The 104,998-nt window shown below is 41.0% G+C and carries 102 protein-coding genes, 1 pseudogene and 2 riboswitches; of the genes and pseudogenes, 73 read left to right on the top strand and 30 right to left on the bottom strand.

Annotation, left to right across the window (positions count from 1 at the left end):
- Positions 1–294 (top strand): annotated as a pseudogene (locus DWW81_RS13255) (hypothetical protein); the annotation flags it as partial.
- Between the two features lie 73 nt (positions 295–367).
- Here the strand turns inward: DWW81_RS13255 and DWW81_RS07975 are convergent.
- On the bottom strand, positions 368–658 hold the full coding sequence (locus DWW81_RS07975; protein WP_117897286.1) for a hypothetical protein: 291 nt from the start codon (positions 656–658) through the stop codon (positions 368–370).
- 411 nt (positions 659–1,069) lie between these two features.
- On the opposite strand from DWW81_RS07975, the gene DWW81_RS07965 reads away from it, so the two are divergent.
- The 4 genes from DWW81_RS07965 (at position 1,070) to DWW81_RS07950 (ending at position 6,698) form a co-directional block, all read left to right on the top strand.
- A complete protein-coding gene (locus DWW81_RS07965; RefSeq protein ID WP_117897292.1) occupies positions 1,070–2,395 on the top strand; it encodes an MATE family efflux transporter in 1,326 nt (441 codons plus the stop codon).
- 392 nt (positions 2,396–2,787) lie between these two features.
- On the top strand, positions 2,788–3,252 hold the full coding sequence (locus DWW81_RS07960; protein ID WP_038671899.1) for an NUDIX domain-containing protein: 465 nt from the start codon (positions 2,788–2,790) through the stop codon (positions 3,250–3,252).
- A gap of 19 nt (positions 3,253–3,271) precedes the next feature.
- Positions 3,272–4,003, top strand: coding sequence for a nucleotidyltransferase domain-containing protein (locus DWW81_RS07955; protein ID WP_038671901.1), 732 nt, complete (start codon positions 3,272–3,274; stop codon positions 4,001–4,003).
- A gap of 136 nt (positions 4,004–4,139) precedes the next feature.
- A complete protein-coding gene (locus tag DWW81_RS07950) occupies positions 4,140–6,698 on the top strand; it encodes a TetM/TetW/TetO/TetS family tetracycline resistance ribosomal protection protein (RefSeq protein WP_117897285.1) in 2,559 nt (852 codons plus the stop codon).
- A gap of 41 nt (positions 6,699–6,739) precedes the next feature.
- Here the strand turns inward: DWW81_RS07950 and DWW81_RS07945 are convergent, their stop codons facing one another.
- The 6 genes from DWW81_RS07945 to DWW81_RS07920 all read right to left on the bottom strand — a co-directional run bounded on the left by DWW81_RS07945 (position 6,740) and on the right by DWW81_RS07920 (position 14,102).
- Positions 6,740–6,919: a hypothetical protein gene (locus DWW81_RS07945; RefSeq protein ID WP_117897284.1), complete on the bottom strand. Its 180-nt coding sequence runs from the start codon at positions 6,917–6,919 to the stop codon at positions 6,740–6,742.
- A 14-nt stretch (positions 6,920–6,933) separates the two neighbouring features.
- Positions 6,934–8,106 (bottom strand): sodium/glutamate symporter, encoded by a 1,173-nt coding sequence (gene gltS / locus DWW81_RS07940; protein ID WP_117897291.1) that lies wholly within the window; start codon positions 8,104–8,106, stop codon positions 6,934–6,936.
- Positions 8,107–8,123: 17 nt separating this feature from the next.
- The gene (locus DWW81_RS07935) at positions 8,124–9,077 is read right to left on the bottom strand and encodes a TAXI family TRAP transporter solute-binding subunit (RefSeq protein ID WP_181982702.1); all 954 of its coding nucleotides are present in this window, start codon (positions 9,075–9,077) and stop codon (positions 8,124–8,126) included.
- A 159-nt stretch (positions 9,078–9,236) separates the two neighbouring features.
- Entirely contained in the window at positions 9,237–11,918 is a 2,682-nt protein-coding gene (locus DWW81_RS07930; RefSeq protein ID WP_117897282.1) for a transglutaminase-like domain-containing protein, read from the bottom strand.
- Between the two features lie 10 nt (positions 11,919–11,928).
- Complete coding sequence (locus DWW81_RS07925; RefSeq protein WP_242989584.1) at positions 11,929–12,990, bottom strand: DUF58 domain-containing protein; 1,062 nt, start codon at positions 12,988–12,990, stop codon at positions 11,929–11,931.
- A 143-nt stretch (positions 12,991–13,133) separates the two neighbouring features.
- Entirely contained in the window at positions 13,134–14,102 is a 969-nt protein-coding gene (locus tag DWW81_RS07920) for a MoxR family ATPase (protein WP_117897280.1), read from the bottom strand.
- Between the two features lie 220 nt (positions 14,103–14,322).
- On the opposite strand from DWW81_RS07920, the gene DWW81_RS07915 reads away from it, so the two are divergent.
- The 51 genes from DWW81_RS07915 to DWW81_RS07665 all read left to right on the top strand — a co-directional run bounded on the left by DWW81_RS07915 (position 14,323) and on the right by DWW81_RS07665 (position 64,684).
- Positions 14,323–15,258 carry a stage III sporulation protein AA gene (locus tag DWW81_RS07915; protein WP_117876014.1) on the top strand — a complete coding sequence of 312 codons (936 nt, stop codon included), beginning with the start codon at positions 14,323–14,325 and terminating at the stop codon, positions 15,256–15,258.
- A gap of 1 nt (position 15,259) precedes the next feature.
- Positions 15,260–15,748, top strand: coding sequence for a stage III sporulation protein AB (locus tag DWW81_RS07910; protein ID WP_117897279.1), 489 nt, complete (start codon positions 15,260–15,262; stop codon positions 15,746–15,748).
- Positions 15,749–15,788: 40 nt separating this feature from the next.
- Complete coding sequence (spoIIIAC, locus tag DWW81_RS07905; protein ID WP_022286844.1) at positions 15,789–15,986, top strand: stage III sporulation protein AC; 198 nt, start codon at positions 15,789–15,791, stop codon at positions 15,984–15,986.
- The gene (locus tag DWW81_RS07900) at positions 15,986–16,372 is read left to right on the top strand and encodes a stage III sporulation AC/AD family protein (protein WP_117857317.1); all 387 of its coding nucleotides are present in this window, start codon (positions 15,986–15,988) and stop codon (positions 16,370–16,372) included. The genes spoIIIAC and DWW81_RS07900 overlap by 1 nt, the downstream gene beginning before the upstream one ends.
- A 9-nt stretch (positions 16,373–16,381) precedes the next feature.
- On the top strand, positions 16,382–17,521 hold the full coding sequence (locus DWW81_RS07895; protein WP_117897278.1) for a hypothetical protein: 1,140 nt from the start codon (positions 16,382–16,384) through the stop codon (positions 17,519–17,521).
- Position 17,522: 1 nt separating this feature from the next.
- Entirely contained in the window at positions 17,523–17,993 is a 471-nt protein-coding gene (locus tag DWW81_RS07890; protein WP_117897277.1) for a stage III sporulation protein AF, read from the top strand.
- A 3-nt stretch (positions 17,994–17,996) separates the two neighbouring features.
- A complete protein-coding gene (locus tag DWW81_RS07885; RefSeq protein WP_242989192.1) occupies positions 17,997–18,548 on the top strand; it encodes a stage III sporulation protein AG in 552 nt (183 codons plus the stop codon).
- A gap of 18 nt (positions 18,549–18,566) precedes the next feature.
- Positions 18,567–19,109, top strand: coding sequence for a SpoIIIAH-like family protein (locus DWW81_RS07880; protein ID WP_038671921.1), 543 nt, complete (start codon positions 18,567–18,569; stop codon positions 19,107–19,109).
- 126 nt (positions 19,110–19,235) lie between these two features.
- Positions 19,236–19,592: an Asp23/Gls24 family envelope stress response protein gene (locus DWW81_RS07875; RefSeq protein WP_022286850.1), complete on the top strand. Its 357-nt coding sequence runs from the start codon at positions 19,236–19,238 to the stop codon at positions 19,590–19,592.
- Positions 19,593–19,627: 35 nt separating this feature from the next.
- The gene (gene nusB / locus DWW81_RS07870; RefSeq protein ID WP_242843630.1) at positions 19,628–20,041 is read left to right on the top strand and encodes a transcription antitermination factor NusB; all 414 of its coding nucleotides are present in this window, start codon (positions 19,628–19,630) and stop codon (positions 20,039–20,041) included.
- Positions 20,038–20,979, top strand: a complete 942-nt coding sequence (locus DWW81_RS07865; protein ID WP_117897276.1) for a peptidase M22 — start codon at positions 20,038–20,040, stop codon at positions 20,977–20,979. The genes nusB and DWW81_RS07865 overlap by 4 nt, the downstream gene beginning before the upstream one ends.
- Positions 20,976–22,169: an exodeoxyribonuclease VII large subunit gene (gene xseA / locus DWW81_RS07860; RefSeq protein ID WP_117897275.1), complete on the top strand. Its 1,194-nt coding sequence runs from the start codon at positions 20,976–20,978 to the stop codon at positions 22,167–22,169. The genes DWW81_RS07865 and xseA overlap by 4 nt, the downstream gene beginning before the upstream one ends.
- Positions 22,170–22,182: 13 nt before the next feature.
- Positions 22,183–22,371, top strand: coding sequence for an exodeoxyribonuclease VII small subunit (gene xseB, locus DWW81_RS07855; protein WP_117857305.1), 189 nt, complete (start codon positions 22,183–22,185; stop codon positions 22,369–22,371).
- The gene (locus tag DWW81_RS07850; protein ID WP_051706588.1) at positions 22,364–23,257 is read left to right on the top strand and encodes a polyprenyl synthetase family protein; all 894 of its coding nucleotides are present in this window, start codon (positions 22,364–22,366) and stop codon (positions 23,255–23,257) included. Before xseB ends, DWW81_RS07850 begins: the two co-directional genes overlap by 8 nt.
- A gap of 25 nt (positions 23,258–23,282) precedes the next feature.
- Positions 23,283–25,139 (top strand): 1-deoxy-D-xylulose-5-phosphate synthase, encoded by a 1,857-nt coding sequence (gene dxs / locus DWW81_RS07845; RefSeq protein WP_117897274.1) that lies wholly within the window; start codon positions 23,283–23,285, stop codon positions 25,137–25,139.
- Positions 25,132–25,938, top strand: coding sequence for a TlyA family RNA methyltransferase (locus tag DWW81_RS07840; RefSeq protein WP_117897273.1), 807 nt, complete (start codon positions 25,132–25,134; stop codon positions 25,936–25,938). Before dxs ends, DWW81_RS07840 begins: the two co-directional genes overlap by 8 nt.
- 19 nt (positions 25,939–25,957) lie before the next feature.
- On the top strand, positions 25,958–26,833 hold the full coding sequence (locus DWW81_RS07835; protein WP_117897272.1) for an NAD(+)/NADH kinase: 876 nt from the start codon (positions 25,958–25,960) through the stop codon (positions 26,831–26,833).
- Positions 26,830–27,288, top strand: a complete 459-nt coding sequence (gene argR, locus DWW81_RS07830; RefSeq protein WP_022286859.1) for an arginine repressor — start codon at positions 26,830–26,832, stop codon at positions 27,286–27,288. Before DWW81_RS07835 ends, argR begins: the two co-directional genes overlap by 4 nt.
- Positions 27,289–27,309: 21 nt before the next feature.
- Positions 27,310–28,980: a DNA repair protein RecN gene (recN, locus tag DWW81_RS07825; protein ID WP_117897271.1), complete on the top strand. Its 1,671-nt coding sequence runs from the start codon at positions 27,310–27,312 to the stop codon at positions 28,978–28,980.
- A gap of 107 nt (positions 28,981–29,087) precedes the next feature.
- Positions 29,088–29,759 carry a vitamin B12 dependent-methionine synthase activation domain-containing protein gene (locus DWW81_RS07820; protein WP_242989583.1) on the top strand — a complete coding sequence of 224 codons (672 nt, stop codon included), beginning with the start codon at positions 29,088–29,090 and terminating at the stop codon, positions 29,757–29,759.
- On the top strand, positions 29,749–32,115 hold the full coding sequence (locus DWW81_RS07815) for a homocysteine S-methyltransferase family protein (protein ID WP_117897270.1): 2,367 nt from the start codon (positions 29,749–29,751) through the stop codon (positions 32,113–32,115). The genes DWW81_RS07820 and DWW81_RS07815 overlap by 11 nt, the downstream gene beginning before the upstream one ends.
- Before the next feature lie 60 nt (positions 32,116–32,175).
- Entirely contained in the window at positions 32,176–32,412 is a 237-nt protein-coding gene (locus DWW81_RS07810; protein WP_117891962.1) for a hypothetical protein, read from the top strand.
- A gap of 95 nt (positions 32,413–32,507) precedes the next feature.
- Positions 32,508–35,873, top strand: a complete 3,366-nt coding sequence (locus DWW81_RS07805; RefSeq protein WP_117897269.1) for a PD-(D/E)XK nuclease family protein — start codon at positions 32,508–32,510, stop codon at positions 35,871–35,873.
- Positions 35,866–39,576, top strand: a complete 3,711-nt coding sequence (locus tag DWW81_RS07800) for a UvrD-helicase domain-containing protein (RefSeq protein ID WP_117897268.1) — start codon at positions 35,866–35,868, stop codon at positions 39,574–39,576. Before DWW81_RS07805 ends, DWW81_RS07800 begins: the two co-directional genes overlap by 8 nt.
- Positions 39,577–39,787: 211 nt before the next feature.
- Positions 39,788–40,342 carry a translation initiation factor IF-3 gene (infC, locus tag DWW81_RS07795; RefSeq protein WP_022286866.1) on the top strand — a complete coding sequence of 185 codons (555 nt, stop codon included), beginning with the start codon at positions 39,788–39,790 and terminating at the stop codon, positions 40,340–40,342.
- 22 nt (positions 40,343–40,364) lie between these two features.
- A complete protein-coding gene (rpmI, locus tag DWW81_RS07790; protein ID WP_022286867.1) occupies positions 40,365–40,562 on the top strand; it encodes a 50S ribosomal protein L35 in 198 nt (65 codons plus the stop codon).
- A gap of 48 nt (positions 40,563–40,610) precedes the next feature.
- Positions 40,611–40,964, top strand: a complete 354-nt coding sequence (rplT, locus tag DWW81_RS07785; protein ID WP_022286868.1) for a 50S ribosomal protein L20 — start codon at positions 40,611–40,613, stop codon at positions 40,962–40,964.
- Positions 40,965–41,082: 118 nt separating this feature from the next.
- A complete protein-coding gene (locus DWW81_RS07780) occupies positions 41,083–41,904 on the top strand; it encodes an RNA methyltransferase (protein ID WP_117897267.1) in 822 nt (273 codons plus the stop codon).
- Positions 41,897–43,129, top strand: a complete 1,233-nt coding sequence (locus DWW81_RS07775) for a DNA-processing protein DprA (RefSeq protein ID WP_181982701.1) — start codon at positions 41,897–41,899, stop codon at positions 43,127–43,129. The genes DWW81_RS07780 and DWW81_RS07775 overlap by 8 nt, the downstream gene beginning before the upstream one ends.
- Before the next feature lie 25 nt (positions 43,130–43,154).
- Entirely contained in the window at positions 43,155–45,245 is a 2,091-nt protein-coding gene (gene topA / locus DWW81_RS07770; protein ID WP_117897265.1) for a type I DNA topoisomerase, read from the top strand.
- Positions 45,235–46,551, top strand: a complete 1,317-nt coding sequence (gene trmFO, locus DWW81_RS07765) for a methylenetetrahydrofolate--tRNA-(uracil(54)-C(5))-methyltransferase (FADH(2)-oxidizing) TrmFO (RefSeq protein ID WP_117897264.1) — start codon at positions 45,235–45,237, stop codon at positions 46,549–46,551. The genes topA and trmFO overlap by 11 nt, the downstream gene beginning before the upstream one ends.
- Positions 46,552–46,561: 10 nt before the next feature.
- On the top strand, positions 46,562–47,572 hold the full coding sequence (plsX, locus tag DWW81_RS07760; protein ID WP_022286873.1) for a phosphate acyltransferase PlsX: 1,011 nt from the start codon (positions 46,562–46,564) through the stop codon (positions 47,570–47,572).
- Entirely contained in the window at positions 47,572–48,270 is a 699-nt protein-coding gene (rnc, locus tag DWW81_RS07755; protein ID WP_022286874.1) for a ribonuclease III, read from the top strand. Before plsX ends, rnc begins: the two co-directional genes overlap by 1 nt.
- Positions 48,257–49,282 carry a radical SAM protein gene (locus tag DWW81_RS07750; protein ID WP_117897263.1) on the top strand — a complete coding sequence of 342 codons (1,026 nt, stop codon included), beginning with the start codon at positions 48,257–48,259 and terminating at the stop codon, positions 49,280–49,282. The genes rnc and DWW81_RS07750 overlap by 14 nt, the downstream gene beginning before the upstream one ends.
- Positions 49,282–52,848, top strand: a complete 3,567-nt coding sequence (gene smc / locus DWW81_RS07745; RefSeq protein WP_117897262.1) for a chromosome segregation protein SMC — start codon at positions 49,282–49,284, stop codon at positions 52,846–52,848. The genes DWW81_RS07750 and smc overlap by 1 nt, the downstream gene beginning before the upstream one ends.
- Positions 52,849–52,858: 10 nt before the next feature.
- Entirely contained in the window at positions 52,859–53,764 is a 906-nt protein-coding gene (gene ftsY / locus DWW81_RS07740; RefSeq protein WP_117897261.1) for a signal recognition particle-docking protein FtsY, read from the top strand.
- A gap of 50 nt (positions 53,765–53,814) precedes the next feature.
- Positions 53,815–54,315, top strand: coding sequence for an isochorismatase family protein (locus tag DWW81_RS07735; RefSeq protein WP_117863797.1), 501 nt, complete (start codon positions 53,815–53,817; stop codon positions 54,313–54,315).
- Between the two features lie 10 nt (positions 54,316–54,325).
- Positions 54,326–54,904 carry an RdgB/HAM1 family non-canonical purine NTP pyrophosphatase gene (gene rdgB, locus DWW81_RS07730; protein ID WP_117897260.1) on the top strand — a complete coding sequence of 193 codons (579 nt, stop codon included), beginning with the start codon at positions 54,326–54,328 and terminating at the stop codon, positions 54,902–54,904.
- An 18-nt stretch (positions 54,905–54,922) separates the two neighbouring features.
- On the top strand, positions 54,923–55,219 hold the full coding sequence (locus DWW81_RS07725) for a YhbY family RNA-binding protein (RefSeq protein WP_022286880.1): 297 nt from the start codon (positions 54,923–54,925) through the stop codon (positions 55,217–55,219).
- Positions 55,219–55,836: a nicotinate (nicotinamide) nucleotide adenylyltransferase gene (gene nadD / locus DWW81_RS07720; RefSeq protein WP_117897259.1), complete on the top strand. Its 618-nt coding sequence runs from the start codon at positions 55,219–55,221 to the stop codon at positions 55,834–55,836. Before DWW81_RS07725 ends, nadD begins: the two co-directional genes overlap by 1 nt.
- On the top strand, positions 55,826–56,404 hold the full coding sequence (yqeK, locus tag DWW81_RS07715) for a bis(5'-nucleosyl)-tetraphosphatase (symmetrical) YqeK (RefSeq protein ID WP_046439317.1): 579 nt from the start codon (positions 55,826–55,828) through the stop codon (positions 56,402–56,404). Before nadD ends, yqeK begins: the two co-directional genes overlap by 11 nt.
- Positions 56,405–56,415: 11 nt before the next feature.
- Entirely contained in the window at positions 56,416–56,793 is a 378-nt protein-coding gene (gene rsfS / locus DWW81_RS07710) for a ribosome silencing factor (protein ID WP_117863799.1), read from the top strand.
- A gap of 36 nt (positions 56,794–56,829) precedes the next feature.
- Entirely contained in the window at positions 56,830–59,238 is a 2,409-nt protein-coding gene (leuS, locus tag DWW81_RS07705) for a leucine--tRNA ligase (RefSeq protein WP_117897258.1), read from the top strand.
- A 258-nt stretch (positions 59,239–59,496) separates the two neighbouring features.
- Entirely contained in the window at positions 59,497–59,670 is a 174-nt protein-coding gene (rpsU, locus tag DWW81_RS07700) for a 30S ribosomal protein S21 (RefSeq protein WP_002847085.1), read from the top strand.
- Between the two features lie 62 nt (positions 59,671–59,732).
- A complete protein-coding gene (locus DWW81_RS07695) occupies positions 59,733–60,212 on the top strand; it encodes a YqeG family HAD IIIA-type phosphatase (RefSeq protein WP_038671965.1) in 480 nt (159 codons plus the stop codon).
- Between the two features lie 24 nt (positions 60,213–60,236).
- Positions 60,237–61,091, top strand: a complete 855-nt coding sequence (locus DWW81_RS07690; protein WP_117897257.1) for a TIM barrel protein — start codon at positions 60,237–60,239, stop codon at positions 61,089–61,091.
- An 18-nt stretch (positions 61,092–61,109) separates the two neighbouring features.
- Positions 61,110–61,568 (top strand): type II 3-dehydroquinate dehydratase, encoded by a 459-nt coding sequence (gene aroQ / locus DWW81_RS07685; protein ID WP_022286887.1) that lies wholly within the window; start codon positions 61,110–61,112, stop codon positions 61,566–61,568.
- A complete protein-coding gene (locus DWW81_RS07680) occupies positions 61,561–62,625 on the top strand; it encodes an aminopeptidase P family protein (protein ID WP_117897256.1) in 1,065 nt (354 codons plus the stop codon). Before aroQ ends, DWW81_RS07680 begins: the two co-directional genes overlap by 8 nt.
- A gap of 139 nt (positions 62,626–62,764) precedes the next feature.
- The gene (gene efp, locus DWW81_RS07675) at positions 62,765–63,322 is read left to right on the top strand and encodes an elongation factor P (protein ID WP_022286889.1); all 558 of its coding nucleotides are present in this window, start codon (positions 62,765–62,767) and stop codon (positions 63,320–63,322) included.
- Positions 63,323–63,362: 40 nt separating this feature from the next.
- A complete protein-coding gene (locus DWW81_RS07670) occupies positions 63,363–63,800 on the top strand; it encodes a CD1247 N-terminal domain-containing protein (RefSeq protein ID WP_117897255.1) in 438 nt (145 codons plus the stop codon).
- Between the two features lie 30 nt (positions 63,801–63,830).
- Positions 63,831–63,963, top strand: a riboswitch (FMN riboswitch).
- A gap of 97 nt (positions 63,964–64,060) precedes the next feature.
- Entirely contained in the window at positions 64,061–64,684 is a 624-nt protein-coding gene (locus tag DWW81_RS07665) for an ECF transporter S component (RefSeq protein WP_022286891.1), read from the top strand.
- A 67-nt stretch (positions 64,685–64,751) separates the two neighbouring features.
- On the opposite strand, the gene metK is transcribed toward DWW81_RS07665, so the two are convergent.
- Complete coding sequence (gene metK, locus DWW81_RS07660) at positions 64,752–65,924, bottom strand: methionine adenosyltransferase (protein WP_022286892.1); 1,173 nt, start codon at positions 65,922–65,924, stop codon at positions 64,752–64,754.
- Between the two features lie 87 nt (positions 65,925–66,011).
- A riboswitch (SAM riboswitch) is annotated at positions 66,012–66,110 on the bottom strand.
- Between the two features lie 166 nt (positions 66,111–66,276).
- On the opposite strand from metK, the gene DWW81_RS07655 reads away from it, so the two are divergent.
- Both DWW81_RS07655 and DWW81_RS07650 read left to right on the top strand, forming a co-directional pair.
- A complete protein-coding gene (locus tag DWW81_RS07655; RefSeq protein WP_242989582.1) occupies positions 66,277–66,861 on the top strand; it encodes a chromate transporter in 585 nt (194 codons plus the stop codon).
- Positions 66,858–67,424: a chromate transporter gene (locus DWW81_RS07650; RefSeq protein WP_117897254.1), complete on the top strand. Its 567-nt coding sequence runs from the start codon at positions 66,858–66,860 to the stop codon at positions 67,422–67,424. Before DWW81_RS07655 ends, DWW81_RS07650 begins: the two co-directional genes overlap by 4 nt.
- 54 nt (positions 67,425–67,478) lie before the next feature.
- Here the strand turns inward: DWW81_RS07650 and DWW81_RS07645 are convergent, their stop codons facing one another.
- From DWW81_RS07645 to DWW81_RS07635, 3 genes are read right to left on the bottom strand one after another with little or no spacing between them, the layout of a single operon-like run.
- Positions 67,479–68,690: an NADP-dependent isocitrate dehydrogenase gene (locus DWW81_RS07645; protein ID WP_117897253.1), complete on the bottom strand. Its 1,212-nt coding sequence runs from the start codon at positions 68,688–68,690 to the stop codon at positions 67,479–67,481.
- 12 nt (positions 68,691–68,702) lie between these two features.
- On the bottom strand, positions 68,703–69,260 hold the full coding sequence (locus DWW81_RS07640) for a DUF6630 family protein (protein WP_117897252.1): 558 nt from the start codon (positions 69,258–69,260) through the stop codon (positions 68,703–68,705).
- A gap of 24 nt (positions 69,261–69,284) precedes the next feature.
- The gene (locus DWW81_RS07635) at positions 69,285–71,225 is read right to left on the bottom strand and encodes an aconitate hydratase (RefSeq protein ID WP_022286896.1); all 1,941 of its coding nucleotides are present in this window, start codon (positions 71,223–71,225) and stop codon (positions 69,285–69,287) included.
- Between the two features lie 234 nt (positions 71,226–71,459).
- Here DWW81_RS07635 and DWW81_RS07630 point away from each other — a divergent pair, with 234 nt between their 5' ends.
- The 6 genes from DWW81_RS07630 to argS all read left to right on the top strand — a co-directional run bounded on the left by DWW81_RS07630 (position 71,460) and on the right by argS (position 77,416).
- Positions 71,460–72,452 carry a transglutaminase domain-containing protein gene (locus DWW81_RS07630; RefSeq protein ID WP_147338972.1) on the top strand — a complete coding sequence of 331 codons (993 nt, stop codon included), beginning with the start codon at positions 71,460–71,462 and terminating at the stop codon, positions 72,450–72,452.
- A gap of 9 nt (positions 72,453–72,461) precedes the next feature.
- On the top strand, positions 72,462–73,235 hold the full coding sequence (gene hisA / locus DWW81_RS07625) for a phosphoribosylformimino-5-aminoimidazole carboxamide ribotide isomerase (protein ID WP_117897250.1): 774 nt from the start codon (positions 72,462–72,464) through the stop codon (positions 73,233–73,235).
- Positions 73,236–73,362: 127 nt separating this feature from the next.
- Complete coding sequence (locus DWW81_RS07620) at positions 73,363–74,445, top strand: D-alanine--D-alanine ligase family protein (protein ID WP_117897249.1); 1,083 nt, start codon at positions 73,363–73,365, stop codon at positions 74,443–74,445.
- A complete protein-coding gene (gene murI / locus DWW81_RS07615; RefSeq protein ID WP_022286900.1) occupies positions 74,438–75,247 on the top strand; it encodes a glutamate racemase in 810 nt (269 codons plus the stop codon). Before DWW81_RS07620 ends, murI begins: the two co-directional genes overlap by 8 nt.
- Before the next feature lie 15 nt (positions 75,248–75,262).
- On the top strand, positions 75,263–75,700 hold the full coding sequence (locus tag DWW81_RS07610) for a DUF1934 domain-containing protein (protein WP_022286901.1): 438 nt from the start codon (positions 75,263–75,265) through the stop codon (positions 75,698–75,700).
- 27 nt (positions 75,701–75,727) lie between these two features.
- Complete coding sequence (gene argS, locus DWW81_RS07605) at positions 75,728–77,416, top strand: arginine--tRNA ligase (RefSeq protein ID WP_117897248.1); 1,689 nt, start codon at positions 75,728–75,730, stop codon at positions 77,414–77,416.
- A 47-nt stretch (positions 77,417–77,463) separates the two neighbouring features.
- On the opposite strand, the gene DWW81_RS07600 is transcribed toward argS, so the two are convergent.
- Positions 77,464–78,267: a DNA glycosylase gene (locus tag DWW81_RS07600; RefSeq protein WP_117897247.1), complete on the bottom strand. Its 804-nt coding sequence runs from the start codon at positions 78,265–78,267 to the stop codon at positions 77,464–77,466.
- 128 nt (positions 78,268–78,395) lie between these two features.
- Here DWW81_RS07600 and DWW81_RS07595 point away from each other — a divergent pair, with 128 nt between their 5' ends.
- The 3 genes from DWW81_RS07595 (at position 78,396) to DWW81_RS07580 (ending at position 83,093) form a co-directional block, all read left to right on the top strand.
- The gene (locus DWW81_RS07595) at positions 78,396–79,079 is read left to right on the top strand and encodes a DUF6062 family protein (RefSeq protein ID WP_117876055.1); all 684 of its coding nucleotides are present in this window, start codon (positions 78,396–78,398) and stop codon (positions 79,077–79,079) included.
- 925 nt (positions 79,080–80,004) lie between these two features.
- Positions 80,005–80,778: a 23S rRNA (guanosine(2251)-2'-O)-methyltransferase RlmB gene (rlmB, locus tag DWW81_RS07585; RefSeq protein ID WP_038671989.1), complete on the top strand. Its 774-nt coding sequence runs from the start codon at positions 80,005–80,007 to the stop codon at positions 80,776–80,778.
- Between the two features lie 20 nt (positions 80,779–80,798).
- Complete coding sequence (locus DWW81_RS07580) at positions 80,799–83,093, top strand: hypothetical protein (RefSeq protein ID WP_117897245.1); 2,295 nt, start codon at positions 80,799–80,801, stop codon at positions 83,091–83,093.
- 44 nt (positions 83,094–83,137) lie between these two features.
- Here the strand turns inward: DWW81_RS07580 and DWW81_RS07575 are convergent, their stop codons facing one another.
- A complete protein-coding gene (locus DWW81_RS07575; protein ID WP_022286908.1) occupies positions 83,138–83,812 on the bottom strand; it encodes a uracil-DNA glycosylase in 675 nt (224 codons plus the stop codon).
- Positions 83,813–84,327: 515 nt separating this feature from the next.
- Here DWW81_RS07575 and DWW81_RS07570 point away from each other — a divergent pair.
- Positions 84,328–85,308: a tyrosine-type recombinase/integrase gene (locus DWW81_RS07570; protein ID WP_117897244.1), complete on the top strand. Its 981-nt coding sequence runs from the start codon at positions 84,328–84,330 to the stop codon at positions 85,306–85,308.
- Between the two features lie 38 nt (positions 85,309–85,346).
- Here DWW81_RS07570 and DWW81_RS07565 read toward each other — a convergent pair whose 3' ends face one another.
- The 9 genes from DWW81_RS07565 to DWW81_RS07525 form a co-directional block, all read right to left on the bottom strand.
- Positions 85,347–86,570 (bottom strand): U32 family peptidase, encoded by a 1,224-nt coding sequence (locus tag DWW81_RS07565; RefSeq protein WP_181982700.1) that lies wholly within the window; start codon positions 86,568–86,570, stop codon positions 85,347–85,349.
- 18 nt (positions 86,571–86,588) lie between these two features.
- Positions 86,589–87,989, bottom strand: coding sequence for an endolytic transglycosylase MltG (gene mltG, locus DWW81_RS07560; RefSeq protein ID WP_117897243.1), 1,401 nt, complete (start codon positions 87,987–87,989; stop codon positions 86,589–86,591).
- 3 nt (positions 87,990–87,992) lie between these two features.
- Positions 87,993–88,568, bottom strand: coding sequence for a 5-formyltetrahydrofolate cyclo-ligase (locus tag DWW81_RS07555; RefSeq protein ID WP_117897242.1), 576 nt, complete (start codon positions 88,566–88,568; stop codon positions 87,993–87,995).
- Positions 88,565–89,107: a DJ-1 family glyoxalase III gene (locus tag DWW81_RS07550; RefSeq protein ID WP_022286914.1), complete on the bottom strand. Its 543-nt coding sequence runs from the start codon at positions 89,105–89,107 to the stop codon at positions 88,565–88,567. Before DWW81_RS07550 ends, DWW81_RS07555 begins: the two co-directional genes overlap by 4 nt.
- A gap of 19 nt (positions 89,108–89,126) precedes the next feature.
- Positions 89,127–90,032, bottom strand: coding sequence for a phosphatidylglycerol lysyltransferase domain-containing protein (locus tag DWW81_RS07545; protein WP_117897241.1), 906 nt, complete (start codon positions 90,030–90,032; stop codon positions 89,127–89,129).
- Positions 90,033–90,042: 10 nt separating this feature from the next.
- Entirely contained in the window at positions 90,043–90,711 is a 669-nt protein-coding gene (locus DWW81_RS07540; protein WP_117897240.1) for a deoxynucleoside kinase, read from the bottom strand.
- Positions 90,701–91,474: an FAD-dependent thymidylate synthase gene (gene thyX / locus DWW81_RS07535; protein ID WP_046441875.1), complete on the bottom strand. Its 774-nt coding sequence runs from the start codon at positions 91,472–91,474 to the stop codon at positions 90,701–90,703. Before thyX ends, DWW81_RS07540 begins: the two co-directional genes overlap by 11 nt.
- A 137-nt stretch (positions 91,475–91,611) precedes the next feature.
- On the bottom strand, positions 91,612–92,061 hold the full coding sequence (locus DWW81_RS07530; protein ID WP_117897239.1) for a hypothetical protein: 450 nt from the start codon (positions 92,059–92,061) through the stop codon (positions 91,612–91,614).
- A gap of 9 nt (positions 92,062–92,070) precedes the next feature.
- Positions 92,071–92,607 carry a helix-turn-helix transcriptional regulator gene (locus tag DWW81_RS07525; protein ID WP_117897238.1) on the bottom strand — a complete coding sequence of 179 codons (537 nt, stop codon included), beginning with the start codon at positions 92,605–92,607 and terminating at the stop codon, positions 92,071–92,073.
- 213 nt (positions 92,608–92,820) lie between these two features.
- Between DWW81_RS07525 and DWW81_RS07520 the strand changes: the two genes are divergently transcribed.
- Positions 92,821–93,489: an NfeD family protein gene (locus tag DWW81_RS07520; protein ID WP_046441812.1), complete on the top strand. Its 669-nt coding sequence runs from the start codon at positions 92,821–92,823 to the stop codon at positions 93,487–93,489.
- A gap of 96 nt (positions 93,490–93,585) precedes the next feature.
- Complete coding sequence (locus DWW81_RS07515) at positions 93,586–95,046, top strand: flotillin family protein (protein WP_117897237.1); 1,461 nt, start codon at positions 93,586–93,588, stop codon at positions 95,044–95,046.
- Positions 95,047–95,118: 72 nt separating this feature from the next.
- Here the strand turns inward: DWW81_RS07515 and nrdG are convergent, their stop codons facing one another.
- From nrdG to DWW81_RS07500, 3 genes are all read right to left on the bottom strand, one after another.
- Positions 95,119–95,634: an anaerobic ribonucleoside-triphosphate reductase activating protein gene (gene nrdG, locus DWW81_RS07510; RefSeq protein ID WP_117897236.1), complete on the bottom strand. Its 516-nt coding sequence runs from the start codon at positions 95,632–95,634 to the stop codon at positions 95,119–95,121.
- 2 nt (positions 95,635–95,636) lie between these two features.
- Positions 95,637–97,895 carry an anaerobic ribonucleoside triphosphate reductase gene (locus DWW81_RS07505; protein ID WP_117897235.1) on the bottom strand — a complete coding sequence of 753 codons (2,259 nt, stop codon included), beginning with the start codon at positions 97,893–97,895 and terminating at the stop codon, positions 95,637–95,639.
- Between the two features lie 414 nt (positions 97,896–98,309).
- Positions 98,310–98,507: a hypothetical protein gene (locus DWW81_RS07500; protein WP_022287342.1), complete on the bottom strand. Its 198-nt coding sequence runs from the start codon at positions 98,505–98,507 to the stop codon at positions 98,310–98,312.
- Positions 98,508–98,790: 283 nt separating this feature from the next.
- Here DWW81_RS07500 and asnB point away from each other — a divergent pair, with 283 nt between their 5' ends.
- From asnB to DWW81_RS07485, 3 genes are all read left to right on the top strand, one after another.
- The gene (asnB, locus tag DWW81_RS07495) at positions 98,791–100,626 is read left to right on the top strand and encodes an asparagine synthase (glutamine-hydrolyzing) (RefSeq protein WP_117876068.1); all 1,836 of its coding nucleotides are present in this window, start codon (positions 98,791–98,793) and stop codon (positions 100,624–100,626) included.
- A gap of 273 nt (positions 100,627–100,899) precedes the next feature.
- Entirely contained in the window at positions 100,900–101,343 is a 444-nt protein-coding gene (locus DWW81_RS07490; protein ID WP_046441818.1) for an NfeD family protein, read from the top strand.
- Positions 101,344–101,377: 34 nt separating this feature from the next.
- Positions 101,378–102,352: an SPFH domain-containing protein gene (locus tag DWW81_RS07485; RefSeq protein ID WP_022287345.1), complete on the top strand. Its 975-nt coding sequence runs from the start codon at positions 101,378–101,380 to the stop codon at positions 102,350–102,352.
- 348 nt (positions 102,353–102,700) lie between these two features.
- Here DWW81_RS07485 and DWW81_RS07480 read toward each other — a convergent pair whose 3' ends face one another.
- From DWW81_RS07480 to DWW81_RS07465, 5 genes are all read right to left on the bottom strand, one after another.
- Positions 102,701–103,234 carry a hypothetical protein gene (locus DWW81_RS07480; protein ID WP_022126569.1) on the bottom strand — a complete coding sequence of 178 codons (534 nt, stop codon included), beginning with the start codon at positions 103,232–103,234 and terminating at the stop codon, positions 102,701–102,703.
- Positions 103,235–103,242: 8 nt separating this feature from the next.
- Positions 103,243–103,458: a hypothetical protein gene (locus tag DWW81_RS13115; protein WP_147338457.1), complete on the bottom strand. Its 216-nt coding sequence runs from the start codon at positions 103,456–103,458 to the stop codon at positions 103,243–103,245.
- A gap of 24 nt (positions 103,459–103,482) precedes the next feature.
- On the bottom strand, positions 103,483–103,872 hold the full coding sequence (locus tag DWW81_RS07475; RefSeq protein ID WP_117897234.1) for a hypothetical protein: 390 nt from the start codon (positions 103,870–103,872) through the stop codon (positions 103,483–103,485).
- The gene (locus DWW81_RS07470; protein WP_147338971.1) at positions 103,872–104,207 is read right to left on the bottom strand and encodes a hypothetical protein; all 336 of its coding nucleotides are present in this window, start codon (positions 104,205–104,207) and stop codon (positions 103,872–103,874) included. The genes DWW81_RS07475 and DWW81_RS07470 overlap by 1 nt, the downstream gene beginning before the upstream one ends.
- Before the next feature lie 237 nt (positions 104,208–104,444).
- A complete protein-coding gene (locus tag DWW81_RS07465) occupies positions 104,445–104,963 on the bottom strand; it encodes a hypothetical protein (protein ID WP_147339753.1) in 519 nt (172 codons plus the stop codon).
- Positions 104,964–104,998 lie beyond the last annotated feature (35 nt).

Here is a 104,998-nt window from a genome sequence, read left to right as displayed (position 1 = left end):
TTATTATACTTTGATTGTTTTTTATGTGTCAAGTTTTATTATACAGGATTACTTTTAAAAGATGCAATGCTGTCCGGCAAAGAGATTGCTACAGATGATAAAATTGCATCTCATGCAATTTGGGCAAGTGAAATTCTAAAAAAATATTCTGATTTTAACGCTGATAATGCAATGGAGATTATTCGTTATGAAGTCGGCAGAGTTTTTGAGCAGGTACTTGAAGATGCCGGAGTATTTAAGAGAGATAAACAAGGAAAAGAAGCATTTGCAAGATTTGTAGAACAATTAGGTTGATTTGGAATATACGAAAATGAGCTATTGCATTATGTGCAGTAGCTCATTTTTAATTTTATTCAAAGCTGAGAATTTATTTCAGCACATCATCCAGTGGAATCCAATTATCGCCTGACATATCTTCAGTGTAGATTGTATTATTTATGTACAAATCCTCATCAATGTCACGCACAAAGCCCCAATGAAGGTTGTACTTCTTGGCGTATTCCTTAAATGCATTAAACTTATTTTCAACCTGACGGTCAATGTTTTTGGTGTGACCAGCCTGCATACCACCCTTAGTTTCGATAATCCAAATATTTCCGTCGGTAGTCTTAATGATGTAATCAGGATAAAAGAGCCACTGCTTTCTGATACCATTCACATAGACGATAGAAAGATACTGTTGACCAGAGTCACCATTTTTGTAAACCTATTCTACACAATCAAAGGATATGTGCGTTATCTGAATTTTGTTGACTTTTTATATTTGTATGCTATAATATAATTACTGCCAAATATAAAATGCACTGATGAGTAGTGTCATTATCTTAAATTTGAGGTTTGAGAGTAGTGTAATTTTATTGGGTAGTAAAACTTCCAAGACAGGATATTGTTCTTACACCAAAAACTGAAAATAGATTATTTTTTTGTGGATGAAAGATATGAGCAGTGATTTCCGTTGGATGAGAATGAATCGTTCTACATTGGAAAGTCGATAGCCAGATTAAAGTTGAATCAGTCGGCACAGAATCCGATTACACCACGATACAAGATACCATGGAGGAATATGATAATGTCGAAAGATGAGTATTTGATAACCGATACGCCCTTCAAAGCGTTGACGGTTTTTGCAATGCCAATGATTATTGGAAGTTTCTTTCAGCAAATATACAATATGGCCGACTCTGTTATTGTCGGCCAGTTTGTTGGTTCTTCCGCACTTGCAGCTGTCGGTGCATGTGCAGCATTGACCAATGTGTTCATTTGTGTGGCACTGGGAGCCGGTGTCGGAGCCGGTGTGCTTGTGAGCCGTTATTTCGGAGCCAGGGAGTATGGCAAAATGAAAACAATCGTGTCAACCTCCTTGATTAGCTTTTTGCTTCTAAGTATAGTCCTTGGTGTTTTTGGCTTTTTCTTCGCCAACTCGTTGATGAGTGGACTGCAAACCCCTGCCGACATACTGGATGATGCAGTACTGTATCTGCGGGTCTATTTTGTGGGCTTTCCGTTTCTGTTTATGTATAACATTCTTTCTACCATGTTCACCTCAATCGGCGAATCCAAAATTCCGCTAGGACTGCTGATTTTTTCGTCCATACTGAATATTTTAATGGATCTTTGGATGGTAGCCGGGCTAGGTCTCGGTGTGTTCGGTGCGGCTATTGCAACCCTGATTGCACAGGGAATTTCAGCTGTGTTTTCGTTTTTGATCTTTCTGTCTCGGATGCGGCAATACAAGAGCTCCTTTAGCAGTTTCGACCGGCAGAAACTGTATTCCATGCTTCGCATTGCGGTACCATCGGTTTTGCAGCAGTCCACAGTGTCTATCGGTATGATGATCGTGCAGGCAGTGGTAAATCCTTTCGGCACACAGGCACTCGCCGGGTATGCAGCAACGATGAGGGTGGAAAATGTTTTTTCATTGATCTTTGTATCCGTCGGCAATGCGGTTTCGCCGTATGTTTCCCAGAATCTTGGTGCAAAGAAAATTGATCGTATCAAAAAAGGCTACCATGTTGCACTGGTGCTGGATCTGTGCTTTGCGGTCATTGCGTTTGTGACCATTGAAGCGCTGCATACGCAGATCTCCTCACTGCTCTTAGGGAAAGACGGAACGGCGTTTGCCTATCAGGTGTCTGGTGATTATATGAGGTGGCTTGGTTACTTTTTCATCTTCATGGGTATCAAGATGGCAACCGATGGAGTTCTTCGCGGCCTCGGAATTATGCGTCCGTTCCTCGTTGCAAACATAGTGAATCTTGCGATTCGTCTGTCCGTTGCCCTGATCTGTGCACCACGTTTCGGCATTGCCTTTGTCTGGCTTGCGATACCAGTTGGCTGGCTTGCAAACTTTTTGATCTCCTATGTGGCTCTTAGGAGATCATGGCCGACTAATTAAATGGCATACTTTAGTTAAATTCCAGTTTGTAGGGATGACATTAAAAATGAAGTTTAAGGAACAGAACTTTACCCTGTTTGCCTATACAATTATAGAGCAATTCAAGGTTATCACAGGCTCGAACCACTAGATTTTAAGGGAAAAGGTGCGTTCCACCATTTCCTTGTACAATAGGGGTTGAGTATGTTTTTCGTTGAACAACCGAGCCACGTGGAGTGTGTGGTATTGATAACAAGGAAAGCGCAGTAAATCAGGACAGTTAGCTTAGCGGTGTGGTTTACACACATTGGTTAAACATGCCGCTTTTTATAGGGCATGGCAGTTTAGCGTATAGGATAATATGTTTGTGGTGACAACTGTTCCACAGCGATACAAGTAACGTTGGAGATATTATGGATAGAACTGTAAGAAATGCAGCAAAAGCATTAATTATTAAAGATGATAAGATGTTGGCAATCAAAATAAGTGACGGAAAAGAAGAATGGTATATTATGCCCGGCGGCGGACAAGATGTGGAGGAACTTCTTCCTGAAGCAGTTTGTAGAGAAGTGGCAGAAGAAATGGGATTGCGGGTAGTTGTGAAAGATTTAGCGTTTGTTATAGAGGGTTTACATGGAGAAAAATTTCATCGTGTAGATTTGGTGTTTTTATGTGAGTATATTGGAAAACTTGAAAATGCCGTCTTGCAAAGTGATACAAATCAAGTTGGATATGATTGGTTAGATATTAAAACATTAAATACAACACCATTATATCCTTCAAAATTACGCCGACAGATCATGAATTTGTATGAAGGAAAAGCGTATAAAGTTTATTTAGGAAATGAAGAAATTGGAGACCCAGAAGTAACAGACTAAATAATGAAGGAACTTGTTTATGAGAAGAGTGATACCAGCAAATAAAGTAAATCATGATTATGAGAAAGTATTGAGTGAATTTGTGTCAGCCTTAAAAAATAGATTAGGTGAATACTTATTAATGGTTTATTTGACTGGAAGTTATGCGAGAGGAGATGCAAATGATAATTCTGATTTAGACGTGTTTTGTATCTTTAGTACAATAAATCAATATGTCTTAGAAAATGTTGGGCATTGTGCTAGAAACACATCTATCCCTTATGATTTGTTGGAGATAAATACTCAATGCTTATCCGTAGACGAATATAAAAGCAAAATATTTGAAGATTGGTCAGAATATGCAATTGCTGAACTAAATAGTGTTTTATTGTATGGTGAGCAATTGGTGAAAATCGAAAATATAAATGAAAAGATACAGTTATCCTATAAGAAAAATTTAGCAAATATTTTAATGAGTGTTCGCCATTATATATGTGTAGATGAGCCAAAAGAATTACTTACGCACCAAAAAATTTCGACATATATTTTGAAGCCGCTCATGTTTGCATTAAGACAAGAACGCTTTTGTGCAACAGGAGTTTATCCCTTGTCGATAGAAAGTTTATTAGAATCGTATCAGGATGATAATAGAATTATGGTTGAATACTTTCTAAATAAGGAAAGATTTGAAACGGACATTTTGTCTGATCATAAGGATGTTCTGATGTTTCTTAATGATAAAATACAAAACTTTCTTGAAAATGATTTATAATTAGATAGCATGAAGAAAGCATATATACGAACCCTTTATATCGCAGAAATGGGCAGACATTTATATGAAAAGTTTGGATTTGTGCAAATGAAGAATGAAATGGAGTACATTGAAATTTAGCAAATAGGAAGAAAAAATGAAAAAAACAGTAATAGGCATAATTGCCCACGTCGACTCAGGCAAGACAACGCTTTCGGAAGCAATGCTTTATTTGTCTGGCAAAATAAGAAAGGTCGGACGTGTAGACCACGGCGACGCTTTTCTTGACACGGATATGATTGAAAAAAACAGAGGTATAACTGTTTTCTCAAAACCCGCAGAATTTGAATATAAAAACACATCTTTCACCTTGCTTGACACACCAGGTCATGTCGATTTCTCAGCGGAAACTGAGCGTGCATTACAGGTGCTTGATCTTGCTGTGCTTGTTATAAGCGGAACTGACGGTGTGCAGAGCCATAGCCAAACTCTTTGGAGGCTGTTAAAGCGTTATAACGTCCCAACCTTTGTTTTTGTAAATAAAATGGACTTGGACGGCGCTGATAAAACCTTCGTCATGAACAGTTTAGAGGGTCGTCTTGGCAGTGGATTTGTGGATTTCTGCCGTATGAAGTCCGAAGTCGCAGAGGATTGCGCCCTTTTTGATGAAAATATTATGAATGAGTTTCTTGAAACGGGATCAATGTCTGACAAGATACTGTCAGATTCCGTGGCTCATAGAAAAGTATTTCCATGCTTTTTCGGCTCAGCTTTAAAATCACAGGGCATAGAAAAATTTATGAACGCCCTTGCAGAGCTTGCACCGTGTGTATATGACAGCGGTACTTTTGGTGCAAAAGTGTATAAAATTTCAGAGGACGGTGGCTCACGCCTGACTTTTATGAAGATAACAGGTGGCTGTCTTAAGGTTAGAGATCTAGTAGATTACACATCGGCTGACGGTGAAAGCTTCTCGGAAAAGGTCAGCAGGATAAGAATATATTCAGGGGCAAAATATCGTAATGCGGATAACGCTGTAACTGGCGTTGTTTGCGCTGTTGAGGGGTTGACTAAAACCTATGCAGGGCAGGGATTTGGTTTTGAGCAGGATTCTGCAAAACCACTGCTGGAGCCTGTTCTTACCTATCGTGTCGAGCCTGTGTGTGATTTGGATATGCACACTCTGCTGTCGTATTTCCGTGTGCTTGAAAATGAAGATCCACAGCTTCACGTCGATTGGAATGAACAGCTTGGCGAAATACATATCAGCATAATGGGCGAGGTGCAGCTTGAAATACTGAAAAGCCTCTTCAAGCGGCGCTTTGATATCGACATTGATTTTGGCGAGGGAAGCATTGCATACAAAGAAACTATTGCAGAGTCTGTCTACGGCTATGGTCACTATGAGCCGCTCAGGCATTATGCTGAGGTGCATTTGAAGCTTGAGCCGCTGGAGCGTGGCAAGGGTCTGCGTTTTGCAACGGAATGCAGTGAAGATGCGCTGGACAAAAACTGGCAAAGACTTATTCTTACCCATTTGCAGGAGAAAAAGTATCTTGGCGTTCTCACAGGCTCTCCTATTACAGATATGAAAATAACGCTCGTTTCTGGAAGAGCGCACCTTAAACACACAGAGGGCGGCGACTTCCGTCAAGCAACATATCGTGCCGTCAGACAGGGACTTAGAAACGCAAAGCCCGTTCTTCTTGAGCCTTATTACAGCTTCACACTTGAAGTGCCACAGCAGAACGTAGGACGTGCTATAACAGATATACAGAACATGGGCGGAGTTTTCTCACAGCCGGAGGTATCGGGCGAATTTTCCGTTATAAAGGGAAGCGCACCAGTGGCGGAAATGCGTGGATATCAGTCGCAGGTCATAAGCTACACCAAGGGCGTTGGAAAGCTGATATGCACTTTTGACGGTTACCGTGAATGTCATAATACAGAAGTTGTGCTTGAAGAATATGGCTATGATCCTGACAGAGATCTTGAAAATACGGCAGATTCTGTATTTTGCTCTCATGGCGCAGGTTACAATGTCAAATGGAACGAAGTTCCTGATAAGCTTCACATACCTCCAGAGGACAAACGCAGGCAGGTTTCTCAGCCACAGACATATGCTCGTGCCGAAGATTTTGTAAGACGTGCAGCAAGCGACAAAGAGCTTATGGAGATATTTGAGCGCACTTACGGAAAGATAGAACGTGATAAGTACTATGCGATGCGCAGACCTGAAAAGTCTGTAAAGTCAGCGTCAAAGCCGAAGCAGATATACTCAGGCGTGGAATATTTGCTGGTTGACGGCTATAACATAATTTTCTCTTGGGACGAGCTGAAAAAGGCTGCCAACGAGAGCCTTGACCTTGCACGAAGTATGCTTGTGAACAGGCTTTGCAACTATCAGGGATACAAGCAATGTGAGCTGATACTCGTCTTTGACGCATACAAGGTCAAAGAGCAGGAGCGCGTAGTGGAAAATTACCACAATATCAGTATAGTTTACACCAAAGAAGCCGAAACCGCTGACACTTATATCGAACGCACTGCTCACAAGCTTAGCCGAGAGCATAAGGTAAGGGTCGCCACATCTGACGGCATGGAGCAGGTCATAATCATGGGCAGCGGCGCTTTCAGAATGTCAGCTCAGGAACTTCACGAGGACGTTATCCGTGTTGAAAAAGAGATAAGAGAATATATCTCCAATATGAAATAAAAAAACCGATTTTCTGAAAATAACCAGAAAATCGGTTTTCTTTATTTCTTCCTTTTCTTGGACTTTATTTTTATTTCAGGTATCGCTAAGTTGTCGAATATTACGCCTGATTCACTATTATTTTCGTTTTCATCATTCTCAGTTTTTACATCTTCAACGTGAACTTCTGGAAAAGCAAGGTTATCTGTATAACAGTCAAGATGTTTGTTCTTTTTGTTCATATTCTTTTCCTCCGTTAATTAATAAAGTTGATAAATCCTGTTATAACAAGGCTGTTTATAAAATCGGCAAACATACTTCCAACAATAGGAACAAGCATATAAGCCTTTATTGAAGGGGCAAATTTTGCTGTTAAAGCCTGCATATTAGCCATAGCGTTTGGCGTTGCACCCATTCCGAAGCCGCAAGTTCCTGCCGCAAGCACTGCCGCATCATAGTTTCTGCCCATTACATTATATACGATAAAGTATGAGAACATTGCCATAAGAAGCACCTGTGCAACAAGCATGATTATCATAGGCAATGCAAGCTCGGCAAGCTGCCAAAGTTTCAATGTTATCATGGCTATTCCGAGAAAAAGTGAAAGACAAATACCACCGATATCATTTATTTCACCCATGTGTATGTGTATTTTACCGCTGTATTCACCGATGTTTCTCATAAATGCTGCAACGATCATTGATCCGATATACACAGGAAAAGTCATGCCTGAATATGAAAGCACCCATGATACAAACGTGCCTATTCCCATTGCTATCGCAAGCTGATAAGCTGCAGGTGCATACATGCTTACAGAACGGTGATGTTTTTGTTCGTCCTCGACAAGTATAGAGTCGTCCTCAGGAATAACTGTTTTCAGCAGATCGTGTTTGAGTATAAGCTTTCTGCCGATAGGTCCGCCCATTACAGAGCCTATAATCAATCCAAAAGTAGCCGCTGCTGTGCAGAGGCTTGTTGCTCCTTGCTGACCAAGGTCCTCAAGCACTGTGCCAAAAGCACCTGACGTTCCGTGACCGCCTACCATAGGGATAGATCCTGTACACATACCTACCAGTGAGCTTACTCCCAATAGCTTTGAAAGTCCTACGGCAACCGCATTCTGCGCAAATATCAGCACTATCAGGCATAATAAAAATACAATAAGACTTTTACCTCCTGCTTTCAAAACTTTAATGTTTGCCTGAAAGCCAACAGAAGTGAAGAACATGACCATGCAAACTGTTTTTAGCGTTTCATCAAACTGAAATTCGACTATTCCTGCGACGTGAAGAATACATGATATGATAGCAAAAATAACTCCGCCGATGACTGGAGAGGGAATACAGAAGGTTTCAAGAAATCTGACTTTCTTTTTGAGAAATCCCCCTAAATACAAGACTCCTACTGCCACCGCAAGAGTTTGATACATATCCACATTTATTGTTTTCAAATTTTATCCTCCTCTGTTATAGCAGTTCCAATGCTGTTATAATATACCACTGCCCCTTTATGAAAAGCACACGGAATATTATCTGTCGCAAATTTTGTGTCATTATTCGCAAATGAGATCCTTTTCTTTATCTGGTCATTTTCCTCAAAAAGCATTTTCGTGATATCTGCTACAGTGTCGCTGTCCATCTTTTGGCTTGCCACAAGAACAGCCTTTACGCCGACAGTCTTGACGTCCTCGTCAATGCCTTTATAAGTTCCTGCCTTTATTACAGTTTCATAGTATCCGTCATAAAGATTCGTCATATATGATATCGTTCTGTCATCAAGAGGCAATATTCTTATATCCATTTTCTCAGAAAGCTGTGTTATAACATCACATGGAGCACCAAGTACCACGAAAAATGCATCGATAGAGCCGTTTTTAAGTGCCTCAGCAGACTTCTGATAGTTCATGTTGCACACATCTATCATGTTATAGTCAAGACTTACAGAGTTTAAAATGTACTCAGCATTTTTTGCTACGCCAGAATCTTCTTCGCCCACAGAGACCTTTTTGCCTTTAAGATCAGCAGGAGTTTGAATATCTGAGTCAGCCGGAACGATTATCTGAAAAGACTCCATGTAAAGAGCCGCAACTGCACGGACGTTGTTTATTTTGTTACCATTAAAATCTCCTGTGCCATTCACTGCTTCAGACAGGACATCGCTCTGGACTATTCCCATGTTGATAAAGCCGTCCTTTAAAAGCCTCATGTTAGCCTGAGAACCAGCCGTTCTTATATTTGTGATGTTTTCATCAATATCACTGAGAGTGTCAGCAAATTTATAATATATACCACCTTCGTTGCCGGATCCCAGTTTTATCTCAGAGTGTTTACAGCAAGAGCAGAACATTGTAAGTATAGCAACTGTAACAATAAATATTATTGTATTTTTTATTTTTCGCAATCCGATCATTCCTTTCTAAAAAATTCAAAAAGTTATCCTACTGATAATATCATATCCATATTTGCATTAAACATATATTTCATATAAAAAAATAACCGATCAGCTTTTTGGTATTATCATTGAGGTTAAAAAAGCCACACCGAGCGTGGCTTTTTCCCTCTAATATAGACAGTAAACAAATTTTGCATTAAGAAGCTTAGCACCCGAAAGCTTTGGCAGGACGATCTTGTCCTTTACGATTTCAAAATAAGAAAGTGCAGTTTCGAGTTCCCCATCAGATATTACTGAGTTGCTCATTTCCGCTTTGACTGCAAGTTCTCCGATATATTTTATCATATGAGAGAAATCATTGATTTGCATTTCCTGGCATTTTTCTGTTAACCTGTCACAAAGCTGTAAGTCTGTAATATTTCTGCTGTCGGCGATGCCTATAAGCTTTAAATATTTGAGCATATAGCGATATACCGCCACAGTGCGTGATCTATTGTCCCCATTACTTAGTTCCGAACGCATTTTCTTTACTTTTACATCTCTATGGACTACAACACCGAATCCTATAAGCAGAAGTCCGCCCAGAGTGATGAAAATTCCTACAAATGAGCCATGGTCGCTGTTGTTTTCTGTTATTCTTGATGAAACAGAAGTTTTCCCAGCGCCTGACATCACTCCGGCACCATGTCCGTTGCTTGCAGAATTTGTTTTCTTTGTTGTTGAAGCTTTTGAACTGTTTGCAGGCTTTTTAGTAACCACTGAAGTTGTGCCACCCTGAACGCCATTTTGTGTGGTAGTCGTAGGCTTGCTTTCTGTGCTTTTAGTTGTTGTGACTTCCTTAGGGTCTTTCTCTTGTTGTGTAAGATTAGGATTATCATTATCATAACCTGGTGTGAATTCTGCAGGATACCAACCTGCATTGTCTATAAATACCTCAGCCCATGCGTGCGCACATTTGTCCTTTACACTTACCTCGTATGTTGAATCATCTTCAGGTTCACCGAGCTGTGAATTAAGCACCACATATCCCTCTACATATCTTGACGGATAGCCAAACATTCTTAAAAGCTCTGCACCCGCCGTTGCGAAATATGAACAATAGCCCTCCTTTTGTGTACCTAAAAAATAATCTATGAAATCTTCACCTTTTGGAGTAACACCCGGTTCAAGGGTATAAGTGAAGTTATCAGAGAAATAGTTTTTTATTGCAGTGCTTATTTCTTCATAAGTCCAATCACCCTTGTGGTAAATATCCACGCCAAGATATTCGTTGAGTATCTCTTTATATGCCTTATCAAGCTCATCAGACTTTGAAACGTCCATATATTTCTGGTGAACAAACTCTGAGTAAGCGTCAACACCTCTGTCCTTATTAACAGACAATGCAGGCACTTCTGTGGCTATAGCCTCAGGGAGGGCTTCAAGCCTTCCTTCTATAAGAGAGGGGTCAAAATAGTAAAGAGAATACTTTGTTGAACTTAATTTGACATATGACTCAGTGGTAGGACGCATTTTTTTATCGTCAGTGTTTCCATCACTTGAATATAAAGAAGCGTATGGCGCATACACAAATTTCTTGCTTGCGCCGAGAACAGATACAGAAATTTGAGCAGGGGTCAGATCCGCATATTTTCGTTGGATAAGGTCATAATCCAGATCCTGCACCCATATCTTGCCTTGCTCAAAATCATTAGAAAAGGTGTCTTCATTGCCATTCACGTCAACAGGAGTCCAGCTATTGTCGTTATAAACGCCTGCTACATATCCACGGAGATATAGTGTATTAGAGAATTTTGGAGTGACCACTTTTAGTGCTGTTGAGCCGTTGAAGCTAATGCCTGCTGTCTTGCCAAGAATGCCTCCGTTTGTGCCACCAACTGTTTTTATACCAAACAGATCAAATCCGCCGTCATAATCTGAAAAAGCATTTCTCAGGTCAGTGAGAGAGAAATTTGACACTGCTGTAGAAATATTATGTCTGTATTTTGCAAATGACTCAGGACGTGTAAAGCCTGTTATTGCTGAGAAAAGCATTATAACTACAAGTACAAACGAGCTTAAAATAGCCGTGAATTTCATGAATACGTTATAGAAACAAGCTTTTTGCTTTTCAGATGTAAAATAAAACGTGCGTTTTCGCTCATGCACCGCAAAGGTGTTTTTTCTTCCAGCCTTGTTAGTTGTGTGGTTTATTATGTGCAGTGCAAGCACTGTCACCCAGCATATAAACAGACCAATAACAGTCCACATTGACGGCTCCCAGCCCCAATACATTCCAAGCTCGAAAACAGGAAATGTAATGATGAACAGCAGTGGAAAATCTATCCTATAAAGGCAGGCTGCTGCCGCACCAAGGCAAACAAGAGTTATAAAAAATACGAAAAAATTTGACGCAAGATATGGGTAGTCGATAGTAGAAATTCCACTAAGCTGAACGCCAAGAGTTGAGTTAGGTTGATTTGCCCTTGAAAGATATCTGTCTATAACAACGAACAAGCCGTATTTTATTGTAGATATCCTGCTCACAAGGTAAATTACATGAAGTATCATCACACCAAGTGCAGAAAACTTAATTATCTTGTGTGACGATTTCATCAGACCAAACACAAGTGAAAGCATGGCGGAGTAATATATGATCGTGGTCTTGTATATTTCCATATCAAGGAATGATACTGCCATAAACGCTGTGCATATGGTTGTCACAAAGGTCAGAAGTATCTGAAACCATAGAAATGAGCCTGAATTATGTTCACGCTCACAATTCATAAGGATATCTCCGTCAATGCAGATACCATTGCTGCTGATAAATCCTATATCTTTGTTTTTGCTTTTTATTCTTTTCTTTTTCATGTTGTCACCTTTATAGACATATTTCCTGTATGCTTTCGGCAACGTGTTTTGCAGTAACGTTCACGACCTCTGCAAACTCATCGTTTATAACGTCGTCTTTCTTTTTGTTTGTGATAAGCATATAGGAATAGCGGAATGCCAGATCGTTATCGTTCATAACGCCGCTGAGATCGCTGTTATATGCGGGAGAAAAATACATCAAGTGACCGCATTTATATCTCTCAGGCTCATTGATGTAATTTATCATAGACAGGTCAGGCTCATCATAAACAGAAGCCTGCAACAGCAGACTTATAAGCAGCCTTGCACTTTCTTCGTCTGTAACATTTACTACTTCACTCAAATCTTTCTTTTTATCATACCACACTACCTTATGAGGTGTGTCATTTTCTATAAGATAATAGGATATAGACGCTATAGCCTCTACAAGAGTATCATATACGAGCATATAATCGTCTGTATTTGTATCAAGGTTGAGATCAGCCATAAGCACGATAGAATTTGATATTGGCAGAGAGTAATCCTTGACCATGGTCTTATCCTGCTTTGCAGTAAGCTTCCAGTGTATCCTGTTTATTTTGTCACCATCATGATATTCGTGTATATCAAAAATCTCAGAGGGATCATCGCCCTTTGATGTCTTGGAATAATCATCGGTTTCAAGACCCATTTCAGCATAATTCGCAATGTTGTTTTCGATAGGTATATAGTCAGGAACTATAGTGAACGTACTTTCGCCAAAAAGTCTGGAAGCAGCGTCGGTACTTACTCTTATCTTGAAAAGCTTCAGCATATCCACAATGCGGCAGCGTTTTATGTTCATTCTCACTGTGCCATAATGCTTTGCAGAAACGTGCAAAGTAAGATACTGAACATCATCAGGATAAAGGGGAGTATTTATCTTCATTGTATTTTTGTCGCCGTCAAGAGTGTTGTAATATTCTATCTCTATAATCATATTGGCAACAGGCAACTTTGAGCGGTTTTGCAGTCTCAGCACAACAGGTATCTTTGACGATCTGCCTGCGGTTTTCTGAGTGTTCACAAAACCAACGCTTATTTTCTTTGACATTTTTTTGAGCATAACGAATAAGATAATAGGCATAACAAGTAAAAATGCAAAGAGATAAAAAGAGAAGCTACCCACATATAATATATAGAAAAAGATAGAGGCGATAAATAATATTATATATAAAACCAGCATTTGCTCCTCCGTTACTTGCTAACTCTTGGAACCTGAACTGAGGAAATAACTCCTTTGAGTATCTGTTCTCCTGTGAAGCCGTTTATCTTTGCCTTTGAGCTGAACACAAGTCTGTGAAGAACAACGTCCTTGAAGCTGTATATAACGTCATCGGGGATAACATAATCTCTGCCCTTAAGAAGCGCTGTCGCCTTTGTCATTCTGAGTAGTGCGATAGTTCCTCTAGGTGAAAGACCCAGCTTTATATATTCGTTGTTTCTCGTTGCATTTGCAAGCATAACGATATACTGGAAAACCTGATCTGAAACATAAATATTTTCCACAACTTTTCTTGCCTGAAGGATATCCTCCGCAGAAACCACAGGCCTTACATTATCCACAGGCACGAGATTTTGCTTTGATTTTAGCATTGCGACTTCGCTTTCAAGATTAGGATAACCCATTGTGAGCCTTACGATAAATCTGTCCATTTGCGACTCAGGGAGCATTTGCGTGCCTATAGAGCCAACCGGGTTTTGCGTTGCGATAACGATATAAGGGTCAGGCATTTTATGTGTGATACCGTCTACAGTTACCTTGCCCTCCTCCATTACTTCAAGAAGCGCAGACTGCGTCTTACTTGAGGTTCTGTTTATCTCGTCTGCAAGAAAAAGATTTGTGAGTGCTGCACCCTGCTTATATTCAAACTTGTGTGTTTCTTTATTTAGCATGGTAAAACCTGTCACGTCTGTTGGCAAAACATCAGGGGTGAATTGTAGTCTTTTATAGTCAAGTGAAAGCGCCTTTGAAAGAGCCACGGCAAGAGTGGTCTTTCCTACTCCCGGAATATCCTCAATAAGGATATGACCGCCTGCAAGTATGGACAGCAGGACTTTTATGATTATCTCGTCCTTGCCGATAATGACCTTTCTTACCTCATTTATCACGCTTTGTGACATATTCAGTACTTTTACCTGTTCTTCAGTTAAGCTGTTGTTCATAATTTTCTCCTTTGTTTTGTATGTTTCTTTTATCTTCACAATATTTGTGCATATTGCATTAATATTATATCACAAATACAACAGTATTTCAAGCATTTTGCGTGATAATTAAATACAATAATGGATATCTGCGTATGTAGGAGAATACAAATATCTTGTACTAAAATACAGGCTCACAGCATAGTTATTTCATAGGACAAGTCAAAAGGAGCGTGAAAAAATGATAAGAGAAGTCAGCAAGATAAAATACGTTTACGAACTGCTCACCCCTCGCATAAGGGGAGCGATTATGTCAGTGCCGGAAATAGAGCGTGACAGGATACAGGAAATAAGACTTCGCAGAGGTAGACGGCTGTCTGTTACAATATTCTCGAAAGAGTATTTCGTTAATGATAACGGCAGACTAATGAACAATATCGGGGATAGCGTTCAAGTTGCCACAGAGGATATTGAAACTATCTATCAGCGAGCATTTCAGAATTCTCTTCACAGCTTTCACCGTGAGATAGCAAGAGGGTACATAACAGTTTCAGGAGGGTGCAGAGTAGGCTTCTGCGGAACTGCCGTTCTTGATCCTGCAAGGAGTTATGCCGTGGAGTCGGTAAAAAATATATCTTCTCTTAATATAAGGATAGCTCGTGAAATGATAGGCAGTTCAGACGAGATATATGCAAAATGCTTTTCTGACAAACCAATGAGCCTGCTTATTGCTTCACCGCCATCGGGAGGAAAAACTACAGTGCTTCGTGATCTTGCAAGAAAGCTTGGAGAACGCTGGCGTGTTGCGCTTATAGACGAGCGAAACGAGTTTGCCGCAACAGTGGCAGGTGAGCCGCAAAATCTTATAGGTGCAATGACGGACGTGTTTAATTCCTACAACAAATATGAGGGCATAATGACGGCTGTCAAGGTCATGTCACCGCAAATACTCATATGCGACGAGATAGGTTCTTCTGAGGACAACGAAGCTTTGCAGTATGCGCTCAACTCAGGAGTGAAGCTTATTGCTTCATGCCATGCTTCAAGCCTTGATGAGCTTAAAAAGCGGCGTTATATCTCAAAACTCATAAAAGACAAGGCTTTCGACGCACTTGCGGTACTAGGCACAGGAACAATGTGTGGCAGGCTGGTATCATTTACAAAAACAGGAGCATGAAATGATAAAGCTAATAGGCTGTGTGCTGATCATATCTGCCTGCACACAAATGGGCTGTGCAATGGCGTTGGACAAGATACGGCAAATGAAATATCTCAAGCTACTCAGACGGTTGATATTTGAAACAAGAGCAATGGTTGAGGGTGGAATGACTTTCGGGGAAATTATCGTAAAGCTTAGCTTGCAGAAGGATTATTCTGACTTTACATTTTTGTCGCAAGATACCTCTTCGCCTGATGTCCGCAGAAGAATAACCGAGGATATATATAAGTCAAAGCTTTTTGACAATGAAATCAGGCAGACCGCCATAGATTTTTTTGAAAAACTCGGCACAACAGACACAAATGGACAGCTTGCATACATTTCCATGAGCCTTGCCGCACTTGACGAGCAGATAAGCAGACTTTCAGAGAATTTCACCTCACAGGTGCGGCTATGTAGGGCTTTGGGCGTTCTCAGCGGGGCTTTTATCGCTATTCTTCTAATATAGCCATAGCAAAGGATAACCATAATGAAGGGAACAAAATTTTATGGACATAGATCTTATTTTCAAAATCGCTGCCATAGGAATTATCGTTGCTGTGTTAAATCTCTTGCTGAAACGAGCGGAGCGTGACGAGCAGGCAATGATGACAACTCTTGCAGGGCTTATTGTCGTTCTGCTTATGATAGTAAGGCAGATTGGAAATCTATTTGAAACGATAAAAGAAGTGTTTGGATTGTATTAATGAAAATATTTACAATAGCGTGCTTTTGTATTTTCTCAACCATAGTGTGCAAAGCCATTGAGAAAGACAGCCGTGAAATAAAATATGCGGCTGTGCTTGCGGCGGCGGCACTGGTGCTTTTTCATTCGGTAGCATTTGTGAAAGATCTTATCTCAGTTTTTGAGGACCTTTTCACTCTGTCAGGAATCGACAATATGTATCTTACCATACTGTTCAAGTCACTTGGCATATGCTATATCGTACAGCTTGCATCTGATTATTGTAAGGACTGCGGAGAAAACGCACTTGCGTCACAGGTCACTTTGGCAGGAAAGCTTGCAATGCTTTCGGTATCGCTGCCGCTTTTCAAAGCATTTGTAGAAATAGTAAAAGCATTGCTTATATAGGATTAACGTATGAAAAAAATAATTGCCACTGTCATCATAGCCCTTGCGGTCATGTTTGCACCACAGGGGGTATATGCAGACAGTGATGAACAGAACAATGAATATTATGACAGGCTCATAAGCGAAATAAACGAGGGACTGTCTTTTGAGGGTGATGAAGATGTAAAAAACGTACTTGAAGATAATAACATCACTTTGGAAGATCCGTCCTCTGCCGCAAATATAAATGCTTTTGATGTGATAAAGCACATATTTGAAAGCTTTACCGCTGCTTTGCGAAGCCCTCTTATAATGCTCGGGAAAATAACAGCCGCCACTATGCTCTGCGTGTTGGTAAGGTCAATGTCAGCCGAGGGTACAGTGGACAAGGTATTCACGCTCATATGTGTCCTTACCACAGTGCTTGTTATAAGCGATACTGTCACCGACAGTCTTTATTCTGTAAAGACTTCCATGGAACAAATGAACAGATTCATGATGTCCTACATACCCATATTTTCAAGCGTGGCGACAGCAGGCGGTAGTGCGGCGGCAGGAGCAGGCTATTACGGCGTTATGCTGATAATATGTGAAAGCGCAGGTATATTGGCAGATACGATACTTGTGCCGTTTTTGTCGGCAGTGCTTGCAGTGACCCTTGTTTCTGCAATAAACCCATCTCTTGACCTTAGAAGCCTTGCAGAGTCGGTGAAAAAGCTGGTCATATGGGTGCTTGGCATTGTGATGACCCTTTTTACAGGGCTGTTATCTATTCAAAGCTTTGCAGGAGCAGCGGCTGATAATCTCTCCGCAAGAGCCGTTAAATTTGCGGCTTCAAGCTTTATACCTGTCATAGGCGGCTCGGTCTCTGAAGCTTATTCAGCGGTAAAGGGAAGTATAGGCGTAATAAGAACAAGCGTCGGCGTGATAGGCGTTATAATAATGTCTGTGATAGTTGCGAAACCTTTGCTTACGCTTCTTGCAGTAAAACTTGCGGTGTGGATAGGTGCAACTATTAACGATATTTTTGGCATAAGCAACAGTGGTGGACTTCTTAAAAGCATAAACTCGGTTTTATCAATTGGTGTGAGCATCCTTGCGGCTTATTCTATAATGTTCGTTATTTCCACATCAGTTGTAATAATGACAGCCATGAACACAGGAGCTTAAAATGAATACAGTTAAAGCAGTGATATTTATTGCCTGCATTATAGGCGTGATAACTTCTATGACGGATATTGCCACACCTGAGGGAACTTTGAAAAAACAGCTTAGATCAGTGCTTGCCGTGATACTTTTACTTGCGGTCATAACGCCTGTAATGGGACATGGCTTCAAAGTCACCCTAAGCGACTATACAGAGCTTGCAGATCTGCCTGAGTTTGACAGCGTTTCAAAAGCGACGAAACTTTATTATCTGTCCGAATCCGAAAGCAGGCTTGAAGAATATTTTTTGGATAAGCTGAATAAGAATGGCATAGAAAACGTCAGAGTGGACATAACCACAGATATAAATGAATATAATGAAATAGAGATAACAACGGTAAGGGTATATCTGACTAAAACAAACGACAGAGGGCTTGTTGAAAAGCTTATTGCAGAAGATCTGCCTGATACTCAAGTTATCATTCAGGAGGAATAAACATTGCTGAAAAGTAAAGTTGAGGGGAAAATAAAGGCTCTTAAAAAGCTTCCTATGAAAACGAAGATAGTGATAGCCGTAGGTCTTGCAGGGATATTACTTATATTTGTTTCTGAGATGTTTCCTGCTAAAAATACGGCAGAGAGCAAGAGCATTCCCACGGAAAGCGTTGCCACTGATGATACAGACAGCTACAAAAAGCAGATAGAAAAAGAACTTAAAGATGTTCTTTCTCAAGTCAGGGGAGTTGGCGAGTGCAAGGTAATGGTGACAGTTGAGGGAACTACCGAATATGTTTATGCCGAAAATCTTACCAAAAGTACAGACAATAATGGTGACAGAACAAGCGACAGATATGAAAACGAGATAGTAATAACTGATAATGACGGCAAAAAGGAGGCTTTGGTCAGAAAAATAATAAAACCGCAGATATGCGGCGTTGTCATTGTTTGCGAAGGAGGTGGAGATATAAAAGTAAACGAACGTGTACTTAAAGCGGTTTCGACAGTTCTAGGCATATCAAGCAGTAAGATCTGCGTTGAGGGCAGAAAATAACAGAAAGAGGTAATAAAGATGAAAAAACCGACCATGATAATAGGCAAAAAGCAGATAATCCTTGCAGGAATGACGCTGATACTCGGTCTTGCAGTATACATAAATTATGCAGTATCGACCTCAGACGGCAAGATAAAGGCGACGGACGTTGTGAAAAGTCAAAGCGTGAATTACGGCGACGCACAGCTCGTAAGCACTGACAGCACTTCAGATTATTTTGCACAGGCAAGAATAGACAGAATGAATTCAAGGGACGAGGCGGTAGAAACATTAAAGAATATAATGAACGGCGGCGATTCCACAGAGGAAGAAAAGAAAGTCGCTGAAGAAGAAGCTTCAGCCATGACAGGGCTCATGGAGTCGGAGAGCAAGGTAGAGACACTCGTGAAAGCAGCAGGCTTTGAGGACTGTGTTGTTTATCTTGACGGTGACAACGCAAATATCGTTGTAAAGACCGACAGCGACGGGCTTGTTGCAAGCGAAGCGGCACAGATAAAAGATATCCTCCTTAGCGAAGTTTCAGTTGCAAATGAAAACATCAGAATTTATGATGTAGAATAAAATTTGTCAGCAAATAAAAAAAGTCCTTCAAAATACTTGTAACCTATTGATTTTTATGATATAATGGTTGTAAGTATAGATTGAAGGATTTCTTTTTTATATCTAAAAAGGGAGGCTTGGATAAACATGAATGATGTTTCAAAGAAAGTAGAAAAAAGCCTGCACATAAGTCAGGACGTTATAGCACAGATCGTTACAAATTCTGTTAATGAGATAGAGGGCGTTTATGGTATCGCTCCTGTTATGAAGACTCCACGTCAGCTCTGGTTTAGACAGGAAAATTTCGGCAATATCAGGATAGGCCTTGTTGACGATGTGCTGTCAGTGTCTATAGGTATAATACTTTGCCGTGGAGCTAAGGCGGTTTCCGTTGCCGAGGAGATACAGGATAAAGTAAAAAGTGCAGTTCAGAATATGCTTGGACTTACAGTTGCAAAGGTAAATGTGACCATATGCGGAGTTGACCTTTCAGAAAAGGAATAGGATTCAGACAAATATAAGATGAAGGAAGTGTTTTTGTGCCAATTAAAAGGCGTGAAATAAGAGAATCAGCATTTTTGCTGATATTTGAGAAAATGTTTAGACAGGACGAGGAGCTTGACGATATTTTCATGTCTGCCATGGAAGTGAACGAGATCATCGTAAATGATGAAGTTAAAAAGCTCGTGGAAAATGTTTGCGAAAAGCAGGACGAGATCGACAGCATAATCAGCAAGTTCAGCAACAAGAGAACTGTTGAAAGAATACCTAAGATAAATCTTGCAATACTCAGACTTGCTATTTACGAGGCAATATATGAGGAGAACGTTCCTGTGAACGTTGCCATAAGCGAGGCTGTGGCTCTTGCAGGAAAATATGCCCTCGAGCCTGACGTTTCATTTGTAAACGGTGTGCTTGGCTCATTTGCAAAGGAACAAGAGGAAAAGCAGTGAGTTTTGTACTCGGAATAGACACAAGCAATTATACCACTTCATGTGCACTGCTTGATACAGCGGATATGAGGGTCAGGTCATGCAAAAAACTTCTTCCTGTCCAGCAGGGAGAGCGAGGACTAAGACAATCCGACGCTGTGTTTCACCATACTAAACAGCTTCCAGAACTTATGAAACAACTTTTTGATAAAAAGTATAACATAAGTGCAGTTGGGTATTCTTATGCACCAAGGTGTGCAGAGGGGTCGTATATGCCTTGCTTCCTTGTTGGAGAAAATGTTGCACAAGCTGTGTCACTTGCCTGTGGAGCTGACCTTGAAAAGACTTCGCATCAGGTGGGACATATACTTGCGGCACTTTATTCCTGCGGAAAGCTGGATATGCTCAGTTCTGATAAGCCTTTTGCGGCTTTTCACGTCAGCGGTGGCACTACAGATCTTCTTTTGTGCGAGCCTGACAAGGCTAAGCTGATAAATATAACTCAAATTGGCGGAAGCCGTGATCTTAAAGGCGGACAAGCCATAGACAGAACAGGCGTAAGGCTTGGGCTGTCTTTTCCATGTGGTAAAGAGCTTGAAAGGCTTGCGTCTGAAAGCGAACATAAAATAAAGCCAAAAGCATCAGTTGACGGGCTTTATTGTTCACTTTCTGGAATAGAAAATCAGTGCATGAAGCTTATAGACGAGAGCTGTTCCGTGGTTGATGTTGCGGCATACTGTATTGATTGTGTGTGCCTTGCGGTGGAGAAAATGACAGTTAATCTTCGCCGTGAGTATAAGGATATACCTATTATATATGCAGGCGGTGTGATGTCTAATCGCTTTATAAAAAGCAAGCTTGAAAAGTACGGCAGCTTTGCTGAGCCTGAGTTTTCAAGCGATAACGCAGTGGGCGTTGCGGTCTATGCTGCAATCAGGAAAGGGAAGATCAAAATATGAGTTCAGTTATCACTGTTTCTCAGCTAAACAGATATCTTGCTTCAAAACTGCGGTCTGACCTTAAGCTGAAAGGCATTGCCGTTAAGGGCGAGATATCCAATTTTAATATACATTATAAATCAGGTCATGCCTATTTTACAGTAAAGGACAGCAGTTCTGCACTTAAAGCTGTTATGTTTTCAAGCAGTGTTTCAAGGCTTAAATTCGTGCCTGAGGACGGCATGAGCGTGCTTGTTATGGGCAATATAGAGGTTTATGAGCGTGACGGTGTTTATCAGATAATAGCTACGGAGATAGCACCTCTTGGTGTGGGCGTTATGCACGTTCAGCTCGAACAGACCAAGAAAAAGCTTGAAAAAATGGGCGTATTTGATGTGAACAAAAAAAAGAAAATACCCCTTGTTCCAAAGAAGATAGCTGTTGTTACGTCGCTTACTGCGGCGGCTTTGCAGGATATAATCCATATAGCTGAAAGGCGTTATCCTGTGTGCAATATCGAAGTTTATCCTGCGCAGGTGCAGGGTACGGCGGCAGCACAAACTATATGCAAAGCACTTTCGGCGGCTGATAAAAGCGGTGCAGATACCATAATATTAGCTCGTGGCGGTGGCTCTAGCGAAGATCTTATGGTGTTCAATGACGAGGCGGTGGCACTGGCTGTTTACGCCTGCAATACACCTGTGATATCGGCTGTAGGTCACGAAACTGACACCACCCTTGCAGACTATGCCGCAGATATGCGTGCGCCAACTCCGTCAGCGGCGGCTGAGATTGCTACCCCTGACAAGGCGGATATACTTAATGCTGTGAGGCTTTTAAGGGGAAAGCTTGACAAGGCTATGGAGCTTAAACTTGATAAGGCTGTGTCACAGATAGAAAGCTGTGATAAGCTTTTGAAATTATATTCTCCTGAAAAGAGATTAGAGCAGAGCGAAAAAGCAGTGTGCGACCTTGAAAAAAGGCTGTCGCAGATCATGGAACGCAGGCTTGAAAAGCTGTCAGTTAAGCTTGACGGCTATGTTTCTTCTCTGAATATGCTTAGTCCGTTCAATATTCTGGGCAGGGGATATGCCATCGTTCAGAAAGACGAAAGCGTTGTCGACAGTGTATCAATGCTGAACGTTGGCGACGAGGTAAACATAAAGCTGTCAGACGGCAGTGTATCTGCTAAAATAACATTTGTCAAATGAAAGGCTGTTTAAAATGACTTTTGAAGAAAATCTTACAAGACTTAATGATATAGTTGGTCAGCTTGAAAATGACAAGCTTCCTCTTGAGAAAGCTTTGGAACTTTATAAAGAGGGGATAGATCTGTCGGTCGATTGCAAAAAAAGCCTTGAAAGTGCAAAGCTTTCCGTAAAGGCTATGAACGGAGATAATAGCGATGAATGATATGAACAAAGCCACACTTGATTATTATGTGGAGCTTATAGATAATAAACTGCTGGAGCTTACCCGCTCAAAGCCTGAGCTTCAGGGTCAGGTAGTTGAGGCTATGGAGTATTCTTTGCAGGCAGGGGGCAAAAGGCTCAGACCTGTGCTTATGCTTGAATTTTGCCGTATGTGCGGTGAGCGTCAGCCTGAAAAGTATGCAGAGATAGCTTGTTCTATTGAACTTATACACACTTTTTCTCTTATACACGACGATCTGCCTTGTATGGACGATGATGATTACAGACGTGGAAAGCCCTCATGTCATAAAGCTTTTCCTGAGAATATTGCACTCCTTGCAGGCGACGCACTGAATACCCTTGCTTTTGAGGTCATAGCCAACAGTGCCATGAACGGCGTTATATCTGCCGACAAGGCTGTTATGCTTATCTCTGTTCTGGCAAGAGCAGTAGGCACTGACGGCATGATAGGCGGTCAGGTGATAGACCTTAAATATGAAAATAAAGAAATAGATGTTGATACACTGAATATTTTGCAGACCTGCAAAACAGGCGCACTTATTGAAGCCGCTTGTGTAATGGGCGTTATACTTGGAGATAAGCTTGAGGCTATCCCCTTTGCGGCAGACTATGCTCAGGCAATGGGCAGAGCATTTCAGATAGTTGACGATATCCTTGACGTAACAGGCACTTTTGAGGAGCTTGGCAAGCCTATCGGCAGTGACAGCGAACAGCATAAAAACACATATGTATCCCTCCTTGGACTTGACAAGTCAGAACAGATAGCAAAACAACTGACAGTTCAAGCACTGGGTCATCTTAAATATTTTGAGGATAGCGTTTTCCTCACAGAGCTTACATCTGATATGCTTACAAGAAGAAGTTGATAAAAAGATTGGAGATCTAGATATAATGTCGGAAATAAAAAAGCCTGATATTTATAAAATGAATTTGCCTGCCGACCTGAAAAAGCTTTCCATTGCACAGTGTGAGGAGCTTTGCGGTGATATAAGGAAAATTCTTATAGATACGGTTTCAAAAAACGGCGGTCATCTTGCGTCAAATCTTGGTACTGTGGAGCTTACAATGGCTATCCACAGAGTTTTTGAATCACCTAAAGATAAAATCGTCTGGGACGTTGGTCATCAGGCATATACACATAAAATACTTACGGGTAGACTCAAAGAGTTTAAAACTCTCAGACAGGAAAACGGTATTTCGGGTTTTTGCAGACCTGACGAGTCAGTGCATGACGCTTTTATAAGCGGTCACAGCTCTACTTCTGTTTCTGCGGCGCTTGGGATCGCCACAGCAATGAAGCTGAGTGGTGATAAAACTCACCATGCTATAGCTGTAGTCGGTGACGGTGCTTCAACAGGTGGCGAGCTTTACGAGGGGCTTAACAATGCAGGCAAAAGTGATACAAATATCATCGTTATCCTCAACTACAATGAAATGTCTATCTCAAAAAATGTTGGCGGAATGGCAAAATATCTTTCCTCCATGCGTACAAAAGAGAGCTATCAGCGCACAAAGGGCAGAGTAGAGAGAATGCTTGATAAGACGCCTGTTATAGGTAAACCTGTGAAAAATGCCGTTCGTAACTCCAAAAATGCGGTCAAGAACATGATACTTCACAGCACCATGTTTGAAGATCTTGGCTTTCACTATATTGGACCTATCGACGGACACAATCTTGAAGAACTTGAACAGGGACTTATGGCTGCAAAGGCAGTAAACAAGCCTGTTTTTGTTCATGTGAATACTATAAAAGGCAAGGGCTATGCTCCTGCAGAAGCTAACCCAGGAGAGTTTCACGGGGTTGGCTCCTTTGAGATAAAAACGGGCAATCCCGACGTCGTACTTTCTGACAGCTTTTCTTCTATAATGGGAAAAGAGCTTTGTGAAATGGGCGAAAAGAATAAGCGTCTTTGTGCAGTCACTGCGGCAATGAAATACGGCACGGGGCTTCAGTATTTTGCGAAGCGTTTTCCTGAACGCTTCTTTGATGTAGGCATTGCCGAAGAACACGCAGTTACTTTCTGTGCTGGGCTTGCTTCTATGAACTATGTACCTGTTTTTGCGGTGTACTCATCGTTTTTGCAAAGGTCATACGACCAACTTATCCATGATATGGCAATAGGAGGTTGTCATGCAGTTATATGCGTTGACCGCGCAGGTATAGTCGGTGATGATGGTGAAACACATCAGGGAATTTTTGATGTTTCTTTTCTTACCTCTATGCCCAATATGAGGATATATTCTCCGTCTAATTATGACGAACTCAGGCTGTGCCTGCATAAGGCTGTTGAGGACGACAGTGGCATTTGTGCTGTGAGATATCCAAGGGGCAGGGATCAATCGCTGTATGATACATCTGATCCTGTTTCAACTTACGTTTATCGTCATATAGAGGGCGCAAAGGTTCTGCTTGTTACATACGGCAGGCTTGCAAATGATCTTTTTACAGCTATAGAAATACTCAGAAATCGTGATATAAAGTGCGATATTATTAAGCTCGTGAATATTTTTCCTATAGACAATGAGGTGGTTGATATAATGTCAGCCTACGATGCTGTGCTGTTCTTTGAGGAAGCTTATTACTGTGGAAGTATTTCAGAGAAGTATGCTTCTATCTGCCCAAATGTGGCACAGTTTGCTATTGACGGTTTTGTGAAGCACGGAAAATGTGATGTGCTACTTGACGAGCTTGGTTTTTCAGCAGAGAAAATGGCTGATACAGTTGAGGGCTTCTTGAAAGATGAGTGAAAGACTTGATGTGTATATAGTTACTAACTGCGGCGTAAAAAGCCGAGAACGTGCCAAGCAGCTTATAAAAAATGGATTTGTGTCGGTAAACGGCAAGGTCTGCGTCAAGCCTTCTATATTAGTTGATGAGAACGACGTGGTGAAATGTAGGCCTGACGATATGAAGTTTGTCGGCAGGGGCGGACTTAAGCTTGAACACGCCTGTGATGTTTTCGGGCTTGACTTGACAGGTAAAGTTTGTGCAGATATCGGTGCTTCAACTGGGGGATTTACTCAGTGTATGCTTGAACATGGCGCAGAATTTGTCTATGCGGTGGACGTGGGTCACGGACAGCTTGATGAAAGTTTGTGCAATGACAGTAGGGTGAAAAACTGTGAGGGCGTGAATGCACGATATCTGACAGCGAATTTTTTTGACAGACCTGTGCAGTTCATAAGTGGTGACCTTTCGTTTATTTCTCTAAAACTTGTTATAAAATCCCTTTGCGATTGTCTTTGCGATGGCGGCGAAATGGTTCTTCTTATAAAACCTCAGTTTGAGGCTGGCAAGCAGGCTCTCAATAAAAAGGGTATCGTCAAAGATCGTAAAGACCATGTGAGAGTGATAACCGAGCTTCTTGGCTGTTTTCGAGCAGAGGGGCTTGCGGCTGAAAAGATAACAATTTCACCTGTTAAGGGCGGCGACGGCAATCTTGAATATCTTATTCTACTTAAAAACGCTGACATGACGGCTGACAAGCTTGGTCAGCTCAATATAAAAGAATTTGTGAACGAAGCTTTTGATAGCTTCAAAGACTAAACGCAAGAGTGGTAATATTATGAAAATTTATCTTTATCCAAATCTTGATAAAACTCATTGCTTTGAGTATACGACCGCAACATATGAAAGGCTGCGCAAAAATGGTGCAAAACTTTTTATGGATACATGCTATAAGCACGTTTTCGGAAAGATCGATATCACTTTCTGTAGCGAAGACGAGTGTGTAAAGCAGTGTGATATGATTATTGCGATCGGTGGTGACGGAACGATACTCAAATGCTCTCTTAAGGGCTGTGAGTTTGAGAAGCCTATACTTGGCATAAACTGTGGCAGACTCGGTTTTATGGCCTCTCTTGAACATTCACAGCTTGAATTGCTGGACAAGCTTTTTTCTGGAGAATATACCCTCAGCCGCCGAATGATGTTAAATGTAAATGTCGAATGTGGCAGTGAAAATAAGTCATATACTGCGCTTAATGATGTCGCAGTAACAAAAGCTGACGATTGTAAGATAGCCGATTTTGAGGTGTCAAAAAACGGCAGACTTATTTCTTCACTTCGTGCAGACGGCGTTATACTTTCTACAGCCACAGGCTCAACAGCCTATTCAATGTCAGCAGGCGGACCCATAATCGAACCTGAAATGAAGTGTATAGAGTTCACACAGATATGTGCTCACTCGCTTTTTGCAAGATCTATGATACTTTCAGAGGACAGCGTTATGAAAGTCAAGTGTCACACTAACAGTGGCTCTCACGCAATCGTCAGCGTTGACGGTAATAATGTTTTCAGACTTTCGGCAGAGGACACTGTGATAGTATCAAAGTCGAAGTATTTTGTTGAAATCATAGATATAAGCGGCGGCAGCTTTTTCTCGTCAATAAACAAAAAGCTTATGCAGCCGTTGAAGGAATCAGCGGAGGACGGCATATGAAAAATCAGCGTCAGAATTTGATAATGCAGATTGTCAAAGACGAAAATATCGGCACTCAGGAGGAACTTCGTGAAGCGCTTAAAAGGCATGGTCTGAAAGTCACTCAGGCAACAGTTTCAAGGGATATAAAGGAGCTTTCCCTTGTAAAGACCATTGGTTCAGACGGCAATTATAAATACAGCCTGCCTGCACTCAAAAAAGATATTGCAGAGCAAAACAATGGTATTTTCGGCATAATTTCAGACGCAGTTGTGTCGGTGGATCATGCGCTTAACACTGTTGTGGTGAAATGTCATACGGGCATGGCACAAGCAGTGTGTGCAAAGCTTGACAAGCTTGGGCTTGACAATGTTGTGGGAACGCTTGCAGGTGACGACACGATATTCATACTTATGCGGACAGAAAAAGATGCGTCCCATATGGCAGAGGAACTGAGATCCTCTATTATTTCTTAAACAGCAGAGGAATGATCTAAAATGTTAAGTGAACTTTATATTGAAAATCTTGCCGTGATTGAAAAGGCAACTATAGATTTTTCTGATAAGCTTAATGTTTTCACAGGCGAAACGGGAGCAGGTAAGTCTATACTTATAAATGGAATAAATGCTATCCTCGGTCAGCGTGTCACTAAAGATATTGTGAGAACAGGCACGGACAAGGCTGTTATTTCAGCGTTGTTTACTGACATTGGGGACAATGTTTTGCAGGTACTAGACGAGCTTGGTATAAGCGCAGAAGACGGACAGCTTTTTCTTACCCGTGAGATACGTTCAGATGGTGGAAGCGTTGCAAGAGTCAACTCGAGAGCGGTGAACGTTTCCGTACTTAAAGCTATCGGAGAAACGCTTGTAACTATCCATGGACAGCACGACAATCAGATACTCATGGCTCCTGAACGTCATATAGAGATACTTGACAGCTATGCCGAATCGGAAGCTCTTATAGAAGATTATCACAGCTCTTTCAGAGAGCTTCAAAGCATTGCAAAGAAGATAAACAAGATAAAAACTGAGCAAAGCAAAAAAGAGTTTCGCATGGCTGAGCTTGCTGATATTGTCGAGGAGATAAATGCGCTAAACATTCATGAAGGCGAGGATAAAGAGATAGAAGCAGAGCTTAACATCTCTAAAAATGCTGTTGCAATCTCTGAGGCTCTTTATATGGCAAAACAACTTCTTTCGGGCGATGATGACACAGATGGTGCAGTGGAGATGACGCAGAGAGCTTCAAAATCGGTTGAGGAATATACTGATATAATGACTGAGATATCGCCTATATATGACAGACTTAGTTCTGCGGCTATTGAAATGGAGGATATTTCCGAGGAGATAGGCTCACTTCTTGACAGCCTCGATATCGACCCGAAACGTTATGATTACCTTAATCAGCGTTCTGATGAACTCAGGCGTATCATGAAGAAATATGGACCTGAGCTTGATGATGTACTGACTACTCTTGAAAATTCACAGAATGAGCTTGATGAACTGAGCGGAGCAGAGCAGAGCTTAGACGAGCTTAATAAAGAAAAGGAAAGACTTCTTGCGGAGGTATCAAAGAAAGCCAAAGCACTTTCAGACCATAGAAAAAAAGCAGGAGAACGGTTTGTTTCTCAGGTAACAGAGGAGCTTGAATTTCTCAATATGCCAAAGGTCAAGCTGGTGGTTCAGCAGAAAACAGGCAAGCTCACCATAAATGGCATGGATAGCATAGAGTTTCTTATTTCTGCAAACCTTGGCGAAGAGCCAAAGCCTATTGCGAAGATCGCTTCAGGCGGTGAGCTTTCAAGAATAATGCTTGCACTGAAAAACGTAATTGCAGAAAAGGACAGTATTGGCACGCTGATATTTGACGAGATAGACACAGGAGTAAGCGGCAGAGCGGCTCAGAAGATAGGTATAAAGCTGAAACAAATATCTCGCCTTAGGCAAGTTCTTTGCGTGACCCACCTTGCCCAAATGGCTGTTATGGCGGATAATCATTTGCTTATTGAGAAAAATATACAGGGTGACAGGACAGTTACAACTGTTAGAACTCTCGATCATGAGCAGAGAAAGTATGAGATAGCAAGGATAATGGGCGGTGAAAATATCACAGAGCTTATGCTTGAAAATGCTGAACAGTATCTTAAAGACGCTGACAATATGTAACACAAAGTCCCTGATGATTGCGGGGACTTTTTTGTGAACGTACATTTATTATTTATTGTTGTAAAATTCATAGTAATGTGGTATAATAACAATCGGTAGGTGATTATTTGAAACTTGAACATATAAACGTCAAAGAAGCCGTGAGATATATGGGAATGGGCAATAACAAGCCAGACGAACGCACGGCTTTGTTGATAGATGAATGTGAAAAAGAGCTTTTGAAGGTCATTGAGCCTAAATTTGTGTACAGAGTGTTTGATGTCGCTCATAAAGATAACGGTGTTGAGGTCATCGGTACTCCGTTGTTTCTTGGCGGCAATGATATATGCAGACACCTTGAGGGGTGCGGTAAATGTGTGCTTTTTGCAGCGACTATTTCTTCGGGCGTTGATAGAAAGCTTCGTGCTTATGAAGCAGAGGATATGGCTAAAGCTATGATAGCGGATTGCCTTGCAAGTGCGGCTGTTGAGCAGGTATGCGATATAGTTGACAACACTGTGAAAGAAAAGCTCAGCGGATATAATCAGACATGGAGGTTTTCTCCAGGTTATGGCGATCTGCCTATCAGCGTGCAGAGAGTTTTTCTTGACGTACTCAATGCGCAGAAATTTATCGGGCTTAATGCAACTGAAAATAATATACTGACGCCGAGAAAGTCTGTTACGGCGATAATCGGATTGTCAAAAAATGAAATATCAAGGGGCAGACGTGGTTGTGCCTGCTGTAATATGAGGGAAGTCTGTCAATTTAGAAAAAGAGGAGATCATTGTGGATTTTAGAACATTACTTAAAACAAAAGAATTTGTCATACTTGACGGAGCAATGGGTACGATGCTTCAGGCAAAGGGACTTGAAATGGGTGGCACTCCTGAAGCCCTTAACATAGACAAGCCTGATTGGCTGGTGGACATACACCGCCAGTATATAAACGCAGGCTCAGACATTGTTTACGCCAACACTTTCGGTGCAAACAGACACAAGCTTGAAAAGTGCGGATATACTGTCCAGCAGGCTATCACTGCGGCTATAAAAAATGCTAGAAAAGCCTGTGAGGGTACTGATACCCTTGTTGCTCTTGATATCGGACCTATCGGACAGCTTCTAGAGCCAACAGGAACGCTCACTTTTGAAGAAGCTTACGATATTTATAAGGAGCAGATACTTGCAGGAGCTGACGCAGATCTTATCGTTTTTGAAACAATGACAGATCTCTATGAACTTAAAGCGGCTGTTCTTGCGGCAAAGGAAAACAGCGATCTTCCTATAGTCTGCACAATGACTTTTGAGGAAAATATGCGTACATTTACTGGCGTTGCTATAAGCTCCATGGCTTTGACTTTGGAGGGTCTGGGCGTTGACGCAATCGGTGTGAACTGCTCATTAGGACCAAAGGAGCTTTATCCTGTTGTGGAGGAGCTTTGCAAGTGGACAAATCTCCCTGTTGTAGTAAAGCCTAATGCAGGACTTCCTGACCCTGTTACAAATGAATATAACTGTTCACCTGAAGATTTTGCAGAGTTTGCAGAAAAGCTTATCCCATTGGGAGTTAAGGTGCTTGGAGGTTGTTGCGGAACTAATCCTGAGTATATCAAAAAGCTTGCTGAAATGCTCAAAGGCAAAAAGCACGTCAGCGTGCATAATGATATCCCTGCCGCTTGCTGTTCACCGACACATACTGTGGTTATAGACCAGCCAAGAATAATCGGCGAACGTATCAATCCTACTGGCAAGAAGCGTTTTAAAGAAGCACTGCTTGCAAACGATATTGACTATATCCTAGGTCAGGCTATCGAGCAGATACACGCAGGTGCGGATATTCTTGATGTAAATGTTGGTCTGCCTGGAATCGACGAAAAGAGTATGATGGTCAAGGCTGTAAAGTCTTTGCAGGGCGTTGTCGATGTGCCTTTGCAGGTGGATTCAACTATACCTGAGGTGCTTGAAGCGGCTCTGAGGGCTTATAATGGCAAGCCTATCGTCAATTCTGTAAACGCTGAGGACAGCTCCATTGAAAATGTTCTTCCTCTTGTAAAGAAATATGGTGCGGCTGTGGTAGGTCTTACTCTCGATGAAAACGGCATACCAAAGAGTGCTGACAAGAGATTTGAGCTTGCTAAAAAGATACTTGACAAGGCGCTTGAATACGGTATTAGAAAAGAAGATGTGTATATAGATTGTCTTACTCTTACCGCTTCTGCGGAGCAGGAAAATGTTATGCAGACAGTAAATGCAGTGGAACGAGTAAAGAACGAGCTTGGACTTAAAACAGTTCTTGGTGTATCGAATATCAGCTTTGGTCTGCCTAGCAGAGAGATAGTTAATCACAACTTTCTTATGATGGCGCTCACAAAGGGTCTTGACCTGCCGATAATGAATCCTAATATTGATTCTATGACGGCAACTGTTCGTGCCTACAAGCTTCTGACAAACATTGATAAAAACTCTGTTGACTTTATTTCTCACTACGGTGGCGAGAAAAAAACTGCTCCTGCCGCAACAGGCGCAAAAGCTGAGATAGACTTGCCGTATGCTATCGAAAACGGTCTGAAGAAAGAAGCAGCAGACCTTACTGCAAAGCTTTTGCAGGAAACAGAAGCCATGAACATTGTCAACGATATGCTTATCCCGGCACTTGATAAGGCTGGTGCAGAATTTGAAAAGGGCAAGCTTTTCCTGCCGCAGCTTATCCAGACAGCAGGCACTGCACAGGCTTGCTTTGAGGTAATAAAAAATTACATTCTGTCAACGGGTGAAAAAAGCGTTTCTAAGGGCAAGATAATCCTTGCAACAGTAAAGGGCGATATCCACGATATCGGCAAGAACATTGTAAAGGTACTTCTTGAAAACTATGGTTATGACGTTATTGACCTTGGCAAGGACGTTGACTATCAGACAGTAGTTGATTGTGCAATAGAAAATGACGTACATCTTATCGGTCTATCTGCGCTTATGACAACAACTCTTGTGAGCATGGAAAATACAGTTAAGCTTCTTCGTGAAAACAATGTTGACTGCAAGATAATAGTAGGCGGTGCGGTGGTAACGGCTGACTATGCAGAGCAGATAGGCGCTGACTATTATGCAAAAGATGCAAAAGAGTCGGTAGATATCGCAAGAAAATTTTTCGGAAACTGAATAAAATAACTATGACCTCCCATAATCTGAACAACAGATATTTATGGGAGGCCATTTTTAATGAAAAAGTTTGTTACAGCTATCATCATTTCATTTGTCGTTACAGTAAGTTCTGCAGGCATCAAAGCCGCTGCTTTTTCCTCATCAAACCTTGGGGCAGCATTCGTTTTGAGCAATGTTATGTCAGATGAAAAAAACGATAAAAATGGCAGTGGTATAACTGTCATAGACGGCAATAGGGAAGATATAAAGTTTACTTTTAAAATAGCCGAGATAATTAAAAGCCTTTTTAGCTAAGTGTACATTTATTTGTACTTGTATCAAAAGTACGATTGACTTTTGAGCCTTGCCGTGTTATTATATAAATATCAATCATAACGGAGGCTCATTCAATGGTAACAGTTATAAGCGGTGGCTCTCACAGTGGACGTGACAAAGTTTTCATAGATAAGATCAAGTCTGCTGTAAAAAACGGCGAGCAGGTCATGGTCATAATACCTGATCAGTTTTCTTTTGAATATGATAAAAAACTGTATGAACACCTTGGTGCGGCAGATTTCAACGTCATACAGACTGCAGGCTTTAACCGTATCGCTGAGTTCACAGAGAAGCTTTATGGCGGTAGGGTAAAAGAAAATGCTGATGATAACGTCCGCACTATCCTTATGTATAAGGCAGTCAGACGTCTTAAGCAGACAAAGGATATCCGCTTTTATAAAAAGAGTCTTGAAAAGGGCAGTTTCTTAGCCGAACTTAACGAACTTGTGAGCCAGTTTCGTGAAAGCGGAATAACACCGCAGGATCTAGCTCTTGCTGCTGAGAAGCAGAGCGGCTCTCTTGCCATGAAACTTTTTGATATCTCAAGGCTTTATGATTTTTACATGGATGAGCTTGAAAAGGCAGGAATGCAGGATACACTGTCTGCAATGGCAAGAAGTGTGGATCAGGTGAAGGAAAACGGATATTTTCGTGGAATGACAGTTTTTGTTGACGCTTTCAACGATTTCTCTTTTGATGAACTTAAAATGCTTGACGCTTGTATCGCACAGTGCAAGAGTATAACGTTCTCTCTATGTATCGACAATGAAAGCATTAGAAGATATGCAAATCACCCATTTGCTGATACTCTTAAAACGTTGCAGCAGATAACAGATATTTCCGCTGATCATAATTACAAGGTCAACACGGTAGAGTGTCGTAACAGCTCATTTAGAGTCCCTGAACTTGAATATGTGAGCAAAGAGATTTACAACACCTGCAAAAAGCCATACGTCGGAAAGTGTGAAAATGTTTCTGTTATATCAGCAACGGATATTTACGAAGAAAGTGAATTTGTCAGTGGAAAGATATGGGAGCTTGTTAGAGAAAAAGGCTATAAATTCAGTGACATAGCTTTGCTTGCAAGAAACCTTAAAGATTGTGCTTCCGTTTTTGAGGGTACGTTTGACAGATATGAGATACCATATTTTTCAGACTGCAGTGACAGTGTTTCTTCATCATCTCTGGTGAGGTATATGAACTTGCTTTTCAAGTGCTTGCTTTCAAGAAAGTATTCCACGGACAATATTTTGAAATACATAAAATCGCCGCTTTTTCCAATGCTGAATATCGAGATATCAGATCTGGAAGACTATTGCATACGCTGGAGCGTTGATGGTGATATGTGGCTCAGTGATTTTACTGTTGCAGGTGATCTCAGCGAAAAACAGCTTGAAAAAATAAACTGCTCAAGACGAAAGATAATCGAGCCTTTTGAAGCATTTAAAAGCAAACTTGTTAAAGACGTTACAGCAGGGGAATTGTGCCGTGGGCTTTATGATCTTCTCGGTAGCATTGAGCTTTCTCAGCAGACCTTTTCTGTAGTAAAAAAGGCAGGAACTTCGGATAACGAAACTCAGCTTGAAATGGCAAGAGGATTGAAACAACTTTGGAACTCTGTTCTTTCGGCTATCAAATCCGTCTATGACTGCATGAATGACGAAGTTATCTCCCTCAGACAGTTTTATGAGCTTTTCAAGCTCATGCTTTCGCAAATGAGTGTTTCACGTCCTCCGCAGAAACTAGACTGCGTAAGGATATGCGACCCGAGCCATTCAAGGCTTGAGGGTGTAAAGGCTGTCTTTCTTGTTGAGGTGAACGACGGCATATTTCCTGCATCTTTAAGCTCTGGTGGACTTATCACAGAAAATGAAAAAATGATATTAGAGGGAAGCGATATTCATATCTCACACAGCGCAAGAAAATCTTTTCAGACAGAGAAGCTTGTGTGCTACAACGCTTTTACCCTTGCAGACGAAAAGCTCTATGTGCTTTATTCAGAATCTGACCTTGTAGGAGAAACTCACCACCCATCTGCGCTTGTTTCCGAGCTTAACGGAATGTTCGGCAAAATAAATACCAAAGCTCAGGACATGGGGCTTGATTTTTACTGCACTTCTTTCAGGACAGCTTACTATAAATATATGGAACATTCCCGTGATAAAAACGCTACAATTTCTGCGATTAGGTCTGTGTTGGGGTTATCGCAGGAATATGCCGAGAAACTTATGCGAACAAAGAATCTTCATGAAAACGGTGACTATAAGCTTGACGAAAAGACAGCAGAAAAGCTTTTCATGTCAGAACAGCCTGCAAAGGTCTCGCCTACTCAGCTTGATACATATTATAAATGCCCGTTCAATTATTTCTGCAAGTATGGTCTTGGTCTTAAAACTGTCAGAAAGGCAGATATCGACGGGCTTAACAGGGGACTTATCATTCATCAGCTTCTTGAAAAGATAATGCGTAAAGATGATGACGGCACAGGCTTTGACAAAGCTTTCCTTACTCTCTCAGATGATGAGATAAAAGAGTATATCCACAAAAACGTTACCGAATATATAAAGGAAAGCCTTGGTGGAATGTTCGGAAAATCTCCGTCATTTGTATTTTTACAGGAGCGTATGGAAAGCAATATCCTGCATATCATTCGTTTTATGCAGAATGAGCTTCTTCACTCAAAATTCAGACCTGCGCTTTTGGAATACAAAATAGACAAGTCCGAAGGAGAAGACAGACTTATCATAGACGTAAACGGCAGAGATAAGATAATCCTTACGGGAATTATCGACAGAGTTGACGTTTTCGAGGACGAGAACGGTGAAAAATATGTGAGGATAATCGATTATAAAACAGGCTCTATTGACCTTAAATATTCAATGCTCTACAATGGCCTTAATTTGCAGATGTTCGTGTATCTTACCGCTTTACTTGAAACCAAAAATCCAGTGAATATAGACGGTGGATTGAAGCAGGCTGGTATCGTATACTACACGCTAGGAAACAAGCCTAAAACATACGAGCAGACAGCCGACGCTGACGTAGAAGAAGCCGAGAGCAGATCACGGCTAAACGCTTTCAAGCCTATAGGAAAAGTCGTTGATATAAAGGCCGTCACTGAAGCTTTCAGCTCAGAAGAAAATTATGCCTATGCGCCTTTTAAATATTCTAAAACCAACGGCATTTCAGGCACTGTTCCAGACGGCTTTTTTACAAAGCTCAGAGAATTTGCTATAGGCAAAGTGGCGCAGTTTGGTGAACAGCTTTGCCAGGGAAACATTCAGGCGAGACCTGTAGCGGAAGCCTGCAAGCACTGTGATTTTCACGATATCTGCGGCAGGGTAAACCAAGAGGACGTTACAGACGTGAAAGACAGCGTTTATGAAGAAAAACTTATGAAAGAACTAACTGACAGAAAGGAGAAAAAAATAATTGGCTGATACAAAATGGACCAAAGAGCAGGAAAGAGCCATTAGTGACCGTGGCAAGGGCATTATAGTTTCAGCGGCGGCAGGAAGCGGCAAAACCACAGTGCTTATAGAACGAATGATACAACTTCTTTCTGATGAAAAAAATAAAATACCTGCCGACAGACTTCTTGCAGTAACATTCACAAAAGAAGCCGCTTCAAGCATGAAAGAAAAGCTCAGCCGTGCTTTTGACGAACAGCTTCGCCGTGACCCTGAAAACAAGTGGTTGCTTAGTCAGCAAAATCTAATCCAGCTTGCGAGGATATCTACAATAAATTCTTTCTGTCTTGACCTTGTGAAAAGTAATCTACATGAATTTGATTTTCAGGGCGGACTTGATATACTTGATGACAGTGTGCAAAATCTTATTTTGCAGGAAGCTATCACGCAGGCTTATGAAAAGCTTTGTGAAGAAGATTATGAAAGCTACAAACTGCTGAAAAACGCTTTTGCGGATAAAACTCTCAATGAAATCACCGACAATCTTTATAAATTCATGCGTTCGCTGCCGTTTCCTAAGCGTTGGATAGCAGAGGTACATAAAAACTTTACTGATGATAAGATTTTTGACAGCTTTATAAAAGATAATATATGTGTAGCTCAAACAAAGCTGAAAGAAGCATTTTCAATGTATGAGGTTTTTGAAGAATATGCCTGCCGTAAAGAGATAGAGGGCATACCTTTTATAAAACATATCAAAATGAATGAAACTGCCGACAGTGACAGAGAACTTCTTCATAGGTTAAGAAAGCTTCTTGAAAGCGGTGATATAGATACTATTGCTAAGTCAGATTGGAAATTCAGCACCATAAAAAGATTTCCCACGAACAAGGCTTTCAATGCATCACTTGACGATGATATTCGCATTAGATTCAAGGACAATTATGCCTTCTGTGCATCATACAGAAACAAATATAAAGATATCGTAGCTAAAATTACCGATATGTTCAATAACACAAAACTAATCATGAAGGAAAATATGCTTGAATCTGACAGAATATTTACTGTTCTGTGCAGGGTATGCGAAGATATAGACAAGATCTCACAAGAAATGAAGCTTGAACGAAATGGCGTTACTTTTTCTGACGTTGAGATAATGGCGAGAGAATTGCTTGTAAAAGATACCGAGAATGGACCTGTTCGCACGGAGCTTTGCGAGGAAATTTGCAGAAACAGGCTTTATGAGCTTATTTTCATAGACGAGTTTCAGGACGTGAATAATCTTCAGGAGCTTGTTTTCCGCTCGCTTTCTGATTCTGATAACTTGGATATCATGGGCAAAAATGTTTTTGTGGTTGGCGATATAAAGCAGGCCATATATCGTTTCAGACTCTCAAATCCTGAACTTTTCAGCAAAACGAGAAATGACGCTTCCGCACCTGAAAACAGCGAACAGCTCGAGGCTATCTTGCTAAGCAAGAATTTCAGAAGTCGTGAATCTGTGGTTGATTTTGTAAATTTTTTGTTCCACTATCTTATGACACAGCACACAGGTCAGGTGGATTATGATAGAAATGAAGAACTTCGATACGGTGAACTTTATGATGAAAATAACAAGCCTACAGAAATAATGCTCATACCTTTTGATAAGGACTACAAAAAGACAAATGGCTATTCTGTGGAGAACAAAGTAATAGCGCAAAAGATAAAGCATATGCTTGAAAAAGGTGAGGAAGTCAAAGATCATGGCTCTCTAAGACTATGCCGTGCAGGAGATTTTTGTATACTTGTTCAAAAGAATGATGAAATTACCCTTATGGCAAAAGCCCTTGAAGAAGTAGGTCTGAAAGCATATTCTGAGGATACAAACGGATACATGAAGTCAAGAGAGATAACCCTTGTGCTGAATATGCTCAGGATAATTGACAATCCTATGAACGATATTGCAATGACAGCTATCATGATGTCGCCTATCATGGGATTTACGCCTGATGAAATGGCGGCAGTAACAGAAAAGTCAAAGAAGCCTAACAGCAAACTGAAAGACCATATCTATCAGGTGGTAGCGGCATCAGCTTCTGCTGAGGACAGCCACGAAAAGGAAGCTACCCATATAAGCTTTAATAATAAAACATTGCAGGATAAGTGCATAGAGCTTAATAAGCTTATTAATTCCCTGCGTTATCTTTCAATGAGCATGGGTCTTGAACGGCTCATAAGAAAAATATACGACATGACCGACCTTATGGGGATCGTTTCGCTGTATCTTGATTCTGATAAAAAGCGAGCAAACCTTCGTCTGCTTCTTGAATATGCTTCATCCTATGAGCAAAATAGTCAGGAGGGTGTAACTGGTTTTCTAAGATATATCGACTCTGTGTCCTCAAATGAAAAAGCCTTTAAGCAGGCAATGACGGTAACAGAGGGCTCAGATTCCGTTTACATAAAAACCTACCATGCTTCAAAAGGTCTTGAATATCCATTTGTATTTTTATGTCAGCTTGATATACCGCTTATAAAGAAAGACAAAGGTTACTGTTCACATAACAAGCTGGGCTTTGCTTTCAGTTTTATGGATAACAGCAAACTTATGAGAAAAACTTCACTTTACTATGATAAGCTTTCAAAGGAATCAAAAGCAGAGGAAAAAAGTGAAAAACTCCGCCTGCTTTATGTTGGATGTACAAGAGCAAAAGAAAGACTTTTTGTAAGCTATGCACCGATTATTTACAGCAATACCACATATGAGAAGGTTATTGAACGTAAGGTGGGGATAGTTGACAGGCTTAGAAACATATACTCAAAGCAGGGAGATTCTCTTGAAAATGTTGTGGCGGACGCTGAAACGATGCTTGATTGGATAACAATAACGCTTGCACTTCACTCCACGGGTGATCAACTCACATCTTGGCTTGGCACTGATAATATAGCTGTCAGTGGGGACGAATACCCTGAGCCTGAGATAATATATAATGAATACGGCATTGAAAATACAGAGCAGACACAGGAAGAAGATACAACTATTAGCGAAATAGAAGCGGACAAAACAATACTTAGAAATCTTCTTGACAAATTTGCATTTGAGTATGATTGGTCAGGAGTATCAACACCAGCAAAGCTTACTGTTACGGAGATAACTGCGGCTGAAAAAGAGAAGCAGACAGAGAAAACCGAACCTGAGTTTTATCCTAGTCTTCCACGGCTTGATGATGAGTTTGATAAACTATCAGCAGCGGAAAAGGGAACTTTTACCCACAAATTTATGGAGTTATCGGACTATGATAAGGCACATGAAAGCGTAAAAACAGAGCTTGAACGTCTTGTGAATCAGGGGTACTTCAGCCAGAAAGAAGCTGACGGAGTTTATGTTGAAGCACTTGAAGCATTCTTTAGATCTGATTTTTATGATCGTGTGAAAAATTCCGATAATGTGATGCGTGAAAAGAAGTTTCTTGTTTCAATGAGTGATCTTGACTTAAGTGAAAATCTTCCTGAATATAATGGTAACAGCGGTATGCTTCAAGGTATCGCCGATTGTATCTTCCACGAGCCTGACGGATATGTTATTGTTGATTATAAAACTGACAGATTTAATGATTTGTCACAGCTCATGGGCTATAAAACACAGCTTGCACTGTATAAAGCATCGTTTGAGATGATACTCGGAGAGAAAATAAAAAGCTGTTATATTTATTCATTTTGGCTACGGAAAGGGGTTGAAATCAAGCTCTGAATGTGATATAATGACGTATAGAGAACTTTGATAATATTTTTTTGAAATAATTTGAGAAAAGGTATTGACAAGTGGGTAAAAGTGTAGTATAATATCATGGTAAACAAAGCAGAACAATGTCCGTTCTCACCTTAAGCGCAGTTCTCTGTAGTAAAAAGGTCAACATGAATTTGCATATCAATGTGATTTTATGCGGGTACGGATCAGTTCTGTGCCCGTTTTATTTTATTTTTGGAGGTGCTGCGTCATTAGCAACAGGGAACATCAGATCAACGAAGAGATCCGTGATAAAGAACTCAGGGTCATAGACGTTGACGGAAATCAGCTTGGTATTTTAAGTGCTGACGAGGCTCTTAAAATTGCATTTGAGAAAGATCTTGATCTTGTAAAGATCGCTCCTCAGGCAACTCCGCCTGTATGCCGTATCATGGATTATGGCAAGTTCTGTTTTGAACAGACAAAGCGTGCGAAGGAAGCAAAGAAAAATCAGAAAGTTATTGAGATCAAGGAAGTTAGAATGTCATCTACGATCGACACTCATGATTTTAATGTAAAGGTCAATCAGGCTGTTAAATTCCTTAACGGAGGAGATAAGATAAAAGTTTCTGTAAGGTTCAAGAAAAGAACTTTGGCTCATCCACAGTTCGGTGAAGAACTTCTTGCAAAATTCAAAGACGCTATCTCTGAAGCCGGCGTTGTTGACAAGCCATCAAAAATGGAGGGACGCAGTCTTGTGATGTTCGTTTCTCCGAAAGTAAACAAGTAAAATAATAAGGAGGATAAATACAATGCCAAAGATCAAAACACATTCTGGTGCTAAGAAGCGTTTCAGTGTTACCGGTAGCGGTAAGGTTAAGTTCCAGCACACAAACAAAAGACACAGACTTACTCAGAAGGATCACAAGCGTAAGAGAATCCTGCGTGGTGCAGCTTATGCAGATGATACCAACATCAAGAACGTAAAGGCTCTTATCCCTTACAAATAAACGAGTTGTAGGGAAAACAAATTTTAAAAATTTCAGGAGGTAATAACTATGGCTCGTGTAAAGGGAGCAATGATGACTCGTAAGAGAAGAAATAAGACTCTGAAGCTTGCTAAGGGATACTTTGGTGCCAAGAGCAAGCACTTCAAAATGGCTAAACAGGCTGTAATGAAGTCAGGTCAGTATGCATACATTGGAAGAAAGCAGAAGAAGAGAGATTTCAGAAAGCTTTGGATCACAAGAATTTCAGCAGCTGCTAAAATGAACGGTATGAATTATTCAACATTCATGAACGGCGTAAACAAGGCTGGTATCAATCTTAACAGAAAGATGCTTTCCGAAATAGCTATCAGCGATCCTGCTGGTTTCACAGCGATTGCAGAAAAGGCGAAGGCTGCTCTTTAATAGTCAAAAACACGCACGTTCTTGTAACCTGCGTGTTTTGTTGTATATTAAGGCAACACCATATATGACGCATTTGGCAACTAAATGATTAAATTTTCAGAATAAGAGGTGACGCAGTTTGCATATTAATAGTAAAGATAACCCTAGAGTGAAGCTTTTCAGAAAGCTTCTGTCTTCAAAAAAAGCTAGGGAAGAACATGGATTGTTTGCTGTTGAAGGTGCAAGAAACTGCGTTGACACCGCTTATGAAGCTGTGTGCGGAAGAATAAAAGTCCATTCTGTTTTCTATACTCAAACGGCCTTGACTAAATATAAAAATACACTTAAAACTGATACCCTTTTCTCGTGCACAAGACCTGAAGATGTTTTTGAAATATCTGATGAGCTTGCGAAAAAGATGACAGATGAGGGAAACTCCCAGGGCATTTATATGATCGTTTTCAAGGTCGATTTGCCTTTTGTGGCTGAGTATATTGACAAAAACGGGAAGTATCTCGTGCTTGATAATTTACAGGACCCAGGTAATTTGGGTACGCTTCTAAGAACTGCCGATGCCGTAGGCGTTAGTGGAGTAGTTATGACAGATAATTGCGTTGATCTGTATAACCCAAAGGTGGTTCGTTCCGCTATGGGAAGTACTACAAGACTTGATCTTTTTGTAGTGGATAATTTTCTGAACGTCGCAACGCTTTTTGATGAGCTTGGTATTGTTACAAATGCTGCAGTTGTCAGAAACGGTGAAAATATCACAGAATTTGATTTTGACAGACCGTGTGCTGTTGTAATAGGAAACGAGGGCAAAGGTTTGCCTAAAGAACATTCAGACATTTGTAAAAATCGTGTGACTATTTCTATGCACGGCAACATAGAATCACTTAATGCTGCTTGCGCAGGCACAATCATTTTGTGGGAAATGTTTCGAGGTGGCAGTCATGGATAAGGAAAGACTTTTATTGTGGATAAGAGCGGTTCTGATTTTCACTCCATCGAGCAAACGTATATGGGAAGTTTCTGCAAATTATGATGATATAGTTGAGTTCATGACTGCACTCGATGATCATATGGTCAGCGGACTTAATGATAAAGAGCTGCAGAGGATAGGAAAATATAGTCTTAAAGACGCAGAAATCATAAAAAAACGCTGTGAAGAGCTTGGCATAAATATTTATTGTTACGAAAGTGAGGGCTATCCTGACAGACTTAAACGGATCGCAAATCCACCTGCTGTTCTGTATACTTATGGTAACCTTGACTTTTTAAACGATAAATGCGTTATTTCAGTAGTAGGCTCCCGTGAGCCGTCTGAATATTCTGTAAAGATAACGAAGCATATTTGCGCAGATCTTATAAGAAGAAACTGTCTGCTTGCTTCGGGGTTTGCAGGCGGTATAGATCAGATCGCTAACAGGGTAGCTATTGAAAATAATAGTAGACCTATAGCTGTGTGTGGCACAGCTCTTGATTGTGATTACCCTAAGGGAAGTAATGAGCTAAAAAAACAGATCGCTGAGAATGGAGTAATAATATCAGAGTATTTTCCGGGTTATAAACCATTTGGAAATGCTTTTGTGAATCGCAATAGAATTCTTACTGGACTTTCAAATGCAGTGCTTTTTACTGAGTGTAGCAAGGAAAGTCATGGTCTTGATAATGTCAATCACGCCATATCTCAAGGAAAACAGGTATTTGTAGTACCGCCACATGATATCTATGACAGTCGATATTTCGGACAACGAGATCTCATAAGAAATGAGTGTCAACCTGTGTTCGGCGCAGAGGATATAGTGTATTCGCTTGGCAATGAAAGGTATCAATCTCTTAGACTTGTGGAAAGCCTGGGAGAGTTCACGCTTCCTGCTGAGGATTCTGCTATTCTTAACAATGGCGAGCCTAAGACAGTGAAGCACAGAAAAAGCAAAAGAAAAGTGCCTGACAGCAAGACTGTTTCTGAAACAGAAGTGGTAAAGCCAACACCTGAGCCTGATCTGTCAGGGCTTGATGATACACAAAAGAGCATTTGTAAACTGTTAAAAAGCGGAAATATGCTTGTGGACGAGATAGCCGCAAAGCTTGGTATGGATATTTCTGATGTGCTTGCACAGCTAACGGAGCTTGAACTTTATGGCACTGTTAAGTCATATCCGGGCAAAATGTTTGGACTTTAATATATATTAAGAATGGAGAATAGATTTGTCTAATTTGATCATAGTTGAGTCACCAACGAAGATAAAAACAATTAAGCGTTATCTTAGCGATGATTATGAAGTCGTGGCTTCAAAGGGTCATGTCCGTGACCTGCCAAAATCAAAGCTGGGCGTCGATATAGATAATAATTTTGAGCCTAAATATGTCAACATAAAAGACAAAGAGGGCGTTATAAAAGATATAAAAAAGCTTGCAAAGAAAAGCGACCATGTTTATCTTGCAGGAGACCCTGACCGAGAGGGAGAAGCCATTTCATGGCATCTTGCATTGCTTTTGGGTCTTGACCTGAATGATAAAAACCGAGTAACTTTCAACGAACTTACTGAAACTGGTATCAAAGCTGGAATGAGTCATCCACGTTCTATTGATATAAACCTTGTTAATGCACAGCAGGCAAGACGTATCCTTGACAGACTTGTGGGCTATAAGCTTTCACCTTTTCTTTGGAGAAAGATAAGAAAAGGACTTTCAGCGGGCAGAGTTCAGTCTGTCGCAGTTAAAATGATATGCGACAGAGAAAACGAGATAAGGGCATTTGTATCTCAGGAATATTGGTCCATTGACGGAAAATTTTCTGCAAACGGCGAAAGAAAGACCTTTGCTGCAAAGCTTAATACAGTTGACGGAGAAAAGCCAGAGTTGAAAAATAAAGAGCAGGCTGACGAGATACTGAAAAGACTTGAGGGTGCCGAGTTTGTTATCGACAAGGTAAAAAAGAGCGTTCACAGAAAATCTCCTGCCGCACCATTCACCACCTCGACTTTACAGCAGGAAGCGTCAAGACGTCTCAGCTTTCAGGCGAGAAGAACGATGAAAACCGCTCAGGAGCTTTATGAGGGTGTTGAGATAAACGATATGGGTCAGACAGGTCTTATCACCTATATGCGTACCGACAGCCTTAGAATTTCTGATGAAGCAAGAGCAGCGGCATATGATTTTATCAGAAAAAAATATGGCGATAAGTATATCCCTGACACACCGAAAAAATATAAAACTAAGGGCAACGCTCAGGACGCTCACGAAGCCATCCGACCAACACACCCAGAGGTAACACCTGATATGGTAAAGGCAAGCGGAGTGACGAGTGACCAGTACAAGCTTTATAAACTCATTTGGGAGAGATTTATAGCTTCTCAGATGTCAAACTGCCTTATGGACACTGTTTCTGTTGATATCTCTGCAAACGGTTGTAACTTCAAGGCAACAGGCTATTCTGTAAAGTTCGACGGATTTACTGTTCTTTATGAAGAGGCTAAAGACGATGAGGGTGAAAAGAAAAACGTGCTTCCTCCAATAAAATCCGGTGACTCAATAAAGGTGCGTAACCTTGAGGGAAATCAGCATTTTACTCAGCCACCTGCAAGATACACAGAAGCGACCCTCGTAAAAGCGTTTGAGGAAACAGGCATCGGCAGACCTTCGACTTATGTTCCAACTATTACAACCATAATAAACAGAAATTATGTTGAGCGTGACGGAAAACAGCTTAAGCCGACTTCGCTTGGCGAAGTAACAAACCAGCTCATGAGCGAGCATTTTGATAAAATAGTTGATGTTAAGTTTACTGCAAACATGGAGAAATCTCTTGATGAGGTTGAAAGTGGCAAGAAAAGTTGGGTAAAAACTTTGCAGGACTTTTATGGTGACTTTGACGAGGAATTGACTGAAGCCGAAGAAGCCATGGACGGGAAGCGTATCAAAGTTCCTGACGAAGAAACAGATCAGGTGTGCGAGCTTTGCGGCAAACCTATGGTAATAAAGATAGGCAGATATGGCAAATTTATGGCTTGCTCAGGCTTTCCTGAGTGCAAGAATACCAAGAAAATAGTTCAGGAAACAGGCGGAATTTGCCCTTACTGCGGAAAGAAAGTGCTTCTTAAAAAGTCTAAAAAGGGCAAGAAGTATTACGGCTGTGAGGATAATCCTGAGTGCAAGTTCATGACATGGGACGTTCCTACCGAAGAGAAATGCCCTAAGTGTGGCAGTACGCTTTTCCAGAAAGGCGGAAAGAACGGAATACTCATTTGCCACAAGCCTGATTGCGGATATGAAAGGAATTTATCTAATGGCGGTTAAGGTAATAGGTGCAGGACTTGCAGGCTGTGAAGCTGCGTGGCAGTTAGCCCAAGCAGGGATAGACGTTGAGCTTTATGAAATGAAGCCGAAAAAGTTTACGCCCGCCCATAAATATAAGGGCTTTGCAGAGCTTGTCTGCTCAAATTCATTGAAAGCGGACAGAATAGATTCAGCCGCAGGTATGCTAAAAGAGGAAATGCGCAGGCTTGGCTCTGTTACAATGGAATGTGCAGCTGAAACTAAGGTATCAGCAGGCGGAGCACTTGCTGTTGATAGGAAAAAGTTTTCCGATATGGTCACGGCAAAGATAATGAAAAATCCTCACATCACTGTTATCGAGGAAGAAGTCACAGATATACCTGATGGCGATGTTATAATCGCAACAGGTCCTCTTACAAGCGATGGGCTTGCAGAGAGTATCGGCAAAATATGCGGTGATTATCTGTATTTTCATGATGCCGCCGCACCTATCGTCACATATGAAAGTCTTGATAAGGACAAGGTTTTCTTTGCATCGAGATATGGCAAGGGAGAAGCTGATTATATCAACTGCCCAATGAATAAGGAAGAATATCTCAGGTTCTATAATGAACTTATCAATGCGGAATCCGCTCCGCTCCATGATTTTGATAAGGAGCATTTTTCTAAGGACGGGTTCAAGGTGTATGAAGGCTGTATGCCGGTTGAGGTCCTTGCCAAAAGAGGAGAGGACACAATGCGTTTCGGTCCGCTGAAACCTGTAGGTTTGACAGACCCACGAACAGGAAACAGACCTTATGCCGTCGTTCAGCTTCGTGCAGAGAACGCAGAGGGAAGTCTGTATAACCTTGTGGGCTTTCAGACAAACCTTAAATTTGGTGAGCAGAAAAGAGTATTTTCTCTTATCACAGGACTTGAAAATGCAGAATTTATACGTTATGGAGTCATGCATAGAAACACTTTCATCAATTCGCCTAAGCTCTTAAATCCGCAGTTTAATATGCGAGATAGAGAAAACCTTTATTTTGCAGGTCAAATGACAGGCGTTGAGGGATATATCGAATCGGCGGCAAGCGGAATTTTTGCAGGTCTGAGCATGGCAAGACGTTTGCAGGGCAAGCCTGCGGTTACCTTGCCTGATACCACTATGCTGGGTGCGCTTTCAAAGTATATAAGCGATCCTACTGTGGAGAAGTTCCAGCCTATGGGATGTAATATGGGTATCCTGCCTGAGCTTCCTGAACGTATAAGAGATAAGAAACTGAAATATAAGATGATAGCTGAAAGGGGTCTTGCAGACCTTGACAAGGCTATTGAGGAATTTTAAGGAGAATGTTATGAACATAGTAATTGACGCTTTCGGCGGAGATAACGCACCTCTCGAAGTCATAAAAGGTTCAATTGACGCACAGAAAGATTTCGGAGTTGACGTTACTCTTGTTGGTGATGAAGAAAAAATAAAAAAATGTGCACAGGAAAACGGCCTTGATATCACAGCTTTACATATCAAGCACGCTGATACTGTTATCGAGATATGTGAAGAGCCTACAGAAGTAATCAAGGGCAAGAAGGATTGCTCAATGGCTGTAGGTATGAAGATGCTTGCAGATGGCGAGGGCGACGCTTTCGTTTCAGCAGGCTCAACAGGCGCACTTGTAGTTGGAGCAACGTTTATCGTAAAGAGAATAAAGGGCATCAAAAGACCGGCTCTTGCGACGATACTTCCTACGGCAACGACGCCTACGATGCTTCTTGACAGCGGTGCAAACGCAGACTGCCGCCCTGAAATGCTTACTCAGTTTGGAATAATGGGTTCGGCTTATATGAACAAGATACTTGGTGTTGAGTCACCAAGAGTAGGTCTTGCAAATATTGGTGCAGAGGAGTCAAAGGGCAGAGAGCTGGAGCTTGAAACTTACAAGCAGTTGAAAAACGCACCTGTAAACTTTGTTGGAAATATCGAAGCAAGACAGCTTCCTATGGGCGATTGTGACGTATGCGTGGCTGACGGCTTCTGCGGAAACCTTATGCTCAAGCTTTACGAGGGCATGGCAAAATTCTTCTCAGGGGAGCTTAAAACGCTTCTGACTAAGGATACAAAGTCAAAGATCGCTGCTCTTATGGTAATGAAGAACGTTAAAGAATTCAAGAAAAAGGTAGACTACTCTGAGTATGGCGGAGCGCCTCTACTTGGTACTGCAAAGCCTGTTATCAAGGCTCACGGTTCATCAAATGCAAGAGCATTCTATAACGCTATCAGACAAGCAAAACAATTTACTGAAACTAATGTGATAGACGAGATCACAACTGCTATCGAGCAGTTGAAAAGCAAACAGGAGATGTTATAATGGACGAGCAAAAGGCTCTTAAAGAGTTTCAGGAAAGAATAGGTTATCAATTCAAAGACGAAAAGCTCCTTTACGAAGCTCTTTCCCATTCATCATTTGCAAATGAAAACAAGAAGGCAAGAAACAGCAATGAAAGGCTTGAATTTCTTGGAGATTCAGTGCTTTCTATAGTTGTGTCAGATCACATTTTCGAGCATTACAAGCATATGCCTGAGGGCGAGCTGACAAAAATGAGAGCTTCACTTGTGTGCGAAAAAGCACTGTTTGAGTTCTCAAAGAAAATAGAACTTGGAAAGTATATTTTCCTTGGAAAAGGCGAGGAGATAACAGGGGGCAGAGAAAGACCGTCAATTATTTCAGACGCTTTTGAAGCAGTTATCGCTGCAATTTATCTTGACGGTGGTATCGAGCCTGTTTCAAAATATATACTTTCATTCATACCTGAAAATATCACGCCTGATGGAGTTGTTTTCCATGATTACAAGACTATTCTTCAGGAGATAATCCAGAAAAATCCTGAGGAGAGAATAGAATATCATCTTAAAGGCGAGTCAGGTCCTGACCATAATAAGAAATTTACTGTTCAGGTACTTTTGAATACGAATGTTATCGGCGAGGGTACAGGCAGATCGAAAAAGACCGCTGAACAGTTGGCGGCTAAAGAAGCATTGGAACTAATGGGCTATGGGGCACAGTAATATATCTGTCTTCGTGCCGCATATAGGCTGTCCGCATATGTGTGCGTTCTGCAATCAGCGCACCATAACTGGTACAGAGAAGATACCGCACGCTGATGATGTTAAGCGTATCTGCACACAGGCAATGAACGAAGTCAAGGACGTTTCACAGACGGAGATAGCCTTTTTCGGTGGTAGCTTTACAGCAGTGCCGAGAGAATATATGCTCGAACTTCTTGGTGCAGCACAGGAGTTTATAGGCAACGACAAATTCAAGGGTATCAGGATATCCACCAGACCTGACTATATCAGCACTGAGATACTTGACATTCTCAGAGATAATCACGTTACGGCTATCGAGCTTGGCGCACAGTCTATGTCAGGTGTTGTTCTTGAAGCCAACGAGCGTGGACATACTGTTCAGGACGTCGAAAACGCTGCAAAGCTTATAAAAAGCTATGGTTGCTTTGACCTTGGTCTGCAAATGATGATAGGACTTTATAAAAGCAACCGTGAAACTGAGCTGGAAACTTGGTCGAAGATAGCGGCGCTGTCTCCTAAAACAGTACGTATTTATCCCGTTGTTATCCTTAATGGTACAAGGCTCGGAGAGCTTTACAAAAGTGGCGAATATAAGCCTATGGACTTTGACGAGGTAGTGAAAATCTGTTCTTATCTTCTCACAGAAGCCGATAAACTTGGTATAGATGTTATAAAGCTTGGTCTGCACGCAAGCGAGGTCGTGGAGGAGCAAATGTTGGGCGGATTTTATCACCCTGCATTCCGTGAACTTTGCGAAGGCAGAAATTACCGCAGGCTTATAGCAGAGGAGCTTGGAAAGCATGGCAATATAAGCGATATAGCTTCCGTTGTGATATCTGTACCAAAAAGGCAGATAAGCAAGGCAATAGGTCAGAAAAAAGCTAATATAGAATATTTCAAAGATCTTGGTGTCAATATAAAAATTGTAGGTCACGAGGGCAGCGATAAAATAAAGATAAACGAAATCATAATGAGGGGTGGTGAAAAATAATGTATCTTAAATCACTTGAATTGCAGGGCTTTAAGTCTTTTCCGGATAAAATAGAGCTGAAATTCAATAAGGGTATCACAGCAGTTGTCGGTCCTAATGGCTCAGGCAAGAGTAATATCGGTGACGCTATGCGCTGGGTAATGGGCGAGCAATCTTCCAAAGCCCTGAGAGGTGAAAAAATGGCAGGCGTTATTTTTCACGGCACTCAAACTAGACCAAAAGCGCCTTTTGCTCAGGTAACTATCACCATAGACAACGAGGACGGTGCACTTGAATATGACAGCGACACCGTGTCAGTATCACGAAAGCTTTACCGCAATGGCGACAGCTTTTACATGATAAACGGTAAAGAAGTAAATTTAAAGGATATCGTGGAACTGTTTATGGACACTGGTCTTGGCAGGGACGGTTATTCGATAATCGGTCAGGGCAGGATAGCAGATATCGTAAACGGAAAATCCAATGACCGCCGTGAGATATTTGAAGAAGCGGCAGGTATTTCAAAATTCCGTTCAAAGAAAAAAGAAGCCGAAAAAAAGCTTGCGGCGGCTGAGGATAATCTCTCTCGTATCAATGACATCATGGGAGAGATAGAAGGACGAATAGGTCCGCTTAAAGCGCAGGCTGAAAAGGCAGAGAAGTTCAGAGTGCTTGATGAAGAAAAGAGAAAGCTGGAAGTCTCTGTATGGGTGCATAAGCTCAACGAGTATATGAGCCAAATAGCAGGTTATGAGGAGAAGCTTTCTTCTGTAAAAAAAGAGTACGAGGTCATCACGCAGGAGCTTGAAAGCATTGAAGATGATATAAATGACAGCTTTGCAAAGAGCGCTGAAAAATCCGAGCTTGCTGACAGCTACAAAAATCAGATACATCAGGTGGAGCTTGAAAACTCTCAGGCACTGTCAAAGATCGCAGTATATGAGAATGATATTTCTCACCTTGAAGATAATATTTTGAAGCTTAAAGAGCAGATAAGTGAGTCCAACTCATCAAAATACTATCTTGAGGCTGAGCTGAAAACACGCAGACAGAAGCTTGAAGAACTCGACGAGAAAAAAGCAAAGCAGCAGGAAGCTGTAGATTGTAAGGAAAAAGAGCTTTCTGAGCTTATTGATAAAACTGCATTATCTGACAAGTCGGTAAGTGAAGCTGGAAGCTTTATAAATGAGCTTTACATGAAAAAGTCGGAAGTTTCATTCAGACTTGAAAATGCTAAAAACAACCTTTCGGATATTGATGAGCAGATCGAAAATTCTCTTGAAAGAAAAAAACAGCTTGAAGAACATTCAAAACTTTCTTCTAAGGAATTAAAGGAACTGCGTGAATCAAAAGGCAAAGCTGACGAAAACAAGCAGGAGCTTACAAACCGCATGAGCGGACTTGCAAAGCTTCTTGAAACTAGAAACACAAAGCTTTCAGAATGTCGCAAAAATCTCACAGATACAGAAATACAGCTCCGTGACGTTGAGAACAGGATAAAGACTATAGCCGACCTTGAAAACTCCATGGAGGGCTTTCAGTTCAGCGTAAAGCACATAATGAAAGCCTCACAGCAGGGTAGGATAAGCGGCATTTGCGGTACTGTTTCTCAGATTATATCTGTTGAAACAAAATACTCTGTAGCCATTGAAACTGCGTTGGGTGGGGCACTTCAGAACATTGTCGTAAACAATGAGGACTCTGCTAAGAGAGGTATCAGGCTTCTGAAAGAGAACAGAGCAGGCCGTGCAACATTTCTGCCTGTTACATCAGTTCGAGGAAACAGGCTAAATATGCCGCAACTTGAAAATGAGGACGGCTTTGTGGCTCTAGGCTGTGAGCTTGTTAAGTATGACAGCCGGTTTGAGGGCGTAATCAACAGCCTTTTAGGCAGGATATGTATAGCAGAGGATATCGATAGTGCAACCCTTATCGCAAAGAAATACGGCTATAAATTCCGCATCGTTACCCTGGACGGACAGGTGATAAACGCGGGCGGCTCATTCACAGGAGGAAGCGTTTCCAAACAGACAGGTCTGCTTACAAGAAAAAATGAAGCGGAAGCACTTGCTAAAAAGAAAACAACACTTGAAAACTCCTTTACAGAGCTTAAACAGCAGGTTGAGAAGCTAAATCAAGAGGTTTCAAAATACACTGCTGATACCGAGGGACTAAGGGAAAAGCTTTCACAGGTAAACAGCGATATCCTCCGTTTTGAAATGGAAATAAAGCGTGTTTCAGAGTATTATTCTGACTATGAAAACAAGCTTGATGAGATAGAAACATTTATCGAAACGCTGAAAAATAAATACAAGATAGTAAGCGGAGATATCGACAAGGCTCAGACAGAACTTTCAGAGATCGAAGCTGAGATATCAGATAATGAAGCCAAGCTTGCCGACTCTCAGAACGAGCAGGCAGAACTTAAAAATAAGCGTGAACAGCTCAGCGAAGATCTTTCGCAAATGAAGATAATGGCGGCAGAGTTATCCAAAGACCTTGATGCCTGCAAACTTTCAATATCACAGCTTGAAGAAACTATCGGCGACAGTGATACTGACAGCGGCAGGTTGAACGATAATATCTCCGAGTGTGAAAAGAAAATAGCCGAGAAGAAAAAGCTTATTTTTCAGACCAAACAGGAACTCAGCGGTGCTGACGAAAAGATAGCCGCCGCACAGAAAATGGCGGAGCAGGCTCAGCGTGAGCATATTGAGCTTGACAATGCAGCAAACAAACTTCGCACCAAGCAGAAGCACAAAATGGACGAGAAGGAAACACTTTCAGGTCAGCTTACAAGAGCGGAGGAACAGAAAAAATCTGTTACTGCAGGCTTTGATAAGCTTGTGGCACAGCTTTGGGACGATTATGAGCTTACCAGAAGCGACGCTGCAGAGATAGCCGAGGATATTGTGGATATAACGGTAGCTAATAGGCGACTCAACGAACTTCGTGGAAAGATAAGAAATCTTGGAAGCGTAAACCTTGGAGCTATAGAGGAATATGCAGAAGTGTCACAGCGACACGAATTTCTCACAGGTCAGCTTAATGACGTAAATACGTCAAAAACAGAACTTGAAAAACTTATCGAGGATCTGACAGAAAATATGAAGAATATGTTCACTGACAGCTTTGAGCGCATAAATGCAAACTTCAAGAAAATTTTCACCGAGCTTTTCGGTGGTGGTCAGTGCGAGCTTATTCTCACAGACCCAAACAATGTACTTGAATGTGGTATTGAGATAAACGTTCAGCCGCCAGGCAAGGTCATAACAAACCTTATGTCCCTTTCAGGCGGAGAGCAGGCTCTGGTGGCTATTGCAATTTATTTTGCAATCCTGAAAATTTCGCCATCACCTTTCTGTCTTCTCGATGAGATAGAAGCGGCGCTTGATGATGTGAACGTAAGTAAATATGCACAATATCTGCACCATCTTACAGATAAAACACAGTTTATCACCATAACTCACAGACGTGGAACAATGGAAGAAGCTGACGTTCTGTATGGCGTAACGATGCAAGAAAAGGGTGTTTCCAAGCTTCTTAAAATGGACGTTTCGGAAACACGTCAAATGAAACTTGAATAGGAGTGAAGAAATGGGATTTTTTGAAAAGCTGAAAAATGGTCTTAAAAAGACTAAAGACTCAATGATGGGCAGAATAGAAAGTCTGCTTCATTCATTCAGCAAAATAGATGAAGATCTTTTTGAGGAGCTTGAAGAAACGCTTATCCTATGCGATATCGGTGTTACAACTTCTGAAAAGATATGTGATAAGCTCAGACAGAAAGTCAAGCAGGAGGGCGTTAAAGAGCCTGAAAAAATCAAGGATATGCTTAAAGAGATAATCACAGAAATGCTCGGTGAGGATCAGAAGCTCGATATGTCAACAACACCGTCAGTTATACTGGTTATCGGTGTAAACGGTGTTGGCAAAACAACAACTATCGGCAAGCTTTCTTATCAGCTTCACAAACAAGGCAAAAAGGTTATCGTTGCGGCGGCTGATACTTTCAGAGCGGCTGCTATTGACCAGCTCGAAGTGTGGACAGAGCGTGCAGGGGTAGACATAATCAAGCACAACGAAGGTTCAGACCCTGCTTCCGTGGTATTTGACGCACTGGTGGCGGCTAAGGCAAGACAGGCTGACGTTGTTATATGCGATACTGCAGGTCGTCTTCACAATAAGAAAAACCTTATGGACGAGCTGAAAAAGATATCCCGTATAGTTCACCAGCAGGCAGAGGGCTGCGCTCTCGAAGTCCTGCTTGCGCTTGACGCTACAACGGGACAGAACGCAGTTAATCAGGCAAGACAGTTCAACGAAGTAGCTGATATAACGGGTATTATTCTTACCAAGCTTGACGGCACAGCCAAGGGTGGAATAATTATCAGCATAACCGATGATCTGCAAGTGCCTGTAAAGCTTGTTACAGTAGGCGAAAAAATAGACGACATACAGCCGTTTTCAGCAAGAGATTTTGTTGAAGCACTGTTTGAATAATAGAATATTGGATTAGACACTTAAAAGTATAAAATCAGGGGGAATTTTTTATGGATAAGGTTTTGTTTGTAGTTGATATGCAGGAAATGTATGTAGGAAGGGGCAGAGATAAAACCACATACTCATATGATGCCGAATCACTTATCGACGCCATAAACAAGCGTATCTCTGCTTATAAAGCTGAGGAGGTCTTTTATATCGTCAGCTACAAAAAGGGACTTTTGGGTGGAGGAATGCCCAAAGAGGGAACACCTGCGGCTAGCTTTCCAGCAAAGCTGAAAGTTGTATCCAAAAATATTTATTCCAAAAGCAAGCCCGATGCTTTTTCAAACGTTGCTCTTGAAGATTTTATGAGAGCAAGGAATGTAAAAGAGATAGAATTTGTAGGTGTTGATGGTGGTATCTCCGTTATCAACACTGCAATAGGTGCTATTGAATGTGGAATGAAAGTTGTTTTCAACGAAGAATGTATCGGTACAGTTTTCAAAGATAAGGCAAACAAATGCCGTGAAAAATTAAAGAAAAATAAGGTAACTTATATACACAGCTAAAGGAGAAAAAATGAAACTTGTTATTGCAAGCAACAATAAAGGCAAGATAAAAGAATATAAACAGATTCTTGAGCCGCTTGGTTATGAGGTGTTCTCACAATCAGAGGCAGGTCTGATACTTGATGTTGAAGAAACAGGCACTACTTTTGCTGAAAACTCTGCACTAAAAGCAAGAGCTGCATTCAAACTTTGCGGCTGTGCTGTACTTGCAGACGACAGCGGTCTTGAGATAGACGCCCTGGATGGTGAGCCTGGAGTATATTCAGCAAGATATGGCGGACTCGAAACTGATGATGAGCGTACCGCTCTTGTGCTTAAAAAAATGAAAGAAATACCTGATAATAAAAGGGGAGCACACTTTACCTGTACAATACACTTTATCAAAGCAGACGGTGAAGAGATAGCCGTTGAGGGAAAAGTATTCGGTAAGATAGCTCACGAGCCTGTTGGCGAAAACGGCTTCGGCTATGACCCTATTTTCATGTATGGGAACAAGAGCTTTGCTCAGGTGGACTCAGAAACAAAGAATACCGTTTCCCATAGAGCAAACGCACTGAAAGCTTTGCTTGAACAGCTCACAAAGCAGTAAACTGAAAGGATTTAGATTATGATTACAACTAAACAAAGAGCAGAACTCAAAGGTATGGCTTCGCTTATACAGCCTGCTTTTCAGATAGGCAAGGGCGGAGTTAATGACGCTCAGGTGGCACAGATAGACGATTATCTGAGAGTTCACGAGCTTGTAAAAATAAAGGTGCTTGACAACTCAATGTACACCGCAAGGGAAGCCGCAGAGGAGATCGCTGAAAAGATATCTGCTGAAGTCGTTCAGGTAATAGGCTCAAAGGCGGTACTTTATAAACGCAATGAGAAGCAGCCTGTTATAAAATTAAAGTCAAAGTAATGAAAATAGGTGTTTTCGGCGGCACGTTCAATCCTGTTCACTTAGGGCATTTAAATTGCCTTAAAAGCGTAGCCGAGCAGGCGGGTCTTGACAAGATGATCGTCATGCCTGACAGAATACCCCCACATAAGCAAGCGGAGGACTTAGCTTCCTCTGAGGATAGGTTGAATATGTGCAGACTTGCTTTTGCAGATATCCCATGTGTGGAAATATCCGATTGGGAACTTAAGCAAGAGGGCAAAAGCTATTCAGTGATAACACTCAGACATCTAAAAGAGATATATCCACATGATAAGCTGTTTTTTATAATGGGCAGTGATATGTTGCTTTCATTTGAAGAATGGTATCAGTATAAGGAGATATTATCACTTTCGGCACTTATCTGCGTTGCACGCTCGCATGAGGACATTGACCACATAGAGGTGAAAGCCAAACAGCTCAAAGCCGAGGGTGGAGAGATAATCATAGTAAAAACCGAACCATTTGAGGTGTCTTCAACTGAGATACGTCAAATGCTCAAAAAAAATGTTGATTGCTCTTGCTATTTGAGTGAAAATGTTGTACAATATATAGTGGACAAAAATTTGTATAACCGAGGTTTTCTAAGTGGCAGATAAAAAAACAATAGGCATTTATAAAGCATACCTAAAAGAACATTTATCAAAAAAGAGATATACACACTCTATGAACGTGGCAAATTCCGCTGTGGAGCTTGCAAAAAGATATGGTGCTGACGCAGACAAGGCTTATGTTGCAGGACTTTTGCATGATGTTGCAAAAGAGATACCAGCATTGGAGCTTGCGGCTATAGTTTCTAAATCTTCACTTGATGTGTGCGATATAGAGAAAAAGGCTGTTCCGCTGTTTCACGGTATTGCAGGGGCAGAGCTTGTGCAGACACTTTTTGATATCCATGACCCTGAGATAATCTCAGCTATACGCTATCATACAGTTGCCTGTGGCAATATGCCCAAGCTTAGCCAGATAGTATATCTTGCAGACCTTATTTCTGCGGACAGGGATTATAAAGACGTAAAGAAAATGAGAAAGTATGCCGAACAAAGCTTGGAGAAAGCAATGTTTGAGGCTTTGAAATTCTCAATAAAAGACTCAGTGGAAAAGGGTAATACTATCCCTGTTTCCACACTTGAAGCATATAATGATTTTGCCGATAATTCAAAATAAAGGAGATTTTTATGGATAATATTTCACAGAATGAAAAGCTGTCAACTATTGTTAAAGCTCTTGATTCAAAAAGAGCAGAGGACATCAGGGTAATAGAGATCGGTGACCTGACTATAGTTGCGGATTATTTTGTTATAGCAAATGGTACTTCAAGCACTCAGACAAAGGCTCTTGCGGAGGAAGTTGAGTTCAAAATGAGCCAGCTTGGCATTGAACCTAACAGAACAGAGGGCTATCAGGGTGCAACTTGGGTCGTACTTGATTACGGTGATATCATAGTTCATGTTTTCTATAAGGAAACAAGAGATCATTACAATCTTGAAAGACTATGGTCTGACGGCAAGGATATCGACGTAAAGCAGTTCTTACCAGACGAGCCACAGGATTAATTTTGACAATTATAATTTAACAAAGGATTGATAAAGATGAAAGAATACAATTTTTCGGCCATAGAAAGCAAATGGCAGAAATACTGGGACGAGCATAAGACCTTTGAGGCAAGCAATGACTTTTCGAAGAAGAAATTTTACGGACTTGTAGAGTTTCCTTATCCGTCAGGTCACGGTATGCACGTTGGACATATCAAGGCATATTCTGGTCTAGAAGTTGTAAGCCGTAAAAGACGTATGCAGGGCTATAATGTTCTTTTCCCTATAGGCTTTGACGCTTACGGTCTGCCTACAGAGAACACAGCTATCAAAACAGGTGTTCACCCAAGAAAGGTAACTGACGACAACATTAAGAAGTTCACGGGGCAGCTCAAAAGAGTAGGTTTTTCATTCGATTGGTCAAGAGTTATTGATACGACCGATGAAAACTACTATAAGTGGACACAGTGGATATTCCTTAAGATGTTTGAGAATGGTCTTGTATTCAGAGATAAGACCCTCGTAAATTATTGCCCAAGCTGTAAGGTCGTTCTTTCAAATGAGGACTCACAGGGCGGTCACTGCGATGTTTGCCACAGCGAGATAGTTCAGAAAACTAAAGAAGTATGGTATCTGAGGATCACAGAATACGCTGACAAGCTTCTTCAGGGACTTGAAGAAGTTGACTATCTGCCTAACATCAAACTCCAGCAGCAGAATTGGATAGGAAAATCAACAGGTGCATTTGTAAACTTCAAGATCAAAGAGCAGGATGAACAGCTCAAGATCTACACTACACGTCCTGACACACTTTACGGCGTTACATTCATGGTAATCGCTCCTGAACATCCTATCATCCAGAAATACAGAAATAGTATTGCAAACATTGCTGACCTTGACGCTTATAAGGCAGAGTGTGCAAAGAAGAGCGAATTTGAGAGAACTCAGCTCGTTAAGGATAAAACAGGCGTTAAGATAGACGGTCTGACAGCTATCAATCCTATCACAGGCAAAGAGATACCTATCTACATCTCAGACTATGTTATGATGGGATACGGCACAGGCGCTATCATGGCTGTGCCTGCTCACGATACAAGGGACTATGATTTTGCAAAGAAGTTCGGCATTGACATAATCGAAGTCATCAAGGGTGGCGACATTTCTAAGGAAGCCTACACAGGCGACGGCGAAATGGTCAACTCAGGTGAGCTTAACGGCATAACAAACAAAAAAGAAGCTATTGAAAAGATGCTTACTGTTCTTGAAAAACTGGGCTGCGGTGAAAAGGGCGTTCAGTATAAGATGAAAGACTGGGCTTTCAATCGTCAGAGATATTGGGGCGAGCCTATCCCGATAGTACATTGCCCTCACTGCGGAATGGTCGCTGTGCCATATGATGAGCTTCCACTTAAATTGCCACCGGTAGAGAACTTTGAGCCTGGTACAGACGGCGAAAGCCCACTTGCTAAGATAGACTCTTTCGTACACTGCAAGTGCCCTAAGTGTGGCTGTGACGCAAAGAGAGAAACAGATACAATGCCACAGTGGGCTGGTTCTTCATGGTACTTCCTGCGTTATTGCGATCCTAACAACAATGATGAGTTTGCTTCACAGGAAGCACTGAAATATTGGATGCCTGTTGATTGGTATAATGGCGGTATGGAGCACGTTACACGTCATATGATCTATTCACGTTTCTGGCACAAGTTCCTCTACGATCTCGGTCTTGTACCAACTTCAGAGCCTTATGCAAAAAGAACAGCTCAGGGTCTTATCCTTGGACCTGACGGTGAGAAGATGAGTAAGTCAAGAGGAAACGTTGTTGACCCTAACGATGTTGTTGACGAATACGGTGCAGATGTTCTCAGACTTTATGTTCTGTTCATGGGTGACTATGAAAAGGCAGCTCCATGGAGCGAGAGCAGTGTTAAGGGCTGTAAGAGATTTGTGGACAGAATTTGGGCTTTGCAGGATAAGGTAGTTGACAGCGACGAGTACAGCGACAAGCTGAGAACGCTCATGCACAAGACTATCAAGAAGGTATCCGATGATATCGAGTCAATGAAGTTCAATACTGCTATTGCCGCAATGATGACGCTTCTTAATGAGATATATAACGTTGGCTCTATCACAAAGAAAGAATTCAGAGATCTTCTTATCATACTCAATCCTTTTGCACCTCATGTTACAGAAGAACTTTATCAGATGATCGGTTGCGAGGGAGTTCTTGACGAGCAGGAGTGGGTAACATATGATGAAGCACTCTGCAAGGACGATACTATCGAGATCGTTTGTCAGATAAACGGCAAGGTAAAATCCAAGCTCACAATACCTACAGACGCAGCTAGGGACGACGTTATCGCACTTGCTAAGGCTGACGAAGCTATCGTTAAGGCAACGGAAGGCAAAAATATAGTCAAGGAAATCTATGTTCCTAACAAGCTTGTAAATCTGGTTGTAAAGTAAGCGAAAATTTCCTCAGAAAAATCAAAAAAAGAGCCAGAAAGCTATTGACTTTTTGGTGGAAATATAGTATAATTAAATTTGTAATTATATCGGTTTTATAAATTCCGCAGATTAAAGACAGAGCGGTCCGAAAGAGTAGGACTGGGGGAACGTAAAGCGTTTCAGTTTGCTTTTGCAGACACCTTCACTATCACCATTGATTTTCGGAAATGCCGATAGAATTGCCTCTGTCACAGGTGGCAAAGGGAGGGAATAATTTTGGCAGAAATCCGTGTTGGAAAGAACGAAACTTTGGATACAGCACTTAAGCGTTTCAAGAGATCATGTGCAAGAGACGGCGTTATCGCAGAGGTTCGTAAAAGAGAACACTACGAAAAGCCTTCGGTAAAGCGTAAGAAGAAGTCCGAAGCTGCTCGTAAGCGTAAATACTAATATGTAATTAAAGGCGGGCATTTTTATGTCCGCTTTTTATTTTATACTACAGGAGTTTTTTTATGTTTAAACCAACTTATGTTTTTGACAAGGTAGGAGAGATAACCCCCGATTTTCTTGCTAAAAAGCATATCAAGGGGCTGCTCCTCGATCTTGATAATACGCTGACAACACATAACAATCCAGTTCCCCCGCAGTCGAGTCTTGATTGGCTTGCTAAGATGAAAGCGGCAGGGATAAAGCTTATGATCGTTTCAAACAATCATGCTCCAAGGGTAAAGCCTTTTGCAGAGCAGTTGGAGCTTGACTTTGTACCTGAAGGCAAAAAACCGCTGACCTTTGGATATACCAAAGCTATAGCTAAGCTGGGGCTTAATAAGAAAAATGTTGCGGCTGTTGGCGACCAGATATTCACAGACGTGCTTGGCTCAAATCTGAAAGGTATACGCTCCATATTCGTGTTCCCAATAGAGCCTGAAACGAGCTTGCCATTTCGATTTAAAAGAGCCTGTGAAAAGCCGTTTTTACCAAAGCTTAAATAGCATAAAACGAAAGGAATGATACTAATGTCGGCAAAATTCGGACCTGCGGGAAACAGCGAGGCTTTTTCCATTAAATATAAAACAACACTTCAAGCTCCGGGATATCTCGAAGCAATGGGGCTTGACCACTATGAATATCAGTGCGGAAGGGGAGTTAAGGTCTCCGATAAAATAGCTTTTGCCTTGAAAGATAAGGCTAAAGAGCATAATATCACGCTTTCGCTTCATGCGCCGTATTTTATTTCGCTTTCAAGCCTTGAAGCTGAAAAGCGTGACAACAGCATAAATTATATTCTGCAATCCTGTGACGCTGCAAGCAGAATGGGTGCTGATAGAATAGTTATCCATTCAGGAAGCTGTGCGAAAATAAGCAGAGAGGACGCTTTGGAACTTGCTAAAGATACTCTCACAAGGGCTAGAAAAGCAGCCGTTGAGCAGGGCTTTGAGCATATCGTTTTTTGCCCTGAAACTATGGGTAAGGTAAATCAGCTTGGTAACTTAACAGAAGTGCTGGAGCTTTGCAAGCTTGATGATACGTTCCTGCCGACAATAGATTTCGGACATCTCAACGCAAGAGAGTTCGGCTATATAAAAGGTAAGGCAGAGTATGAGAAAATGCTTGATGAAGTGGAAAATGCTATCGGTCACGACAGGCTGAAAATATTTCACAGCCATTTTTCTAAGATAATGTTTACAAATCCAGGCGGCGAGAAAAAGCACCTGACTTTTGACGATAATCAAGGCTTTGGACCTGACTATGAGCCGCTTATGGAGATAGTCGCAAAGAAAGGTCTTTCGCCTATATTCGTCTGTGAAAGTGCAGGCACTCAGGACAAAGACGCACTGACAATGAAGAATTATTATTTGTCGCTGAAATAAAGATAGGAGAGTATTGATATGAAAAAAATACTTGTTATACATGGTCCTAACCTTAATCTTCTGGGTGAGCGTGAGCCCGGAGTTTACGGTACAGATACATTCGAGAGCATAAACAACGAGATAATAGAGCATGCAATGAAATATGAGTTTCACTGCGACGTTTATCAGTCAAACCATGAGGGTGAAATAATCGACAAGCTTCACCTTGCTAGAAAAAATTATGACGGCGTTATACTTAACGCAGGCGCTTATACACACTATAGCTATGCTATCAGAGACGCCATCGCCGCAATAAAGATTCCTGTCGTTGAGGTACATCTGAGCAATATACACTCCCGTGACGAATTCAGACACACTTCTGTTATCGCACCTGTATGCGTGGGTCAGATAAGCGGGTTCGGAAAGTATTCATACTACATGGCTGTTGACGCTTTGTATTACAAATGGAAAAATGAAAGCGGTGCAGACAATGACTGATCTTGAAAAACTTTGTTCACGAGTAACAGAAGCGGCAGATTGTGCTGTTATCACTGACGATGTGAACAGAAGATATTTCACTGCAATGAAATCAAGTGCAGGAACACTAGTGGTTTTTCCAGAAAAAGCGTATTTTATCATAGATTTCAGATATATTGAAAAGGCAAAGAAAACTGTCACAGCTTGCGAGGTCATTTTGCAGGACAAGCTCTATGAGCAGATAAACAGCCTTATTGAAAAGCATGGTGCAAAAACAGTTTCTGTTAATGCCGATACCTGCACACTTTCCGAGCTTATCGCATATCAGCAAAAACTTAATGCTGAGGTCATCACAGACACAAAGCTTGCGGAAATAATAAGGGAGATAAGAACAGTTAAATCCCAAGAGCAGATAGACAAGATAATCAAAGCACAGCGTATCGCTGAAAAGGGTTTTGCACATATGCTTGACTTTATCAGGGTCGGCAGAACTGAAAAAGAAATTCAGTTGGAGCTTGACTATTATATGCTTAAAAATGGTGCTGAAGCTCTGTCTTTTGACACTATTGCACTTTCAGGCTCTAATACTTCGCTTCCACATGGTGTACCATCTGACAAAAAAGTTGAGAGCGGTGAGTTCGTGCTTATGGATTTCGGAGCAACTTATGATGGCTGGCACAGCGATATGACTAGAACTGTATGTGTAGGCAAACCTAGTGACAAGATGAAGTCTGTATACGAAACTGTTCTTACTGCACAGCTTACAGCTCTTGACGCAGTAAAGGCAGGTATGTCAGGAAAAGCACTTGACAAAATAGCAAGGGATATCATAACTGAAGCAGGCTATGGAGATAATTTCGGCCATTCTCTCGGACATGGTGTGGGAGTTGAGATACATGAAAGCCCTTATGCTTCGCCTAGCAGGGAAGATATACTGCCTGAAAATTCGATCGTAACAGTAGAGCCAGGTATTTATCTTGAGGGCAAGTTTGGTGTGAGAATAGAAGATTTTGTTGTTGTTACAGAAAACGGCTGTATCAATATGACAAAAGCCCCTAAAGAGCTTATTTGCTTGTAATTTTTTTTGATTTTTTAGTAAAAAAGTTTTCAAAAGCTATTGCAATAAACAAATAAATATGGTAAAATAAATATAAAGGTATGCGGACATTTTGAACTGTGTACACATTAATTAAGAATGTTTATGGAGGTACTAAATAATGGTAACTGCTGGTGATTTCAGAAACGGCGTGACTTTTGAAGAGGACGGCAACGTAATGCAGATCGTAGAGTTTCAGCACGTTAAACCTGGTAAGGGTGCAGCGTTCGTCAGAGCAAAGGTTAGAAATGTAATTTCAGGTTCTGTTGTTGAAAAGACATACAATCCAACAGCTAAATTCCCAACAGCATATGTTGAGAGAAAGGATATGGAGTATTCTTACAATGACGGTGATCTTTATTATTTCATGGATCCAGAGAGCTATGAGCTTGTTCCAGTAAACAAGGCTGAGCTTTCAGATAACTTTAAGTTCGTAAAGGAAAACATGGTATGTAAGATCCTTTCTTACAAGGGTACAGTATTCGGCGTAGAGCCTCCATACTTTGTTGATCTTGAAGTAACAGAGACAGAGCCTGGTATCAAGGGCGATACAGCTACAAATGCTACAAAGCCTGCAACAGTTGAAACTGGTGCTGAGATCAGAGTTCCTCTGTTCATCAACACAGGCGACAGAATAAGAATCGATACTCGTACATGTGAGTACATGGAAAGAGCGTAAGTTTTAGCCTTTACGGTTTTTTAGAAACGGAGGGAATATTATGGAGCTGTCAAAGAAGGTTGCATATTTAAAGGGACTTATGGAAGGTCTAAAGATTGACGATTCCACAAATGAGGGAAAGATATTGACAATTATGGCTGATATTCTTGATGAGATGTCTGCTACAGTTGAAGATATTGCCGAAGAAGTTGACGAAACAGTTGAGCTTGTAGATACTCTTGACGAGGATCTCGGCGAGATAGAAGATCTAATTTACGGTGATGATGATGACGACGATTGTTGTTGTGACGATGATTGTTGTTGTGATGATGACGATGATGATGATGATGCTATGTACGAGTGTGTGTGCCCTAACTGTGGTGACACAATAATGCTTGGCGAGAACATTATCGCTGATGGTTCTATTGAATGTCCAAACTGTGGAGAGAGCCTTGAGTTTGATTTCTCAGAGATTGAGGACGAGGACAACGAGGATTGATCTCATAAAAAGTGTTCAGCAAAATTTAATAATGTGTTTCAGGGGTGGTGAAATTCCACACCGGAGGTGATCGAATAGTATTCGTAAGTCCTCGACCGCAGAAATGCGCTGATTCGGTGAAAATCCGAAACCGACGGTAAAGTCCGGATGGAAGAAACGACAGATCAATAACGCATAAATTGCACCCTGATTTTATTTTCAGGGTGCTTTTGCTTTTGCTGCTGTTTCTCCCGATAATTTTATTATTTGGAGGAATTAAAATGACAAGTGATAACACTATGCCAAGAAATAAAACTTTTACAACAAGAAAAATGGTAACGGTGGCAATGCTCAGCGCCATAGCTACTGTGATATATTACCTCGATTTCCCTGTGCCTCTTATGCCAGGATTTATCAAGCTTGATCTTTCAAACGTTATATCCCTGCTGGCAGGTTTCTCAATGGGACCTATTGCAGGCGTGATCGTTTGCCTTATCAAGAACGTTATCCAGTTGATTATAAAGGGACTAGGCACAACAATGGGTATCGGCAACATCTTTGACTTTGTAACAAGCGCAGCTTTTGTGCTGACGGCTTCTGTTATATACCACAAGAAAAAAACCAGAAAGAATGCTATCATAAGCTGTATCATTGGCACTTTGGTTTTCACAGTAATAAGCTTGCCGTTGAATTATTTTATCGTTTATCCTATATACTTTAAAGCATTCGGCGGAGAAGCTGCTATACTCGGTATGTACCAGCAGATAATGGGTAGCGTAAAGAATATTTTCTCTGCACTGTGTATTTTCAATCTGCCTTTTACTTTTGTGAAGGGTATTATTTGTGCATTGGTCACAATTCTTATTTATAAGCCTTTGTCGCCTATTCTTAAAGGCAAAGACTAAAACAAAATTAATGCTGAACACAAAAAAAGCCTTGGCAGGCACATTCCTGTCAAGGCTTTGATATTTATTATTTAACTGCTTCAAGAAGATCATTGATCTTGTCTGTCTTTTCCCAAGCTACATTAAGATCCTCACGACCCATATGACCATAAGCTGCAAGCTGCTTGTACTGTGGCTTTCTAAGGTCAAGACTCTTGATTATTGCAGCAGGGCGAAGGTCAAATACCTTTTCTACAGCTGCCTCTATCTTTTCATCAGAAACCTTTCCTGTGCCGTATGTGTCGACCATGATTGAAACAGGGTGAGCAACACCGATAGCGTATGCAAGTTCAACCTCGCACTTCTTGGCAAGACCTGCTGCAACGATATTCTTTGCAACGTATCTTGCAGCATATGTTGCGCTTCTGTCAACCTTTGTAGGGTCTTTTCCTGAGAAAGCACCACCACCATGACGAGCATATCCACCATATGTGTCAACGATTATCTTTCTTCCTGTCAGACCACTGTCGCCCTGAGGACCGCCGACTACGAATCTTCCTGTTGGGTTTACAAAATAAGTAGTGTTCTCATCGAGAAGTTCGGCAGGGATAACTGTCTTTATAACGTTCTCGATAATATCTTCTCTTATCTGCTCCAGTGTTACAGCGTCATCATGCTGTGAAGAAACTACAACAGCGTCAACTCTTGTTGGCTTGCCATCATCATATTCAACTGTTACCTGAGTTTTTCCGTCCGGTCTGAGATATGGCAAAGTGCCGTTCTTTCTAACTTCTGTAAGTTTAAGAGCAAGCTTGTGAGCAAGTGATATAGGCATTGGCATAAGTTCAGGTGTTTCGTCGCAAGCAAAACCGAACATGATACCCTGATCGCCTGCACCCGTATCGAATGCGTTTTCAGCTCTGCCTTCGAGAGCGTTGTCAACGCCCATAGCAATATCAGGCGACTGCTTGTCTATAGTTGTGAGAACTGAACAGGTGTGTCCGTCAAAACCATACTTGGCTCTGTCATAGCCTATACCGACAACTGTATCTCTAACGATCTGTGGTATGTCGATTATAGCCTTTGTTGTTATCTCGCCCATGCACATTACTACACCTGTTGTAGTGACCGTTTCGCAGGCAACTCTTGACATAGGATCCTGCTCCAGCAGAGCGTCAAGTATAGCGTCAGAGATCTGATCGCATATTTTGTCAGGATGTCCCTCAGTAACCGACTCAGATGTAAATAAATACTTTGACATAAAAATACCTCTTTTCTGAATATTTGTTAATCTAAAAACAGCCACAAAAAAAGCGCTTCATTCCGAAACGCTTGAAATTACTCAATTTCCTCATCTTTCGGAAATAACCGCAGGATTTAGCACCTTAACTAACGCTAGGTTGCTGGGCTTCACAGGACCTGTTTCCTCCACCACTCTTGATAAGGCTATTTAATTTTAACAAAATATATTATACACCATATATCGACTATTGTCAACTGTTTTACACATAATTATAGATTATTTTAATGTTTCGTAATAAATCAGCAAATGCTAATAAAAGCATTGACTTACTAGGACAAGTTCGTTATAATATAAAAAGAGGTGAGTTTTTTTGAAAAATGACAATTCAAATATAAAAACATTGTTTCTGACCTTTCTTAAGATAGGCGTTTTTACCTTTGGCGGAGGATATGCAATGATAGCCTTGCTTGAAACAGAATTTTGTGTGCGCAAAAATTGGCTTGATAAAAAAGAATTTCTCGATATGACAGCTATATCAGAGTCCACCCCCGGACCAACTGCTGTAAACAGTGCTACATATATCGGCTACAAAATAGGCGGTGTGCTGGGTGCTATTGCGGCAACTGTCGGTGTGTGCATACCGTCGTTTTTTATAATCTACATAATATCACTTTTCTTTGACAAATTTTTGTCTTTAAAAGTAGTCTACGCTGGATTCCGTGGCATTCAGGTGGGCGTAATATATCTCATACTTACTGCAGGACTAAGAATGTTGAAAGCACTTGATAACACATTGCTTGACAAAATTATAATGCTTGGAGTTTTCATAATGATGATACTTTTCACACTTTTTTCTGTGAAGTTTTCATCAGTATTTTATATTATCATAAGTGGTGCTGTGGGCATTGCTGTGTATCTGATTAAAACCCTCAGAAAGGGAAGTACAATAAAATGATATATCTCAAGCTTTTTCTCACTTTTCTTGAAATAGGCGCAGTGTCATTCGGCGGAGGATATGGAATGATATCCATTATCCGTGAAAAAGTTCTTGCTTTTGGCTGGCTCAGCGAGGACGAATTTGTGAACTTTATTGCCGTATCTGAGTCCACCCCTGGACCACTTGCAGTGAACATGGCGACCTTTGTTGGCTCATCGCAGGCAGGCTTCATAGGCGGATTGATAGCCACCCTTGGCGTTGTGTTGCCTTCGTTCGTGATAATATTCATCATAGCTTCGATCATGAAGGACTTGCTGAAATACTCAGGGGTAAAAGCAATGCTTTCAGGCATTCGTCCTTGCGTTGTTGCGATGATACTCGCCACTGGCATTACAATGGCTTTATCTTCACTGCTAAATATCACTACCATAAATTCAAAGCCTGCTTTTGACTATAAAGCGTTGATAATATTCCTGCTCATAGCCTTGGCAGATGTGCTTCTTTTGAAACTGAAGAAATTCAAGCTCTCACCGATCACAATTATCGTAAGCTCCGCCTTTCTCGGCATAATATTCTATTAAAAAAAGCTGTAACACCGCAAAGTGCTACAGCTTTTAATATTTGTGATATGAAAATTAACCCAGAAGCTTTTTAAGTCTCTCGTCAACAGCCTTAAGAAAGTCCACTGTATTTACTTTCTTCTTATTTTCAAGTGTAGAAAGCAGATAAAGATCACCTGTCATAACACCGTCTTCGATAGTTTCGATAGTTGCCTTTTCAAGACAATCAGCAAAGTTCATAAGCTCAGGCAGGTTATCGAGTTCGCCTCTTTTTCTCAGAGCGCCTGCCCATGCGAACAGTGTGGCAACTGAGTTTGTAGAAGTTTCTTCGCCCTTGAGGTGCTTGTAATAGTGTCTTTGAACAGTGCCATGAGCAGCCTCATATTCATAGATTCCGTCAGGTGAAACAAGAACAGAAGTCATCATAGCAAGTGAGCCATATGCTGTAGCTACCATGTCAGACATTACGTCACCGTCATAGTTCTTGCAGGCCCATATATAACCGCCGTTTGAACGGATAACTCTCGCAACAGCATCGTCGATAAGAGTATAGAAATACTCGATACCAGCCGCTTCAAACTTAGCCTTGTACTCGTTATCGTATATCTCCTGGAAGATATCCTTGAATGTGTGGTCATACTTCTTTGAAATAGTATCCTTTGTAGCAAACCAAACATCCTGCTTCTTATCAAGTGCAAAGTTAAAGCAAGCTCTTGCGAATGAAGCGATAGAAGTTGACTTGTTGTGCTGACCCTGAATGATTCCGTCGCACTCAAAGTTGTAAATTGTTTCTCTAGTTTCCTTGCCGTCCTTGTCAGTGCAAACAAGCTCTGCCTTTGAGCCAGCAGGGCATTTCATTTCAACATTCTTGTAAACATCGCCGTATGCGTGACGAGCGATAGTGATAGGCTTTGTCCATGTAGGAATGTATGGAGTGATACCCTTAACAAGAATAGGAGTTCTGAAAACAGTTCCGTCAAGAATAGCCCTGATAGTGCCGTTAGGGGATTTCCACATTTCCTTGAGGTTGTATTCAGGCATTCTTGCAGCGTTAGGTGTGATAGTTGCACACTTAACAGCAACGCCGTATTTCTTTGTAGCGTTTGCGGAATCAACAGTTACCTGATCGTTAGTTTCATTTCTGTGAACAAGACCAAGGTCATAGTATTCTGTTTTAAGGTCAATATATGGAGTAAGAAGAATATCCTTTATATCCTGCCAGATAATTCTGGTCATTTCGTCGCCGTCCATTTCAACGAGCGGTGTTTTCATCTGAATTTTTGCCATTGGTAAGACCTCCTATAAAGTAATAATGGAATATCCGTTGTTTTTAGCTATCGCAGATATCTTTTTGTAAACGTCAAGACTTGCAATAATAAGCTCATAGCTGTCGCTGTCAATATCTATCATACATATGCAAGCGCCTTTGAGATTGCTGTTTAACTTATGTACAAACGCCTCAGCGTCATCATCATCATCAGCCTCAAAGTCGTCTGTATAGCTTTCGATCAAGCTGTAGTTTTTAAGCTGTGAAAGTCCCCAGATAATATTCTCGACCTCCTCTGAATAGTCGCAAGGGAAGAGATAGCCGTTTTCTTCAAGTTCGTCTATCATACCTATCCAGCAGATATCGTCAATATCATTTGCTGCCCTGTCAGAAACAACTACGCCTCTTTGCAAATATCTTGAAGTGTTTTTCTCAGCATAAGCCCAAGGGTCATTAGCACATTCACGAAGCTTTGAAACAACCTCGCTGTCATTGTCCGTAATAAATGCGGCAATATCGGCAATAAAAGAATAGTCCTTCATTGCCGGAGTGCTGTCCTTTGTGCCGAAAAGTTTCGAGAAAATCCCCATAGGAAACCTCCATATCAGACTTTATTATTTTGAGAGCTGTTCTCTTGTGTAGTCAAGCAGACCACCTGCAAGGATAATATCCTTTGTTCTACCTGTAAGCTCGCAGAGAACTGGTATCTCAACACCTGTTGTCTTATTCACAACAGTAAGCTTAGACATATCAGCCTCAACATCTGCACGAACATCAGCAAGAACAATCTCATCGCCCTGATTTATCTTGTCATAGTCAGCTTCATTTACAAATGTGAGCGGAAGGATACCTGCGTTGATAAGATTAGCTCTGTGTATTCTTGCAAAGCTTTTAACAAGAACAGCCTTTATGCCAAGATAGAGAGGAGCAAGTGCTGCGTGTTCTCTTGATGAACCCTGACCGTAGTTTGAACCGCCTACGATTATTGACTTGCCCATGTTCTTTGCACGTCTTGGGAAGTCCTCATCACATACTGTAAAGCAGTGCTGTGAAATAGCAGGTATATTTGAACGCAGTGGAAGTATCTTCGCACCGGCAGGCATGATGTGGTCTGTTGTGATGTTGTCGCCCACTTTAAGTGATACCTGACAATCAATGCTGTCATCAAGCGGTGAAGTCTGTGGGAAAGGCTTGATATTTGGTCCTCTAAGAACCTCAACGCTGTCCATATCAGCCTCGTCAGCTGGCGGAACAACCATATTGTCGTTTATCTTGAAATGTTCAGGAAGCTTGAACTCAGGCATATCTCCAAGTGTTCTTGGGTCAGTGAGGTATCCTGTGAGAGCTGAAACAGCAGCCATTTCAGGTGATACCAGATAGATCTGACCGTCCTTTGTGCCTGAACGGCCCTCGAAGTTTCTGTTGAATGTTCTAAGTGAAACACCCTTTGAGTTAGGTGACTGACCCATACCGATACATGGACCGCAAGCGGATTCAAGTATTCTTGCGCCTGCTGCTATCATATCAGCAAGTGCGCCATTCTCAGCGATCATGTTAAGTACCTGCTTTGAGCCTGGAGCGATTGCAAGTGAAACGCTAGGGTCAACTGTCTTGCCCTTAAGAATGTGAGCTACTTTCATCATGTCAACATAAGAAGAGTTTGTGCATGAGCCGATACAAACCTGATCTATCTTAAGTTTTCCGATCTCATTTACGCTCTTAACGTTGTCAGGAGAATGAGGACAGGCAGCCAGTGGTACGAGCTGTGAAAGATCGATATCTATCTGTTCGTCATAAACAGCGTCATCATCAGCCTTAAGCTCGCTCCATACGTCAGCTCTGTCCTGAGCCTTCAAAAATGCAAGTGTTGTTTCGTCAGAAGGGAAGATAGATGTAGTTGCACCAAGCTCAGCACCCATATTTGTGATAGTTGCTCTCTCAGGGACTGTAAGTGTCTTTACGCCCTCGCCGCAGTATTCTATAACTTTGCCTACGCCGCCCTTTACAGACATTCTTCTGAGAACTTCAAGGATAACGTCCTTAGCTGATACCCATGGAGAAAGCTTGCCTGTGAGATTTACCTTTACTATCTTAGGATATGTGATGTAATAAGCACCACCACCCATTGCAACTGCAACATCAAGTCCACCTGCACCTATAGCGATCATTCCGATACCACCGCCTGTTGGAGTGTGGCTGTCAGAGCCTATAAGAGTCTTACCTGGTATGCCGAAACGCTCAAGATGTACCTGATGACAGATACCGTTTCCGGGACGTGAAAAATAAATGCCGTGCTTCTTGCAGACAGAACCGATAAATCTGTGGTCGTCGGCATTCTCAAAGCCTGACTGAAGCGTGTTGTGGTCGATATAAGCTACAGACTTTTCCGTTCTGACACGAGGAACGCCCATTGCCTCATATTCAAGATAAGCCATTGTACCTGTTGCGTCCTGAGTAAGCGTCTGGTCGATACGGATACCGATCTCCTGACCCTTAACAAATTCGCCGTCAACAAGATGTGCTTTAAGTATTTTTTCTGTTAAAGTAAGTCCCATTGTAACAACAATCCTTTCAAAAATAACTGATATTAATATTTTATAACAAATTGCGATTTTTGTCAAGGTAAATATAAACATTTGCAAGATTTTAAAACGTTTTAGTGTATATTTTTACACGCTATACTGAAATATACTGCATAAATTTTCATGTCAGCTGGGTTATTACTTGACACAAACAGCCGTATATTATATAATAGTTGTTGTTATAGAACTATCAGGGCGGTGATAAGCGTGAAAATAAAAGGAATATTGTTATTTTTGTCAGTAGCAATGCTTTGTCTGGTAAGCTGTTCCGAGTCGCCAAAACCGACAACTGTGGTAGATAATTCGTTTGCTGCGGCAACTACGTCTGAGGCTGACAGCTACAGCGACAGCACAAATTCCTACTATGACAGCACACCTATCTCGCAGGCATACCTAACAGGAGATACATCAAGTCTTGATGAAAAGCAGACTGAAATATATAACAAAGCAGTTTCGACGATAAATGACCTTATCACACCTGACATGAACGATTACGAAAAAGAGCTTGCGGTACATGATTATATAGTCGGCTGTGCAAGCTATGACGAAGCACATCTCAATGCGCTTGGTATTGGCCTGCCAAACTCTGATAATCCATATGGCTGTCTAATAAACGGAAAAGCAATATGCTCAGGCTATTCCACAACGTTTCAGCTTTTTATGGATATGCTGAAAATACCCTGCAAGACCATATACGCCACAGATTTTGAGGGCGACGATCACTCATGGAACATAGTTCAGATAAGCGGTAGTTGGTATTATGTTGACGTCTGCTGGGACGATCCTATCCCTGACTTTACGGATAGACCAGTAAGGCACAAGTATTTTAACGTCTCAAAAGAATACATGAAAACAAAACACGTCTGGGACGATACAGAGCTTCCTTATACAGATAGTACAAAGTTCAGCTATATTACGCAGACAGTTACGCATATAAACTCAGTAGATGAGATAGAGAGCCTTATGGAAAAGGCTTTGGATAATATGCAAGACAGCGTGGCGGTAACGTCAGATATGAGCGATTTCCAATTCAGTGAAACTGACCAGATAGACACGAACTTCAATGAGAGAAATATCAAAGGGCTTAGCAAAGTTTTTGACAGCTTCTGCGAAAAGCATACAGATCATCAGGTATACTGTCAACGCGTCCAAAACGGAAATGATATAGTTTTGGTGATATACATGAGAAAATTCAGATAGGAGAGAGCAATGAAATTCAGACCTTGCATAGATATCCATAATGGTAATGTAAAACAGATAGTGGGCGGAAGCCTTTCTGATAAAAACAATTATGCTGTGGATAACTTCGTTTCAGAATATGACGGCGCTTATTATGGCAAGCTTTATAAGTCATACGGACTGACAGGAGGACATATTATTATACTGAACCCTGTCGGCAGCGAATTTTACAACGCAGACCTCGAACAAGCCTACAGTGCATTATCCGCATTTGAGGGTGGATTGCAGATAGGCGGCGGTATAAATGATGAAAACGCCGCACAATTTCTTGAAAAGGGCGCAAGCCATGTTATCGTGACGAGCTTTGTTTTCAAAAACGGTGTTGTTAATTTCGATAATCTGAACAGACTGGTGAAGTCCGTTGGCAAAAGCAGACTTGTTCTTGACCTTTCCTGCCGCAAAAGGGACGGAAAGTATTATGTTGTGACCGACCGTTGGCAGAAGTTCACCGATATTGAAATGAACAGCCAGACCCTAGAAATGTTCTCAGAATACTGTGATGAATTTCTTATCCATGCCGTTGACACAGAGGGCAAAGCAAAGGGCATTGAGCCGCAGATAGCAAAGATAATGGGAAAATACTGCACCATTCCATCGACCTATGCCGGAGGAATTTCCTCATTTGACGACCTCGATACGCTAAAAGAACTCGGCAGGGGAAAGATAGATTTCACCATAGGCTCAGCCCTTGACATTTTCGGTGGAAATATGAACTTTGAAAAAGTCGCTGTCTACGGCAAATAGTCCTGCCTTATGCAATAAACACAATATTTAAAGCTGTTTTCTGCATATTTTGGCACAAAAAAGATTTGCAATTTAAGTCTAAATATGTTATAATATTATGATACTAATTCAGAAAGGACGAGTTTTTATGTCTAAGATCCGAGTTGCCGTTATTTTCGGCGGAAAATCAAATGAGCACGACGTATCTGTTGTTTCTGCAACTCACGTTATAAAGAGTATACCAAAGGACAAATATGATGTTATTTGTATCGGAATAACAAAAAAAGGTCACTGGATGAAATATATAGGAGATGTTGACGATATTGCATCAAACAAATGGGAACAGCACCCTGATAATGTTCCATGCGTTCTCAGCCCTGACCCTCTTCACAAGGGCTTTATCGCTCTTGGAGAAAACGGCGAATATCAGAATGTAAAAGTTGACGTTATTTTCCCAGTCCTTCACGGAAAGAATGGTGAAGACGGCACTATTCAGGGGCTTTTTCAGCTTGCTGAGATACCATTTGTAGGCTGTGACTGCATATCCTCTGCAAACTGCATGGATAAGGGACTTACACACACTGTTCTTGACGCAAACGGCATAAAGACAGCAAAGTGGGTAGGCATTATAACCTCAGAGCTTTCACATCTTGACAAAAAGTGTAACGAAATGGAAAGCAAGCTTGGCTATCCTATGTTCGTCAAGCCTGCAAACTGCGGTTCTTCTGTGGGCGTTTCAAAAGCTAAAAACAGAGATGAACTTAAAGCTGCCATAAAGCTTGCTTTTGCACATGACAGCAAGGTCATTGTAGAAGAAACTATAGTTGGCATGGAGTGTGAGTGTGCGGTAATGGGCAATGACGAGCCTTTTGCTTCAACTGTCGGTGAAGTATGCTCCGCAAATGACGAGTTTTACGATTTTGACGCAAAATATAATGACGCCGCTTCCAAAACGCTTATCCCTGCAAGAATGAGCGAGGAGAGCATTGAAGAAATAAGAAAGACGGCTGTCAAGGCATACAGAGCAATGGGTTGCAGCGGACTTTCAAGAGTAGACTTTTTCCTTATGAAAGACGGCACTGTTATTCTTAATGAGATAAATACTCTCCCAGGTCACACGCCTATAAGTATGTATCCACAGCTTATGCAGTACGAGGGAATGACCCCTGCACAGCAGGAAGATAAGCTTATCAAGCTGGCACTTGATAAGGCGGAGGTTGATTATGAATAACGCCGCCATTGGAGTTTTCGACTCAGGAGTTGGCGGGCTTACCTGTGTGAAAGAGCTTATAAAGCTTCTGCCAAATGAAAATATCGTTTATCTTGGCGACACGGCAAGAGTGCCATACGGCTCAAAAAGCAGAGAGACTATAATGAGCTATGCCAGACAGGATATAGAGTTTCTTAAACAGCATAACGTTAAAATGATACTCGTTGCTTGCGGTACAGTTTCTTCTGTATTGCCTGCAATGGATATAAAGTCAGATATCTCCATAAGCGGAGTTGTTGAGCCTGCTGTAAAGGCTGCCTGCTCTGCTACAAAGAATAACAGGATAGGCGTTATAGCCACAAGTGCGACTATAAAGAGCGGCATTTACGGCAAAGCTATAAGAAGCATTAACCCTAACATCAAGGTGGTCGGCAAGGCTTGTCCTATGTTCGTGCCACTGGTAGAGAATGGCTATACTGCTCCTGATTGCGTGCCTGCAAGGTATATCGCACAGGAGTATCTTGAAATAATGAAAAAAGAAGACGTTGATACTCTTATTCTCGGCTGTACTCACTATCCACACCTCACTGAACTAATTTCAGATATAATGGGCGAGGGCGTAACACTTGTTTCATCAGGTGCAGAGCTTGCGAAATATGCACTCAACTCCCTTTCATACAGCGATGATACGGCTGAAAGAGAAGAGCGTGAGAGCCTTGAGCTTTACTGTACCGACAGCGTTGAGCTGTTTTCTGAGAATGTTGAACGTTTTCTCGGAAACAATATCAATGCACAAATATCAAAATGCAGCCTAAAGCTGTAAACTGGAGGATTTTATTTGACCAGCAAGGAAGTATCAATAAAACTTGTTAGCCGTCAAAGCGACGGTAATACCAAGGAAGAAACAGAGCTTATCTCAGCAGGACTTTATGAAGCAACCGAAAAAGGATATCGCATATCGTATGAGGAGTCTGAGGCAACAGGATTTGAAGGAAGCGTTACAACGCTAGAAACCGAAGGATGCCGCAAGGTGACTATGAACAGAACCGGAACGGTTGAAGCGAATCTTGTTGTTGATATAGGCGAAAAGCAGCATTGCGTTTATGGCACTCCATACGGTGATTTTATGATAGGCATAACCGCTAAAACCATAAGATCAGATCTTGACGAAAACGGTGGAATGCTTTTCTTTCACTATGTTTTAGATGTCAATTCAAGCTATATCGGTGATTTTGAGATAGCTATAGAAGTAAAAGCGGCAAATGTTGTCGCATAATTATATTTGGAAGGACGGAAAAATAATATGACTAATCTCATAAGCGACGCATTTATTCAGGCTAAGGAGCTTGTAATGAAGGCTATGGGCGAGCTTGTTGCAGACGGAACTTTTCCAGCAGAGCCTGTTCCTGCATTTAATACGGAGATACCTGCCGACTCAAAAAATGGTGACGTTTCCACTAATGCCGCAATGGTATGTGCAAGACCTTTCAGAAACAATCCAAGAAAAATAGCAGAAGCTATCGTATCAAAGATAGACCTTAACGGCTCATACTTTGCAAGATGTGAAGTGGCAGGTCCTGGGTTCATCAACTTTTTCTATTCTCCTGAATGGTATGCAACTGTAGTTGCCACTGTTTTGGAGCAGAAAGAGAAATACGGTGAAACTGACCTTGGCGCTGGGAAGAGCGTTCTTGTGGAATTTGTTTCTGCAAATCCAACAGGTCCTATGCACATAGGCAATGCAAGAGGCGGAGCTATAGGCGATTGTCTTGCGTCTGTTCTTGAAAAGGCAGGCTATGAGGTAGCAAGAGAGTTCTATATCAATGACGCAGGCAATCAGATAGAGAAGTTCAAGACTTCACTCGAAGTTAGATATCTTCAGATATACAAGCCTGAAACTGAGCTTCCGGAGGACGCTTATCAGGGTCAGGACATAATCGACCATGCAAACGCATTCAATGAGATATACGGCGATAAGTATGTGAACGCTGACAGCGAGGAACGCCGTCAGGCACTTTGCGATTTTGCTCTGCCAAAGAATATTCAGAAACTCCACGACGACCTTGGCAAATACAGAATACAGTATGACAAGTGGTTCAACGAAAGCACACTTCATAAGGACGGCTCAGTTCAGAGAGTTATCGAACAGCTCAAAGCAAGCGGTCATACCTATGAAAAAGATGGTGCCCTTTGGTTTAAAACAACAGAGTTCGGTGACGAAAAGGATAGAGTTCTCGTTCGTGAAAACGGTGTGCCAACATATCTTGTGCCTGATATCGCATACCACTACAACAAGCTTGCAGTAAGAAAATTCGATAAGGCTGTAGATATTTTCGGTGCGGACCACCACGGATATATAGCTCGTATTAAAGCTTCTATGACAGCACTTGGCGTTGACGCTGACAGACTTGACATTGTTATCATGCAAATGGTAAACCTTGTCCGTAACGGTGAAAAGTATAAGCTTTCAAAGCGTTCAGGCAAAGCTATCACTCTGTCAACTCTTCTTGACGAAATACCGATAGACGCAGCAAGATTTTTCTTCAATCTCCGTGAGCCTAACTCTCACTTCGATTTTGACCTTGACCTTGCCGTATCTCAGACAAGCCAGAATCCAGTTTACTATGTACAGTATGCACACGCAAGAATTTGTTCTGTCCTTAAAAAGATGAACGAAGAAGGCATTGAAGTTAAGAGCCTCGACAAGGCGGCTCTCAGCGTCCTCACAGCGCCTGAGGAGCAGGAGATGATAAAACACCTTGCTACTCTGCCGAACGTTATAAACGAGGCTGCAAAGGCTTATGACCCAGCTAAGGTAACAAAGTATGTTATAGACCTTGCTACAATGTATCACAAGTTCTATAACAACTGCCGTATCATGGGAGAAGACGAGAGCGTTATGCAGGCAAGACTTTCACTTTCACTTGCAGTTAAGCAGGTAATAAAGAATATTCTTGATATGCTCAAGATAACTTGCCCAGAGTCTATGTAATAAAATATCAGACCCGACCGTGGAAAACTCTACGATCGGGTCTTTTGTTATTTCTGGGTATTTCTTATGTAGTGGAATAGATATTGCTGTGCAATGCCCTCAACACCCTTCACACAAGAGGGAAGTCCGTTCGGATACCACTGTGCAAGCACTCGCTTCACCCACACGTCTTTTGGGAAAGCGTCCGTTTTGTAAAAGCCGAAAAGCAGTGTACAATCAGCAACTTTCGGACCAACACCCTTTATCTTCATAAGCTCGTTTCGTGCATCGTCAAGGGGCATTTCTTTTATCTTTTGGTAGTCTATATCACCGCTCAAAACCTTTTTAATGGCGTCAACAAGATATTTTGCTCTGAACCCTGAACGCAGATACGCAAGGCTGTCAACCGTTTCATCTGCCATATCTTCAGCAGAAGGGTAGCCGCCGTAATGCTCACACAAACGTCCTATAATGCCCTTTATCCTTGGGATATTGTTGTTCTGACTTATTATAAAGGAAGATAACGCCTCCCAACTGTCCTGCCTGAGTATTCTTATGCCGCCTGCAAATGAACAGGCTTTTGACAGAGTTTCGTTCTCAGAGAAGCGGCGTTTAAGCTCCCCGTAATCAGTATTCAGGTCAAAATAATCGATCCAAATGTTTTCAAAGTTCTGCACAGTAGTGTCATGAAGCCTAAACACGCCATTTTCGGGTTCCTCACTTATGGTAAGTTTGTTGTTAAGGAAAGCTCCGCTGTAAGTTTTTTTATCTATCTTCTCCCAGCGAAAAGCCTGTCCGCAATCAAGTGTATCATCTAGTCCAAAATCAGACTGTTTCAGCAAAATGTCACTGCCGCTTTGTGTATAATCCATAAAATTCAGCTCCTATTTATTATAAAATCATCGAATCTACTTGCAAAATTCTACAAAAAATATTATACTATAAATATTAGTATTTTTCAAGCGGATAAAATAAACATATCTAAGAAAGGATAGATCATATGAGAGAAAGCATTCTGACAATACCTGTCACAGATATATTTGAGCCGAAATGCGGCTGCCCAATATGCCGCCTGCGTGATACGTTGGAGCAGAGAACTGTTGAATACATAATGGGAGCGGCTATGATGGAGCCAGACGTGCGTATTGAGACCAATAAGCTCGGTTTCTGCAAAACACATTTTGAACAGATGAGAGCCTGCAAAAATAGACTGTCACTTGCGCTTATGCTTCAATCACATTTGCAGGATATGCAAAAGCATATTTTCACACGAAAGAAAATGTTTGAGGGCAAGACAGCAAAGCAAAAGAAAGTCAGCGCAGTAAATAACGAATGTTTTGTATGCAGCAAGGTGGATTGGGGAATGTCAAGGATACTCGTTACGCTGTTTGAGATGTATGTTCAACAGCGTGATTTCAGAGATCTTTTTGCTCAGCAGGAAATGCTTTGTCTGCCGCACTATGACCTTTTAGTGTCTATGTGTACTGAAAATATGGATAAGAAATATCAGAAGCAGTTTATTGACGCTTGCGGCGAGCTGACAAGCAAATATCTTGACACTCTTGAAGCGGACGTATCACACTACTGCAAGATGTATGACTACCGTAACACAGGAGCAAATGCCGATTGGGGAAACTCAAAAGACTCCATAGAGCGTGCTATAAAATTTCTTACCACAAGATAAGAAATTTTCGTTACTTTTCGTTACAATGGTTACAGCTTAGATTTTATGCATAAGATTGTAAAAGTACAATTATATGTACAGAAGATCAGCTTATATCATTTAATAGGTCATTGTTCTTTGATCAGGTCATTTTTTTGTACTTTGAATCTAGCATTGTAAATTTATTCTCAAACAAATTCAAAAATTATGTAAAGTGCGGTCATTCCACTGCTGACAAATAACCTTCAACAGACAAGTTTGTATGTTAATATATTCGTAACATTCTCGTGTGTATTTGTTCCCAAAAGTTAGCGTTTTTTCGCTTAAATGGTCGATTTTCGTTATAATATGAAGTTTTCAACAGCCTGCAAATACCGATAAAACCATGAGTTTTCAACGTTTTCAACATGGTTTTCAACAGAAAATGCCCCTACGAATGTTGAAAACTTTTCATATTCAACATTTTTGCGTTGAAATGTTGAATATTGCACTTTTTTAATGCCAACAATCAGTAATATAATCAAGTAATTGGTATTTAGAGGAGTTGACCGTCATGCTCAAAGGAATTAATAAACAAATCATCGAAATAAAGTGTACAGAAAATGAATGTTTTGATAAGATTCTATTATTTGTAAACGCAAATAAAAATCATCTACACCCTGATATTTTAAGAAAAAATGCTGTTGATATCGCAAGTGCGATAACGGGGGACAAAATGTTTTCGACAAACAGAAAATTCAACTTTGCGGCTATGATATCAACTATAATGGGTGTGGCATTGCTTGTTATGCTGCTTATCGCATTGTGTATGTGATAAGCATAAATATCATTGATAAAATTTGTGTAAATCGTCGAAAGTCTATATAAAAAGCCTGTTTACTATTGGCATTATGGTTTTTTTGTGGTATAATTACGAGTAGTATATTTTTTTGAAAAGGAAAATTCAATGAGTAATTATCAAGATAAAAATAATAATTTAGACGAAGAAAATGAACTGCAGCTTATAATTGGCAGAAACCCTGTTATCGAGGCTTTAAAAGCAAATAAGCTGATCGACACTATCTATATTAACCCTGAGGCTAAAGGCTCTATAACACTTATTTGTAGACTTGCAAAGGAAAAAGGCATAAATGTCAAGCGTGTTACCGAAACAAAACTCAACAATATGAGCAGGGGAGCTTCACATCAGGGTGTTATTGCTATGGGTGCGTGTGCGGAGTATGTGTCTCCGGAGGATATTCTCAGTATTGCAAATGAAAAGGGAGAGGATCCTTTCATTATCATTTGCGATGAGATAGAAGATCCGCATAATCTCGGTGCAATAATCAGAACGGCTGAGGCGGCAGGTGCTCACGGCGTTATCATTCCAAAGAGAAGAAGTGCATCATTGAACGCAACTGTTTTCAAAACGTCCGCAGGTGCAGCAAGCTGGTTGCCTGTTGCAAGAGTTTCAAATCTTGCAGCAACTATTGATATGCTTAAAGAAAACGGTGTGTGGATATACGGAACTGACGGCGAGGGTCAGAGCTATACTGAAGTTAAGCTAACTGGTCCTATAGGGCTGATAGTCGGCTCTGAGGGCTTTGGCATGGGACGTTTAATAAAAGATAAATGTGATTTTTTGCTTAGTTTGCCTATGGCAGGCAAAGTCAATTCTTTGAATGCTTCCGTTGCGGCGGGCATTTTTATGTATGAAGCCGTAAGACAGAGAAATCTATAAGGAACAGGGAGGTTAAAGCTTTGGCTGATAAATTCTCAATAGACGATATAATTTCAGAATACAGCGAAAAAGTTGAAAATGATTTAAAGACTGACGAGTCACAGGAAAACGATGAAAATTTAAATGAAGATACTAATATTGATGAGAGTATTGAAAAAGATAATGATACCAGCGATATAGATAGTGACGGCTATGATCCAATAAAAGCAACAGATTTTGATGATGAATTGGCGTCAGATCATACGAATGAGAAAAAACGTAACGAGGAAAATGCTGCACTTATAAATAATCTCACCAAACATAAAAAAGGCAAGGCTGCAAAACAGAGCATTCCGCCTGTGAACAGGGCAAGCCTTAAAGATATCAAAATGGGACTGACGGGAAAAATAATCCCGAAAACAGAGGAGTTTGACAAGGCACTTATCCCTGATGACGCCACCTATGAGGAAAAATCCTCTATATTGTCACAGCACAGAAAGAAGAAAGTTGACAGCTTTGTTCTTAAAACTGACGAGCAGGAAAGCGAGCCTTACAGTGATGATACAAACGATAAAGACAAGGCAGGGCAGACGGAGTTTAAGAAGTTTGATGATGCCGAAAAGGTTTTTGGCTCTATCCGTCATGTGAAGAGCAACCTTGTTCTAAGGCTTTGTGTGCTTCTGTTTACGGGCATTTTCAGCACATTCATCACGGTTGCAAATGACCTGGAACTGCCTCTTATAAAGACATTTGACAGGACGATAACCCCTGCGGCATATCTTTTTGCAAACACTATTTTGGGTCTTATTTCTATAGCGGTGTGCTATAACGTGCTTCTTGCAGGAATGAAAAGCCTATTTAAAAAAGAGGCAGATAATGATACAATAGCAGCGATAGGTATTTTTATTACAGTCATTGCAGGAATAATAAATCTATTTGACCCTGAGTCTATTCGTGACAGTGTTTACCATGTTTACATATCCGTTGCAATCGTGGGTCTGATATTCAATACTCTTGGAAAACTTATGGTGGTAAAACGTACTGAGCGTAATTTTAGGTACGTTGCAGGAGATTTTGAGAGATATGCAGTTACATCCGTTGAAGATGAGGAAATAGCAGAAAACTTCACAAGAGGTGCTGTTGCAGAGCCAAAGATAGCAGCTATGCGCAAAACCGAGTTTGTGGACGATTTTATGAAGAACAGCTACACTTCTGATATCTCAGATGAGTATTCAAAGAAAATAAGTCCTTATATCCTCATTGCAGGCGTTGTTATAGCACTTTTGTCACTTATATTTGATAAGGGTGCGTCAAACATGAAAGAACGTTTGTTCATAGCACTTGCGGCTTTCTCAGGCACTGTTACCATGTGTTCTTCGTTTGCGGTAATGCTTATAGTAAATGTACCTTTGGCAAGAGCTACAAAGAAGTATTTGCAGTATTCAGCGGTAATGCTGGGATATTCTTCTGTTGATGAATTTGCTGACACAAATTCACTTCTTGTTGACGCTGAACAGCTTTTCCCTAAAGGAAGCATTGAGCTTGCAAACCTTAAGCTTCTCTCAGCTATTTCTATTGAAGATTGCATTTTAATGGCGGCAAGCCTTAGCTGTCAATCGGGAAGTGTTCTTAAGTCTACATTCTACAAAATGCTCAGAGGTAAGACTGAGTTGCTTTATCCTGTTGAAAGCTACATTTATGAGGACGGTCTTGGACTTTCGGGCTGGATAGAAAACAAGCGTGTTCTTCTTGGTACAAGAGAACTCATGGAAAACCACTCTATTGACGGTCTGCCGTCAGAAGCAAAAGAGAAGGAGTATACAAATGGTAATGTTGCTGTATATCTTTCTATTTCTGGAATAACAGCAGCAATGTTCGTTATTCAGGTATCGCCTAATCTGTCCGTTACACGTTGGCTTCAGGAGCTTGAACTTGAAGGTATCACAACAGTAATAAGAACAGTTGACGGCTTCCTTTCACAGCGTTTTCTCTCTGATCTCTTTGATATTGAAAGCGACAGCGTTAAGCTTCTCAGCTTCAGATATCACAAGGATTACGAAAGCGAAACCGAGTACGTTCCACGTCAGGCTTCATCAATGCTTTGCAGCGGACATTTTCCGTCATTTGCAATGCTTGTGATAGGCGCAAAAAGGCTCAAATTTACCGCAGAGCTTGGTGCGTCAGTGATGTATGGTGCAACGATACTTGCGGCGCTCATAGCCCTTATAATGATGCTGGCAGGTTCATTTGTTCAGCTTACTCCAACGCTAGTTATCGTCTACAACCTCATTGTAATGGGAGTAGCGTTGCTTATACAGCATATCAAAAAACTATAAAAATAAAACCTCGGCCTGTAGTGATACAAACCGAGGTTATTTTTTTACTTATTGCTTATTGTCCAATCTATTGGTTGAATATTGTTGCTTACAAGGAAATCGTTAACCTTAGAAAAATGCCTGCACCCGAAAAAACCGTTATACGCAGACAATGGAGATGGATGAGCTGCCTTGAATACTGCATGAATAGGGTTCGTTATAAGCGGTGCCTTAGCCTTAGCATTGCCACCCCAAAGGATAAACGCAGTAGGCACATTACGCTCATTAAGCTTTTTTATTACAGCGTCAGTAAGCTGCTCCCAACCTTTACCCTTATGAGAATTAGGCTGACCCTGACGAACAGTAAGAACAGTGTTCATCATCAGCACGCCCTGTTTAGCCCAATCGGTAAGCTCGCCGTTATTAGGGATAGAGATACCAAGATCAGCATTAAGTTCTTTAAAAATATTCTGCAAAGACGGTGGTGGATTAACACCAGCTTTAACGGAAAAACAAAGACCATGAGCCTGTCCCGGACCATGGTAAGGATCCTGTCCAATGATAACAGCCTTGACGTTTTCATAAGGCGTGTACTTCAATGAATTGAAGATATCATGCATATCAGGATAAACAGTGAAGTGTGAATATTCGTATTTCAAAAATTCACGGAGTTTCAAATAATATTCCTTTTTAAACTCATCAGCCAGAATATCGTCCCAGCTATTTCCGATATGCACCATTATACAGCACTAATGACAGTTCCGACGATCAGACCGAGTATAAGTGCGGCAACCAAAGCGAGAACGAGTATTCTCATGACCATAGGTTTCTTGTCGTTCATTAACTATCGTTCCTTTCATAAAATATACTACTATGATTTTATCATATTTTCGCTGTAAAATCAACTGTTTGGAGAAAATTTATAAAATAATTTGTTCAAAAAATAATGAAGTGGCTCACAAAGGTTCGTAAGTAAGCCACTTCTATACACAAAAAAATATCATATGAGCAAGGTTTTAACCTCGCCTTGCTTTATATGATATAATAAATTTTGTTATCAAGGGATTACCGCAAATGTAGCATAGCTTGACAGCACGCAAAAGACAGTGTATACTTGAATTAGTGTTCAACGGATAACAGAGCAAAACGGACGAGAGCACCACAATCAGCCCCTCTCGCAGTGAGCATGGAAAGTTTCACTAAATAAAAATTTAGTGAAACTTAGAGAAGCGATAAATAAGGAGAATAGATATAAATGAAACAAGCATATATAGATGATTGCCCATATTATCTTGACGATTTTCTAACTAACATGAAAGTTGTCAAAGACCGTTCTGACCGCACTGAAGAAGCTTATTTTATTGATATCCGAACATTTCTGCGATATCTTAATGTCAAACACCATGCAGTTCCAGCCGAAACGCCTTTCAATAAAATAAAAATAAAAGAAACGCCAATAGAATGGCTCGAATGCTTTTCACTAAACGATGCTTATGTTTATTTAAAGTATCTCAAAGATGAGCGCAATAATTCCACAAAAACCCGTGCAAGAAAATGTTCAGCTTTGAAACAATTCTATGTTTATCTTTGCAAAAAAGCCAAGCTCATTTCAAACAATCCGCTTGATGATCTTGAATTGCCACATATAAATCAAGCCTTGCCTAAATATCTGTCCCTTGAACAAAGCCTTGAGCTTCTGCGTAATATCGACTCTAAAAATCAGGTGCGTGATTATTGTATCATTACTCTGTTCCTTAACTGCGGTATGCGTCTGAGTGAGCTTGTGGGCTTGAATTTAAGCGATTACAGCCGAGATAACAGAACTCTGCGTGTCCTCGGCAAAGGCCGCAAAGAGCGCATTATTTATCTTAACGACGCTTGTGTTTCTGCACTTGATGAGTATATTGACACTACCCGCCCCCACGTGGAACAAACTGCCATTTTTTTATCGGCTAACAAAACAAGGATAAACAAGCGACGTGTTCAACAAATAGTAGATGAACAGCTCCAGCGTGCAGGACTTAGCAATTTGGGTATTACCACCCACAAGCTCAGGCATACAGCCGCAACCCTAATGTACCAACACGGCGGTGTAGATACTCTTGTACTGAAAGATATACTCGGTCACAAAAGCATTGCGACCACTGAGATATACACACATTTATCTGATGAAAACATCAAAAAGGCCATGGAGTCGAATCCATTGTCTGAAGAAATTGAAAAGAAAAAGAAGTAAACAAAAAGCCATGTGAGGAAAATCACATGGTTTTTTTGCTATTTTTTCATACGAATTATAGAATGTTCCGGGAACGTCAGATCTGATCTTATCGACATCTTCATAGCTGCATGATTTGCAGTATCTATGGAGTTGTCGTATTCATCAAACATTTCCTCCACCGTGAACTTCACAGGGCTACCAACAGGTGAAAGCACTTCAATCTCGTCGCCCTTGTTGAATTTGTTTTTTTGAGTACAGTATATTCTTCCACCGCTACAACCGTCAATCACAGCCACAACATCATATTCACGAATATACCCGCCGTTTTCGTAATACTGGCTCTCCTTTGGGTGACCAAAGAAAAATCCTGTGCAGTATGCTCTGTGGCTTACCTTGAAAACTTCGTCCTTAAGCCACTGTGGCAACTCAAAATGCTCCGGATCAGACTTATAGATATCCATAGCCTTTCTATAGGCATTTGTGATAACGGACACATAATACGAAGATTTAGCTCTGCCCTCGATCTTAAAGCTGTTCACGCCTGCCTCTGCAAGCTTATCAATGTGGTTGAGCATACACATATCCTTGGCGTTGAGGATATAAGTTCCTTTTTCGTCCTCAAAAACAGGATAAAACTCATTGGTGCGCTTTTCTTCCATAAGGTGGTATCCCCAGCGGCAAGGCTGTGCGCACTCGCCACGATTTGCGTCACGGTTTACAAGGTACTGAGAAAGCAAACATCTGCCTGAAAAACTTACGCACATTGCACCATGTACAAAGCACTCAATTTCAAGATCTTTAGGGGTCTTTGCTCTTATTTCGGCGATCTCCTCGAGAGAAAGCTCTCTTGCAAGCACTACCCTCTTAGCACCCATGTTATAAAATTCATTTGCAGTAACATAATTTACTATACCAGCCTGTGTGGAAACATGGATCTCCATATCAGGTGCATATTTTTTTATCAGTGAGAAAACACCGATATCGTTGGCTATCATAGCGTCAACGCCTGCCGCAAGAGCGTCATTCACAAACTGTTCTAAATGCACTATCTCGTCATTATGAGGAAGCGTATTGCAGGTCAGATACACACGCTTACCCCTGCTGTGAGCCTCGTCACAGGCTTTTTTCAGAAGCTCAGCGTCAAAGCTTGCAGAGGCGGCTCTCATTCCGAAAGCCGTACCTCCAAGATAAACTGCATCAGCACCAAAATCCAGCGCCGCATACAGACGTTCCATATCTCCCACAGGAGCAAGAACTTCAAGCAAATTATTTTCAGTCATTAAAAATTCAATCCTTTATTACTTTTTCTTTGCAAGTCCAGCCTTAACAAGATTTTCCTCATGCTCGTCAAGTGTCTTTGCATAGAATGTTTCGCCCGTCTTAAGATTATTACAGAAGTAATAGTAATCAGTCTTCTTAGGCTCAAGAACAGCGTTTATTGCAGCCATACCAGGGTTGCATATTGGTCCTGCCGGCAAGCCCTTGCACTTATAGGTATCATAACACTCGGTATAATGCTCGATAGAAGCTGTGTTGTCAGCCTCGGTCTTTATAACATTCTTAATATAATTTGTTGTTGTATCAGACTGGAGCATAGGATAGGTGTCAGGGTCGTCAAGTCTGTTCAGGAATACCGAAGCTACCTTTGGCATTTCGTCCTCAGAAGCGGCTTCAAGCTGAACGATAGAAGCAAGGGTCATAACTTCGTTAAGTGACATACCGGAATTTTTGATCTTAGCTTTGACGGTTTCGTATTTCTTTTCAAACTGCTCTCTCAGCTTCTTGGTAACGTTTCCTGCGCTGTCATTCACATAAAACTCATATGTATCAGGATAGAAATAGCCTTCCATTCGATAGAACATATCGCCGTTATCATCAACATCATTTTCAAAGTCAAAGCCTTGATTTTTATTGAATTCAAACAGGAAGTCGTCAGCAGTGCAGACCTCATTATCTTCAAGCTTTTTAGCTATGTCAAGAAGATTTTCTCCCTCTGTGAATGTAATGCTTACAGTCTTGTATGACTCTCTCATTTGTGAAAGTTTTTCGATTATTTCAGAATATCCGCTTGATGGCTGAAGTGTGATATCACCAGGATATATAGCTGCCGGCTTTTCAAATTTCAAAGCAAGCATAAACAGCTTTTTGTTCTTTATAACTCCCTCATTTACAAGTATATCAGCTATCTCACTGTTTGTTGAGCCTGCAGGGATATTAAATCTGATATCCTCGTCAGTTTTTCCGATACCATAATACTCCATGCCAATAGAAATGCCGCCCACTGCAAGCACTAAAGAAACTGTAAGAATTACTATAACAAGTATAATTCCGCCAAACACCGAATTATTCACCTTGCTTTTCTTTCTTTTTTTCTTTTTCTTCTTGCTGCTTTTTGACTTTTTTTCTTGCTTTTCGGGCTTCTCAGGCTCTTTATCCTCGTCTTCTTCGCCATTGTCTTCCTCTGACTTGTCCTCGTGAAAAGCTAGGATAGGTTCAGGCTTGTCATCGGTCGCTTCTGGAGTTTCCTGTGGTTTCTCGTCAGTATTATCTGCCTGTTCACAGGCTTCGGAACTGTTCTCAGTGTCAGCGATAGGCTCTGCTTCAACGCTTTCTTCGTCCGCTTCATTTTTCTCGGCAGACTTTATCTTTGCGTTGACATCATTTATTATATCGTCAACATTAAAATTCAGATCGTCCATTATTTACTTCCTTTCCTTTGTGTTTATAGTATATATATTCTTATCAGTAAATACCTTGTCTACAGAGATATCATAGCCGTCATGACAAAATCTTTCTGACATACAGTTATCGTAACATAAACCTAGCTTTATGCCATTATAATCAGCCAAAAATCTGTCATAAAAGCCCATACCAAAGCCAAGCCTGTATCCGTCTTTATCATACGAAAGCGCAGGCACGATACACAATGCATTGTCAAAAACGTAGTATTTCTCACAACTTTCATCAGGCTCAAAAATGCCAAACCTACCCTCTTTGAGATCATAGATGCTGTTTATTCTGTAAAAATACATAATATTGCCGTTTTTTTCACATCTCGGGCATAGCACTATCTTGCTCTTTAGCGCCTTTCTTACTATCTCCGCCGTAGACACTTCAATATCAGAGGAAACATATGCAAGCACAGTTGTGCAGCTTTTATACTCTTCGCTGTCAAGGAAAGCTTGCTGAACAGCCACATCTGCCTGTTTTCTTTCTTCCGCAGACATACTAAGACGTATCTCTTTGAAATGCTTTCTTAAAGCTTTTTTATCTGTCATTTGCTCTGCATACCTGATTCAAGGGCTTCTGCCTTTTCTTTTGAAACAAGAAGCTCTACAAGCTTGAGTGCAAACTTCATGCTGCAGCCAGCGCCCTTTGCAGTGATGAACTTACCGTCAACAGCCACAAGTCTGGCAGAATGTATCGCACCTTTAAGATCTTTCTCATAACCTGGAAAACAAGTTGCATATCTGCCGTCAAGAAGACCCTTATGACCGATTATGGACGGAGCGGCACATATCGCCGCAATGTATCTGTTATTATCAGCACAGTAATCAACCGCACCAAGCACATCAGGGCTTGCTTCAAGATTTAAAGTACCCGGCATACCACCTGGAAGAACTATCATTTCGAGCTCGTCATTAAGAACTATCTTATCCACTGTTGTATCGGTCTTGACAGGAATGTTGTGTGAGCTGACTATCATATCAGAGCCTACACCTACAGTAAAAACTTCAACGCCTGCTCGTCTGAGCAGATCCACAGGGGCAAGAGCCTCCATTTCCTCAAAACCATTGGCAAGAAATACATAAACCATAACAAATGACTCCTTTCGATCATCTGAAAGTAATTACATTTTTATTCAAAAGAAAAGCAGGATTATAAGAAAGCTTTGACTTTCTAAGACCCTCTATTCCTAGATCCTCTTCCCTGTTGATGAAGCTGAGACCCTTTGCGTTATGCGACGCAAACTGATTACACAGCATAGGATATGCACCCTGAACGTCAGCGAGTGCTTTTTCTATATGCACCACAAAGGTATCCGAATTTATTTGTTCACCAACCGTAAAGCCTGTCATTTTATCATTTCTGTAAAGCACAGCGCCTTTAAGTCCGAGCCTATCCATATTCGTAAGAAAAAGATCAATAGCATATTGCTCAACCACTGCCGAAGGATCGTCAGCGTTGTCGTTCTTATTATAAAACTCAGCCGAAAATTCAATACAACTGTCTATTTCCTTATCAGTAAGCTCTCTGTATTCCCAAGGCTCGTCCATGAAACGCTTTATGTGGTTACGCTTGCCGTGATACTTTTTGCCTTTAAGCTCGATAAGGTCGGAAGCATTGTAAATATAGTCTGAACTGTCCCTATCATACTCGCAGATGATTTTATCACCATAATATTCTTTTATCCAGCTTAGGTTATCATCTGTTACAGAAGATACGATAAGCGGCTTTCCCTGGGCGGAAACATATTCTTTAAGCTCATCAAAAAGCCTGATATATTTTTCTTTGCCCTCAACGTCTATTTTAACGCCCGCAGGAAATGTAAAATACGGCTGACCGTCCTCAAAGGAACAGCTTATATAAAAATCACCATGATGTGTTATTACAGTGTCATTAAGTCTTTGCCACGCCATATTATTTGCAAAGCAATATTCTGCTCCTCTGAAATCTGATACTGCAAGACACTTGGTTATCCATTCTTTGTCCTCAAAACTTATTTTTCTGAAATCAAACATTAAACACACATTACTTTCTATTGATTAACCCCAGAACATCTCCGAAAATCTTATCTTTTGTATAAGGCTCGCTGCCGTCGCTGCAAGGAATAATATCCCAATCATGTTTCTCAGCGGTAAACAAAGCGGCTTCACGGCATTTTTTCAGATACTCCACATTTGCTTCATGGATATCCTTTTTGCTTTCATCTCCGCCGTATCTTCCCGACATCAGCTTTTGAGATATCTCTATTGGCATATCCAAGAATATCACCTTGTCAGGTCTTGGAAGCCCAAGCTTGTCATACTCGTAATCTTCAAGCCAGCCTATAAAATCTTCCCACTGCTCTTTCGGCAGTTTTGTCATCTGATAAATGCAGTTTGACGTAACATATCTCGCTGCAAGTACAAGACTTCCCTCTTTATAGTCATGTTCCCAAAATTGTTTGTAACAAGCGTATCTGTCAACAGCGTAAAAGCTTGAAGCTGCGTAGGCATTCACGTCAGCAGGCGTTTTGCCTATTTCACCATTAAGATACATCTTTACCAACGCAGATGACGGATTATCATAGTCAGGAAAGCTTATAGCCTTATGCTTTATGTCATTTTCACTGAAATAAGCAGAAAGCCTTTCAAACTGAGTTGATTTTCCACTTCCATCAAGTCCCTCAAGAACTATAAGTCCAGATCTATTCAACATTATTCATTTCTCCGTAAATTTTCTTTACTTCAGCCATTTTTCCGCAGCTCATTGCGCCCTCTGGACACTTGCCTTTCATTACACATGACGGACCTGCGTTCTTGAAAAGCTCGGGAGCGGCCTGCTTGCAAAGTCTGAGCATTTCATCAGCCACAGCCTTTATCTCCCATTGTGCTCTGTTACAGCATCTATGCTGGAAGAAATTAAACAGTGTTCTGACGTTCATTGTCACAACTATCTTTGTTTCACAAGCGTTAGGAAGAACAAATCTTGCGTCCTCATAGGCTTTTTTCTTAGCCTTGTTAAGTGCGTCCTTTTCAGACATACCCTGCTCTAAAAACGCCTTTTCATGTGTATTTGTAAGTATGTCGGCAATCTTATTATAACACTCAAGGAGCTGATCCATTTGCTTGTCAAATTCAGCCTTTGCTTCTGGCACAGCCTCTATTGATGGTGGCGTGATAAACTCAAAGCCGCTTTCATTTACATAACGCTGGCTTTTTTGAGAGTAAGACGCAATTCTATGTCTTACTAACTGATGAGAGCAGGCACGGGATATCCCCTCTATGCCAAAAGTAAAAGAAACGTGTTCCATAGGGCTTTCGTGACCAATAGACACGAGCCTTTCAATAAAGCTCTTTGTTTTTTCTTCCGTAAGACCCTCTCTAAGCGAGGCGATATCACTGCTTGAATAGCATAGTTTTGCAGCAGTAGCAACCACCTTTTCAGGCTCAGGTGTATGGGTAATAAGCTCAACTCTCATCATATATGATCCTTTCCACATATTTTTTATATTATACCATTAAAAAGCCTACAAGTCAACATTTTATTTTAAATCACCCACTATTGCCATTTTAAATGCAAAAAAAGGCAGCAAGCTAACCTACTGCCTAAAATCATTCAATTCACACCTATCACTGTTAGTAGAAAAAGTATCATCATCACCGCCGATACGCTGCTAAGAACAAGTCCAAATATCACACAGCAAACTGCATTCAGGTCAAAAACTTCATTTCTTTTGCCGTCATATCTGAGCCTACAGACCTTATCGGGTATGTATATCTTTGAGCGCATTACTATCTCACATGGGAATACGTTTGGATACTCACTATCACTAACCTTGTAAAACGCTGTATCAAATTTCTTGCCCTCTGCCCTGCCGAAACGCACAAACTTTCCTTTCACGCTTTTCGTTCCAGTAAGTTTTACAGCAGAGTATACAAAGAAACCAAAAATAGCCAGTAGCAGGATAACAAGAAAAACAATGAACATTATAGGAACTATAACAAAGTCTGCGCCAAGACACATGGCAAGCACAAGAACAACCGTGGCTATGATAACAAATTCCATGACTGTACCCTACAAAAGACTTCTGTAATAGTCGCTAAGACGCTTAGCGTTAGCTTTTAATAGCTCGTCAGCCTTGCTTTTAACGCTTTCATCTGCAAAAATACCACGCTTTGAAAGTTCAGAAGCCTGCTTGGCAAGGTCTATCGCCTTTTGAAGATCCGTGGCACTGTCAGAGCCTGAATACTCCTTAGCCACCATAAGGCAAGCTTTCGCCTTAAGCGCACATATCTCATCTGAAAATTCGTCATCAGCGTCATACTCTATAACAGCCTTATAGTTCTTGTTTATAAATTCTTTCCGTATACTGATATAGCCCTCTGCGTCAGGGGCGTTTTTGGAGTCGTTTTCATCAGGCAGAAGGGCATTAGGCTCTATCTCCAACACCTTGCAGAGATATTCAAGGGTCTTTACCGACGGCGTTGCTGAGCCGCTCTCTATCTGACTAAGCATATTGCGGGTTATAAAATCACCCACTACCTCGCTTTGAGTCATTTTCTTTGCAAGTCTTGCCTCTTTTATCCTCTTGCCGAGAGTATTTTTCTCCATTATATCGCCTCGCTATATTTACTGTAAATTTCATTTACTTATATGATAGCAGATAGTAAAACAGATTTCAAGTGTTTAACGAAAAATTTACAATTTTTTTGTGCTAAGCCATATCTAAAAATAATTTTAATTATTGTCGAAAATCTATTGACAAATAAGATAAATGAGTATATAATAAACGTAAATAATATTTACATTGGAGGTGTAAGCTATATGAATGAATGGTGGGACGGTTTGTCGCTTTTACTTAAAGTGCTGTATTGTATAGCGTTTCCGTCAACGCTTATACTGCTTGTTCAGACTTTGCTTTCTATGTTCGGTTTTCATGATGGTGGAAGCGGTCACGATTTCAGCGACACGTCAGGTCTTGATCTTGATGTTGATACCAACATAAGCGGTCACGGAGATGTGGATATTGGTCACTGTACACATGATATCGGCTGTGACCACAACGTAGACGGCGGAAACCCTGCGGATTTTGCTTCTATGAGAATGTTCACGCTTCAGACCATAGTTGCTTTTTTCACTGTGTTTAGCTGGTCATCTATCGTTCTTGTAAGCTCAGGTGTTTATCCAGCACTGTCTACAGTTATCGGCTTTGTTCTGGGTCTGGCGACCATGCTTCTTGTAGCAAAGATAGTTCAACTTTCTGCAAGACTTGCTGAAAACGGTACGGCTGATTATAAAAATGCTATAGGAGAAACTGCTACTGTTTATATCCCCTGCCCACCTAAAGACCATGGGCTTGGTAAAGTGAATGTTATGATAAACGGACAGTTAAGAGAAGTCACTGCAATAAACAATGGTGATGAGCTTATAAAGACAGGAACTCAGGTCCGTATTATCGATTTGCAAGGAGATACTGTCGTAATAGAAAAATAAAAGAATTGATAGAACAAATGGGTTCTAAACATAACGATTCTGTGAAATGACCCGTCTTGAGGTTATTATAATATTATTTGTGTGGGAGGAAAAATTATGGAACCAGTAATCATCATCTGCGTGATAGTCGTTGTGCTTTTTGCGGCAATTATGGCGATACTGTCACGCTACAGAAAATGTCCGTCTGATAAGGTGCTTGTTATCTATGGTAAAGTAGGAACAGACAAGAATGGTCAAGCAAGAAGCGCAAGATGTATCCACGGCGGTGCGGCATTTATCGTGCCAATAATCCAATCTTATGAGTATATGGATCTTACTCCTATATCCATAAATGTGGATCTAAAAAACGCTCTTTCAAAGCAGAACATCAGAATTGATGTTCCGTCAAGATTTACTGTTGGTATCTCGACAGAACCAGGCGTTATGCAGAACGCTGCTGAAAGACTTCTTGGTCTTAAACTCATTGAGATACAGGAGCTTGCTAAGGATATTATTTTCGGTCAGTTGAGACTTATTATCGCAACAATGGATATTGAGGAAATAAACTCGGACAGAGATAAATTTCTGCTCGCGGTATCAAACAATGTTGAGATAGAGCTTAAAAAGATAGGTCTTAAGCTTATCAACGTAAACGTAACGGATATTACAGATGAGTCTGGATATCTGGAAGCTCTCGGTAAAGAAGCTGCTGCAAAGGCTATCAATGACGCTAAGAAGTCAGTTGCCGAAAAACACAGAGACGGTGAGATCGGTCAGGCAAACGCTCAGAAAGACCAGCGTATCCAAGTTGCTGCTGCAAACGCTTCTGCTATCGACGGTGAGAACCAAGCCAAGATAGAGGTTGCACAGTCAGAAGCTCTCAGACGTGAGCGTGAAGCGGAAGCTCTCAGACAGGCTACAGCCGCTGAAGCTGTTCAGGCAGCAAAGGCAAAGCAGGAAGCTTACATAGCTCAGCAATCCGCCGAGCAGACGAGAGCCGAACTTGAAAAGGCTACACAGACCGCCGATGTTATCGTAAAGGCTCAGATCTCAAAGCAGCAGGCCGAGATCGAAGCTGAAGCACAGGCTGAGGTAGTAAGACGTAAAGCAAAGGGTGAGGCCGATGCTATCTTTGCAAAAATGGAAGCTGAAGCAAAGGGTAATCAGGAAATACTCACAAAGCAGGCAGAGGGTATGAGAAAGCTTGTTGAAGCAGCAGGCGGAGACGCTAATGCAGCCGTCAAACTTATAGTTGCTGACAAGCTTGAAGAGCTTATCTCTATTCAGGTAGAAGCTATCAAGAACATTAAGATAGACAAGATAACCGTGTGGGATACAGGCGCAGGTGCAGACGGAAAAGGCTCGACAGCAAACTTTCTAAGCGGACTTATGCAGTCAGTTCCTCCGCTGAACGATCTGTTCAAGCAGGCAGGAATGTCACTCCCTGATTTTCTTGGCGAGGACATGCAGGAAGCTTTGAAAAAGTCACAGGAAGAAGCAGTAAAGAGAGCAGCAGAAGCTGATAATGCAGAAACTCTCGACCCAAAAGATGTTGAGGTAATAGAACCTAACAAATAAATAATTGTCACATAAAAATGCTGAGTGAAAAACAATTTCACTCAGCGTTTTTATCTTCCAAATAGTAAAAAATCAATAAGGCTCTATAGCCACAGCACAGCCCTCTTTTAAGGACTTCTGTACATCGATGAAGCGTTGATTTCTACTGCCCATAAATTTCAACTCAAGGCTTCGCTGCGATAGAATGAATGGTCCGTCAACAAGATAATCAAGCTGACATAGAAGCTCCATATAGCCGTTTTCAGCGTTAGCGTTTGCAATAAGATATTCATAAGTATAGCCTGTGAATGAAATAACATTCAGCGGAAAGCCATTGAACGCTTTTATCTTTACTGCAAGCTCTGCTAACGGTTTGCACTGACAGAAAGGCTCACCGCCACTGAACGTCACGCCGTCAAGGAGCGGGTCTTTTATTATCTCATTGTAAAGCTGGTCTGTGTCAACGACAATGCCACCGTTAAAATCATGTGTCTGCGGATTGTGACAACCCTCACAGCCGTGTGGACAGCCTTGCGTAAAAATAGTGAACCTAAAACCCGGTCCATCTACGATAGATTCACCGACAGTGCCTGCTATCCTAAGCTCCATGGCTAATTGTTACCCTCACAGCAGGCTTTTGCACGAGGTATCCTCTCATGTATCACCTTGCTGTGTTCAGCCTCAGAACGTCCGCACTTCGGGCATTTGTCACCTATTATTCCAGTATATCCGCAAACAGGATCACGGTCAACAGGGTGGTTTATTGAGCCGTAGCCTATGCCAACTTCTTTCATATATCTTACGACTTTCTCGAATGCAGAAAGATTGTTCAGCGGATCGCCGTCAAGCTCGATATAGCTTATATGGCCTGCATTTGTAAGAGCATGGTAAGGAGCTTCAATTTTAAGTTTCTCAAACGCTGTTATCGGATAGTAAACAGGTACATGGAAAGAATTAGTATAATATTCTCTGTCTGTAACTCCTGCTATCTCGCCATAACGTTCTCTATCCATTTTAACAAATCTGCCAGAAAGTCCCTCAGCAGGCGTTGCGAGCAACGAGAAGTTAAGACCAGTACGCTTTGTTTCCTCGTCCATTCTTGCTCTCATACGTGAGATTATCTCCAAGCCAAGCTCTCTTGCTTCTTCACTTTCACCATGGTGCTTGCCGGTAAGCACTTTAAGACACTCAGCAAGACCGATAAAGCCCACGGAAAGCGTGCCATGCTTTAGCACTTCTTCAAGCGTATCGTCAGCCGTAAGCTTCTCTGAATCGAGCCATATGCCCTGACCCATGAGGAACGGATAATTTCTCACACGCTTTGAACACTGTATCTTAAATCTGTGCATAAGCTGGTCGATACAAAGATCCATAAGCTCATCAAGGCTGTCAAAGAAAGCACCGATATTACGCTGTGCTTTTATGCCAAGTCTAGGGAGATTAATGGTAGTAAAAGAGAGATTTCCCCTGCCTGTCACTATCTCACGAGTAGGGTCATATGCGTTACCGATAACTCTTGTGCGGCAACCCATGTAGGCTATCTCAGTGTCAGGATTGCCCTCTTTGTAATACTGTAGATTGAAAGGAGCGTCGATAAATGAAAAATTCGGGAAAAGACGCTTCGCTGATACACGGCAGGCAAGCTTGAAAAGGTCATAGTTCGGGTCATCAGGGTTAAAGTTCACGCCCTCTTTTATCTTGAAAATATGTATAGGAAAAATAGGCGTTTCGCCATTGCCAAGTCCTGCTTCCTCTGCAAGAAGAATATTCTTTATAACAAGTCTGCCCTCGATAGAAGTATCAGTACCATAATTTATGGAGCTGAAGGGCGTTTGAGCGCCTGCACGGGAGTTCATGGTATTAAGATTATGGATAAGCGCTTCCATTGCCTGATATGTGGCTCTGTCAGTTTCTTTCAAAGAGTTTTTATATGCAAAACTCTGTATCTTCTTCACTATAGGTGCGTCAACAAAATTCACAAGGAACTGTGCTTCAGCCTCTTGATAGCCGTTATCATTGGCGAGAGTGATCTTTAAACCCTGCTCATCAAGCATTTCAGTTATTTTCTTTGCAATGCTCTGAGCATCAGAAACTTCACCAAGGAGAGCAAGACCCCTGCCGATATTGTCACGATAGCGGTGTCTGAATGTCTTTCTTACGCCCTCAGCCATATCATAATCGAACTTCGGAAGAGATTGACCACCATGCTGGTCGTTCTGATTGGATTGTATCGCAATGCAGGCAAGCGCCGCATAGCTTTGTATATCATTTGGTGTACGCAAAAAGCCATGACCTGTAGAAAAACCCTTATCAAAAAGCTTTGTAAGGTCTATCTGAGTGCAAGTGGTGGTCAGTGTATAAAAATCAAGGTCATGAATGTGGATATCCCCCTCCTGATGAGCCTTTGAATGCTCAGGAGCAAGAACATACATCTCATTGAACTCCTTTGCACCCACAGATCCGTATTTAAGCATTGTACCCATTGCGGTATCGCCGTCTATATTAGCATTCTCACGCTTCAAATCGTTATCTTTCGCTGATTGGAAAGTAAGATCCTCATAAACTTTCATAAGACGGGTATTCATTTCTCTTGCACGAGTCCTGTTTGAGCGGTAGAGTATGTAACTTTTTGCAGTATCAGCCATGCCCTCCTCGATAAGTACACGCTCAACGCAATCTTGAATCTCTTCAACAGTAGGCATATCAAGGTGTTTTTCCATAAGCTTATCAACAACTTTACCCGAAAGCTCCAAAGCTTCCTCATAGTTATCCTTGCCCACAGACTGAGCCGCCTTGTATATAGCGCCAGCTATTTTCTCAATATTGAAAGTTACAGTACGTCCGTCACGCTTTTTTATCTTGATTATCACAATACCGCCTCCGATTTTCCCGATTTATCCTTATATTTTTTATATTCTCACAACTCGCACCGCAAATCACAACATATTGTATAAAAAGCAGTGCTTAATACAAGTATATAGTATAAGTGACGTAAAGTCAAGGCGTTATACAACAAAATGTGACTTTGTTATTTGTATTAAATGCACAAAGCCACATTTTCGTCAGATATTGATTTTAGGTGTCAAGTAAAATGCTTTTAGCTGTAATGCAGCCAAACTTTACAGTGCATAATACAATATAGTTTGGTTATTAATACTGTAAAGTGAGCTAACTTGTCGTCTTATGCATTTTTAAGCACTGCTTCATGCTTTTAAAATGTCGTAAATAGGCGAATTCAGCAAGTGCGTAAAGCACTTTAACTTGTCAGACTTTTAAATTTTGCACTATGCTGCTGAACTGCTCTCAGCACTCTCGTAAGTGTAATCATGTGTGACTACAGAGCTGCCTGTTTCATTTTCAAGTACCTCTTCGAGAGTAGTGTTCATCATGTAGGCACAGAAAGATATCAGCATTACAAAAAAACTCACTATCAACACAATATCCAATCTATAACCATTTTTCTTCTTTTTGTTATCGTTCATAGGATCTTCTCCAAAATATGATTTTAATACCATTATACTATATCCCTCTGCCTTTTTCAAGCCAAAATGACAAAATCGCAGATATTTTTATACCATACACACTGCCATGTTATAAATGCACAAAAGACAATTTCTTTTATTGTTTAATTTTTGTTTTTACCCCTTGCAAAAAAGCCGCATATAGTGTATAATAATTATTATATTGCTTGACGTTCACTAGGCGACAAGCGGCCGTATTAACTAAGATACAGGCAATTTGATTTAACAGAAATGAGGCTTTTATATGTGCGGTTTTGTTGGATTTACAAATAAAATCAATGACGCTTCCATAGTTCTTGGAAAAATGATGGATAGAATAAAACATAGAGGTCCTGACTCTGACGGAAAATATGTTGACGAGCAGATCGCAATGGGTTTCCGCCGACTTTCGATCATCGACCTTTCAGATCAAGGTAGCCAGCCTATCTTCAATGAAGATAAGTCGTTGGTACTTACATTCAACGGTGAGATATACAACTACAAGGATCTTCGTGAGGAGCTTGTAGCGTCTGGTCACAAGTTCTACACACAGACCGACTCAGAGGTGCTTATCCACGGCTATGAGCAGTGGGGTGAGGATATGCTCGACAAGCTGAGAGGTATGTTTGCATTCGTTATCTTCAACAAGAACACAAACGAGGTTTTCGGTGCAAGAGATTTCTTCGGTATCAAGCCTCTTTACTACGCAAAAATGGGCGAAACTCTTATGTGGGGTTCTGAGATAAAGAGTTTTCTTGACCACCCTCATTTTAAGAAGGAGCTTAACACAGACGTTCTTGAAACTTATCTCACATTCCAGTATTCTCCTACAACAGAAACTTTCTTCAAAAATGTTTACAAGCTCCCTGCTGCTCACTGCTTTACATACAAGAACGGCGAGATGAACGTAAGAAGATATTGGGAAGTTAAATTCCACGCTGACAATGGCCCTGCTCTTGAAGATTGGGTGAATAGGATATCCGACACTTTCAAGAACTCTGTTGAGGTACACAAATTCGCTGACGTTGAGGTAGGTTCTTTCCTTTCAAGCGGTGTTGACTCAAGCTATGTTGCCGCTGTTGCCAACGTTGACAAGACCTTTACTGTAGGCTTTGGCGAGGACGAGAAATACAACGAGATAGGTTATGCTAAGGAATTTTCAAAGTATATCCACAAGGAGAATTTCTCAAAGGTCATCAGCCCTGAGGAATACTGGAACAGCCTTTCAAAAATACAGTATCACATGGACGAACCTCTTGCAGACCCTGCGGCTGTGGCTCTGTTCTTCGTATGTCAAATAGCTTCTGAAAAGGTCAAGGCAGTGCTTTCAGGCGAGGGTGCAGACGAAATATTCGGTGGATACAACATCTATCACAACCCTGCTGATATGGCAAGCTACTTCAAGATACCAAGACCTATCAGAAAGGCTGTTGGTGCAGTTGCTGAGAAACTGCCTCACAAGCACGGCATAAACTATCTTATAAGAGGTTCTAAGGACCTTGACGAGAGATTTATCGGCAATGCTTACATCTTCTCTGAGAAAGAGCGCAAGGACATTCTGAGCATAAAAACAAACGCTCCTGACGCTATGGCTATCACAAAGCCTTTCTACGATAAGGTAAGAGATCAGGATCAGGTAACGCAGATGCAGTACATTGACCTGCACCTTTGGATGACAGGTGATATTCTTCTTAAGGCGGATAAAATGAGCATGGCTCACTCCCTAGAGCTTCGTGTACCGTTCCTTGACAGAAAGGTAATGGAGCTTGCAGAGCAGATACCTGTAAAGGACAGAGTTACTGAAACTGAAACGAAGTATGCAATGCGTCTTGCTGCACTTCAGGCTTGCCCTCCACAGACAGCTAAGAAAAAGAAGCTCGGCTTCCCTGTTCCTATCAGGGTATGGCTCAAAGAAGATAAGTATTATAATATAGTAAAGGATAAGTTTACTTCTCCTCAGTCGGCACAGTTCTTCCACACAGATAAGCTTGTACAGCTTCTTGACGATCACCGTGCAGGCAAATATGACTATTCAAGAAAGATTTGGACAGTGTTCTCATTCCTTGTATGGTATGATGTTTATTTCAGTGACAACGTATAATTACACAAATAGTAAAAGCGGTTACCTCCAGCGGGTTACCGCTTTTACTGTAAATTTTTTTATATAACTATCTTTTAGAAACACTTTTTTTCTTTATGTAGTAGCATCAACATGTATATATTAGAGTACAGCTAACAAAATATGGTACGGTCAATGTAAAATCATTAAAGATTAAAGGTAAAAAAGCAAAAATATTGTGTCTTAGCTATTGTAAATTTTAAAATAATATGTTATAATAAATCTTAAATAAATGAGAGGAACAGGGGGTATCATATGACAATGGCTACACTCAAAATAGTTTTCTGGGCTTTAGCTTTCGTGTTCTTTGTTGTATGCGAGGTCGCAACAGGAACGGCACTTGTGTCTATATGGCTTGCTATAGCAGCGCTTATTGCGATGTTTTGTGCCATAGCTAAGCTTTCTTTCCTTACACAGTGCATCGTATTCGTCGTAAGCTCGATCATACTTCTTTTGCTTACAAGACCTGTGGTCAAGAAGCTCCAGAACAAGACAGTTGCAACAAATTACGAGCTTGATGTGGGAAAAACTGCAATAGTTATTGAGCCTATAGATAACTCTGTGAACAAAGGCAGGGTCACTCTTGATGGCACAGATTGGGCAGCAAGAACTGAGGACGGCTCAAAGATCTCAGAAGGCACACCAGTGAAGGTAGTGCGTATTGACGGTGCAAAGCTGATAGTTTCAGAAGAAAAGTAACAGCTTACATAAACTTATTTTTAGGAGGCATATAATGGAACCTGGAATTTATATCGTACTTGCTATCATCGTATTGCTTATAATCATTGTTATCAGCAACATCAAGATAGTACCGCAGGCATATGTATTTGTAGTTGAAAGACTTGGAGCTTTTCATGCGGCATGGGGAACGGGACTTCACGTAAAAGTACCTTTTATCGACCGAGTTGCAAAAAGAGTATCTATCAAAGAGCAGGTAGTTGACTTCAAGCCACAGTCAGTTATCACAAAGGATAACGTAACAATGCAGATAGACACTGTTGTGTTCTTCCAGATAACAAACGCAATGCAGTTCACATACGGTGTTGAGAGACCTATCTCAGCTATTGAAAATCTGACGGCAACAACACTCAGAAACATTGTTGGTGACCTTGATCTTGAGGCTACGCTCACTTCCCGTGACATTATCAACACAAGGATCACAGCAATTCTTGATGAAGCCACAGATAGGTGGGGCATCAAGGTGCAGAGAGTTGAGCTTAAGAATATTCTTCCGCCAAGAGAAATTCAGGACGCAATGGAAAAGCAGATGAAAGCTGACCGTGAAAGACGTGAAAAAGTCATTCAGGCAGAGGCTGAGAAGAAATCTCAGGTGCTTGTTGCAGAGGGTGAGAAAGAATCTAAGATACTCAGAGCACAGGCAGACAAGGAGTCACAGATACTTGCAGCCGAAGCTGAGAAGCAGTCTATGATACTTCGTGCAGACGCTGTCAAGGAGCAGAAGATACTTGAGGCAGAAGGTGAAGCGCAGGCTATCGACATGGTACAGAAGGCGATTGCCGAGAGTATCGTCAAGCTGAATGCTGCTAACCCTAACGAGCAGGTAATCCAGCTCAAGAGCCTTGAAGCATTTGCTAAGGCAGCAGACGGCAAGGCTACAAAGATCATTATACCAAGTGAGATACAGGGCATTGCAGGTCTTGCAACAGGACTTAAAGAAGTCATGACAGACGTTAAGAAGCCACAGTAAAACGCATATAGTTAATCCCCTTCAAGGCAAATGCTTTGGAGGGGATATTTTTTTCATTGAAAAGCGAGCAGGACACTAAGATAAACTCAATGCCCTCCCAATATCATTAAGCTAAAAAAATCAAGAAATAAAATAACTATGATACATTCGCATGAATACGTTAGCTATCGGCTCTAAAAATGCTCCGCCAGCAAAAAAAATTGTATGCGTTATGCAGTCCATTTTAGTTCGTGCAGCAAGTTGTTCTGCCGCAGCAGTGTTGCCGTCCATCGCTAATCTGTATAACTTTAAACTATCCAGCCAAAAATCAACAGCATGATAAATTATCGAAGTTGTGAGAGCAAAAATTTACAGTTTCACTTTAACTCCATAAATTTCATCATCTTCACCGATCAACAGCCAACAAAAATCACAAATGCAATACATATTCAGGCTACAAGGATGTCTATTGTTTAGGTAGAAAATAGAATTATTTTCATAAAAATAAACAAAATTATCCTTTTCATTTTCAATTTTAAAATACCTATGAGTATCATTGCATTCAATCATACTAAATAAGCAGTATTCATTTTTATCAATAAATAATGAATCAAACTGATTACTGTTTATCTTCATTGAATCAGAAACAAAAAATGATATATATTCAATAATATTAGTTCTACTGTTTACTGCTATATCTAATGGTGTATGCTTTCTTTGATGATCATAGTAAAAGGCATGATAAATAATATCACTAGGATCACTTCGACATGTTTTCTGAACTTTATACATTGTGAAATTATCTTTTTTACTTATACAGTCAATAATCAAATCATATTGAAAACTATATCGTTGTTGTATAAGATATAATTCATAATCATCTGAAATATATTTAATTTTCATATGATCACCTATCCTTCATAAAATGCATGGAAAACTACTCCTTCTTTAGTGTCAATTCCGAACACCCAACCGCCAAAGTTAAGATCTTCATATCTGCCTAAAGGTTTGCTTGCAAGTTCTCCCATTGCTTGATCTAAAGCAGATACATAACTTTCTAACATCAATTGACTTCTTAAATCAATTGAAAAACTTGTTTCACCAAATCGACCAACATACTTCCCCATATGTTCCGTAGCATTCGCATTAGTTCACACTACATTTGTTTCGGTATTAGGATTTATATAAAATTCTTTTAAATAATCATCGGGAATACGCAAATCCAGTTCTTTTTTAAGTTCATGAAAATATTTTTTCCATTGAATTGAAATTTTTTCCCACCAACCATCAATTGAGGTTTTAATAAGTATAGCCTCATTATTATCACCCCAATCATAACATATACAGCATCCGCAAGCACCTTGACCATAATTAAAGCGCATATCAAAATAGTCACAATACTTGAATCCCAGACTAAATTCTTCATGTCCATTGCCGTAAAAAGCGTCTATCAAATTAAAATTCGAAACTAACCTACCAAAATATTTTTTCATTTCAGTTTCCACTATTTTGGCTTTTATTTCTGCTCGATTTTCATTCATTATAAAAACCCCTTTGCTTTTAAAAATTTCTTGGGAATTTGCTTTTTTACATCTGTCGTTATACATTTTATCAAACTGTCACAAAGCTTATCAAAGTCGGTATTAATCGATGACGAAAATAGCATTTTCTTTTCACTGCGATTTGTTATGATAAAAAAATATAAGTTGTTATCTCTAATTTCAACCTCAAATGGATAATAATCATAAACGATTGAAGACATTTTATTGTCATAAAAAGAAACTGTATCTATTAATTCATTGTTATTGCCACATGCTCTTTGGGATAAAAATACATCTGCAATTTTATCTAGGAATTCATAGTTAGTAGGTTGCATACCAAAAATCTCCTTCTGAGAATAATTTTTTATACCCATATTTATTTTTTTAATACTCCCATTCATTCCACAATGATTTTCCTTTGAAATTTATATCGGTTGGGTCATGTGAAAAACGAATTGTTTTACCCGCTTGAACCCCCGTATACTCCTCCAGCACCAAGCTTTCAAGATAAGAAGAAACATACCCCGAAGCAAAGCGATAAGCGTATTCGTCGTCGGCGTTATTCCTGTAGCTTACCGTAGAGGCATAGTTCCCCAGAATATCAACGCTGAACGAACCTTTTTCTCGATATCCTTAGAAAATGCGGAAACAGTAACGCAAGGCTCATAGCTGAATACGCCGTAGCTCAGATACCTTTCGGCATAGATACGATTAGCCCCTGCCAGTACCTTATTCTCGATGTCAAGCTGCCTGAAATACGTCGTTCCGATAAGGCTGAGGAAGTTACCTATATACTTATCGTTGTAGACGTTGCTTTTGTTTACCTTTACCTGCTCCTCGTCGGTAAGCGGCATTTTTTTATACGCTGTCAGAAGCGACTGTGCAGAAATATTTTGATTATCCGTAGATATATAGTTTACGTAGCCTACAAGAATTTTCTTGGTATCCTCGAATGTTTCGTTTGATGAAACAGAAGCAATGTTGAGATACTGCGTTTTGCCGATCGACGTTAAAGCTCCGTTCCACTCGTAAATAATTTTGTTGTCAATGTAAAGAGCAGGCGAAATAGTATCTGGTTTTGTCAATATCACTTGACACATTTTATTCGAACAAGAATTATGCAGCG

The sequence above is a fragment of the Ruminococcus sp. AF17-1AC genome, from assembly GCF_003461385.1.
Lineage (GTDB): Bacteria > Bacillota > Clostridia > Oscillospirales > Ruminococcaceae > Hominimerdicola > Hominimerdicola aceti.
This window is presented reverse-complemented; position numbering and strand designations above follow the sequence as displayed.

Excerpts from the sequence above, each read along its gene's own strand:
- DWW81_RS07965 (WP_117897292.1), top strand. The coding sequence starts at position 1,070 with ATGTCGAAAGATGAGTATTTGATAACCGATACGCCCTTCAAAGCGTTG.
- DWW81_RS07960 (WP_038671899.1), top strand. The coding sequence starts at position 2,788 with ATGGATAGAACTGTAAGAAATGCAGCAAAAGCATTAATTATTAAAGAT.
- DWW81_RS07955 (WP_038671901.1), top strand. The coding sequence starts at position 3,272 with ATGAGAAGAGTGATACCAGCAAATAAAGTAAATCATGATTATGAGAAA.
- DWW81_RS07950 (WP_117897285.1), top strand. The coding sequence starts at position 4,140 with ATGAAAAAAACAGTAATAGGCATAATTGCCCACGTCGACTCAGGCAAG.
- DWW81_RS07945 (WP_117897284.1), bottom strand. The coding sequence starts at position 6,919 with ATGAACAAAAAGAACAAACATCTTGACTGTTATACAGATAACCTTGCT.
- gltS (WP_117897291.1), bottom strand. The coding sequence starts at position 8,106 with ATGTATCAAACTCTTGCGGTGGCAGTAGGAGTCTTGTATTTAGGGGGA.
- DWW81_RS07930 (WP_117897282.1), bottom strand. The coding sequence starts at position 11,918 with ATGAAAAAGAAAAGAATAAAAAGCAAAAACAAAGATATAGGATTTATC.
- DWW81_RS07925 (WP_242989584.1), bottom strand. The coding sequence starts at position 12,990 with ATGTCAAAGAAAATAAGCGTTGGTTTTGTGAACACTCAGAAAACCGCA.
- DWW81_RS07920 (WP_117897280.1), bottom strand. The coding sequence starts at position 14,102 with ATGAACAACAGCTTAACTGAAGAACAGGTAAAAGTACTGAATATGTCA.
- DWW81_RS07915 (WP_117876014.1), top strand. The coding sequence starts at position 14,323 with ATGATAAGAGAAGTCAGCAAGATAAAATACGTTTACGAACTGCTCACC.
- DWW81_RS07910 (WP_117897279.1), top strand. The coding sequence starts at position 15,260 with ATGATAAAGCTAATAGGCTGTGTGCTGATCATATCTGCCTGCACACAA.
- spoIIIAC (WP_022286844.1), top strand. The coding sequence starts at position 15,789 with ATGGACATAGATCTTATTTTCAAAATCGCTGCCATAGGAATTATCGTT.
- DWW81_RS07900 (WP_117857317.1), top strand. The coding sequence starts at position 15,986 with ATGAAAATATTTACAATAGCGTGCTTTTGTATTTTCTCAACCATAGTG.
- DWW81_RS07895 (WP_117897278.1), top strand. The coding sequence starts at position 16,382 with ATGAAAAAAATAATTGCCACTGTCATCATAGCCCTTGCGGTCATGTTT.
- DWW81_RS07890 (WP_117897277.1), top strand. The coding sequence starts at position 17,523 with ATGAATACAGTTAAAGCAGTGATATTTATTGCCTGCATTATAGGCGTG.
- DWW81_RS07880 (WP_038671921.1), top strand. The coding sequence starts at position 18,567 with ATGAAAAAACCGACCATGATAATAGGCAAAAAGCAGATAATCCTTGCA.
- DWW81_RS07875 (WP_022286850.1), top strand. The coding sequence starts at position 19,236 with ATGAATGATGTTTCAAAGAAAGTAGAAAAAAGCCTGCACATAAGTCAG.
- xseA (WP_117897275.1), top strand. The coding sequence starts at position 20,976 with ATGAGTTCAGTTATCACTGTTTCTCAGCTAAACAGATATCTTGCTTCA.
- xseB (WP_117857305.1), top strand. The coding sequence starts at position 22,183 with ATGACTTTTGAAGAAAATCTTACAAGACTTAATGATATAGTTGGTCAG.
- DWW81_RS07850 (WP_051706588.1), top strand. The coding sequence starts at position 22,364 with ATGAATGATATGAACAAAGCCACACTTGATTATTATGTGGAGCTTATA.
- dxs (WP_117897274.1), top strand. The coding sequence starts at position 23,283 with ATGTCGGAAATAAAAAAGCCTGATATTTATAAAATGAATTTGCCTGCC.
- DWW81_RS07840 (WP_117897273.1), top strand. The coding sequence starts at position 25,132 with ATGAGTGAAAGACTTGATGTGTATATAGTTACTAACTGCGGCGTAAAA.
- DWW81_RS07835 (WP_117897272.1), top strand. The coding sequence starts at position 25,958 with ATGAAAATTTATCTTTATCCAAATCTTGATAAAACTCATTGCTTTGAG.
- argR (WP_022286859.1), top strand. The coding sequence starts at position 26,830 with ATGAAAAATCAGCGTCAGAATTTGATAATGCAGATTGTCAAAGACGAA.
- recN (WP_117897271.1), top strand. The coding sequence starts at position 27,310 with ATGTTAAGTGAACTTTATATTGAAAATCTTGCCGTGATTGAAAAGGCA.
- DWW81_RS07810 (WP_117891962.1), top strand. The coding sequence starts at position 32,176 with ATGAAAAAGTTTGTTACAGCTATCATCATTTCATTTGTCGTTACAGTA.
- DWW81_RS07805 (WP_117897269.1), top strand. The coding sequence starts at position 32,508 with ATGGTAACAGTTATAAGCGGTGGCTCTCACAGTGGACGTGACAAAGTT.
- rpmI (WP_022286867.1), top strand. The coding sequence starts at position 40,365 with ATGCCAAAGATCAAAACACATTCTGGTGCTAAGAAGCGTTTCAGTGTT.
- rplT (WP_022286868.1), top strand. The coding sequence starts at position 40,611 with ATGGCTCGTGTAAAGGGAGCAATGATGACTCGTAAGAGAAGAAATAAG.
- DWW81_RS07775 (WP_181982701.1), top strand. The coding sequence starts at position 41,897 with ATGGATAAGGAAAGACTTTTATTGTGGATAAGAGCGGTTCTGATTTTC.
- trmFO (WP_117897264.1), top strand. The coding sequence starts at position 45,235 with ATGGCGGTTAAGGTAATAGGTGCAGGACTTGCAGGCTGTGAAGCTGCG.
- plsX (WP_022286873.1), top strand. The coding sequence starts at position 46,562 with ATGAACATAGTAATTGACGCTTTCGGCGGAGATAACGCACCTCTCGAA.
- rnc (WP_022286874.1), top strand. The coding sequence starts at position 47,572 with ATGGACGAGCAAAAGGCTCTTAAAGAGTTTCAGGAAAGAATAGGTTAT.
- DWW81_RS07750 (WP_117897263.1), top strand. The coding sequence starts at position 48,257 with ATGGGGCACAGTAATATATCTGTCTTCGTGCCGCATATAGGCTGTCCG.
- smc (WP_117897262.1), top strand. The coding sequence starts at position 49,282 with ATGTATCTTAAATCACTTGAATTGCAGGGCTTTAAGTCTTTTCCGGAT.
- ftsY (WP_117897261.1), top strand. The coding sequence starts at position 52,859 with ATGGGATTTTTTGAAAAGCTGAAAAATGGTCTTAAAAAGACTAAAGAC.
- DWW81_RS07735 (WP_117863797.1), top strand. The coding sequence starts at position 53,815 with ATGGATAAGGTTTTGTTTGTAGTTGATATGCAGGAAATGTATGTAGGA.
- rdgB (WP_117897260.1), top strand. The coding sequence starts at position 54,326 with ATGAAACTTGTTATTGCAAGCAACAATAAAGGCAAGATAAAAGAATAT.
- DWW81_RS07725 (WP_022286880.1), top strand. The coding sequence starts at position 54,923 with ATGATTACAACTAAACAAAGAGCAGAACTCAAAGGTATGGCTTCGCTT.
- nadD (WP_117897259.1), top strand. The coding sequence starts at position 55,219 with ATGAAAATAGGTGTTTTCGGCGGCACGTTCAATCCTGTTCACTTAGGG.
- rsfS (WP_117863799.1), top strand. The coding sequence starts at position 56,416 with ATGGATAATATTTCACAGAATGAAAAGCTGTCAACTATTGTTAAAGCT.
- leuS (WP_117897258.1), top strand. The coding sequence starts at position 56,830 with ATGAAAGAATACAATTTTTCGGCCATAGAAAGCAAATGGCAGAAATAC.
- DWW81_RS07695 (WP_038671965.1), top strand. The coding sequence starts at position 59,733 with ATGTTTAAACCAACTTATGTTTTTGACAAGGTAGGAGAGATAACCCCC.
- DWW81_RS07690 (WP_117897257.1), top strand. The coding sequence starts at position 60,237 with ATGTCGGCAAAATTCGGACCTGCGGGAAACAGCGAGGCTTTTTCCATT.
- aroQ (WP_022286887.1), top strand. The coding sequence starts at position 61,110 with ATGAAAAAAATACTTGTTATACATGGTCCTAACCTTAATCTTCTGGGT.
- DWW81_RS07680 (WP_117897256.1), top strand. The coding sequence starts at position 61,561 with ATGACTGATCTTGAAAAACTTTGTTCACGAGTAACAGAAGCGGCAGAT.
- efp (WP_022286889.1), top strand. The coding sequence starts at position 62,765 with ATGGTAACTGCTGGTGATTTCAGAAACGGCGTGACTTTTGAAGAGGAC.
- DWW81_RS07670 (WP_117897255.1), top strand. The coding sequence starts at position 63,363 with ATGGAGCTGTCAAAGAAGGTTGCATATTTAAAGGGACTTATGGAAGGT.
- DWW81_RS07665 (WP_022286891.1), top strand. The coding sequence starts at position 64,061 with ATGACAAGTGATAACACTATGCCAAGAAATAAAACTTTTACAACAAGA.
- metK (WP_022286892.1), bottom strand. The coding sequence starts at position 65,924 with ATGTCAAAGTATTTATTTACATCTGAGTCGGTTACTGAGGGACATCCT.
- DWW81_RS07650 (WP_117897254.1), top strand. The coding sequence starts at position 66,858 with ATGATATATCTCAAGCTTTTTCTCACTTTTCTTGAAATAGGCGCAGTG.
- DWW81_RS07645 (WP_117897253.1), bottom strand. The coding sequence starts at position 68,690 with ATGGCAAAAATTCAGATGAAAACACCGCTCGTTGAAATGGACGGCGAC.
- DWW81_RS07640 (WP_117897252.1), bottom strand. The coding sequence starts at position 69,260 with ATGGGGATTTTCTCGAAACTTTTCGGCACAAAGGACAGCACTCCGGCA.
- DWW81_RS07635 (WP_022286896.1), bottom strand. The coding sequence starts at position 71,225 with ATGGGACTTACTTTAACAGAAAAAATACTTAAAGCACATCTTGTTGAC.
- hisA (WP_117897250.1), top strand. The coding sequence starts at position 72,462 with ATGAAATTCAGACCTTGCATAGATATCCATAATGGTAATGTAAAACAG.
- DWW81_RS07620 (WP_117897249.1), top strand. The coding sequence starts at position 73,363 with ATGTCTAAGATCCGAGTTGCCGTTATTTTCGGCGGAAAATCAAATGAG.
- murI (WP_022286900.1), top strand. The coding sequence starts at position 74,438 with ATGAATAACGCCGCCATTGGAGTTTTCGACTCAGGAGTTGGCGGGCTT.
- argS (WP_117897248.1), top strand. The coding sequence starts at position 75,728 with ATGACTAATCTCATAAGCGACGCATTTATTCAGGCTAAGGAGCTTGTA.
- DWW81_RS07600 (WP_117897247.1), bottom strand. The coding sequence starts at position 78,267 with ATGGATTATACACAAAGCGGCAGTGACATTTTGCTGAAACAGTCTGAT.
- DWW81_RS07595 (WP_117876055.1), top strand. The coding sequence starts at position 78,396 with ATGAGAGAAAGCATTCTGACAATACCTGTCACAGATATATTTGAGCCG.
- rlmB (WP_038671989.1), top strand. The coding sequence starts at position 80,005 with ATGAGTAATTATCAAGATAAAAATAATAATTTAGACGAAGAAAATGAA.
- DWW81_RS07575 (WP_022286908.1), bottom strand. The coding sequence starts at position 83,812 with ATGGTGCATATCGGAAATAGCTGGGACGATATTCTGGCTGATGAGTTT.
- DWW81_RS07570 (WP_117897244.1), top strand. The coding sequence starts at position 84,328 with ATGAAACAAGCATATATAGATGATTGCCCATATTATCTTGACGATTTT.
- DWW81_RS07565 (WP_181982700.1), bottom strand. The coding sequence starts at position 86,570 with ATGACTGAAAATAATTTGCTTGAAGTTCTTGCTCCTGTGGGAGATATG.
- mltG (WP_117897243.1), bottom strand. The coding sequence starts at position 87,989 with ATGGACGATCTGAATTTTAATGTTGACGATATAATAAATGATGTCAAC.
- DWW81_RS07555 (WP_117897242.1), bottom strand. The coding sequence starts at position 88,568 with ATGACAGATAAAAAAGCTTTAAGAAAGCATTTCAAAGAGATACGTCTT.
- DWW81_RS07550 (WP_022286914.1), bottom strand. The coding sequence starts at position 89,107 with ATGGTTTATGTATTTCTTGCCAATGGTTTTGAGGAAATGGAGGCTCTT.
- DWW81_RS07545 (WP_117897241.1), bottom strand. The coding sequence starts at position 90,032 with ATGTTTGATTTCAGAAAAATAAGTTTTGAGGACAAAGAATGGATAACC.
- DWW81_RS07540 (WP_117897240.1), bottom strand. The coding sequence starts at position 90,711 with ATGTTGAATAGATCTGGACTTATAGTTCTTGAGGGACTTGATGGAAGT.
- thyX (WP_046441875.1), bottom strand. The coding sequence starts at position 91,474 with ATGAGAGTTGAGCTTATTACCCATACACCTGAGCCTGAAAAGGTGGTT.
- DWW81_RS07530 (WP_117897239.1), bottom strand. The coding sequence starts at position 92,061 with ATGGAATTTGTTATCATAGCCACGGTTGTTCTTGTGCTTGCCATGTGT.
- DWW81_RS07525 (WP_117897238.1), bottom strand. The coding sequence starts at position 92,607 with ATGGAGAAAAATACTCTCGGCAAGAGGATAAAAGAGGCAAGACTTGCA.
- DWW81_RS07520 (WP_046441812.1), top strand. The coding sequence starts at position 92,821 with ATGAATGAATGGTGGGACGGTTTGTCGCTTTTACTTAAAGTGCTGTAT.
- DWW81_RS07515 (WP_117897237.1), top strand. The coding sequence starts at position 93,586 with ATGGAACCAGTAATCATCATCTGCGTGATAGTCGTTGTGCTTTTTGCG.
- nrdG (WP_117897236.1), bottom strand. The coding sequence starts at position 95,634 with ATGGAGCTTAGGATAGCAGGCACTGTCGGTGAATCTATCGTAGATGGA.
- DWW81_RS07500 (WP_022287342.1), bottom strand. The coding sequence starts at position 98,507 with ATGAACGATAACAAAAAGAAGAAAAATGGTTATAGATTGGATATTGTG.
- asnB (WP_117876068.1), top strand. The coding sequence starts at position 98,791 with ATGTGCGGTTTTGTTGGATTTACAAATAAAATCAATGACGCTTCCATA.
- DWW81_RS07490 (WP_046441818.1), top strand. The coding sequence starts at position 100,900 with ATGACAATGGCTACACTCAAAATAGTTTTCTGGGCTTTAGCTTTCGTG.
- DWW81_RS07485 (WP_022287345.1), top strand. The coding sequence starts at position 101,378 with ATGGAACCTGGAATTTATATCGTACTTGCTATCATCGTATTGCTTATA.
- DWW81_RS07480 (WP_022126569.1), bottom strand. The coding sequence starts at position 103,234 with ATGAAAATTAAATATATTTCAGATGATTATGAATTATATCTTATACAA.
- DWW81_RS13115 (WP_147338457.1), bottom strand. The coding sequence starts at position 103,458 with ATGGGGAAGTATGTTGGTCGATTTGGTGAAACAAGTTTTTCAATTGAT.
- DWW81_RS07475 (WP_117897234.1), bottom strand. The coding sequence starts at position 103,872 with ATGAATGAAAATCGAGCAGAAATAAAAGCCAAAATAGTGGAAACTGAA.
- DWW81_RS07470 (WP_147338971.1), bottom strand. The coding sequence starts at position 104,207 with ATGCAACCTACTAACTATGAATTCCTAGATAAAATTGCAGATGTATTT.